Source organism: Dyadobacter sp. SRI_021, from assembly GCF_057586235.1.
This window is the reverse complement of sequence record NZ_JBYCZM010000009.1, coordinates 115,344-230,686: the sequence shown is the minus strand read 5'-3', so window position 1 is coordinate 230,686 and position 115,343 is coordinate 115,344. Positions and strand designations below refer to the sequence as shown.

Sequence of the window (115,343 nt, the reverse complement as noted above, 5' to 3'; positions counted from 1 at the left end):
AAAACGGAAAACCGCCGGCTCACTGAGTCGGCGGTTTTTGTTTATAAACTCCTGCAACGTGCTGTTACCGAGGCTTGTCTGAACAATACAGGCAGCCTTACGAAGCGTAATTATATTCATGTGGAATATAATTATATTTATACTAAAAATTCATTGCCGAGTGAACCCAAGCATCCATAACCATGAAGAACATTACCAAGCTTTCGCCTCCCGGGGCTTGCTGCTTTGTAATTGTTGCAGCATTATGGCTTCCGATCGCCGTTCTACACGCTCAACCGACAGCCAGCCCCATTTGCTCTTCTACGCCTCAACATCAGAAACTGCTCCTTTCCAAATCACAGAGGCAACTTTTTGATAATGCACAGCAAAAATTGAAGGCCTATATGGCCTCTGCCGAAGCCGCCCGCACGAACGCCATATCCGAGGTATACACCATTCCCGTCGTCGTACATGTCCTGGAACCCATCGGAGGTTCGTTGATCACCGACCTGCAAATTCACGAAGGGATTGCCGAATTGAACAAAGCATTCCGAAACCAGCTCGCCGAATCCGACGGAGTGGATACGCAAATTCAGTTCCAGCTCGCGGTACGATCTCCACAATGCACACCGACTACGGGAATCGACAGGATTTATACCAACAATGCGGCCTACACCTCCTATGGTGTCACCGTGCCCGGTGGCCCCGGATTGCCCTACGATCAGGTTTACGCGATGAGCTATTGGAATAATCTCGAATACTATAATGTGTGGCTGGTCAATTACATGGACCAGGCTGCCGGACTGGCAGGGTATCCAACCGGCGCTTCTTCACCGAGTGACGGCGTACTGCTCGTAGCCAACTATTTCGGCACGAAGTTGCTCGCTCACGAGTTCGGGCACGGTATGTTCCTGGGACACACGTTCTCGCGGGGGATCGGCGAGGGTGACCTTGACACCATAGAATGCCCGCTAAACGACAATTGCGCGTCACAAGGCGATAATATCTGTGATACGGAGCCCGTGAACCAAAGTTCCAATTACCTCTGTCTGGGAAACCCCAATCCTCTTAATGCATGCAACAATAACAGCCCCTACGGTAACGTCCTCAAAAACTACATGGGTTACAATTCCTTTGCCTGCCAAACCCAGTTTACCAACGACCAGCGCATCCGTATGCGCAATGCGATCGAAACGCTCAGGTCGGGTTTGATCAACAGCAAGGGACTCGACCCGGTCGTGATTCCGGTGAGCATCCCCAAAGGCACCGCCGCGACACTCACTGCCACAGGCTGCAATGGACTGATCCAGTGGTATGACGCTCCCACCAATGGCAATTACCTGGGCGGCGGCAACAGTTATACTACACCCATCCTCGAAGAGTCGCGAACCTTTTATGCCTCATGCCTGCGCGCCGACTGCCCGAGCGACGTGCGGGTAGCAGGTGAGGTAATCGTCGGGCCGGGGCTGCCGGTTACGCTCGTGAGATTCGGTGCTGAAGTTTTGGAACAAAACCATGTAATGCTCAGCTGGGCTACCTCGTTCGAGTCCATGCATGACTATTTCGATGTCGAATCAGCACGCGATGCCAGAACGTTCCGAACGGCAGGACGGGTGACCGAACCGTTCGACGTTGCCGCCGGTATTTCGGAATACCGGTTTACCGATACGCCGGAGCCGTCCACAGGCATATTGTTCTACCGGCTGAAACAGGTGGATGTGGACGGCAGCTACGCCTATTCCAGAATCGTAAAAGTGAGCATGCCAGACACGCAATTGATTATCAGCCCCAACCCCGCCGAGAACAGCATTATGATCCATGGGGTATCTCAAAATTGGGATATCGAAGTCGTTAATGCAGCTGGTGTGGTGATACAACGAGCCCGAAACCAGCAATATGTCGACTCCAAACCGCTTCCCGCTGGGCTTTACGTGGTACGTGTGAAGACGCAAAGCGGGTATACCGTTTCCAAAAAGTTCATCAAAAAATAAGCCAAACGCCGGCAGAGCAGTTCAAAACAAACTCTCCGCCGGCGCTACAAACTCATTCCCCCTTCCTCCTTTCTCCTTTTCCTCCCTACTCCATCAATCAATACTGTAAAAGAAACTTCTCAGCTCTGCGGCGAAGCTATCCGGCACTTCCAAAGCTGCAAAATGCCCTCCTTCACTCATTTTGCGGAAACTGACGACATTCACAAAACGGTCTGCCCATTCTTTTGGGAACTGGGCTTCCCTGGGGTACAGGGCCACACCGGCCGGTACTTGCGATTTCTGTAACGGCTGCGCTCCGCCCCATTGCGCTATGGCATCGGCTTTGTACATCCGCACCGATGTCGCAACAGTCTGTGTTACCCAGTAGATCATGATATTGGTAAGCAACGCATCGCGCCCGCCAAATGCAGCTTCCAGGATTTCCGGCGACGCTCCCGCACTGCCGAAACTCAGTATCCAGGCCGCCAGCCCGGTCGGCGAATCGTTCAATCCGTAGGCAAGTGATTGCGGTTTGGTAGCATGTACCATCGCATAGGCGCCTTCGCTGTACCACCATTGCTGCACAAACTGTGCGAACTGTTTCTCGGCTTCGCTCATGGTAGCGGGGTCCTCCTGTCCCATCGGGTAACCTACGTCGGTGAAATGCACGCCGGACACTACATCCGGGTATTTCGAGGCCAATGCCTTGGTAACGCCCATGCCCACATCGCCGCCCGCGGCGTAAAATTTATCATAACCCAGGTTCCCTGTCATCAACTCTTTCCAAAGGTCCGCGACGGCCTCACTTGTCATAGCTACTTTACCCGAGAACCCGAAACCCGGAATGGAAGGTATCACGAGGTCAAAGCCCTGCTCGCCTTCGGTCAGCAGCGGGATGATCTTGTGGAAACGGTAATAGCTATCCGGCCAGCCGTGCGTCAGGATAAGCGGTTTGGCGTTTTTACCCTTCCCTTTGATATATTGAAAATGAACTTTCACGCCGTTCACATCGGCGATGTACTGCGGGTACTTATTGAGTTCGGCTTCCTGCTTGCGCCAGTCGTAGCTGGTGAGCCAATATTGCACCAGTTCCTTCAAATAGGCTTCGCTGGTGCCGAAATGCCAGCCGGAGCCTTCCGCTTCGCCCGGCCAGCGGGTGTTTTGCAAACGGCTTTTTAAATCATCCAGTACTTGTTGCGAAACCGATACTTTAAATACCTCCATGTTTTTCATAGTTGCGTTTTTGTTGGTTTGTGAAAAAGTGATCATCGGGCTCAGCATGAGCGATGTGAGCATCAGAAAGCGAAGTTTTTTCATGGCGTCCTGTTTGTTTGGATGAAACAAAGGTATCGCCAGGAAGCCGCGCGCCGTTAGGAAGGATTTCGGGAAAGATAGTAAAAAACTCCGCTGGACAAATCAGCTCTTCCGGTATTCGGTAGGCGTCATGTTCGTGAGCTTTTTGAACGACTTGTTGAAATGCGAAGCATCTTCAAAACCCAGCCAGTAGCAGATTTCCTGAATCGATAAGGCCGTTTGTTTCAGCAGACTTTTGGCCTCCATCACCACATATTCATCGATGAACGCCTTGGCCGGCTTGCCCACTTCCGCCTGCAAAACCTCGCTCAGGTATTTCGGGGTGATATGCAGTTCCGTCGCGTAAAAAGCAACTTCCTTATGCTCCGGGAAATGCGTCGCAACGAGCTTTCGGAAAGCCTGGGCTATCTTTTCTTTGTTGGAAACGCCATTGCGGTTACCACCCTCCGGCGTCCGGCTTTCCGGGCCGGTATGGAACGACTCCGCCAGCATAAGCAGTGCATGGACCATCCCGGGAACGGCGCTTTTATCGTCCTTCAATTCTTTCAGCAAGGCGAATAAGGAAGCCATTTTCCGCGTCTGATCATCCGATAGACGGATCACATGCCTGCCTCCATGAAAGAAAAATGGCAGCGAATGCAGGAAAGCATTGTTTTTCATCCCCTCAAACAACTCCTCGGTGAAATACACGGTATCGTGCTCGGCAGTATAGTTTCCCGTCCACTGACAAACCATCCCCGGCCCCACGGTCGTAAGGCACCCGGCCGTCACCAGGTAATCGGTGCTGCCGATCTTGAAAACGTCGCCTTCGCCTGTGTAAGTAATGCCTAATCCGAAAGAGAACGTCCTGAACGGGAAGTTGACATGAGCGTTTTTGTAGGTATGCCTGTCGGCCAGAAAGAACGGAACATTGAAACTGTGGGCATTCTGATGTTTGAGAAACTCGTAGAGATTAAAGGACGTCAAGTTGAATTTTTTCTGCATAACGTGCTGGTTTCGAAGTTCCTGTTCGTTGCCGTGTGAGTGATTTACCCGCATCCAAAATAGTGAAAATTTTGTTTTACCATTAAGAGCCAGGGCTTTCGTCCATGAAAAATTGCTCGGATATTATTAGAGGAAAAGCCACCATAACGTATGACTTCCGGCAAAGCCATGCGCTCTTTGCATGCTCGCACCTGCGCTCGCCGACAGAGAAGAGAAGAGGTTATGACGAAGTTTTTGCATATTGAGTAAGTGAATTTGCCTGAACGGCCGGCTCGCCATGCCGCAGCGCGGCTTCCTGTTTATAGAAAAACAGCACGCTCCCTCTGGTTCGGCCCCGGAGGGGCCTCCTAACCCACTTGTAACGATTGTTTACCACACTATAATTGAATGAATATGGCTAACACCTACTCCCAAATCTATCTCCAATTTGTATTCAGCGTTAAACACCGGCAATGTCTGGTCCCTAAACGTCACAAGGATGAACTACATCGCTACATAACCGGACTGGTGCAAAACAGAAATGCTAAAATGCTCGCGGTGCATTGCATGCCCGATCACGCACACTTATTCGTAGGATTTAAGCCGGCAATGTCGATTTCGGATTTTGTAAAGGAAATCAAGGTTGAAACCAATCAGTTTATCAATCAAAAGCGGTGGACAAGTCAAAAATTTGAATGGCAAGAAGGCTACGGCGTTTTTTCATATTCTCAGTCGCACATAGAAAATGTCGTCCGGTACATCCACGGCCAGGAAGAGCACCACCATAAACGAACATTTGGAGAAGAATACCGGGATCTGCTGCGAAAATTTCAGGTATCGTTTGAAGAGAAATATTTATTTGATTTTTTTGACGCGTGCTGATCCGGGGCGACGTGCATAAGGAGGCCCCTCCGGGGCCGAAACAAACAACGTTCAACTTTTTGCTAGAAACAGGATGGCCCTCCGGGCCAATTGTTGTGCCGTTCCACAGATTCAACACCAACAGCTACGAATATTGCTCCTATATTACCCGGCGCGCCAGGGATGATTCCACCGTAATCCGGCACGCCAGTCCGGTTCTCATTTTTTGACCACCTTATAATGCTGCACGCGGCCTTTGTTTTGGCTTGAAAGGATAAAAATACCGGCCGGCAGTCCCGAAAGATCCAGTTCTTTCAGAGTACCGGGCGTAGACATGTACCGCCGAACCACGCCTTTCGAGTCGGTAACCCGCAAGGTTTCATATTCAAGCGGCTTGTCGAACACAATCCTGTCCTGGTCGACGGGATTGGGATATACCGTCCATTCCGACTGCTGATCACGATTTTCCGTTATAGGAGCTACGCGCGTCGGCACAGTCAGTATTTCGGGGCTTAACGTAATATCCATATCGAAGTACAAATCCGAGCTCGTTGCGCTGGTCTGATGCAGCTCTACGGCAATGGTATTCTCTCCCAACCTGAAATAGCTACCGTCGTTCGGCACCACGATTGTCTGCCAGGTATACTCCGGAGAGGCATTGGTTGCAAAGGTCGAAAAGGTAACCCCGGTCGGGTTTATATTCACATCGCCCGGGCTCAGCGCTTTGCCATTGATATAAATGACTACTCCGTCATCTCTTTTGAAATTGATAATGACCGATTTATGGTAAGCCATTTGCTGCGAACTTATCCGAACAGAGTTCCGGAAATAGGAAGTAGTCCAGCGGGTTGCACACGGGGCAGTAAGGCAGCCTTCGCGTAAATAGGAAGCGCGTCCACGGGCCTCGTAGCAATCCAGTTCGGCCTGGCAGGCCGGAATAAGCGTTTTTTCCCCGTCTTCCCGGTTAGGGGAATAGCCGAAGGGCGCCGGGCCCGTCGGCCAGTTTGCCCCATCGTCGTAATTAGGCGGATCTTCTGCATTGAGCTCGTCGGGGTCTTGCCCGCCTTTCCAGTTAAATATGCCATTGTCGGGAGGCACCATTCCCCTGGCAAAATAACGCCAACTGCTGCCCGCATGCAGGATCACCACCGTACCGCGGGGATTCTGGTTGTATACCTGGCCACCTATGCCGCCGCCGCCATTCAACCGCCCTACCACAAATTCGCCGGAATAGAATGGATAGGATTGGGTCGGGTAAAAGAATACCTCCGGCTGATTGAACCCGTACCGCCACTTGTATTCGAGCGGTGTGGGTTGCTGATCGGTGATATTCGACTGCTTTACATCATACAGCCAAATGCCGTCCTTATTGAAATCCGACGCCGCTTTGATCGTGTTATGAACGCCGGTCGTGGGATCCAATAGATAATTGGTCATTAAACTGTTTATTTTAAAGAAGCGCAGGCTGAAATGCCCTATCTGCTCGTAAGCGCCATCGTTATAGCGCAGCGAAATCAGGTCCGTATCCTTATAATAATGCCGCACGGTCACCTGCTGCTTTCCGGTCAACTCGGGATTGGGCTTGACGGACCAATAGCGGTTCATAACGCGCCAGTTGGAGCTGAACGACCGCGGCCTGTCCGAACGCACGTAGTTGGTACCCGGGCCGAGCGCGCCCACTTCGGTCCTGCCGGGCTTTCCGCCCAGCTTCACTTCAAATGGGGCCACTCCGGCCTTACCGATCGTCAGGTCGTGCTTGTTGATGGATAGCAGCAGATTGCCTTTGCTATCGACGTAATGCGTGAAGTTCTCGCTGCCTGGCTGCGCATCGGTGCATTCGCAGATCGCCGTGCGCGTCGTGTCGTCGGTCTCCGGCACGGTGAAGCTGTCGAGGTCTTTAAAAATCGTAAACTGGTCGACCAGCTGCTTATTTGCGCCGATGTATTTGGCTGTCAACCGCTTGTTCTCGACCTCAATGTACATTGAACCGCCCGACGACAATGCCGACGCGGTCATGAGCCGGCTGACCAGTCCGGGATTTTTGACATTGCTGCTAAAATTCGGTTCCCCCTTTCGTCCCCCGGCGCCGTTTACGACATACACAATGCCCTCATTTTTTGGCGATGCGCTGTTTTTGTAATAAAAGCAGGAATTGGCTGTGCCGTCGAAACGTCCGTTGCCCTGCGCATTGCTGCCTACGGCCGGATTGTGGGTTGCCATTACGAAATCTGTGGAAATTGTCGTGAGGTCGCGCATGAGGCGTGAGCGCTCGTAGCCATGACTATGCCCGGCAAGCACCAGGTCCACCTTGTACGCATCCAGAATGGGCACCAAGTTGGTTCGGATCTGAATGAGGTCGCGCTCGGTGTCCGAGTCGTGCGAACCGCCGCTGAATGGCGGGATATGCGTGAACACGATTACCCAGTTAATGTCAGGGTTGGCATTGGCTCTGGCGAGGTCTTTTTTCAGCCATTGCGCCTGCAAGCCGGTGGGTGCCAGGATTTTCGTATGATCATCTCCCAGCTTTTCAAATCCGTAGGTGTCGAGACTGATGAAATGGATATTGCCATAATCAAAAGAATAATAGGCCTCTGTCATCGACGGCTCTCCCCCGCCTTCTCCGTTGGTGAAATTGTTGACAACGCTGTAATAATGGATGTTCTTCTCGGCCCTCACCCGGTAAAGCGACGCGCTGTCGACGGTTCCGTCGAAATAATCGTGATTACCGGGCGTAGCGTAAAACGGCGTTTGCCGGAGCATAAAATCGTACCGCTTCCTGCCCCGGTCGAAAACGTGGTCCTGGTATTGCTCCTTCCTGCCCTGCTCATAGGCATTATCGCCCAGCCAGAGCCAGAGATCCATGGATCCTGTTTTGTTCACCGTCATATAATCCTTCCAGGAATCGATCACGCTATCCTGGCGGCTGGCCGTCACGGGTTGGGCAGCGGTATAACCAAAATCGCCCAGTACCCACATTTTCACTTTCCTTTTTACGCCTGGTAGTGGCGGCATCCTGAAAAAGTTATCGGGTGTTTTTTCGAGAATAACGGGAAATGCCGGAGGCACCCAGCCGCCGATGTAGTAACGGTACTGCTGGTCGGGTTTCAGGCCCGTCAGCGTGACGGTATGATCTGTGGTTGCGGCAGGTTCCTCCACCATGGGCGACCCGTTCCCAAGCAATTCGTACTCCGGTTCGGCTGAATAAACGACCCGCCCGATGTTCGCGATATCGGTCTGCCAGCGGATGGTTATGGAAGCGGTGGTAGCAAACTCATTTAGCTTTTTTGAATACGCCATTTGCAGATACGGGCCGCGTGTTATGACGGGTGCCTGAGCGAAACACACTGAAAATAACAGGAGGCAAAATGAGAGCACTGATAGAATCGGTCTCATAAGCATCAGGATTTAAAGATGGAAGAAGAGGGACTTTAACGCGCAAATAATTGTATAGAAAAATTGCTATTTATTCTTTATATATCCAAATTAAATTCAATATATTTACTCCTATTAAACCCTAATTATCAGACAGTTACATCTGTTTGAAATATCGCCTCTATCTGTACTCGCCTCCCGTTTTTGTGCGGGAAAGTGAGGTGGTAAACGCTGGCGTTTACCAACGTGTTTCGAAACGTTTGCCTGTCCCCTTCCTTCCTCGGAATCATGATGAAAACAATACCCTTCTCCGGCAAAACCTGCCTTTGGATACTCTTGTTAATAGCATCAATAATGGCTTGTAAAGGTCCGGACGGCGACACCGGCCCGGCTGGCCCCCAGGGACCGCCTGGTCAAAACGGTGCAACAGGCCCCGCCGGACCGGCCGGAGCAGCCAATCTCATTGTCTCGCCGTGGATTAAAGTGCCTAATACGGCCTGGCAACGCGAGGATTCAACCTATTTCATGGTGACGCACGCCGACAATAATATAACCCAGGCTGTCCTCGACAGCGCGCTGGTCATGGCCTATTACCGCAATGCAGGCCGGTCGAATGTGGTATTTTCTTTACCCTCTGCCAATGAAGAACTAACGCTTGGCTTTTTTATGCAGGTCCAAAATCAGGCGGGGGCCATCAACTTCGATATAACCTACTTCAAGCCGAGACTCACTCCCATTGACTTCGACCTCGAATTTCGCTGGATCATTATACCGCCCGACAAGCGGGGACGTATCCATGCCGCCGATCTTAAAGATTATGGGTTCGTCAAACAGCAACTGGGCCTGACTGACTAGCCAGGCCCGGTTAGGTGCGGATATCATTATACGTGGCCGAAGCAATTATGCCCCCTCCCCCGGTAGCGCCCCTGCCGGACGGTAGGTATTGATGATCATGCCCGTCGAGGTGACTTTAGTGTCGACCAGCGACATGGCTCCTGCGGGCACACCATTTTCGAACAAACGCTTTCCGCCGCCGAGTACAACGGGCGCTATCCATAGCCGGTGTTCATCGATCAGCCCGGCCGAAATCAGCGTTTGCAAAAGGTTGCTACTGCCCCAGATATGGATTTCCGGGCCTTCCGATGCCCGCAAGCGCCCTACTTCCTCTACGACATCCCGCAGGATCTGCGCATTGTTCCAGTCGAGGTGGTCGAGGGTGCGTGTGGCGATGTATTTCTTTGCTTTGTTGAATGCTTTGCCGATCGGGTCATCGTCGTGCAGGGGCCAATAGGACGCAAAAATATCGTAAGTACGGCGCCCCAGCAGCATTTCGAATTCCCCTGAGATGATTTCGCTGATAGTTTCATGCAGCATATCATCCCCGTAATGCATGAACCAGCCGCCGTGTTTGAAATCGCTGCTGGGGTCTTCTTCGGGACCGCCCGGTGCCTGCATCACACCGTCGATTGAAAGTTGGGTAATGGCGATGATCTTTCCCATGTCGTTTCTCTTTTGTGTTTTCAGTTGAATTGTGACACAACAAAGGTACATGGTCAATCTATTCCAAGTCGGGTGCAAACCTGCCAAAAGAAGGGGTAGATCACGCCTGGCCGGCCGCGCCTAGCCGGTGGGAGCTCCGGATTAATCTAGGCCGACCATTCAGTAGGTGCTTTTCCGAATTTTTTCTTGAACGAATGGGAGAAATGCGAAAGGCTTTCAAACCCCAGGTCGAGGTAGATCGCCGAGGGTTTCCTGCCCTTGGTTTCGATCAGGTACCGGGCCTCCGAGAGCCTCCTTTCTTGCAGCCAATGCCGCGGCGCCATACCGAATATCCGTTGAAAGTCGCGCTTAAAACCCGCCAGGCTCCTTCCGGTGAGCCTGGCAAACTTTTCTACCGGGACATTATAATGAAAATTACTCAGCATGAATTTTTCCAGATCCATTTTGTAGGGTTCCGAAAAATCGAACAGCAATTCTTCCAGTTCCGGCATGGTGTGCATCAGCAGATGCACAGCTTCCTTCACTTTAAGCATACCCAGTTTCTCCGTAACTGCTCCATGCGGGTTGCGGATATATGGCATCACCGATTCAAAGAACGCCCGCAGGAAATCGTTTACCGGGACCAGTACATTGGGCGGCCCGGAATATTTGTGCCCGGTCTCTACCTGCTCTTCCAGCGCGATCGTCCGCAGCAGGTCCTCGTGCAGACATATCACCACCGTTTGGTAATCCTCACCATCGAGGGGCGTCTTGGTAATCTCCCCCAACTGGTTCTTTTGTACCAGCAGCATTTCACCGGCGCCCATCGAGATTTTCTGCGTGGCCGTTTCCAGTGAGAAACGGCCCGAAACCTGCAATATCAGCGTATTATGTTCCATAAAAGCGACTTTATCCTTTCTCTGCTTAGAGAAATAGGAATAAAAGATCACTCCGGGGATTATTTCTGTTGGATTTGTCACGCGGTAAAGATATAAAAAGCAGGGTTTGAAAGTATCCCGTTATCGTTGCAGATAGGTTCCGCCGACGATTGCTCCCGGAGCAAAGTGCGTGTTAAGCACCTCCATTTCCGCGGGGGTGAACGTAATTCCCATCGCTTCCATGTTTTCGGGAAGCCGTGCCCGCCGGCTCATGCTCACCAGCGGCATGATGTGCTCGCCCTGCGCATTCACCCAGGCGATCGCCAATTGCGCGGGCGTGTACCCTTTTTCTTTGGCCATTTGCTTCAACACCTCCACCGTTGCCAGATTTTTGATCAGGTTCTCGCCCTGGAAACGCGAAAAATGATGCTGGTAACTGCCTGCCGGAAGCGGGGCCTTCATATCGCCGGTCAGAAGCCCCTCCGCGGTATTGGCAAAAGCCACCACACCAATGCCCAGTTCCCTGGCCGTCGGCAGCAAATCGCTTTCAATCTGCCGGTCGGCAAGCGAATAGCCTATTTCCAGCGCGGTTACCGGATGGATGCTGTGCGCCTCGCGCAATTGGGCAGCGCTGATTTCGGAAATGCCCAGGTGACGGACCTTGCCTTCGGCGATCAGGTCGGCGACGGTACCGATCACATCTTCCACCGGTACACTGCCATCGAGGCGGCATGGCTGGTAGAGGTCGATGGTATCTATCCCCAAACGTACCAGCGAATAGTTGATGAAGTTCTTGATGGCTATCGGACGGAGGTCCAGTCCCAGCCATTGATTATTGTAAAAAACGGCCCCGAACTTGACGCTGATAAAAGCCTCGTCACGGCGTCCCCTGATGGCTTTACCCACCAGTAACTCGTTGTGTCCGGCGCCGTAGAAGTCCCCGGTGTTAAGGAAGTTAATACCGTTATCCAGCGCCATTTGAATCGTAGCAATGCTTTCGGATTCGTCGTTTGCCGGACCTCCCCAAACGGGCGACATGCGCATACAGCCCAATCCGAGTTTGGAAACAAGCGGACCGTTCTGGCCCAGGTTCATTTTGGTTATCGTGGTCATCTTTTTTGTTGATTTTAACAATGCAAAGATGACCTGTTTTCACACCGAGCCGATTTCCTCCACGGCTCAATTTACTTGCTTGTACGGATCAGCCGGGACGATGCCTAACCTGGGAAAATCTTGCCGATCATCCGGCCGATCTCCACAAAATCGTCGTGATTGCTTACCGACCGCTTCTCGGTTTCATCCGAATTCTGCTGCGAGAATGGGTAAATCAGCAGGAAGTTGTTTTCCAGCGCGTACTGGTTCAGAAAATCGGGCATCTGGCCCATTCTTGGGAAAAAGGACGCCATGCCGCGTTTGGCCATGAACAATATCAGCCCTTCATCCGCCGCAACCGAAGCGGCTGCCTGCTCGGCTTCCCCCCAATAGTCGATCGTGTGCAACGACAGCTCGATAGCCGACTTTCCCGCCACCCTTTCGATAATGCTGATGATCGGCGCACTGGCGTAGAACGCCATTTCCGAACCCGACGATTTCCCGATATTCCATACCCGCAGCAGCGCGTGAAAAAAGCCGGGTTCCTTATCTGCTCTGGGCGGGATCAGGACAACGTATCTCTTAATGGTAGAAATGGGCTGAGCCGCATGGTAAATCAGCGTATTCACATTTTCATTCTGCAAATAGCCGTTGGTGAGATTGTAAACGAACGAGGGCGTTAAGCCTTTGCCCGGCTGCAAGGCTACAATCAGATCCGTTATCTTCTGCTCTTTGATCACGTTACTGATGCCGGTAGGCACATCACTGTCGTACCGGGTAAGCGGCCGGATTTCAACGTCGGCTGCCGCAGCCACGGTTACCGCCGTGTGGAGCGTCTTTTCCGCATTCCTGACGGACGACTCGTTTTTCTCGTCGTTGATTACGTTCAATGCGAACAGCCTGTCTTTGTTGTGCGACGCCTTGATGAGCAGACCCAGGTTCACTGACTTTTCTACCGCATCTTCATAATTGACTGCGATCAGGATGTTCTCGATCTCCGAATTCGCACCCGATGCCGTAGCCTCATTATCGGCCTCCGCAATCCTGGCCGCGCTCGACATCGACACGAACGAAGAAATAGTACAGGAAATGAGGATCAGCAGGATACTGCCATTGAGCACGTGCTCACTCAGCAAGCGCACCGGTTCACCAGTCTCGGTTTCAGAAAGAATGATGTTATAACCCACCATCACAGCCGCCAGCGTTGCCGCCGCCGAAGCGGAGCTCAACCCGAAAATGATCATCCCTTCATCCTTTGTCAGCCTGAACGTTTTTTGCGTGAACACCGCCGCCAGGTATTTCCCGCCAATGGAGGCCACGAGCATTACGGCAGCAACACCCAGGGTTTCGAGACTTTTAAAAAACACCGTAAAATCGATCAGCATACCTACGCTGATCAGGAAGAAGGGGATAAAAATAGCATTGCCGACAAATTCCACGCGGTTCATGAGCGCGGAGGTGTGCGGGATGAGCCGGTTGAGTGCCAGTCCGGCAAAAAAAGCGCCGATAATGGCCTCGATACCTGCCAGTTCGGCCAGTACAGCCGCCAGGTAGATCATCACCAGTACAAATATGTATTGGGATATCTTGTCATCGACCTTTTTGAAAAACCATCTTCCTATAATTGGAAAAACAAATAACACCGTGAGGCTGAATGCCGCTACCGAAAGGCCCAGCCGGAGCCAGAATGCGCTGTTCACTTCTCCCTGGGTCATCCCCACCACCACCGCCAGCACGAGCAGTGAAAGCACGTCGGTCAGCATGGTTCCCCCTACGGTGATATTGACGGAGAGGTTCTTGGCCACCCCCATCTTGCTCACGATCGGATAGGCAATGAGCGTGTGTGAAGAAAAAAGACTGGCAAACAGCACCGAAGTAAGCATCGAAAAATGCAGCACGTAGTACCCTCCCAGCAACCCCAATATAAACGGGACGGCAAATGTAAACACGGTGAACGTAATGCTCTTGCCCATATTCTTCTTGAAATCGCCCATATCGATTTCAAGCCCGGCCAGGAACATGATGTACAACAGGCCGGTGGTACCGGTTACCACCACACTGCTGTCGCGGGAGAGGAGATTGAGGCCGTTAGGACCTACCACGGCACCGGCGATCAGCAGCCCCAGCAAGTGGGGGACTTTGATCTTGTTGAGTAGCAGCGGCGCGCTCAGAATGATGATCAGTTCGAGCAGAAACTTCAATACCGGGTCCTCGATCGGTAAACTGCCGATGTGGAGGTTAAGCAGCGTCATCATCTAGCGGTTGGTTAAGCGGTTTAGCTCAATGGAAAATTTCGCGGTGCAGGACTTGTCGATGCTCGTGGTTTGCATTCCTTTGATCAGATTCTTGTTATCGCGGGCCAGTTCCACGCTCAGTTCCATATTTTTGGCCGCCGAGGAATCGCTGGTATACTGCAGCTGAATGCTGGTGCTGTCGTATTTCGCAGAAAACACCCTGACGACCTTGTTATTATTGATCACACGCGTGTAGAGCCCGGTGGAGTCACTCACAAACTCCCAGGTGTTGGAACGCAGGTCCCCGATCACATATTCGCTGCAGTTGGATTCCCGGCATACGGATTTGGCTGCCCAGAGTCCGGCAATGTCATCAGGCCAGCGCTGGATCACAACAGCCGTGTCCGGCCGTGTAAGCAGGCTATCGCGCATGCGCAAAAGCGACTGATAATCAGCTTCCTTAATTGCAAATTCTTTCTCCCGCGCAAGTAAGCTCTGCTCGCGCACATCGAGCTCGTGTGCTCTTTCCTTGTCCTGGCAGCCCATTAACAGGCCGACGGCGATAAGGGTAGCAAAAAGGTATCTGTTAAATGCCATAGCAGGTGGTTCAGGTGGGAAATGCAGGCTGGCAAGTTAAAAAAGTATTCTTTTAAACAAAGGCAAAATCAACCCGAATGCGCTTGTAGCAGGCTACGGTAGCGGTCGAGCAATCTGGATTTTGCAATGAAACCGATATAACGGCCCTGAGAATCAACGACCGGCAAATGCCAGGAACCGGTTCGGTCAAATTGAGTGACGATCCGCGCAACGGGCTCGTTTTCCGCGACGGTCGCCGGTGGCTGACGCACCAGCGATGCGACCGATAAATCAGCTTCATTTCCCGTCGTAAACAGGTAAGGATAAAGCTCCTTCACGAGGATCAAGCCGCGAAAAATCCCTTCCCCGTCCACCACTGCCAGGTAATCATGCCTGTTCTCATGTAATGCGTCCACGAAGTTTTCAAATGGCAGGTCAATATTTACAACGGGTACATCCTTGTCTATAAAATCCAGCGTATTCAATTGGGACAGCAGGTTCCGGTCGTGCTCCCGGGTGAATATTTTGCCTTCGTCGGCCAGCCTTTGCAAATCGGGGGAAATGGGAGAAAACCATTTGGAGATCAGGAAAGACATCACACCTACTATCATCAGGGGAATAAACAGGTCGTATCCCGAACTGGATTCCGCAATCAGAAATATGGCCGTTAGCGGGGCATAAAGCACGCCGCTCATGACGCCCGCCATGCCTACCAGTACCAGGTTGGCCACGGGCACATCGGAAATACCGATGAAATTGCAGAACAATGCAAACACGAACCCGAGCGTACCACCTGCAAAAAGCGAGGGCGCAAAATTCCCCCCGTTGCCGCCGCTGAAAATGGTGATGGAACTGGCAAACGCTTTCAGAAGGCAAACAATCGTGAGAAACACCACAACCGCCCACCGCTGCCCGCCGACAATACCGAAAAAACTGTTTTCCATTAACTCCCCTACCTGCCCGTTGACCATCGCCTTGACGGTTTCATAACCCTCCCCGAACAACGGCGGGTACAGCACGCAAAGAACCGACAGCATGCCGCCTCCGATCATGGCTTTTCTCAACCTCCCGCCTTTCAGCCTGGCAAAAAAACGCTCGACCTGATGCCCGATCACCACAAAATACCGGGCGTAAAGTCCACACAATGCACCCAATACGAGGTAAAATGGCAGATTGTGGTAATTAAACGGATGCCGGCTGCTGAAATGGAAGAGCGTTTCCTCATTGAGCAGCATCCTGGAAAGTACATTGCCGCAGACGGCAGCCAATACGAGGGGGATAAAATCGGTGAACACCACACCGGTAAGCAGTATTTCAACGGCGAACATCATCCCGGCGATCGGCGCGTTGAAAGCAGAAGCGATTCCGGCCGTCGCACCGGCTGCCAACAACAATGTACGCTCGCGGTAGTCGAGTTTGTAGGTTTGTGCGAAATTAGACCCGATTGCCGAACCCGTTACCGCGATAGGGCTTTCCAGACCGGCAGAACCGCCAAGCCCCACGGTAATAGCACTTTGCACCACCTGGGAATACATTTTCACCGGAGCCACTATGCTGGAATTTTGAGCGATCTCATGCAAAATGGCCGGTATGCCTTTGCGATCGTTACCGCCGAAGAACAAGATTACGACGAGGGATGTGAGCACAATCCCCAGGAAAGGGAATACCGCGTAGAAGAAAATCTGCGTTTCGAAATGTACCTTGTGGGTGATCAGGTTATGAATCGCGTGTACGAGCGATTTGAGGACTACACCTGCCAGGCCGGCACTACACCCCACCAATATCCCCGATAATATCAGAAACTGCGACCTGGTGAGAATGCTTTTAAGCCAAAAGATGATGACTTCATAGAGTTTGAACTTTCGTAAACTATACGCCGTCAGCCCCCTTTTGAATTTCAGGAATGAGCGGAATTTTTTAATAGTCGCCTGTTTCACAATAATCAGCTTAGTCTCCTTTACAATACGCCCCGGTTAGCCCGGTTAAAGTAAAGGTAAAAATCTGAGCGGGGCAACCTTTGCCGGGCAACGTTTGCGGGGCAACCTTTGCGGGACAACCTTTGCAGGGCAACCTTTGCAGGGCAATCCGCTGGAATGCATTTGAAGCAATAGTACCTGTGATTATGCCCGCTGCATTACAAATTCAAAAGCGGCGCCTTTTCCGCTGTCGCTGACCACCTCGATCGTGGTTTGGTGCAGTTCGAGTATCTTCCGCACGATTGCCAGGCCGAGCCCCATCCCCTTCTGCCCCGACGGATACATTTCCGCCTGTTTGTAACGTTCGAAAATCTGCTCCTGATAAACCTTTGCTATGCCCACGCCCGTGTCGGCAACCCGGATTTTGACTCCGTTGCCGAACGCTACGAGGCGCACGGTAATCTGTCCGCCGTCAGGGGTAAATTTGAATGCGTTGTCAAGCAGGTTCTGAAACACCCGCTCCGTCAATGCGATATCCGCTAGCACCGGCGGCAAAGCGGGAACTGTTTCCAGGGATAACCGGATGTTTCGCTCGTCCGCATTCAATTGGTAGGATCCGAGAATGTCAGAAACCAGTTCATCCAAGGGGAATACCTCTTTTTGTACCGACACCACATTCGCTTCCAGCTTCGAATATTGAAACAACTGATCCACCAGCCCCGAAAGCTTGCGCGTTCCTTCCTGAACAATTGACAAATACCGCTCTTTCTCCGGCTCCGAAAGCGTATCTTTTTTGATCATCATCGTCTCGACATACCCCTGCATAATCGAAAGCGGCGTCCGCAAATCGTGGGAGACATTGGCGATCAGCTCCTGCCGGAGCCGGTCGGTAGCGGTGATCTTTTCGATGTTATCGACGATCACATCGGCCATATCATTGAATGTGGAGGTCAATACCCCAAGATTCCCCGTTGCGTACCCATGCACGCGCGCAGCGTGATCGCCATCCCGGAACCGTTTCACAACCCCCGCAATACTGCAGATGCTGTCGGTGATCAGAAAGAACGTGACAATCCCTACGACAAATGCACCGAGCAGTGCAGCGAAAAATATATAGGCGGCCAGTCGGAAATTCAGGTCGTCGGTCAGCGAGGCGAGAATCTGCTTTTGGGTCTCACTCGCAAGCACCGCATACACATACCCGACTCTCACCCCGTTTTCGAACACCGGCGCCACCGAAAAGATACTGGCTTCGCCGGGATGTTTCGGATTGTCGCCCATGGGTTTGCCGGCATCCGAGGCCAGCCATTCCCGCACTTTCGCCATATCGACCTTCTTCATCTGCACCGAGGCCTGAGGTACCACGTAGTCGGTGATATTCCCCAGCGTATCGAGCAGGTATACTTCCACACTCGGGTTGGCTACCATGGTGGAATGGATGATGTCGTGCGTGACCGTGGTATCAGGCTTGCCATTTTTAATAGGCTGGGTAAATGTGGCCAGGTGCTGGGCAATGCCGCCGTACAACTGCTGGTGGGCCGTCATATAATACGATTTTGAAAACCGGGACGCGATCATGACAAATATGATGCCCAGGATAATCAGGAGGCTGGCGAAAACGCCGCTTATTTTCCAGAAGAGAAGGTTTCCTCCGATGGTTCTGACTGACATTTCAAAGATCTTCGTTAAACCGGTAGCCAATGCCCCAGGTAGTTAATACAAATACAGGATTGGAAGCATCGGCCTCGATTTTTCCTCTCAAACGGTTAATATGCGTATTGACCGTGTGCTCATACCCCTCGAAATCGTAGCCCCAAACGAGACTCAGCAGTTGCTTCCGGCTGTAACTTTTCCCCGGATTGGAGGCCAGTAAAACAATCAATTCAAATTCCCGGGGCGACAAATCCAGCCGCTCTCCTCGCAGCATTACTTTACGCTTATCGATATCGATTTCCAACCCCGCAATGCTGATGAGTTGCGGCACCGGTGCTGCATAACGGGCCTTTTCCTCGCTTCTCCGGAATATCACCCGCACCCGGGCTATAAACTCCCGAATGCTGAATGGCTTGGTGAGGTAATCGTCGGCACCGGTTTCGAGGCCCATTACCTTATCTATTTCCTCCGACCGCGCGGTTAGCATCATAATAGGCGTCTGCCGGTCGCCCTGCCGGATTTTCCGGCAAATTTCCATGCCGTTCAGGCCGGGTAGCATTACGTCGAGTATAATGAGGTCAAAATTTTCGTCCTGCGCCCGCGCGAGGCCGTTCTGCCCGTTTTTTTCCGAAACCACTTTGCAGCCCAGGTCCGAAAGGTGTATCGAAAGCAATTCGGTAATGTTGGTATCGTCCTCGACGATCAGCACATTTTTGGTGTCCATATCCGCTGATTTTCTGCAAAGTTTACAAATAAAACAGCGCGGAATGCCGCTGTGATACTTTTGTTATAATTCCGTGACGCCGCCGGGATACCGTGTTTGTTGCTTTGCATCATCCAACGATTCAAAACGGAAACAGACATGATCAGATCATTCCTCGGGCTGTCGCTGACCGCCTTCATTTTCGGAGCCTGCACCGACGACCACGGCCCGCAGCCTACCGCCAAAACCTTGACCATTGAAAACGTACTCGACGCGAAACCGCTCGTGCAATCGGGCACTTTCAAAGGTACCGGCACTCCGCCCGTAATATTGCCGGGACAATCGGTTTCGTTCTCATTTTCAGCGGCTAAAAACCAGCGCCTTACCTTCGCCACCATGTACGGTTGGAGCAACGACCTGTTTTTCGCCCCTGCCAATCCTGGGATCAGGCTATACGACGACAGCGGCACTCCCGTTACCGGCGACGTTTCCGCGCAAATCAAACTCTGGGACAACGGTTCCCGCGTGAATCAGGCGCCCGGCATGAGCGTAACGCACCCAGGCACGGCCGAAGCTACACCCCGCAATATCAAGGAAGTGGCAGGAATGGACGACTACGGCCACACCTATTTGCCCGCCTCTCAACTCATGAACGTGTCGCTCACTTATGACGGCAATTCAATGTTTACCATTACCATTAAAAACCAGTCGGGCGGCACCGCGAACGAAACGCCTTTCAGCCCGGGAGCATGGGCGATTTCTTATGTGGCCGGGGGAAACCTGCTTCTGCCTGAGCCTGTTTATTCCGAGGGCAAAGCCACGACAGAAGCATTGACCCGCATTGCCGAAGCCGGCGACAACGCTCCTATGAGTACCTGGCTAACCTCTCAAACCGGTATTTTTACGCCACTTTCACCAGTATTGGTTGTTATTTACAATGGCAGTGAAAACCCATTTTTTAAAGCCGGTGAAAACGACCGGGGCGAAGGCTTGAAAGAACTTGCTCAGAAAGGTAATGCCGACGTCCTGGCCGCGGCATTGAAAATGAAGGCGGGTATCAAAAATGTCTATGTGCTTAAAGAACCTGCTAGTACGGTATTGTTGCCTAAAATCGGCGGAAATGCGGGCGGCAAGGTTTCACAGCCGCTTATGCTCGCATCCGGAGACCGTATCGCCATTGCTACTATGTACGGCTTTTCCAACGATTGGTTCTTTGCAACGAGCGGCACCGACATCGACGGCAATGCCAGCGGAGATGTCTCGGGGTCGGTGGGACTGTATGACAACGGCACGGCGATCGACCAGTTCCCCGGCGCAGGCATTACGCAGTTCAATCTTGCGGGCACACCATTGAATGAGAGTAAAGCCATCGCACCAGTTCCCAACCCGAACAAATTCACGACGCTTCCGGCGATCAACAATATCATTAAAGTCACATTACAATAACAATGAAGAGACCAATCAATATCCTTTTACTCCTGCTCCTGATAGCGGGCACCACCTTCGCACAGAATGTAGAGATTCGTAAAAAACAGTACAACCTCGAATCGTCCGGTCTTGCGATACAGGGCTATGACCCGGTGGCCTATTTTACTATGAACAAGGCCATCGAAGGCAAAAAGGATCTTTCTGCCAACTATAATGGGGTTACCTACCGCTTCGGCTCGAAGCAAAACAAGGACGAGTTCATGCGTAACCCCGGACGCTATGAGCCGCAGTTCGGCGGCTGGTGCGCCTATGCCATGGGTAAGAAAGGAGAAAAAGTAGAGATTGATCCGGAAACGTTCAAGATCGTGGACGGGAAGCTCTATCTGTTTTACAACAAATTCTTTAATAATACGCTCAAAAGCTGGAACCAGGACGAGGCAAGCCTGAAAACACAGGCCGATCGCAACTGGATGAAGTTTGTGCCTTAAAAACTTGCGACACCTATGAACAAAGTACTATTCGCAGCGACATTCACGCTCGCCGCCCACCTAACATTTGCACAGAAATCCGAAATTTTCGCGCCGAAGGGAAAGGCCATCAAAGGGTATGACGTAGTCGCCTTTTTCAAAGACGCAAGACCCGTTCAAGGTGCCGATAGCCTTACCTATCATTACAAGAACGCCGATTGGTTATTCGCTACCCGCGCGAATCTGGAAGCCTTCAAAGCGGCTCCGGACATGTACGTGCCGCAATATGGCGGCTACTGCGCCTACGGCACTTCCGAAGGGCACAAAGCGCCCACCGAAGCAGAGACATGGACGATCGTCGGCGACAAGTTGTATTTCAATTATAATATGAAAGTCAAAAACAACTGGTCGGAAAAACGGGAAGAACTCATCGAAAAAGCAGATATGCAATGGCCATTGATCAAAGACAAGCAGTGATGAAAACGCAAACGCACCCGAAATGGTCCTGGTTGCTGCGGCTGGTAGCGGCAGTGATTATGTTGCAGACCCTCTATTTCAAATTTTCCGCAGCACCCGAATCCGTCTATATTTTTTCGACAGTCGGCATGGAGCCCTGGGGACGTATATTTGTAGGCGTATTAGAGCTGATCGCCTCCATTTTGATCCTCATCCCCCGTACCACCGCCTACGGTGCCCTGATCGGCATCGGCGTGATGACAGGCGCCGTTTTCATGCATCTTACGCGCCTTGGCATCGTGGTACAAAACGACTCGGGCAAGCTTTTTGTTATGGCACTAACCGTGCTTATTACCTGTTTGGTGCTCGTATACTGGCACCGCAGCAGCATTTCGGGTGTAAAGTTCCACAGCTGACACGCAAACCCCATCTTCTCAAAACGGGCATTGTTTTTGTCCCCCCATTTCAAAACGAACGACATGAACAGGCAACTTACAAAATCAATCGAAACCGCACTGGCACAGATCAGCACGATGCTGGACGCATTATCCGACGAGCAATACAAGCGCAGCCTGCCGGTACTCTCAGGTGCTTCGCTCGGCGGGCACGTACGCCACGTGATCGAGTTCTTTACCGAGCTCGATCGCGGTTATCAAACAGGCTACGTAAATTACGACGCCAGGCTGCGGGACAAGGCCATTGAGCAACGACGGGAACTCGCTTTGACCACATTACGCCGGATTTCGGCTTCGATGGGCAAGGAAAACAAAGCCCTTCTGCTAACCACCGCCACCGAGGCTGGTGATACCGGTTTCCAGGTTGTCACCAACTATGAACGGGAGTTGGTTTACAATCTCGAACACGCGGTACATCATATGGCATTGATGAAAATAGGCATCCGGGAACTCACGGCGCTGCAACTGCCGGAGAGTTTCGGAGTAGCCAGCTCCACCATCCGATACCGCCAGGCCCAATGTGCACTGTAACTTACATTCCAACCGGGAAAGGTGCATTCCTGACATCCAACCGGGATGAACGCACCGATCGTGCGCCCGCGGAGCCGCCCGTAACGCGCAGCTTGCCCGGCGCGCTCACCTACCCGAAAGACGCCCAGGCCGGCGGCACGTGGATCGCATTGAAAGGACGGGGCGACGCAGCGGTGCTGCTCAACGGAGGCTTCAAAAATCATGTGCGCATGTCTTCCTACCGCAAAAGCCGGGGCCTGGTTATGTTGGAAATTGTGCAGGCAGCTTCTCCGGCTGATTGCTTTGAAACGATGTCTCTGGAAAGTATCGAACCCTTTACGCTCATCCTGTTCTCAGAGGGCAGGCTCGTGCGCTGTACCTGGGACGGTACCTGCAAGCATCGTAACGAGCTCGACGCGCGCCAGCCGCATATATGGTCTTCGGCGACATTATACAGTGAAGAAGCCCGACAAATGCGGGTCCGAAAGCTGCAACAATGGTATGGCAGCACGGCCGTCAATATGAAGAGCATTCTGGATTTTCACACACAAAACGATATCACATTCGATGCCTGCCAGAGCTTCCACGGACATCGGGATGCCATGGCTACCGTGAGCGTCACGTCCATCGATCTGACCAGCCCCGAGCCCGTCATGCACTACCACGACCTTCGGACCGGAAAAACATCAGTGACGCGACCGGCCCCCGTCATCCCACACCGGGACACTTCGTTCCACAGCCTCCGCTGGAAGGCGAAACGCTTCCTGATCCGCCTCCGAAACTGGGAATATTGGCCGTTGGAATGCGTTTACCTGCCCATGATATTTCCGTGGCTCCGGCTCAGCATAAAGGCGCGTGCAGTCTGTTTTTTCGGCGCAGCCAATCCCTCGATGCGGTATGCGGGTTTTGCGGGAGAACGCAAGAGCAGGATTTACGCACTTATGCCCAAGGGTTCGTACCCTGAAACCCTGCTATGCGAAGCGGGAATCCCGAAGCGAAAAGTACAGATGCTATTGAATAATTCTTCCCTGAAATTTCCATTAATTGCCAAACCCGATATCGGCGAACGCGGTGTGCAGGTGAAGCTCCTGAAAAATGAAGCCGATGTTGAAGATTATCGCCAGCGCAGCCAGGTCGACTTCCTTTTGCAAACCTATATCGACTACCCGAATGAAGCCGGCATATTCTACTACCGGATGCCCGGCGAACAAAACGGGCACATTTCAGGAATCGTCGGGAAAGCGTTTTTGAGCGTTACCGGCGACGGGAAATCGGACATACTCACTTTGATCACGCAAAGCGACCGGGCTATCTTGCAACTTCCAGCCCTGAATACCGTTTGGGGTTCGAAAATGAGAGAGATCCCCGCCGACGGTGAAAAAGTGGGCCTCGTGCCCTACGGCAACCACAGCCGCGGCTCGAAATTCACCGACGAACGCCATCGCATTACGCCTGCGCTCACGAATGCGATCGACCGGATATGTGTGCGAATACCTGGTTTCCATTTCGGTCGGCTGGATATCCGTTTCAAAAGCTGGGAAGAACTCGAAGCCGGGCAACATTTTTCCATTATCGAACTCAACGGTGCCGCCAGCGAACCAACGCACATTTACGACCCCAGGCATTCGCTGTTCTTCGCCTGGAAAGAGATTTACCGGCATTGGAAGATACTCCTGGAAATCAGCATGGCGAACATGCGCAACGGCGTACCGCAGATGACGTTCAGGGATGGGTGGGCGATGGTAAGGGAGCATAAGGGGTATTTGAAGTTGATGCGGAAGGCGTGATTTTAACATTAGTAGGCATTTTAAAGAAGGAAGCGGCCCATTGCCTTACAACGCATTATACACCAAATGCGTCTAAGTTATAAATCAGTTACATCATGCAAAGACTAATTCTTCTCTTTCTGCTCCTCTTATGGGCATTTACCGGTTGTAAACGCGATAAAAGCGCAGAACCTGAGCCGCAGCCTATGCCAGAGGTTGCGGGCATCGTCGGCAAATGGCACCTGGTAGAATCCCGATACACGTCGGGCGACTCAACGGTAGTGAAAGACATGACCAACGAGCCACAAAAGGCCTTTTCAATACGTTTCGACGGCGTGATGCTATACGACGGATACGGGTCTTGCTGCGCAATATCTGAATATGAGATAAACGGAAATGTATTTAAGGTAAAACCGCAGAAAGATGTGCCCTACAACGAAAATTGCGGCCTCGTCGATTGCCTGGCCTGCCCGAAACTGATCATTACGCAAATAGGCGATGAAATGACGATTGAGTCATGCCTGGGCGCAGTCAACAAGTATGTGAGGAAAAAATAGAAGCGTATACCATCCAGAGTTATTCATCAAACTTCTTTGCGGGCGCTCTACCGACACTCATTAACCGTTCACTAAGAACCCCTCAACCACCTCATTACCAGTTCGATATTTTCTTAATTTGCACGTACCGCACTTCGCGGGTTACTTTCCTTCTACATGATCTGTGACTCAAACTTCTGCACTCATGAAGCATGGCCATTGTTACCTCGCATTGATTGTACTCCTTTCGTCTTGCTTCAAAAAGAAGGAGCAAGCGGAAAAACCGGCGTCGGATAGCACAGCGCGGATTACGGTTTGCTACAACCCCAAAACCACCGATGCCGAATGGTATAGTTCCGGCAAAAAAGCGCCCATGCTCGACGGATTGAAGGGCATCGATTTCAAGATTACCACATCCAGTCCTGAGGCACAGGCTTACTTCAACCAGGGCCTGATGCTCTCCTACGGCTTCAACCACGCCGAGGCGGCCCGGTCGTTTTTCCAGGCCACCCGGCTCGATTCGACCTGCGCTATGGCTTACTGGGGTTATGCCTACGTGTTGGGTCCCAATTACAATGCAGGGATGGAGCCCGACAACTTTCAGCGGGCCTGGGCGGCCACTCAAAAAGCACAAAAACTGGCAACCCAATGTACTCCCAAAGAAAAGGCGTTGATCGAGGCATTGACCGCGCGGTACACGGAAGTCCCTCCCGCCAACCGGGCACCGCTGGATATCGCATTCGCTGCTGTGATGAAAAAAGTGTACGACCAATTCCCTTCCGATCCCGACATCGGGGCATTGTACGCCGAGGCGCAAATGGACCTGCACCCGTGGGATTTATATGACAAAAAAACAAAAGCGTCCAAGCCCTGGACGCCGGCGCTACTGGCCGTCCTGGAAAGCCTGTTGAAAAAGAACCCGCGGCATCCGGGCGCGCATCACCTGTACATACACGCCGTGGAGGCCTCCGCCACGCCGGAAAAAGCGCTGGCCTCGGCAGCGTTACTCGATTCGCTCGTTCCGGGTGCCGGCCATCTGCTCCACATGCCGTCGCATATTTACATCCTCACGGGCGACTATCATTTAGGCTCGCTTTCCAATGTAAGTTCAGTCAAAGCGGACAGCAACTACATCACCGCCTGTCACGCGCAAGGCGCCTACCCGCTCGCCTATTTCCCGCACAATTACCACTTCCTGGTGGCTACCGCCGCCCTTGAAGGCAACTCCAGGCAGGCCTGGCACGCTGCGCGGAAAGTACAGCATTATACCGCGAAGGAGGTAATGCGCCAGCCGGGATGGGGCACACTTCAGCACTATTATACCATCCCCTATTATGTAGCAGCAAAATTCTCGATGTGGGATACCCTGCTGGCCGAACCCAGCCCGGGTAAGGACCTGATTTATCCGCGGGCAATCTGGCATTACGCAAGAGGAATGGCCTTTCTGGGAAAACACGACCTGCCCCATGCACAGGAAGAAATGAAGTCGCTCAACGCATTGGCTTCCGACACGACGCTCAAAGACATCACGGTCTGGAACATCAATACTTCGGTCGACCTCGTGCAAATCGCCTCCAAGGTATTATCGGCCGGTATCGCCGCACAGCAAAACCAGCTCGACAAATCGGCGGCCCTGCTTGGGGAGGCCATCGCCCTCGAAGATAACCTCAACTATAACGAACCGCCCGACTGGTTTTTCTCCGTCCGGCATCACCTCGGAGCAGTATTACTCAAAGCCGGAAAGAACGCAGAAGCGGAACGTGTCTATCGTCAGGACCTACTGACCTGGAAGAAAAACGGCTGGGCATTGATAGGTCTCCATAATGCTTTGGTACAACAGAAAAACACCGGCGAAGCGCAGGCGGTCAAATCCGCGTTTGATAAAGCCTGGCAGCATGCCGACATTAAACTTGCGGCGTCGTCCAGCATTGCAGATTAAGGTTTTGAAGCAGGGATGGGTTTTCAAAATGCAAAGCCGATCCCTGCTTTGGCTTGGAGTTCGCCATAATTTACTTTGAAAAACCGTTTTTGCAGGCTCAATCCTGAATAGCTAACCGTCGCGTCGAAATAAAGTTTGTTGAACAAACGTTGCTGATAACCAGCTAAAATCCCTGCCGAAGTATCCCAGGAACTGAAAACGCCACGTTGTGGATCAACCGGTACAACAAAACGGATAGCGGATCGGGCATAATTGTATGCAAACAGAGGGCCTGCATACAGGCCCGACAGATTATCGGACGCTTTCCCCCTTCGTAACTGGCGTTTTTGCAGATAGTACCAACGAAATTGCGCTTCCACGATCGCTGAGAAAGAACTGCGTCCAAATGAAGAATTGGTTGTTTCATTCCAAATGCCCAGATTAACGGATAAAGGGCTCTTTCCCAACTTCCGCTCATAGCTCACCTCGCCTCTGATCGACTGATTTTTAAGGCTGACATTCACATCTGGCAGTCTGATCTTAAAATGCTGTTTCACAAAATAGTCACAATGTAAAACATCGCATAACGGGCCCGTGCTGTTTCGCTTCCAATCACCGAAGGCAAGTCCGAGGAGCGAGCGGGATGCGATCACGGCGTTTCCGGTGCGGACGCCAGGCAACGGCACGTTACCGGTTCCATATAATGATAAGTATGGTGTGACATAATACAAACCCAGCGAAAAATCGAGGAATCCGTTCGACAGGAACCGACTTTGAAACCCATATGCGACACTGAAATGTTGCCTGGGCCGCTCACTCTGTATGGCGGCGAGTGACCTTTCATACGCGACCCCCAGATAACTTCCACTGAAATTATTGGCACTTTGCTGTCGGGCAATCCGCTTGTTCATTTCAAAATACCACCTGCTTCCGATACTCGCAAACATATTTCTGCCACTCAATTGCCGTTCGAAACGATCGATGGTGATAACGCTCCCCAGCCGGTTTGTCCGCGAAGTTAGTGCCGCTTCTACGGACATGGCTGGCAAGAGTTTGTATTCAAACGTGGCGCTAAACCCAATCCCATTATAAGTCGTTGAGGAGTACCCCAGCTTGAACATCTTCCGCGTAGGCACTTTGGTCATGAATACATTCTCATAGCGGTCGATAAACCGCTGCTCCACCACAGGGCTATGCTCTTCCGTAAATGTGACGGATGTAGTGTCCTGAGCCCGGGAACCCGAACCCAATACAACCAGCAAAACAAATACACTTAAAAATCGAAGCATCGATGGTTCCAGATGTAGCCTGCGGTGATTGCAGGTTCATCACAAAGAGGCAACGAGTTGCTTAAATCGTTGTATGGGCCTAAAAATTTCGTTTGGACTGTCACAAACCGAGGCCGATCAATATCTGGAAAAAGCCGGCTCGTTTGACGAAGTTTTTATCGCGTCAATAACCTAAACATCCATCGCGTCGTACACGATCACCTTGTCCCACAGATGGCTGCAATCTTTGATAAATTTCTGATGGATCGGGTGGTCCTGGTAGGTTGCCTGGCCGGCAAGGTCTTCGAAAAACATCAGTTCGGACACCGCCCAGCTATTATCCACGACATCCCTTTTCTCGGTGCTCGCCACCACGCCAATGCGAAGTTCCTTGATCGCCTCAATCTTTCGCAATGTCTTCAGACCTTCGATGATCCGGTCACGATCGGCCACCGAACCAGGATTTTTAAGCCAGAAAAACACGTGATGGACCAAGGGGGTTTTGCTTTTCGCCGGGATAGCCGGGGCCGCCACAGACGCCGCAGCGCCTGCTGCAAGCGTGACAGAGCTTGCAATGAATTTACGACGGGAATTTGTCATAGTAAGTGTTGAGATATATTGGAAAATTAAAAATGCATAGTCCTCGGCGAAAAACAACCTGACTTTCTCGCTACAAACAAGGGCTCACCGGTAAGGCGCGCGATGAACGGCTATGAAACAAAATCCACGGCCGCGAATAGATTGATGAAGCGGTCGAAGATAGGAAGGAAAGCTGGCTACTGAAAGCCCGGAGGGTCATTTTCGAAGTTAAACACCGGTTTTCATTCAAACGATATTAGACGTTTATCGATGAAATATCAAGGTTCTGGAACTTATAAGTCCATCTTCGCTACTTGTAGTTTGCATTGTGGCAATCAGTTTTTCGTCAATGAGGTTTGCCGTTCCTTTGTACGTAAAAATTACGCCGGAGCTGGCACGGGTATAGTTAAGTACCATTTTGCCCGGCTCGTCAATTTTCACATTGTATACCGGTATTTCAATTGCAAAAGAGGGGAGAAATTCATCCATTGTCAAAACACTATCACTGGTAGCAATGTTTAACATATTCGGACCACCTCGTTCAATTTTCCAAAATGTCTGAAATTTGAAGATACCCGAGTCTGCCGGTTCTGTCCTCCAATCTCCAATAAATGGCGTCGCCCGATCAGGCTTTGGATCTTTCGAACAAGCGGTTAACAATGCCAGGCACGTCGCAAAAAGATAAATTAGCTTTTTCAAAGTGAAGTGTATTTTAAGGATATGCCCGAAATATACTAAGGTTTCAAAAGCTACTTTTTGTTGAGAGAAAATTTTTGTAACTCCGAGGTAACTGGCGCAAAAAAGCCACTTCCCATCCGGGATGAGCGGTAGCAGATATAAATTGAGACTGACTCATGCCCGGCCGCCAAAAACTTTCGATGAATCTGCAACGGTAGAAGGGTTCTCCATTGCCAATCGAGTGATACCATGACGATTTCCGCTGGACTTCGCATAGCAGGTATTAAGATCTACCCGCGATGCGCTATTGGACCGGTGCATGCAGCGTTTTGACCGTTTAATAAGTCGAATGAGGAGAAAGCAGAATAGATTACTTACTAACGTAAACAACCAAACAAATCCCCTCCAACATGCGACTATCCTACGAAAACCGTAACGAAGATGTACACCTCGACAGCTTGAAAGAGCTAGTAAGTGTAATCGAAACCGAAATTCAGCGAATGGGAGAGCATAGCATAATGTCAATTCGCGATAAATTTAAAAATCTCCTGGCGAAATCCGGACTGTCCTATGTCGATCTTTCAGGAGGTAGAAGTGATTTCGTCGAAAAAGTGAAAGCTTTCTCGCCAGAGATAAATTTTGTGATTGATCAAGAGCACGCAAGACTCGCCCCTGGCTGGAAGCACCTCTTGATATCAAAGAAGATTTCCGACATGACCGGCTACGAGTACAAAACCTACCTGGAACTGATTAGCCAGTCGAACGCCTAGTCTAGATCTCTGGACTTACTGCAAGCTGGCCTCGGCAAGGATGTTCAATAATTTCAAGATATCGACTACCTCGAAGATAAAGACTTCTTTTTTCCGGCTCCCGTGTTCCAACTTAATGAACACCCCCCATTTATTTCCACTCCAACCAAATTCCATTTCGAGTCCGCCTCGACAAAGAAATTTATAATCGACATTCGGCGTCGGATCAAACCGCTTGTCTCGAAACAACTCAAGTGATTTAACAAGTGTCCGCAATTCGTCAGAATCAATAAACAGTGAAGCTCTCTCATACTGAACATACTCAACTCTTACACCAGAGTACTTCGTCTTTGTCGCAACATCTTCTATGTCCAGTCGATAGAAATCGATGTCCTGAAATGAGCCTGCCTTCTTCGTCTGACGCTTCAATAAGACGCCAGTTTTTAATAGAGCAAGTTCGATATTAGCCTGAGATAGCTTTGAAGCTGGCTGAGAATTTGCGGTATAGCACAATAACACCGCTAAAAAACATATAGAAAAAACTTTCATCGTCTACTGAGAAGGGGTGGAATATGACAATTATAGGAGCAATTGACCACAGATTGGATACCGAATAATAAATACCATCTCCTCTCAAGTGCTGGCATAGTGCAGGGTCTTATTACTATCTCAATGATAGTTTCATTGATAGCTCCATCAAATTTCACCTCAAAACTCCTCGGCAGCATTCAAACTGCGTCGCTGCAAGCCCGTTCAATCATTGTCATTTTCACTGTTAGCCAAACAAAAAACACTCAGAAAATAAGAAAAGTACTTGATTTTAATCGATCCCGTTTGGATTCGAAGCAAAGACCTACTGCTTAGAAGGCAGTATAAATGTACACGACATGAGACTATTTCAATGCGTCCTCATAGCTTTCATCAATCCCGCCACCCAACATGAAACCTATCATCAAACTATTTTGATATTTGATAGGATGTTGGTAAGATTACGATTGTAACCAATTACCCTCTTATCAGATGTTAAAAACTTTATTCTGGTTCTTTCTCTCATTCCTGCCTCCCTCCTTGGCATTTGCTCAATCCAAGTCGCCCTACGAAAGCATTAAGCTGGAAAACGGTCAAGTATTCTTTGAAAAAGTATACGTCCTGGATAGCCTCTCGGCGACCAACATCGAGCGCCTGCTCATAGAGCAAATACCCCGAGTAAAAAATTTGAAGGGTTTTTCAAAATCTGACGGAATTATCTCCGCGAAAATCGAAGACTGCACTATCGACTACAAAAAGTATGGCGGGAAATGGGGCAATACCATATTGTATCTCAACCATCCATTCTTCGCCACAGTCTCGATCGTTTGGAAAGATGGAAAATACAAGGTGTCGATGAACAACATGGAATGGCACGCTGCCGGGGTGGGAACTGCTACCTCGACAGACGTATTTACCAAATGGGGAAAGGGTAAGGACTGGGACATGTCCAAGACTGTCCTAAAAGGTGGCGAGTATGTTGATCGGTATTTTTCGGATCTATTCGCAGTCAAGAACAATTCCAAAGACGATTGGTAACAAAGCGACTACAAATAGTCACGTATCGATCCGTCGGGTCGCTATCATAACTCGCTTAAAGACAGGGTGACAGTCCTTCAAAATCTGAAACGCTGAAGGCCGGGTTCCGGCTGAAAGATTGACTTTAAAAATCGGTCACAATTAACCAACATACTTAATGACAAAAAAGAAATCTGAGCCTCTTAAAAAGGCCAGCTACGATGTTTTTAGATTTCAAATCAGTCCCAGGAGTAACTTTCAATATGAGCTATTCGGGCAAGAATTTACAGCTGACCAGCTAAAAGCAAGGAAAAATGAATTTTTCCACGAAGCAATATTGGGCATTAGGGTGTTCCTGAGCGCACATGGCAACACCCTACACCACAAAATCTATTTCGATAAAGACAACTTCACTGGATTGAAGCTAGGGCCGGAAAGGACATTGCATATAGAGGACAAAGACTTCAATCAAATAGACGTCGAAGCAGTGATGGCCGTACAGGTGGTTATCAATAATGACCCAAAAGTTCAAAAAATAGCCATTAGCAGGAATCGTACCGCATTTGAATCTTCGTTCGTTGTCGCCAACATACTTGCCGATAATTTTAATAGGGCCCTCGAAAAGTACAATTTGGAGATTTCGATCAATCCAATATTAGAAAAGCAGAGCTTCTGGAAGCTGATAAAAAGCTACGAACACCGTATTACGGCTATCAAGTTTGAAATCGTAAGGCCGAATATATCTGAGATATCAAAGTCATTATCGGACCATTTGAAAGGGTTAGTCACCCTCACAGGAAGTAATCGTACTGACATTGAATTAAAGGCTGCGCCAGGTCGAGTCCTCGAAAACGTCAATGAGGATAACAAGCCTCTCGTGGATATTGCCAATTATGCGACTGAAGGAGGAGCATCGGACATCAAAATAAAAGTAAAAGGGCTGAAAAAAACCATTAGGACAAACAGCACTATTGAGAGTTTTCAAATTGAGGAAGTGGAAATAAATGGCGATATTGCAGTAGTGCAAACTATGTATAATCAGATATTGAACCATTGAAACGTAAGCTCGAAAAAATTGCGCTGTATATAGTCGCTGCTGCATTAGTGACGATGGTGTGCAATTGTCTTCAAAGCGACTACCTGACTAAGTTTTTGAAAGAAAAACTTGTTGAGATATCGATCACATTGCTTGCTATTAACATTGCGACATGTGCGATTTTGATAGCCAAGCTCGATGAATTGGCGATAACCTACAATACTAACTTTAAAGATACTGTTTCAGAGATTCGGCTGTCCATTATTTCTCAAATTTGGCTTATTGGAATAACTGTTGTGGTATTGATACTTTATAACAGTAAGTTTATGTGTGACCGGCTAGGTGAATACCATCAAATGGCCTTTTCTACGGTTTTGACAGCGATATTTATCTGCGCAATTGACATTCTCAAGGACACTGGTATGGGAATTTTTATGATTAACACAAAGAATAAGTGATGTAATGCACCTATTTGTATAATGGATCGAGGTCTCACGGTCGGATCTTAATCTCCTTTTGGCACTCGGTATCTACCCGATATCCATCACTTAAAACCTCCCGGACCAGTGCCGGGATTTTTTATGCTGATTACTTCGTAAAACTCCACTCCCTTGCCTTCCACTAGCATTGAGACCATATGTAGCAGACACAATCGCTTCCTAGCAAGAATCACACCGCCCGTCGGGCTTCATTGTTGCAGATATTATAACTCGATTTTTTCATTGTGATCGGAACGTACAAGCCGGGAACACCAGCCGCCGAGCAAGTACAAGCAAACCCTATAGAAGCACTCCGAGTACCGGCGCCACCATTTACACCGGTCCACGTGGCGGCCATTACTACATAAATTCAAAAGGCAATAAAGTGTATGTAAAAAGCGGAACAGCGCACTCGTCCCGAAGCTCTGCCCGCCGATCATCATCATCGAGTTCATACCACAAATCCTCTGGATCCTCCTACCGAAAGTCTTCTGGCAGTTCCTTTCGGGGATCCACGGGCAGTTCGTACCGCCGAAAATAAGCGTTCACTATAAACCTCCCCTAATTCATGAAAAAGCTATCCTACCTAATTTACTTCTTAATGTTCTTCACTGCTACCGCTTGCTCTTCCGACGACGTCGATCCGGGGGGCGGAGGATGCGGCACACATAACGGAAAGTCGCTACACAAAGGCCCCCAAGGTGGCTGCTATTACATTAATTCAAACGGGAATAAGACGTATGTTTCAAGGAGTGAGTGCAACTGTTGACTTTTAATATCCCTAATCATGAAGTTTGGATTTCGAAAGCCGTCTATAATGAAAAGAATTGCAGCAAGAACAAGCGTGAAACGGGTTGTTCGCCATAGCCTTGGTTTGAAAACCAGAAGAGAGCATGCATTAAATAGTTGAAAATTTTTCTATTTTTAGGACGGTATAAATATGACCGATGTGCCGCCGAAATACAATGTCAAACCTCACTACCCGGCTTATTGTTAGCAGAATCAACACCATGAAACCGAAATCTCTTACAGGAATTTCCAGTCTGGCGGGCTCCGTCGTGGCAATTCGATTTATTGTGATATTTATTAGCTTTGTATGGTCTTCATTAATAATTTCAACAATTAATTCATCAAGTTTTCATTGGCCGGATGCAGTCACCCTCCTCTATCCAAGCGTACTTGTAGCATGCATGTTATACGCCCTAATGAAGTTCTCAGGCATCTTTTACAATGACGAAAATGTGATAATTCAAAACTTCTATGGGAAAGTGATTTACCCGAAATCCGAATTCCTTGACATCCGAATTGTGTCATCATTTTTCTCGCTGTATCAGATCTGTTTTCGAGATGGTCGCAAATTCTTGTTTGGCGAACCTAACCGTTATCTGGCATTCGCTGACAGTACGGCCAGCAAAGTAGAAGAAATGAAGAAAAAATTACTTTGAGTTTGTCGAAGATTCGAATAATAAAATAGAGTCTATAACAGGTTTAATGCCTTTAAGTTGTCAGCAGATAAAATTGCCAACACAAACCCTCATAATAAGACCCGTTTTGCCATTTATCCAGATTGATTGCATCAGGATTACGATTAGTTTAAACCTCACCTCTCAATGGCCCGATATTTATTTCCGCTGGTTTTAGTTTTTATCCTCTCATGTAAAAAAGACAAGGATCCGGTTCCCGATCTGACTCGTGATCTCGTTGGAGTCTATCAGACAAAAAACACTCAGGAGGTCCTTGACGATATTAACGTGACTATCACAGTTCGCTGGACAATTGATAAATTGTCTGAAAAAGAGATTCGGCTGACGCACGAGGAGGAAACGGTTTTTGATGGGGACGGATGGCAGGATTATATTGATTCAATACCACCCAGGAAAGTAATTTTCGACAAGGTTGAACTGACTGAGCCTGACAAATTCCAAATAAAACAAAAGGTAGAGTCGACGATCGATGGCGTAGTTCAATCCTCGGACATCGAGATTACAGCAGAGCTCGCGGGCAAGCATCTGGCCGCCAACATTAAGGAGACATTCAAAGGAAGTAGTTACCAAGGAGATGTTTTGCTGAAAAGGCAGTAAGACAACAGCCCCCTCAATTCCCCCGCCTCATTCCTAAACACAATCGCCATTATCAAAAAAGCTCCGCAACGGCATGCGGAGCTATCTCAAAAATCAATTTACACGGGCTATTGGATAGCCGCATTCAGAAATCGACGATTTTGTTAAAAAACGGCTTTGGTTGCAGTTTTTCATCAAACAGCAGCGGGTAATCCTTCCGGCCGCGCACGGGAAAGTTATCCAGCCAGGTCGTTTTGTCCGACACATTCCAGAAAGTAACGCCCGTAAGTGCACCGCGGTTTTTTCGGAATGTATTGAAAAGCATTTCGTACTGCGCGGCCTGCCTGGTAAAAGCTTCCGCCGGCACGGGGGCATTGTCTGCCTCCGTACGCTCGCGCCGGCCGTGTTCTTTTACGTGCACCGACACGTCCAACTCGGTAACCTGCACCGCCAACCCCAGGCTTGCAAACCGGCTGATCGACTCTTGCAATTCGCCTTCCGAAGGCTCATATACAGACCAATGCCCCTGCAAACCTACGCCATGTATGGGTACATTCTTCTCTTTCAGTTTTTTAACTAACTGAAAAATCTTCTCCCGCTTGGCACGGTTCTCAGTGTTGTAATCATTGTAAAAAAGCTTTGCGGCAGGGTCGGCGGCATGGGCATATTCGAATGCTTTTTCAATATAATCCTCCCCGATGATCTCATAAAATTTCGACGCGCGGTAAATGCCCGTTCCTGTGTCGGGTACCGCCTCATTTACCACGTCCCAGGCGTAAATCTGCCCTTTGTAACGCCCCACGACGTCGGTAATGTGCTGTTTCAGGCGTTCGAGCAGCACTTCGCGTGTCACTTGCCTGCCCGCGTCGTCGGTGAAAAACCATGAGGGCGTCTGGTTATGCCAGCAGAGCGTGTGGCCGCGCACTTTCATGCCGTTCTTTTTCGCAAATGCGACGATCGCGTCGGGCGCTTCCCAGGCATAGCGGCCGGGCTCGGGGTGGATGGGGCCCATTTTCATCGCGTTTTCAGGTGTAATACTGTTGAACTGCTTCGCGATGAACTCCGCCTCCGGCCCCGAGAGGTTCCTCGGAGCCACGGCCACGCCTACCGGAAAATAATCTTTGTAGGCATCCTTCAAAGTCTTTTGCTGCGCCAATGCGGCGGTCGACGCCAGTAGCGCGGCCAGAAACAGGGGAGTTTTTTGCATACCTATATTTTTACGCTTTTACCCGTCGCTACCGATTTATAAATGGCTTCCACCACGCGGATATCGCGCAGGCCTTCTTCACCGGGGGCGATCAGGTCGGTGTTGTTTATGATGGCGAGGCAATCCTCATCCATTTGCTTGGCTTGCTGGCTTTTGATGGGGAAATTAATGAGGGTACCGTCCGACATGCTTCCTTTGTTGCCGTTGTAACCGGACTGCGGCTCCATTTTCAGCCAGCCCTTTTCGTAGTTCACTTGCAGGTAGTTCATATTAATCCCAAAACTGGTCTGGCATGCCGCCTTCGCCCCACTTGGGAAATCGAGCATGAACATCATCGTTTCTTCTACCTCCTTATAAATGTCGGGACGGGTCGTCGACGCCTGTGCGATCACGCTCACGGGCTCCTCACCCGTAGCCAGGCGCGCGCCCTGCAATGCGTACACGCCCATATCGCCCATGCAGCCGCCTCCCAACGCCTTTTTCTGCTTCCAGTGATCAGTGCGGGCGTCGAAGTACCCGGCGGCGCTGTTGACCATCTTCACTTTTCCGAACTTCTGTTCTTTTGCCACTTTCATGTAAGCCTGGATATTCGGGTCGTGCTGGCAACGGTAGCCGATCGCCAACTTCACCTTGTTGCTTTTGCAAGCCGCGATCATCGCCTCGCAATCGGCCACGGACGGAGCCATCGGCTTTTCGCAAAACACGTGCTTACCGGCTTTCGCAGCCCGTACCACGTACTCGCGGTGCATGGACGGCGGCAATACGACGTATACGATGTCGATGTCCGGGTTCTTGGCGATCTGGTCGAAGTTCTGGTAATTGTAAATGTTCTTGTCGGGAATGTTGTATTTGGCTTTCCATGCCTCGGCTTTCGACGGTGTGCCGGTAACGATGCCGGCGAGATAGCATTTTTCCGTCAGTTGCAGCGCGGGGGCGAGCAGGTCGGTGCTGTAATAGCCCAAGCCCACGAGCGCGATGCCCAGTTTATCCTTTTTCGGGGAAGTAGCGGCGATCAGCGGGTTTCCTGAGAACAAAGTAGCGGCCCCGGCCAGGGTTAATGTCGATAAAAAATCGCGTCTTTCGATTTGCATAGCTTGGATGATTGAATGCTTTTTTAAATGAGATCATCGGCACGGATGCGCCGGTACAGCTTTAAAAGCCGGTACCGGCGCCCGTTTCACTAATATATTGGCATTATTTCCGTTGGTCGCTAGCATCAAGGTACAATCGGGACGATCGCGCCGGTCGCGTCACGCACGAGCTCGCGTACCTTCATGTTACGCAAGTGGGTTTTTCCCGATAATTCCGAATCATGGTAAAAAATATACCATTTGCCTTTGAACTCGACAATAGAATGGTGGGTCGTCCAGCCTTCTACCGGTTTCATAATCACTCCCTTATAGGTAAATGGCCCGTAAGGCGAGTTACTTTCCGCATAGCAAAGCAAATGCGTGTCGCCGGTGGAATACGAGAAATAGTATTTGCCATTGAACTTGTGCATCCATGCGCCTTCAAAAAACCGGCGGTCGTGATCTCCGCCAAGTAGCGGCTTACCATGCTCATCCAGAATCTGTACATCACGGGGCGTTTCGGCAAATGTGCGCATATCGCCGCTCATTTTGGCCACTTTGGCGCTCAATGCAGGCTCCTGATCGTGGCCTTTCCCCAGATCAGTGGAAAGCGTTTTGTCATACTTCCCCGAATGCCAGCGCTGCAATTGCCCGCCCCAGATACCGCCGAAATACATGTAAGTCTGCCCGTCGGTATCGGTAAAAACGGCCGGATCGATGCTGTAACTATCCGGAATCGGCTCGGGCTCTGCTTTGAAAGGCCCCGCAGGCGATTTGGAAGTAGCTACGCCAATGCGGAAAACATCCTGCTTATCCTTGACCGGAAAATACAAATAGTAGGTACCGTTTTTGAATGCGGCGTCCGGCGCCCAAAGCTGGCGCCCCGCCCAGGGAATGTCTTTCAAATCCAGCACCACGCCATGGTCGGTTACCTTGCCGCCAATAGCGTCCATCGAATACACGTGGTAATCCCGCATATTGAAATGGCCGCCCTCATCGTCCTGCGGCACATTGGCCTCGATATCGTGGGAAGGGTAAATGTAAATTTTGCCGTTAAAAACATGTGCGGACGGATCCGCGGTGAACAGGTCGGTGACCAACGGTTTCACTTTGGCTTGCTGGCAAAGGCCCGTTTTCAGGCCAATGCTGCCAATTGCCGCCAGGGCCAAGAAACCGGCCGATAAAAAGCTGCGGGTCATATGAATAGGCTGATTAATAAGGTTTAATATCCGGAATTTTGTGGAAAAGCAGGACCGTCCACTACTCTATCGATCTGCGACTGAGGAATTGGCCTTAACATATTGAAATCCTTCACGTAAGGTGCCGCTTCCTGGTTCCACTCCTGCACGCGGCGTACGAGCGATCGCGTCCGCACGAGGTCGTGCCAGCGCTGCCATTCGCCGAAAAATTCGCGGCTGCGCTCGTCGAGGATAAAATCCAGCGTAACATCCGCGGCAGTGATGGTCATCGCTGCGACGGCTGCCGCATTCTGAGCGGTGGTATTGCTCTTGCGGTATGCCGCACGCTGCCGCACGACGTTGATCAGGCTGGCGGCCTTCGCAGCGTCACCGGCTTTGAAATACGCCTCCGCACCGGTCATGTACACGTCCGAAAAGCGGTACAAAACGCAGGGACGCGTCGAGGGATCGTTGAAATTAGCCCCTCGGCTCGGGTCCATGAATTTTTTCAATGCCGGGAAAATTCCATTGTTCCACATGCTCGGTGGCACCACAATGCCCTTGAATGGCCGGGTACCGACAAATTGCGGCGCGCCAGGCACCTCGTAGTCAGGCAGCCACACGGCGGTATCCTGTCCAACAACGGTAGTATAGCCGATCCCGCGGCTGTTGTTGGCCGCATTGGCCGTATTGGTAACGGATGTATTGGAAATGTAAACCGTATAAAACGAGTTGGCGAAACGCGAATCCACATCCCGATGGGTAAATGCCTGATCGAGGAAGTAGTTCTTGCCGGCGTGCGGGCCGGTGGGCCATTTGTCGGAGTTAGGACGCATACGGACATACGGACGACCGTAGTATGAATCACGGATCATGCCCGAAGTACCGCTATTGACAAACCCACCCGCGGCGTTCTTGAAGGAATTGATACCGCTGTTGTTGGGATAATTCCAGTTTGTAAACCAGGGCGAAAGATTCTGCGCAGCGCCGCCGCCGGCTGCTCCACCGACATTGTAATAGCCATATTTAGGATCGAGGACGTGATCGCTCACAAACATCGTTTCCTTTCCATAGTCATTGGCGGGTACGAACGCATCGCCGTAATCCTGCCAGAGGTCCAGCCCGTAAGCCGACTTGCTGGCGATGATCTCGTCGCATAATGCAGCTGCTTTGGTAAAATCGGCCGCCGCATTGTTCAACCAGCCCCGGGTAAGGTATGCTTTGGCGAGCAGGAACTGCGCCACGGGTTTGGTAGCCGCTTTGCCCAGGAACGGCGCAGTAGGCTGGTTGGGCAGATCAGCCGCAGCTTCTGTTAAATCTTTAATAATCAACTCATACGCCTGCGCCGCGGGCTGGCGGGACGCCGCCTGCGAGGGCACGGTGATAAACTCGGTATGCAAAGGCACGTCGCCCCAGGTTTGCACGAGGTAGAAATACCAGAAGGCCCTGAGGAACTTGGCCTGTGCGAGGTATTGCTTCCGGGTCGCCTCGGGCAGGTCGATGGTCTGCCCGTATTGCAGCACGCCGTTCAGGGTATTGATATCCTGGAACGCAACGCCCCAGGCCGAACCGAAGTTACTGCCGTTCAATCCATTATAAGTGTAAGGAATGGGCGTTCCCGCGCTGAGCCCCTGGATAAACTCGTCGGTACCGGCCTGCATTTCGACGGTAAAACCTTCGGTCCCCCACTGGCTGCGGATATCGTTATACACCCCGGCAATGCCGCCGAGCACACCCGACGGGCTATTGAAATACGATGGGACGATCTGGGATTGCGGATGTTCTTCGAGTACTTTTTCACAACCGGAGCTCAGCAATGCGATCATGCCGGCGGTGATGAATATTTTGATGGATTTCATAGTCGGATCAGAATTTAAGGTTTACGCCCACGGTGAATTGCCTTACCGGCGGGTTGTTGAGGTTTACGGCGATTTGTCGCTCCGGCGCGCCACGCTCGCTGGCCCCCTGCGGGTTGAGCGTCGACTGGCCGCTGGCATAGCTGTTCCCTTCCGGATCGATCGCGAGGTTATCCTTCACGAGCGGTGAATAGATAATGAACGGGTTGGTGAGGTTCACGTAAATGCGGGCTGACGAAGCGCCGATCTTCTTGATCACATCGCTCGCGAACGTATACCCGAGGTTAATGCTCCGGCATTTGATGAACGAGCCGTCGTAATACCCGAGCGTCGAACCGAAGTTGGCAACCGCACTGCTGGCGTCGGGAGCGGGGAATGCGTTGGTCGGGTTGGTATCGGTCCAGTAATCCGTTTTCACCTGGTTAACACGGCTCTGGTTGAAGAATGCAAACCCGCCCGAACCTGTGGAATTACCTGTCAGATAAGGCACAAGCACTTTCATGCCCATCCGCGCATAGGTAACGATCGAGGCATCGAAGTTTTTGAAGCTGAAACGGTTGGTAAGGCCGCCCTCCCATTTGGGTTGGAAATTACCCAGGATCTGGCGGTCGCTCGCGTCGATTTTGCCGTCCGCATTCAAATCCTCGACCCGGATTTGCCCCGGATATTGCACAGGCGACACCTGCTTGGCCAAAGTACCGTTCTCCGCGTCGGCAAGCTGCCAGATGCCCAGTTTTTTGTAATCATAAATCACTGAAAGCGGCTGTCCGACAAACCATCCCGCGCCAAGATTGGCTTTTTCCTGCGGTGTGGTCAGCTGGGTGATTTTCTCGCGGTTGAAGAAATAGGTCGCGTCCACGCTCCAGTTGAACCCTTTCGGTTTTCTGGCAATCTCAAAAGTAACGGCCACTTCCAACCCCTTACCTTCGGTTTTCCCCAGGTTTTTCAGGGTAGAACCGGCGCCATTGCTCGGCGGAAGTGGTACCGACAGCAAAATATCCTTGGTTTTCTGGTGGTACCAATCCACCGAACCGGTAATGCGGTTATTCAAAAAACCGAAATCGATTCCAATATCGACCTGTGATGTCGATTGCCAGCTCAGGTTGCTCGCCGGGAGGCTCGTAACGGTGTAGGCCAGCTGCTGCCCGGCGGTACCCGTTCCGAAATTGTAGTAACCGGCCGATAATGCACCCAGTGTCGCATATGCGCCCACGTTGCGGTTACCCGACACGCCCCAGCCGCCACGCAGTTTCAGGTTCGAAACAAAATCCACACTTTTCATGAACCGTTCCTCGATCACATTCCATCCCAGGCCGATGGCCGGGTAGTTGAAATACTGGTTACCGGGCGACAAAGTGGAAGAACCGTCCCTGCGCAAGGTCAAAGTCAGCAAATAGCGGTCGTCATAGCTATAATTGAGCCTTCCCATGTACGAGAGCAGCCCGGTTTCCGAAAAAGAGTTACCAAAATCCGAGTTCGCGACGGGCTGACCGGACGCCAGTGAGAAGTTGGATGTTTTGATGTAATCCGCCGGTACGCCCGTCACGGTGAAACGGCTGCCCAGTGAGTGGTTTTTGGTATATTCATACAATGCGGTGAAACCCAGTTTGTGCTTATCGGCAAAGGTCTTGTCATAGTAGAGCAAATGTTGGAGGTTCACATCCCAGTACTCGGTATTGCTGATCTCGGCGGTGGACGAGGATTGAACCGTTGCCGAATTGAAGTAAGTCAGTGGGCCGTTATAGCCATTGTAGTTCGACTGGCTGAAATTCAAACCTGCATTGAACCGGTATTTCAGACCCGGCAGAATGTTCACTTCCGCGTACAGGCTGTTAAATGTACGCACCGAGCGTGTACGGCCAAGATACGAATCCTTCTTGGTTATGATCGTGAGCGGGCTCACGCCGGCGGCATCGATGGAGCCTTCGGACGGGAACATATTTACACTTCCATCCGCATTGTAGGGCGAAGCCAGCGGCGTCAGGCGCACGAGCCCACCCGGCACACCGCCCCCGCCGGGCGTGTTCTGGTAGGTAAGGGTATTGAGTGTGTTCAGTCCGATCTTGATATTCTTCCCGATCCGCTGATCGATGGTAGCGCGAAGGTTGAAGCGCTGGAAATTCTGATTAGGGATAATACCCGTTTCATTGAAGTACCCCAAACCCAGCGAGTATTGCGTGTTTTCAACGCCGCCCTGCATACCCAACTGGTGATTAGACATGAAACCGGGCTTGTAGATCAGGTCCTGCCAATCGGTGGACACGCCTTTGTCGAGGGCTTCCTGTTCTTTCGGCGTGAGCAGATAGCCCGACGTTCCCGGACTGGTACGGTTATATTTGGCCGCATCCGCTTTAAACTGGGCATATTCGGCGCCATTCATCACGTTGAATTTGCCCATGATGCGTGTCTCTCCGTGGTAGCCGTCGTAGCTGAACACCGGCTTGCCGACTTTCCCTCTTTTCGTCGTCACGAGGATCACCCCGCCCGCACCGCGCGAACCGTAGATCGCCGTTGCGGAAGCGTCTTTCAATACTTCCAGGCTCAGGATATCGTCGGGGTTGATGTCGTTCAAACCTCCGAATGGTATCCCGTCGACCACCACGAGCGGGCCGTCAAGACCATCACTCGATCCGGAGCTGGTCGTGAGTGTACGGTTACCCCGGATCCTGATCTGCCCCTGGGAACCGGGCGTGCTGCCATTACTGATAATGGACACCCCCGCCGCGCGGCCTTTGAGCTGGCTGATGAGGTTCGGCGCAGGCACCTCTTTGAGCGTCGACTCGCTCACCGAAACTACCGAGCCGGTTACGTCCCGCTTACGCTGCGTTCCGTAGCCGACCACTACTACTTCTTCGAGTACTTTATGATCGGGTGCGAGCGATACGTTAATGATTTTCCGATTCCCTACCACTACCTCTTTGGAGGCATAACCTACCAGCGAAAACACGAGCACCGTTTGCTCATTGTCCGGGACGGTAATCCGGAAATTGCCGTTCTCGTCGGCAATCGTTCCGCGCGTGGTGCCTTTAATAAGGATACTCACTCCCGGCAATGCATCGCTGGCTTCCCCGGTAACCTTTCCGGTTACTTCCACATCGGCAACGGCCTGGCGGACGTGCCTGTTCAAATCAGTTTCCGATGCACGGGCGCCGTCAGCGGGGGCCAACGTCATCGCCAGCATTAGCGGCCATCCCATGGTCGCTAATGTGCAGAGCCGGTTTCTCTTGTTCAGTAAAAAATAGCGCATTGGCTTGCAGGGTTTTTGTTGAAAATTTTTATTTGTCATTTTGACAATATATTTTTAGAACATAATGATTCCAATAATTTATGGTAACCTGACAATGGACAAAAGTAGTATGACCGCCACGCCGGCCGTGAGCACATTTGTTTAAACTATGGGAACAAATGTTCAAAAACGGGCTAAAAGTGGCGGATTCAGGGACAAAGTTGCATTTAACCCATCCCGGAGGATGGAGAAATACCCGTTTTCCTCGTCTTTACAGTAAATCACCTTTCATTGCACAAACCTTGATACGAATCCGGCCGTTGCTGCACTTTCTGATGAGCTTGCCGTTGCTGTTTGTATGCACCGGACGGGTGGCCGTTGCCCAAAACGAGCCGCCCCGTTTCACCGCCATTACCTCCATGGACGGGCTCTCTTCCAACACTGTAACCGCGGTCCTCAAAGACCGCTACGGACTGCTCTGGTTTGCGACCGACGACGGCCTCAGCAAGTTCGACGGTACGGGCTTTACCGTTTACCGGCATCGGAAAACCGACTCGACTTCGCTGAAATCAAACGACGTTTCGGCACTCTACGAGGACCGCGCAGGCCGCATTTGGGTAGGAACGATCATCGGGTCACTGCATTTGTACGATCGCCGGAAGGACTCATTCGTCAGGATCAAAACTCATCACAGCATTAACTCCCTATGCGAGGATGCACAGGGCAAAATCTGGGCAGGTACTACACAAGGCCTTGTTATGATTGACCCGAATACATTGCAGATCCTGCCATTCGCTTCCGTCCCGGGCACCCCGCCGCAGGTGGCAGGCAAGCACGTCCACCGGATTTTCCGCGACCGGGACCGGCAAATGTGGGTCGGGACCGGCAATGGGCTTTTCAGATTTGTAAGTAGACAAAACCGGTTCATCCCCGTCGATTACCGTGGTAACGAGGTCTATCAGGATGGGGCCGACTTCGTAACGGCCATCAGCCAGGATAGCTCTGGCAATATGTGGATCGGGACGCAGCGTGGCCTGTTTACCCTTTCTGCGGATGGCAAACCAGCACGGCGGTTCAGTTACCAGCCGGGAAGCAGCCATTCAATCAGCAACAATATGGTCTTTGCTATCACCGCGCAAAGCAGGAACGAGGTATGGGTCGGCACGGACGGCGGGCTGAATATCATCGACCCGCGCACGGGGCACGTCACGCACCACACGCCCGACCCGCGTACGCCGTTCAGTATAACGAATAAGTCTATACGTGCCATCTTCACCGACCCCGCCGGTATTACCTGGTTGGGCACTTACAAAGGCGGCGTCAACAAATACGATCGTAACCTGACGCTCTTCGGGCTGAAACGCTGCGATCCCTACGACCCGTATGGCCTCAGTGCACCCTTTGTGACGTCGTTCGCAGAACATCCCGACGGCCGTATTTTTGTGGGAATGGACGATGGCGGCGTGAGCCTCTACGACCGCAAAACCAATCTTTTCCGCCAATATGCCATTCATGCCCGCAACAAGGCGGCATCGGCGGGCCTGGCTGTTCTTTCCCTGAAACTGACCTCACCGAATGCGCTCTGGATCGGCACATTTCAGGACGGACTATTCCGGCTGAACCCCGCGACGGGCGGGTACGATCAGTTCCTGCAAGGCCCGGAAGCCAATTCATTGAGCAACAACAACATTTTTTCACTGACTCTGGATAAAAAAGGGAAGCTGTGGATCGGTACAAATGGCGGAGGCGTCGACGTGTATCACCCTGAAACAAAGCAATTTGAAAGGCTTTTCACCCCCAACACCTCCCTGCTGAAACGCATTATCCCGCTGAATGCTTACATCCGCGACATTTTAGAGGACCGGCACGGAAAAATGTGGATAGCCTCTCACGGCACCGGCATCGCCGTTTTTGACCCTGAAAAACGGGTTTCGATCCTGCTCGACCGCGAAACAGCAGCACTTCCCAGCAACAATGTGCTCTCGCTCCTGGAAGACAGCCGCGGCAACATCTGGGCAGGTACCGGCGGCGAAGGGCTCGCGCTATTCGACCCGAAAACACGCAAATTTGTCACATTCGGCGTCGACAACGGGCTGCCGAGCGGGATGGTCAACAAGGTGCTGGAAGACGCGCAGGGGCGGATCTGGGTGAGTACCAATGAGGGAGTCAGCCTGTTGGATATGCATACAAAGAAGTTCACCAACTACACTGCGCATAATGGCCTGCAAAACAACACTTTCGCATTGGGCGCGGGCCTGCGAACGTCCGACAATGTGCTGTTTTTCGGTGGTATCGCGGGTTTTAACTACATCGATACCCGCAGCCTGAAAAAGCACCAGGGCCAAAACCATGTTATACTCCGGGAGCTGAAAGTCGGGAACCGGGCCGTTACATCCGCCGATGCGGGTATGATCGATGCCGATATTTCCGTCGCGCAATCGATCCGGCTCGATTACAAGCAGAACTTTTCGATCGGTTACGGGGCGCTTAACTATACCAATCCCGAACAGACCAGCTACCGGTACCGCCTCGTGGGACTGCAAAATGAATGGCAGCAGGCCAGCCACGCTACCACGGCCAGTTACACCAACCTCAGCCCCGGCGATTACCGTTTCGAAGTACAGGCCAGCAGCGACGGCAGCGATTGGGGCTCTCCCCCCACGACCGTTGCAGTGACCGTGAAGCCGCCTTTCTACCTCACCGTTTATGCCTACATGCTCTATGTGCTGGCGCCCATTGTGGCCGTGTACCTCATGCGGCGGCGTGGTATCCGCAGGCTGCACCGGAAGTTCAGAGACGAGCAGGCGCGGCGCGAGACCGAACGCAAACAGGAGCTCGACAGGTTGAAAATCAAGTTCCTGACCAATCTTAGCCACGAATTCCGGACGCCTATTTCGCTCATTCTCGCACCGGCGGAAAACCTGCTCGCGCAGGAATCGCCCCATCAGCCCCAGATTTCGGCGATCCGGCGCAATGCCAAACGGCTGCTCAACCTCGTGGACCAACTGCTGGATTTCAAGAATTTGCAGGAACAGGAATTGAAAGCCGATCTCCGCCGCGCCGATATTGTGCCTTTCGTCCGCGACGCCTGCGACTCGTTCAGCGACCTTTCGCAACGGAAACGCGTCCGTTTCACGTTCGACAGCTCCGTCGCGCATCTGCTGATCGATTTCGATGCCGACAAGATGGAACGCATTTTGTTCAACCTGCTTTCCAACGCATTCAAATTCACGCCGGAAGGCGGCGAAGTGGCGTTACAGCTGAATTGCGGAACCGACGACACGCAGCAAAACTGGCTGTATATCAAGGTATCCGACACTGGAATCGGCATTTCCCCGGAGCATTACGAGAAAATTTTCGAACGCTTTTTCCAGGACGATGCCGACGCCTCCGTGCTCAACCAGGGCAGCGGGATTGGCCTGTCGATCGTGAAGGAATTTGTGCAAATGCACGGCGGATTCATTACAGTTGGCAGCAATGGCGGCAGAGGCAGCGTTTTCACGGTCGGGCTTCCGTGCGAAACCTGGGTGTTCGACCCCGTCGAAATTGCGCCTGCCACCCCGCCCGCCGAACCTGCTTCCGCTGAAAACGTCCTGAAAACGACAAGCAAAGCCCTGCAAACCGGTTTCGACGAAGTGCCCCGGATACTGATCGTGGAGGACAATGCGGAATTCAGGCATTATCTTAAAGAAAACCTCGAACCGCATTACCGTGTGCTGGAAGCGGCCGACGGCAAAGAAGGCTGGCAAAAGGCATTGAGCTGCCATCCTGAACTGATCGTGAGCGACATCGCCATGCCCGAAATGGATGGGCTCGCGATGAGCGAAAAGATCCGGTCCGACAAACGGACGAGCCATATCCCGATCATCCTACTCACGGCATCGAGCGGGGAAGAGCAGCAGTTGAAAGGGCTGAGCTCCGGCGCGAACGATTACCTGACCAAGCCCTTCAATTTTGAAATACTGAATGTAAAAATCAATAACCTGCTGCTGCTCAACAGGCTCCTTAAAAATGTGTATTCGAGGCAAATACAAATGACAGGCCACGACGAGGCGATTGAATCCGGCGATGTGAAACTGCTTCGCGATATGCTCTCCTACATTGAGGACAACCTGAATTCGACCCAGCTCAGTGTCGAAAATCTCGCGCGGCACGTGGGTATGAGCCGCGGCACGCTCTACACCAGGGTGCTGGAAATCAGCGGACAGAGCCCGATTGAATTCATCCGGTCGATCAAACTGGAAAAGGCAGCGCTATTGCTCGAAAAAAGCGATATGAACGTTTCGCAGATCTCGTACACGGCCGGGTTTGCTACGCCCAACTATTTCACGAAGTCGTTTAAGGCCAAATTCAATATGCTGCCTTCGGAATACAAGGCGATGAAACGACAGTCTATTTTACAAGTATCCCATTGAATTATAACACTTTAAATACCTTCGGACTGTTCCGCATGAAGCTTTCAAAATTACTGACCCCGCTCCTCCTGTGCACGGTCATGCCCCTGTACGCGCAAATCCGCCTGCCCAAGTTGATTTCTGATCACATGGTTTTACAACGTGACCAGCCGCTCAAAATCTGGGGCCGGGCTTCGCCGAAAGAGCATATTACCCTTCAATTTGACCGAAAAACCTATAAAACCTCGGCAAATCCAGCCGGAAAATGGGAAATAGCGCTTCCTGCGCACAAAGCAGGTACGGGTTACACGATGGTTTTGAAAGGCAGGAATGAAATCCGCCTGACCGATATCGCATTCGGGGATGTGTGGCTGTGCAGCGGGCAGAGCAATATGGTGATCAACATGGAGCGCGTAAAGGAGCGTTTCCCGAACGATATTGCTTCGGCGAACTTTCCTGATATCCGCAACTTTTTCGTGCCGACACTCACCAGCCTGAACGGCCCGACGGAGGATTTCCCGAAAGGCGAATGGAAGACGGCCAGTCCCGAAAACGTGCTTAGCTTCGGGGCGGTCGCCTACTTTTTCGCCCGTGAAATTTATGAAAAACACCAGGTCCCGATCGGTATTGTCAATAGCTCGGTGGGAGGAACGCCCATTGAGGCATGGATCAGCGAGAACGGTTTCAAGGATTTTGAATACATTAAACAAATCATCTCGCAAAATAAGGACACGAGCTACGTGAATGCATTCGCCCGCATCGTGAACGTGGTCCCGCAGGAGCGCACAGTGACAGACGTGGGCCGGACGGAGCATTGGGAGAGCATTGAATATCAGCCCAAAGGATGGCGGAACTTCAATATCCCTGGTTACTGGGAAGATCAGGGCTTGAAGGCATTGGATGGCGTGGTGTGGTTCAGGCGAATAATCAATATTCCGCAAAGTTGGGCCGGGAAGCCGGTGAAACTGTACATGGGGCGCATTGTGGATGCCGACGAAATGTACGTCAACGGCCGGAAAATCGGCAATATTACCTACCAGTACCCACCCCGCCGGTACGAAATCCCGGGTGATTTGCTTAAAGCAGGGCAAAATACGTTCGTGATCAGGGTTACCAATTCATCGGGCAAAGGCGGCTTCGTGCCCGACAAGCCGTATTTCATGACGACAGGCAGCGATACCATCGACTTGAAAGGCACCTGGCAATACAAAGTCGGGGCTGTTTTCCCTCCGGGACAAGGTACGCCGCCAGCGAGGCTCGTGCACCAGAACCAGCCGACGGCGTTGTATAATGCAATGGTCGCCCCGGTTCTGCCGATGAAAATCAAGGGATTCATATGGTATCAGGGCGAATCCAACACCGGAAACCCGGAGCCTTACAATGCATTACTCCCGGCGTTGATCCGTGATTGGCGGACGCTTTGGCACGACGACAAGTTACCTTTCCTCGTGGCGCAGCTGCCCAATTTCCAGGACATCGACTACACCCCGGCGGAAAGCAATATCGCCTTGCTTCGGGAAGCCCAGAACAAGGCACTCACATTGCCCAATACCGCCGTGGCCGTCACCATCGACCTCGGCGAATGGAACGATATTCACCCGCTTAACAAGAAAGATATCGGTAAACGGCTGGCATTGGCCGCCCGGAACCTGGCTTATGGCGAAAAAGATATCATCTATTCCGGACCCATGCTGAAATCATACGACATTGCAAACGATAAGGTCGTATTGACTTTCGATCACGTGGGCGAGGGCATTGTTGCATCTGATAACGAGCCATTACGCTGGTTTGCCGTCGCGGGCGACGACCGAAAATTCTATTGGGCCCAGGCAGAAATACTGGGAAAAGACCGGATTACTTTGCGCAGCGAGCAAGTCAAGGCGCCGAAGTATGTCCGCTATGCCTGGCAGGATAATCCCGAAGGCGTCAATTTTTACAATGCAGCGGGGCTTCCGGCGTCTCCTTTTCGTACAGATGGCCAGGATGTGAAACATGCCCAAAACCATTGACCATACCAAAAAACTCAAAACCCGACCCATGATGTTTTCTCCACGCTTGCTCATTACCCGTTGCCTGTTATTTCTGATTTTTGCAATAGTCTCAAACAGTCACGCCTCTGGCGATGACGGCTACCGGCTCTGGCTGAAATACGACCGGATCTCAGATAATACGGCACGAACCGCTTACACCAAATCCTTCAACTTCATAGCCCTGTCCGGCAACAGCGACATCCTGAACAATGCGGCCAAAGAGCTTCAAACCGGCCTGACCGCCCTGCTCGGCAAGCAAATTCCGGTTGTAAAAACTCCGGTAGGCAATCAAAACGGCGTCATCCTTACCGTCTCAGCCAGCGCCGCGCCCGGCGACGGCTATTCGATTCAAATGCAATCGGGAAATACAGTAATTGCCGCTTCGAAGGATGCAGGCGTATTGTACGGCAGTTTTGCATTGCTCCGGCATTTGCAGCAGCATTTGCCCCTCGAAAAAGCCGTGGGCCAAAGCAGCCCGAAGATCCAGTTACGCATGCTGAATCACTGGGATAACCCCGAAGGAACGATCGAGCGCGGGTACGCGGGATCGTCGCTGTGGAAATGGTACGAGTTGCCCGAAACGGTAGATCCACGCTACACCGACTACGCGCGGGCCAATGCGTCGATTGGGATTAATGGTACGGTCGTGAACAATGTGAATGCGAGTGCGCGGTTTCTGACGGCCGAGTATCTGCACAAAGTGGCTGCATTGGCCGGTGTTTTCAGGAAATATGGTATTAAAACTTACCTGTCCATCCATTTTGCGGCGCCCAAAACGCTCGGCGGGTTGAAAACTTCCGACCCGCTCGACCCGGAAGTCAGGAAATGGTGGATTGAAAAAACAAAGGAGATTTACAGTATCATTCCCGATTTCGGAGGGTTTCTGGTGAAAGCCAATTCCGAAGGCGAACCGGGCCCGCAGGATTACGGCCGTACCCACGCCGACGGCGCCAACATGCTCGCCGAAGCGCTTGCGCCGTTCAACGGGGTGGTGATCTGGCGGGCGTTTGTGTACAAGGCGGATCCTAATGCAGATCGATTCAAAGCCGCTTATGATGAATTCGCCACGCTCGACGGGAAGTTTGCCAAAAATGTGATTGTACAGGTCAAAAACGGCCCGATCGATTTTCAACCTCGGGAACCATTTTCGCCGCTGTTCGGCAATATGCCCCGCACGCCGCTTGGCATGGAGTTCCAGCTCACGCAGGAATACCTCGGCTTCGCGACCCATTGGGTTTACGAAGCCCCGCTCTTCAAGGAATGCCTTGATGCGGATACTTATGTAAAAGGAAAGGGCTCGACCGTCGCCAGCATTGTCGACGGCTCACTGCATCGCTATCCATTGACCTGCATTGCGGGCGTGGCCAACACCGGCTCCGACCGCAACTGGACGGGCCACCCGATGGCCCAGGCCAACTGGTACGCATTCGGGCGGCTGGCCTGGGACCATACCCTCAGCCCGGAAGCCATCGCACGCGAGTGGACGCAGCTCACCCTTACCACCGAAAGCAGGGCCGTGGCCACGATCGGCGATATCATGCTGCGTTCCAGAGAAATTTATGTGGATTACAACACACCGCTGGGCCTCTCTCGCCCGTGGACCGGCAGCCATTACGCCCCCGAACCCTGGCAGAACCGCAGTTCCCGCCCCGACTGGACGGCCATCTATTACCACCGGGCCGATACCCTGGGCCTGGGATTCGACCGGACGGCCACCGGCAGCAATGCGTTGCAGCAATACCGGCCGGAAGCAAGCCGCGCCTGGCTCGATGCCGAAACCTGCCCGCTCCCCTATTTACTCTGGTTCCATCATATTTCGTGGGCTAAGAAGCTAAGCTCCGGCAGAACGCTCTGGGATGAGCTTTGCCACCGGTTCTATACCGGCGCCGATTCGGTATTGTGGATGCAAAAACAATGGGCCGGCCTGAAAACTTCCATCGACCCGGCCATCCATGCCGACGTTTCCGGTCGCCTTGAAAAGCAGCACAAAGAAGCGATCTGGTGGCGGGACGCCTGGGTGCTGTATTTGCAGACGTTCTCCAAACGGCCCATCCCCGCCATTCATCCCAAACCGGAAAGGACGCTGGAAGAGGTAAAGAGAAGTGTGAACACCTATTTAATGAGATAAAAACTTACCATTTGAAATGCAGGAGCGATACGCCCTGCCGAGGTAGCAGCATTTCCACTGTGGCCTGGCCGTTTTGGGGTTCGATCCATTGCGGAGAGGTCAATAGTGCAAGCTGCCCGGCCTTTTCGAGCAGCCTGATTTGTTCTGCTGTCGGCTGTTTAGGTGAGCCCATCGCTTTCCAGGCTTCGTAAGAATTGCTGTTTTCTTTGTCGATACGGTAGTGGTAGAGCATCATTTTCTGCGAGGGTAAACCTTGCACCAGCACTTTGACGGCCGCGTCGGGTGCTGGGACATTGTCGTCGTGGTAATTCCACACCATAACCGCCGCTGAATTGGCACTTTTGGAAGCAATACCGTTGATATCGGCCTCTTTGCGGACGCTTTCATCCCTTACCCGTTTAAAATCGTAAGCCAGGTTCTGCTTCACTTCCACGCGGTTTCCTTCCATCATTCCAAACATCCGGAACACGTTCAGCACCGGCTTGTCGACGCCGTTGGTGGCCAGATCGCGGAAACCGCGGAACCAGGCCTGGTCTTCGAACTCGAACGACCAGCTCACCGCACCCAGCAGATTCACGCCCCGCCCCTCGGCCAATTCATATTTGCGGGCAAACGAAGCCGCCGTGTAGCTCGAATACATCGTACCGTTGCGGTAGGCATTTTGCGGGCTCACATCCTCCGAACAAGCCGCGCAGCCTTCCGGGTCGGATTCCCCGATGATGATTGGCAGCTTTTTGAGCGCCGGGTAGGATGCCACAATTTCGAAACCTTTGTCAAGGTCGCGCAGTTGCGTGCCCATGTTCATTTGCACATGCCCTTCCACGATCTTGGGTGCGCCTTTGGCATGGTAGGTGATGAAATCGATGGGCGTACCGGTTTTGCCGGTCACGTAGTTTTTGCCTGCTGTAACGTGGTCGAGAAATTTCCGCATAAATGTCTCGGACTTGTCCCAGGAGGGACCTGTTACTTCCGGACCGCCAATTTTCGCGGTAGGTAATGCCCGTTTGACGGCATCGGCCGTATAGTCGTAAAGTTTAATGTATTCGTCGACAGTTCCTTTCCAGTAGCCGATATTCGGTTCATTCCAAAGCTCCCAATACCAGCTTTCCACCTCCTTTTTGCCATAGCGGGCCACCGAATGCTTTACCCACTGATACACCAGTTCTGCCCATTTGTTGTAGTCGTTGGGAGGATAGGCCCAACCCAGGTAAATGTCATTGTAATTATCACCCGGCTTCCAGTGGTGACGGTACGGCTCGGGTTTCGAGGAAAGTGCCTGCGGCATGAAACCGATCTGGGCAATGGGTTTCATCCCTCTTTCAATATAAGTATCAAAGATTTTGTCGACGATCTTCCAATCGTACACCGGTTTTCCCTGCGCGTCTTCGGTGTAGGCATTGGTGGAGCCCCATTTGAGTGCCGCTTCGCCGTCGCCCGTCACGAGCAGGCTATGCGCACGTACGTAGACGGGTACCTTACTCAATTGTGAGATTTCGGTGAGCAGCTTTTTCCCGTCCTTCATGTAGGTATAGTTCGGCTCATCGTAGCCAAAAAATGCCCAGACAGGTTGCATGGGGGCTTTTACCTTCGCCAGGTTCACATCGATTACGACGGGTTGCTGCTGGCTGAGAACGGGCGTGGACAACACTGTACCCAGAATAGCGGCACGGAACAGGGTAAATTTGGTTCTTTTGGAAAACATATGACGGCATTTAAAGCGATAAGGAAAGCGGAACGGGCACAAAATCTATCGGATAAAAACTGGTTTATCTGAATAGAAAATAAAGACACCCCATCACCACCCCAATGCTCGCCCAGCCCAGCCATACCTTGCTGCGGTTGTAATGCGGCTGGGAAGCGTAAGTTTCAGACAAAGTTGGCAACGATGGAACGGTTTGTTTTTCCGGGAAAAGCAGCGAGATCGCGGCCATGAAAATCATGAGAAAGGCAGTCAGCAGGAAGGTAAGCAGCATAAAATGCGGCCAGAATGCTTTGTGGGGAAAGTCGGACAGCTGCATTACGCCCACGCAAAGGCTGAGGGGTGAGCCGAGGTATAATGTAAGGTTGGCGGCGCGGCTGGTGGCTTTTTTCCAGATTACTCCCATTAAAAATACGGTGGTAAGCGGCGGCGCAAGATAGGTTCCCACGGCCTGCGAGAGGTCGAACAGCCCTTTATCGACGGTCGAGAGCAGGATCGACATCAGCATGGCGATGAACGACGAACCGATGATCACCAGCCGCCCCACCGTCCTGAGTTTCCGCTGCGACGCATTCGGTTCGATGATTTTGGAATAAACATTCAATGAAAACACCATGCTGAATGCATTGATACCGACGGCGACATCATAGATCAATGCGGCAATGAGTGCGGCGAGGGTAATGCCTACCAGCCCTGCGGGCAGCAGGTTGGCCGTCATCACCAGGTACGCGTGGTCGGGATTGGTGAGGTTTGGAAACAGAATGTAACAATAAATGCCGGGGAGCAGAAAAATGAAGGGTACCAGGGCCTTGAGGGCGGCCACGAGCATGGTTCCGTACTGGCCGTGTTGAATGCTCTTAGCAGCGAGGGTTTGCTGGACGATCGTCTGATCAGTGCACCAGTACCAGATTCCTACCACCGGATAGCCGAGCAGTACCGCATGCCAGGGGTACACGGGGTCGTCGGACGGGCGGAATATGGTCCAGAATTCCTTTGGGGACCGGCTGACCACCTCCTCTACTCCGCCGATGCGGTCGATGGCGATCACGCCCACGATCACCGCCGCGAGCGTCACCACAATGGATTGCAGCACGCCGGTCCGGGCAATGGCCCCGAGACCGCCCGTGGCCGTAAAGCTCGTGGCGAACACGGTAACCCCCACCGCCGCCATCCAAAACGGCACATCGAGGAGCTGCGCGATGACGAGCCCGCCCGTGAGCAGCACGAAGCTCACCGAAACGATGAGCGTCGAAATCATGGAGTAATAGGTTAGGAAGGTAAATGACCGTTGCCCGTAGCGCCGGAGGAGAAATTCGGGCATGGTACTCACTTTCGTAGCAAAATAATGGGGCACAAACACCATCGCGAGCAATAGTAGGAACCACCAGGCCAGCCAGTCGAAGTTGGCGGCCACCATGCCGGTGGTGTAAGCCATGCCGCCGTAACCGACGAGCATGACCGGGCTTACATTACTACTGAAAATGGACAGACCTACATTATACCATTTCAACGACCGGCCCCCGAGGAAGAGGTCGCTGGCCGTGTCTATTTTGCGTTTCCGCGAAAAGTAAATCCCTACTCCAACCAGAACGGTAAGGTAGAGCACGATTATGCCGGCATCGATACCGCCGAGAGCCACCTTTTCGCGCATGGGCCGTCACAATGTTTTTCTGCGGATGAGCACATTGGGCAGAATCACCTGTATCCGCTGCTTTTGCATGATCGATTGCCCGGCGAGCTTGCCCATCAATGCAAAGTCGGTGGAGTAAGTGGTAATGTCGACAAACTCCTTGGCCGGCTCGTCGTTGGCGGATAGCAGGCCGACGTCCACGCCCATGGTGAGCTTCTGGGCCTTGCATTCTTTCAGGATCGCCCACATCGTGTAGTTGTCGAGTGTGAAATAGGCCTTTCCTTTCTCCACCGAACCGGGCACGAACTCACTGACAATCTGCCCCTTAATAGCATAGTCTTGCAGGAACCGCTTGAATGAGGAAACGATCTCTTTCGGGTCGAGGGATTTGGGGGAATGATAGAAAATGATCTCGTCGAACTCCCTGATCTTGTCCGCAAGCGCTTCGAGTACCGCGTAGGTAGAGCGCTCGAATTCCTGCGCGATGTAACTCACCTCACCGTCGAGCTGCTCGAACCGGTCGAATATGAGGAGGTTGCTGCGGGGAATCGTTTCGAGGATTTCCTTTGTTTTGCGATGCGGGATCGGCGCCACCACGTACATGCCGTATTTCCCTTTGATCTGGAACAGGGTGCTTTCGAGCACATCGATGCTGCCGTGGTGGAAGAACACATCCAGATGCACTTTGCTGCCGAGCTCTTTCCGGAAATTCCGGTAGAAAAGCTCTTCGAATGTATCGAGATTATACATGATCAGGGCCACTTTCATGAACTGGCTGGTCTGCGCATTGGTAACATAGTACCCGATCCGGTTCTTGGATTCGACCACGCCCCTATCCACCAGTTCGCCGTACCCTTTGCGGATGGTTTCGCGGGAGAAGTTCAGTTCCTGGATCATCTGGTTTACCGACGGCAGCAGGTCATTCGGTGAAACGATCTTCTGGTCAATCGCATTGATGATCCCTGTGACGATCTGGTCGTGTTTGGAATAGGATGTTACTTCCCGCAATTCCCTTATTTTATCAAATATGCTCTCCATTCGGCGGTCATTACTGCGTAAAGCTAAAAAACTTATTTATTCACTAATGAGGTTGTATCACTTCGTTGTCACCCGGAGCGTACCGGTCCGCTCCGGGTGACGGCTTATTCACAATTTTGTACAACCTCGGAGATCACTCGATGCGCACCGTAACCTCCCGGTTACCAGCCACCTGAACATCCACGAACGACACCGTTCGCGATCCTTTCACGACAGTCTGGCTGGCCTTTTGCCTCTTGCCGTTCACGATGATAAACGGGTGCTTTCCTGCAAACATCACCCGCCATTGCAAAGTACCGTTGCCTGCATTGCGAAGCGAGGCCGTTTTAGCACTTTCGCTAACGGAAATGCTCCGTTGTAAAACAGGCAGATTTTCAATGGTATGCGTATCCTCCGCCCGTCCGTTGAACAAGGTCGTAACCCGGTTCACACGAGCATCGGCATCTATCCCCATGATACCCTGGACAACGCCCTGCACCGCTCCGTATGAAACCTCGGGATACTCGCGGCGCTTCGTGGCCGGGTCGGTCAGGTGCAGAATCTGGCTGCGGATTTGCTCAGGATAACCGTATTGCCCCAGTACATAGGGGAAATACGACTGGTTTTCCATGTTCCAGTCCCGCGCGAGGATCTGGTCAATCGTCTTGCGGGTGCGGGTGGTGTCTTTCAACACATCGAACCAGAGCAGGAAAGTTTCGCCCTCTGTATAGCCAAATGCGCCTTTCGATGAATAGTAGGTGAAATATTTGCCCTCCTTTTCGCTCCACCATTTGTTTTCGATATGCTGCCGGTATTGTTCGGCTTTTTTATCAAAAGCAGCTGCTTCGGCGGTTTTGCCCTCCACACGCAGCATGTCCGCATAGGTTTGCATGCCGCGCGAAAGGGACGCAATCAGATCGACGCCCATTTTCAGGTCGCGAACGCCTTCGGAATAGGACGCGAGCCCGCGGCAGCGGTGAAATGAATCGTCGTCATTATAGGCCGCCTGCGCATTCGGGTGCAGCGGCCGTGAAAGCAGCGAATCCGGCTGCAATACCCAACGCTCTACATATTCGCGGACCGATTTCTGGTGAAAATTGGCAAACTCGGGGCCGTTGATGTATCGCTTGTCGCCCGTCCACAAATAGAGTTTCCACGCCGCCTGCATCACATCGAAATTCGCATTGAGGTTATACCAGAATTCATCGTCGTTCCGGTAATCGGCCGGCGCAGGTTTCCCTTCTTTGTTGATCTCCCAATACGAGCACCAATCCTTGCTGTCGGAAATGTTTTTGGCAAAAAGTGAAAACATATTGCTGTTCGCTTTGCCGAGGCCGAGCATTTCGGCGGCCATGCTCTGGTGCGCCACGTCGCGCATGCAGAATGCGAAGCGCGAAGGCAATGCGGCCTCGTACCAGTCGCCTACCGGGTCGGCCGGGTTGCCGCGGTGGCTCAGGGCCATTTCCTTCGCCCGGTCGAATGCGGTTTGCAATGCGGCGTCGGTCGACCGGAATTTTAACGTTTCGCTTTGCGCCATACAGCCGGGTTGAGAAGCCAGCCAAACGGCAGCCGCTGCGATGAATCTGATCATTCGTTTTGTTTTTGAATTAAAATACAATGTCCTGCTAAAATCTCCTCTTATATAAAGTCGCGTCGGTGTATCGGGCCGACACCTATTGTCATCCTGGACGGACCGGTCCGCCCAGAATGACAATAGGTGCAAATTTGCTCCTTACTAATACAACCTCAGTTATAATTCGGGTTCTGAACCAATGCAGGGTTCCGCTGCAACTCCGTCCGCGGTATCGGGTAAAAATACAACGCGGGAATCCATGTCCGTTTCTGCACAGTGGCCGATTGATAGGTAAATGTACCATCAGACTGCCTGGTAATAATCACGCCCAAAGCGTCTTTCGACCCTATCTCGGCAATCCCCCAGCGCCGGATATCGAAATACCGGTGGCCTTCGAAGCAAAGCTCGATGCGGCGCTCCTGTCGGATCTTGTCCATCAATGCGACCCCGGATGCATTTACCGGCGGCATACCTGCTTTTTGGGCGCGTAATTTGTTCAGGTATGTGAGCGCTTCCCCGTCCTCACCCAACGCTGCGCAGGCTTCCATGTAGTTAAGGTAAATTTCGGAAAGCCTGAAACCGACCCATTGCGATGCGGCATAGTCCTGCTTCTGCCAGTCGACCGACTCATCCACCATTTTGCGGACTACATAACGCGTCTTCGAGGCGTTCCATGGCGAATACGGGCTCTGCGGTGAATCGTCCCCGCCTTCGAAAAACTGCGTCGGACGGCCTTTGAACTGCTGATTGTTAGCCAGAATCGTGGCATAAAACCGTGGATCGCGGTTGGCATAAGGATTCTTGGCATGTGCAGGGTTAGCCCAGCTGAATGCGGTCCCGTCGGCCATTTCGAATGCATCCACCATTTGCTGCAATACATTATAAGCGCTGTACCCTTCATAGCCATTCGGACTGAGGTCTCGGCTCACGGTATTGTACCGGTCGGCTCTTGCCAGGCCGCTGTAAACCCGTGCAAAAATCACTTCCGGGTTGAAAAAATCCAGGTAGGTCTTATTATAGGTACCACTGGCAGCGCTGCCATACAATGCATACGGCGCATCTTTGAAATCGATCACGGCCCTGGCGGCTTCTTTGGCCTGCTGCCAGAGCTTTTTGTCTCCCGAAGTGTTGAAATAGGGACTCGCCGCGTATAGCAGCAACCGTGATTTGAGAGCTAATGCCGCTCCCACCGTCGCCCTGCCTTTGTCGAGATCGGCCGGATAGGCCGCCGGCAACAGCTTGGACGCCTGCTCGATGTCGGCGAGGATAAAATCTTTCGTTTCGGTCCAGGTGGCGCGCTTTTCATTGAAATCCTTGTCGTTGACGTCGTACACCCTGGTGATTAGCGGTACGCCCCCAAACCGTTTCAAAAGCTCAAAATAGGCCAATGCCCTCAGAAAATGTACTTCCCCGCGCATGGTGCGTACGACCTTGCCATTGGAAACGGTATCCAGCTGACCTACGTTTTTCAGGAATACATTACATCTCCGGACAGCACCGTACAAATCCCCCCAGCGGTTCAGGGAATTGGAAGTCTGGTTATCCGGCGTGGCTTCGCCCTGCACGTAGCTGTTTTCGTTGGTCCAGTTAAAATTGCCGTACAGTTCGTCGGTCTGCGCGCCCCATCCGAAGCCGCCGTCCTTGTAGGCCAGTACGGTTTGGTCATAAATGCCGTTCACAAATACCTGTGTCAGGTTCGGATCTGTCCATACGTCCGAATCTGAATAGGCATTCAGCGGTTTCAGGTCGAGGACGTCCTTGCAGGAGTTCATGACCAGCATGCCGGCCGCGATGGTCATGCCTGCGAGCAGCCTTCCGGTCCAGCCGGATTGCGTTTTATGGTTAGTTTGAGATTTCATATATTAAATAATAAGGGTTAGAAGCTGATGTTGGCGCCCAGGTTCACGACGCGCTGCTGCGGATAATAGTAACCCGAGTTGTTGGGTATCTCAGGATCAAACGACGGCCCGAATTTGTCGATCGAGAACAGGTTGCTGCCATTGATATAGATCCGCGCGCTGTGCATTTTGGCCTTTTTCAGCAAGCTGGAAGGTACAGTAAAGCCCAACTCGACATTTTTCAGCCGCACAAATGCCGCATTGCGCAGCCAGAAATCGGAAGTGAGCGTGTTCACGCCTCGGGAAGCGCCGGTAGGGCCATTGAAATTGCGCGGGAACTGGTTATCCCCTTCTTTTTGCCAGCGGCCGTCGAAAAACTCCCTGGCCATGTTCAGTCCCGCGGGTGCGAGGTACGACTGCGCACGCGCCTGCCCCTGCACAAAGAGCGAAAGGTCCAGGTTCTTCCATGAAAGTCCGAGCGAAGTACCATAGATCAGCTCTGGCGTCCGCACGGAAGATTGTCTAACCTGATCCAGTCCATTGATAGCACCGTCGCCATTGATATCCTTGTAGCGGATATCACCGGGCGCGGTATTGGCCGGGTGCGGGCTGGCGTCGATCTCAGCCTGGTTCTGGTAAAGGCCGTCGGATTCGTATACGAGCCAGGTGTCGATCGGGATGCCGGTTTTACGCTGGTAGGAAGGTACGCTGGCGGCTTCATCCATGAAAATGACCTTGTTGCGGGCGAAGGTGAGATTACCCCGGATATTATACCCAAAGCTCGTCCCGATCGTACCATTATAATAGGCTTCCAGCTCGATACCCCTGTTCAGCACCTTTCCAAGGTTCTGGTTGGGCAAGGTTAACCCCGTGTATGCGGGTACGGACTCGCTGCGTGTAATGAGGATACCCGACCGCATAGAACGAAAATAATCAATGGTCAGGCCGAGTTTGCCTTTGAGAAACTGCGCATCCAGCGCTATGTCGGTGGTGGTGGCTACTTCCCAGGTAATGTCCTTATTAGGCGTCGGGCCGGGCACGAGCGAACTTACCTGCGAAGCAGTCGGGCCGAGCGAATAGCCATAGCCGGTTCCGAGGAGATAGGTTTGAATGTAGTTGAATGCCGAAACGACATCATTTCCCGTCTTCCCCCACGAACCGCGCAATTTCAGCTCGGTAATGCTTTTGGAATTGAAAAAATCCTCCTGCGAAATGCGCCAAGCCGCCGAAACCGCCGGGAAAAAGCCGTAACGTTTTCCTTCGGGAAAGTTCTGCGAGCCATCGTAGCGCATGTTGTAGTCAAAAAGGTATTTGTTCTTGAAACCGTAGGAAGCGCGTGCGATGAAGTTGTTGCGGCCGGTTTGAGCCGCGGTGGAATTGTTCTGCTGACCTATCAGACTACCCGCCGAAAGCTGATCGAGCGAATTGCTGAGAAAGTTCGAGCGGAATGCGCTGATTTCGTCGGCATTTCCTTCGAAACGCTCGTATGCCGCAAAACCTTCCACGGAATGGTCGCCGAACCGGTTGTTATAGCCCAGCCGGATGTTCATCAGGTTCTGTTTCAGTGTACCCCGCACCTCCGACAGGCTAGGCTTAATGGCCGAGTTGATCTGCACATAGTTACCTGTCGCGCCATCGTAGCGGAACGAAGGGGGTGGTGTTTTGGTAAATGCCTTTGTTTTCGAAAAGGTAAGGTCATAGGCATAATAACCATCCACAAACAGGCCGTCGACCACTTTGGACAGATCCCATTTAAAATAGGTTTTGGTTTGTAAAAAATCGTTGGTAGCGCGGTTGTAGCCGGCTTCTCCGCTGGTGATGTACACCATGCTGTTGTTAGGCCCGCCGCCGATCCCCGGCCCCACGAGGCCGTTCGGGTAAATAGGCACAAGGTACGGGTAAGCGAGCCACAGCTCCCGGAATATCGCCCCGGCATTGTAGTTGCCCACTGCCGAGTTGCGGAACTCGTTTCGGTACAGCACGTCCACGCCGATTTTCAGATTGTCGGTAACGGCAATATCCACGTTGGCGCGCGCCTGGGCCTGCTTGTAATAGGCGGCGTCTTTTTTATAAATGCCATCCTGCTTCTGGTACTGGCCCGAAAGGAAATAGGTAACCTTGTCGGTACCACCGCGGAGAGAAATGACCTGGTTGTGCTGCAATGCCTGCTTTTTCATGGTCGCGTCCCACCAGTCGGTGCTCGGGAACGATAGCGGGTCGGAGCCGTCGCGGAACTTCTGCAACGAGGCGTCGGGCCAGGTGGGTTTCTGCCCGATCATCTGGTCGTACTCGTTGGTCGCCAATGCGTATTCGTAGGAATTGAGCATTTGCGGCACGCGCGTCGCCTGTGTGAGTGACCAGTTGGTACCAATGGACAATACCGGTTTGCCGGCCTGACCGCGCTTGGTCGTGATCAGGATCACACCGTTGGCCGACCGCGCTCCGTAAATCGCCGCAGTAGCGTCTTTGATCACCGTAAACGACTCGATATCCGCCGGATTGAGTCGCGCGAAGCCCCCGGAGCGATCGGGAATGCCGTCGATCACGACCAGCGCGCCGGTGCTGCCGAGCGTCGCCTTCCCGCGGACGAAAATCTCCGCATTGTCGTTACCCGGCTCGCCGCTCCTTGTGTTGGCGATCAGGCCGGGTACACGACCGGCAATGGAGTTGGTGAGGTTACTCGCGGGCGATTTTTCAAGTTCAGTACCTTTGATCGTCGATACCGAACCGGTGAGGTCCGCGCGGGTTTTGGTCCCGTACCCTACCACCACCACTTCGTCGAGCGCTTTGGTGTCGGCTTCCAGGAGCACGTCGAGTTTCGTCTGCCTGCCTACCTGTATTTCGCGGGGAATATACCCGATGTAGGAAAAGACCAGGACCGCATCGGCGGAGGGCACATTAATCGTAAAATTTCCATCGGCATTAGTTGACGTGCCGCCATTGGCACCCTTGATAATCACACTCACGCCGACTAGCGGGCCGGAAGCATCCGTTACCCGGCCCGAAACCGGAACCTGGGCCCTGACCGCCGAAGCGCCGAACAGCAGTAGCACGGCCAGAAGCAGTGGAGAAAAGCGGGTAGAAAAAATCATGTTAAAAAGGGTTATGAAGTGAAACACGAGCCGTTCAGGCCGACCTCCGGATGCCGCCCGACACAACTACTGTCTAATTTTTTATCAAAAGAACACAATTTTTAACTAACCTATACTATTCTATACTATTTTTTATAAAAATATTTTTAGAAACGACCAACATGTTACCTACGCAGCATTCAAAGATTAAACACCTGTCAATTAGTATCAAAAAGACACTTTTAGCTAACGCACTACCAAAATCTCAACCACTATACTATTCTATACTCGAATACAAGCATGAACCGACTTGTGAGTTGAAGGAAAATAGCAGCGTACAGTCCCGTACGCTGGCGAAGGCTATTCCAATACCTCAATAATGGAATTATAGATGTATTGAAGATCGGCATTACTGATGCAATACGGAGGAACGAGGTACAGTACGCATCCTAGCGGACGCAGCAAGATACCCTTGCCGAGCAATGCCTCGAAAACATGCCGGCATTGATTCCGGAAGTACGAATCCTTCCCGTCATGACCCAGGTTCATAGCCAGGATCGTCCCGCATTGCCTTACTGTATGGATGGTCGCGTGCGACGCCACCCGTGTGCGAAACGCCTCGTGCCGGGCGGCAATTCGTGCAATGGAAGCTTGTGTCTCTGCACTTTTGAGCAAATGCATACTGGCCAACGCTGCCCTGCATGCCAGCGGGTTGGCGGTAAAAGAATGCCCGTGGAACAATGTGCCGTATACGTTGTCGGTGCAAAATGCCTGGTGAATAGCCTCCGTGCAGGTAGTCACGCCCAAAGGCATAGTGCCGCCTGTGAGTCCCTTGGAAAGGCACATGATATCCGGTTTTTCGGTGAGATGGTCGGCCGCGAACATGCGCCCGGTACGTCCGAACCCGACGAATATCTCATCCTGGATTAGCAGGATACCTTTGGAGCGGCAATAGCGCATCAGCGCATCCAGGTGGGCGGCCTCGTACATCAGCATTCCACCCGCGCCCAGCACGAGTGGCTCGTACACAAAGCAGGCGATCTGATCCGCATGCTGATCGATTAATGCCCTAATTTCCGGCAGGTTATCAGTGGTGGGAAGGTCGATATGGACGACGTCGAAGAGCAAGTCTGCGAAGGGTTCCGTCCAGCCGCTGCGGCCGCTTACGGCCATCGCCCCGAAAGTATCACCGTGATATCCCAGCCTGAAGGCCAGGACTAGAGGCTTCCGTTCGCCCCGGTTGTAAGCATATTGCAAAGCCATTTTCAATGCTACTTCCACTGCGGTAGAGCCGTTATCCGAGTAAAAAACCTTGTTCTGATTTCCAGGCAGCTCCGCCAGCAATGCTTCCGCGAGCGCTATGGCCGGCGGGTGGGTAAAGCCCGCGAAAATAACGTGTTCCAGCGTACGCAACTGCTCCGATACCTGGTCGGCAATATAAGGATGGGCATGGCCGTGCAAATTAACCCACCACGAAGAAATGGCGTCGATGTAGCGCTTGCCGGTTTCATCATATAAATGCGCCCCCTCGCCGCGCACGATGGCCACAGCTTCGCCGGCTGTCTTGATGGCTGTAAACGGGTGCCAGTTCACCGCACGGTCGCGCTGTCCCCAGGTAAGGTTTTGGGTATTCATAGGTTAATTGTTTTAATCAAAGGGTAATCGGTGGTCGGACTACCGTGCTCACGGCTTAAGCGGCGGGCGGCACGGGCAATGCTTTGCGCATTCAGCGTTTTGAAATCGGGAATATCGATTGCGGTAGTCTGAATATCCGGGTAAGAAAGCAGCACACGGCGGGTGTCTTCATCAAACGGGCCGTTGAAAATCAGGTATTTTAAGGGAATAGACCTTTGTTGGAGGGCTTGAATAGACAACAAGGTGTGGTTTATACAGCCGAGATAATTCCGGGCGACCAATGCGACCTCCACGCCAAGCTGCTCTATCCAGTCGATCATGCATAAGTGGTCGTTGACAGGCACATACAATCCGCCGGCGCCTTCTATAATCAGGTTGTTCCGGGTTTCGGGGAGTACCAGGTTTTCCGCAGAAATGAATTTCTGTTCCTTCCGGGCCGCTTTGTGCGGTGACGCGGCCAGTTTCAGCCGGACCGCTTCCGGGTGCGTCACGGTGCCCGGGCTTGTCAGTTCCGAAACCGTTTTCCGGTCGGTTTGATCCAGCCCTCCCGCTTGCACAGGTTTCCAGTAATCAGCTTTCAACCATTCCGTCAGTACGGCAGAACAGACTGTTTTCCCTACATCCGTGCCGATTCCGGTAACAAAAAGGATTATGCGGTCAGTTGTCATGGAGTTCTTTTAAAATGGCTGTGAGCTGTCGGATCTCTTCGTTTGTATTGAAAGCGTGCAAACTCACCCGCAGACGTTCGGAACCTTCCTTAACGGTAGGTGGCCGCACCGCAAACGTGAACAGCGATTGACTTTCGAGCATTTCCTCCACGGCCGCCAGTCTGGCAATACCCGGGCACGGGACCGCCTGAATCGGGCTCCGCGCACCCGAAAACGTGGGTAGTCCGGCTGCGGAAAAGTGCCGGATCCGGTCTTGCAGGTCTTCGTGCAGGTGCGGATTCATTTTCAGAAAAGTATAATTGTTCCTGATAGTGACCGCAAAAAGGTCGGGCAGGCCAGTGGTGTAAATGAACGGGGCCGCGAAGTTAATTAGGTAATCTATGACCGTTCCGTGGGACAAAATGACTGCCCCATGTGCGCCCATGGCCTTCCCGTACGTAACAATGGTCGCGAATACGCGCTCCTGCAAATGCGCGTCGCACACGAGACCGTACCCGAAAACACCCATGGCATGCGCTTCGTCCACAATCAGCGAAGCCCCGTAACGCCCGGCGAGCGCGACCAGGTCGTGAAGCGGCGCAAAATCACCTTCCATCGAATAGAGGCTTTCCACGGCGATCCAGCATTTGCCTTTCGCTTTGGCCAGTCGGTTTTCCAAATGGTCCAGGTCATTGTGCTGAAACCGTATTTTACCGGCAAACGAAAGCCGGCACCCGTCCAGCACCGAGCGGTGAACAAACTCGTCGAGCAGGATGGTATCATTCCTTTTCGGGAGGCAGGAAAACAATGCCAGGTTGGCCATATATCCCGACGGAAACAGCAGTGCCCGTTCGGTTTGGTGTTCCGCAGCGATAAAATCCTCGACGGACAACGTCAATGCCGAGTTCCCGCTCACGAGCCGCGACCCGGTGCCGCCGCGGAGCCATTGCGGATTATCATGTAGGGAAGCCAGCAGCATTTCGTGGCAGGCATTGTTCGATGCAAGGCCCAGGTAATCATTGGAATAAAAATCGACGCCCGGCTCCCTCGTTCGGAGCGTTCGCAACATTCCTCGTTCCTCCCGGTCGGAAAGGGCCTGCGACAGGCGTGCCAGCAAGTCGTCATGCATCGGCCAGCTCGCTTTCCAGCCGGCTCAGCCACCGGTTAAACAGCCCTTCCTCCATTTGCTGCAATACTTCCGCGTGTGTCTGCCAGTCTTCCGAGAATTGGCTCAACTGCGAAGTCATTTCTTCCAAATGCCCCTCCTCTTCCGCGATGATCGACTTTACCGTCACCGGATGGGAAGCCGCCGAGAGCGCATGCTGGTAAACCGGATACAGTTCATCGGCCCTTATCTCAATAAGATAGGTAACAAACAGATAAGCTGCATAGCGAAGCTGCGCTCCCTTCAAACCGAACACGCTTTTGATATATCGGCTGCATTGAATATCCAGCAGGGCGAGATATTGCCGGGTGGATATCGCGGCAAACAGGTAAGCATCCGAATAGTCCGGGCAGGATGCCGGAGCGAGTTTCGAGATCTGCTTCTTTAAAATATAGGCGTGCCTGTGCTCCTCGGCGGCGTGTTTTAACTGCATGATCTCCACCTGCGTACGGTCTTCACAAGCGGATATCTTTCTCGCACCGGCATTTTCAAGATATGAAAGGGTATTCAGCCAGCGGGCATGCAGATGGTCCTGCTGTACTATTCGTTGGATCAGGTTATACATAGCTCATTTTTGAGCCAAAAGTATATCCCAACCGGACGCTCCGGGTGTCCCGGTTTTGATTTTGAGGGTAGTCCGGAACTGTTCAAAACAAAGGGACAAGTCCGCACAACCGGCGAACCTATCCCTTTCATCGAACGTACCGCTGTCGGCAGGTATGCTTTATTCTACCACCAGCCAGGTATATCCCTCCGCCGGGATCTCCACCTGGTAGTCTACCTCGTAGTTCCGGCCCACCTTATAGGATTGCGACGCACCTTCCTTGACGCGAATTTTCACCGATTGATCCTTGCCCGTGTAATACACAGGCAGTTTCACATTCCTGGTCATCTTCTCGCCGGTCGGATTGTAGAGCATTACCAGCGCTTTCACCGGCAGCTCCGGGTTCACGTGCATGATACCATCCCAGTCGCGGCCATCGGCACGACGCAGGTGGATGATGTCGGAATTGAGGATATCGCGGTACTTTTTATACCAGCTGATCACATCGCTGACAGTCTTTTTGGTTTCATCGGTATCGTACAGGCGGGGACCACGGTAACACGCCTGCACCCCTGCGCCATAATATTGCATCATCAGCTGCTCATACGCATCGAGATGTTCCGACAACGGTTCAAGCACCGCCTCCGGCCCACCGCCCTGGTATTTGGTCAGCGGCACAAAGCCCCAGACCATAGAGGGCGTTTCGTTCCAGGTAGCATCGAAGATATTCTGGCGGTTCAGGATCTTCTGCTGCTCGCGCGGGAGTGAGAAGTTCACCTCCCGGTAGCCGAGCGCTACTTTGTTGGTACCGTCCAGGAAATACCAGTCGGGTGCATTTACGTAAATACCATTTTCGGCGCACCAGTGGTAAAGACCTTTTTGAAGCGCCATTTGTTTCCATTGAGAGTCGGCCAGACCTTCGTGGCCCGGGTGCGAGGTGGATGCACAGACGTCGCCCGGGTAAGGTCCGTCATTTTCAAAAATATCAAAACCGGTGTGGCTCATGAATTTTTTGAGTTTGTCCAGGTAAGTCAACCCCCATTTGCTGCCGAGGCAAGGCGCATTGCCGAAGAATGCACCGCCGGTTTTGCCGGTTTTAGGGTTGATCACATCGTCCTCTTCGCTGATCTTCCGCGAACTGAAAAGCGAATAGCTGCCGATCAACACCTTTTTACTGTGAGCATAATCGGCCAGGTCTTTCCATTTTTTGAGGTTTTCGGCAGAAATGTCCTCCATATTGCAATGGCTCCCGAAGCTGAGGATCAATGCTTCGTAACCGGTCGCAGCGCATTGGTCGATTGCTGTACGTACCTGTTCGTCGTTTTTGCTCACCAGGTGCATAAAAATCGGGTTAACCGTGGTCCAGGGCGCGATGGTCCTGTACATCTTACGCACGGCCATTCCCTTGCGCTCGCGGTCGTAGCTGTCCATCAGCAGCTCGTAGGTGCGGATCGATTCCAGCTTTTCCCCGGCTTTGAGCCGTGTCCCCATCGGCACTTTCGGATGTACTTCCAGCAGGCAGGGCGTCTGGTAGTCGTAGTTCACCTGGGAGGTGTAGCTTTTATCCACTTTCCAATGCGTCGCCTGGTCGCTGAGCCCGTAGCGCATGGCATTGTTGAATGCGAAGTTGTTTTCGATGTACAAACCATTCGGCTTGGCCATTTCTTCCGGCTTCCCCACTACGGCGCTCTCCTCTTCCGTCACGGCCAGGATCTCGTTCACGACCTGGTCCACCGTTACATCTCCCTTGCTTTTATTTTCAATCGTCACCCATTTGGACACCAGCGGGATACCGTCAAAAATCGCGTAATGCACGTACACATCCACGCCCGCCAGCGCAGGAAGTGATGAACCGAAGCGAAATGTCACTTCGCTTCCCGTTGCATTTTTCCTGCTTCCGGCCCACATGGACGTCTTCCATTTCAGGTAGGGCACTATGGGCGAGATTTTAAAATCGACATAATGAAAGGCGCTATCCGACACTCTCAGCTGGTCGATCCACTGCGGGAGCAGGTATGCGTTCTCTTTTTGGCCGTATAAACCACCCACGTTGTAGGCGACGCCATTCAGTACTACTCTCGCCTCGGGTTTCACCGCGCGGAGGAGTTGCTGCCCGTTGGTCAGGTTCTTGTATTCAATGCAAGCCAAGTCGGGTTTCAGGCGGAACACTCTCCGCACCAGGCCATTGGACATCACAATATCGCTGCCATTAGCCGACTGATCGATACGCGCTTGGGCAGTGCCAGCGTTGATGAGCCAGTCGCCGGGCGCCGGGACGCCGGCCGCCGAACTGACCGTTTGCGCCCCGGCGGCCGGCGCACCCGCGGAAAAACTGAGCAGACCGAGTGCTAAAACAAGGTATTTCATAAAAGGTAATTGGGAATTTGGTTAAGGGTGGTTTAGCTATTTCACTGACAAAGTGAATGAGAAATATGCCAAATACAAAAGATTCCCACGATTTACGGAATTCCCCGTTTTTCTCCCGGCATGATTTTTGTGTTAAAATAGATCTTGCCGATTGCCACCTGCCATTTTAACTTCTTTCACGTCAGACACTTATGAAAAATCTATCCATTTGGCTTGCATGTGCCAGTTTGCTGGTACCGGCTGCCGGTATGTGCCAGGTCGCCCAGGGCCTGTTGGTTTCCGCCGCCGATGAGCGGCCTGTTAAGGGAGATGCCGGGTATTTCTTCGCTTTAAGGCAGGTACCCTTGTCCGAAAAACATTACATTTTCCTGGCGGATCCGCTGAAAAGGGCTGTTTATGTAGACGGCGGCAAGAAAATCCTGTTAGGCCACACCATGACCGTCCGCAGCGCCAAAGGCTTCGATATGTACTTTTCCGCAGCCGATTACAATCTCATTCTGACTGTGAAGGAAGCAAAGGAAATTGTGGAGGGAAGTATCGGATATAAGGGTACGTTATCAGTCCGGCACGGTTCTGAAAAACACAAACTGGCCGTCCATGGTTTTCAGAACCGCTGATAAATGTGGTTTAATGCACCAACTCGACCTTCCCTCCCGCCGGTGCACTGAACGTGATCACCTTTCCGTCGTCTTTTATCTTACGCACGCCTTTGGTCATCGTTAATTTGAGACCCGAGGCTGGCAATTTCAATGAAAACGTTCCCGCTTTCTCGGCCACAAGGCTGATTTGGACAATCTTTCCTTCTTTCCTCCGAGCACTCACCAGCACCGCACCCTCGGCACGGAGGTTGCTGAACGCGGCATTCCTCCAATCCGCCGGCAATGCAGGCATAATCTCGATCGCATCGCCGTAGCTTTGCAGCATCATTTCCTGTAAACCCGAGGCAAATGCGAAGTTCCCTTCCAGCGTGAACGGGCGGTAGGTGAATTTGGAAAGTCCGGATTTTGTCTGGTCACCATTGGCGTGGAAGCTGTTCGGTAAACAGAATGCCCTTGCAAAAGTTGCGAGTGCGTCCCTGGCCCCCGCTCCGTCCCTGGCGCGTGCTTTCAGATTGGCGAGCCAGGAGTAGGAATACCCGCACCACCAGTCCGGCCCCACTTTATCGAGCAGGGCAATCGTATTCGTAATCGTTTTTCGGGCCTGCTCCCCGTCTTCCCATCGGATCAGCCCCAGAGGATGAATGGCCATCAAATGCGAAAAATGCCGGTGCGACTCGTTGTAAGGCAAAGTGCGGGCAAACATCAGTTCATGATTTTCTGTCCGGGCAAAATCCGGGAATTCAGCCAGAAGCTTGCGCCATTTTCCGGCCTGCTCCTTATCGCCTATAACCTCTGCCAACTCGGCACCGGCCTGGAATGTGAACTTGATGATCGCCAGATCATAGTTGGTCGTTTCGGGGAACCACGCTTCCAGGCGATTGTCCCTGATCTCCGGGCTCGAACTGATCGGCAGGTGCCGTTCGCCTTTTTCGTTTTTGATCGTAATATTTTCAAACAGCGTACAAGCCTGTTTGAACCACGGATAGGCACGTGTTTTCAGGAAAGCTTTATCCATTCCATACCGCCATTGCAGGTAATAATGATGGGCCAGCCAGCCCGAAACCGTCGGCGAAAGCGAATACTGGATCCAGCCGCCCATCTCGGTACCGTCCAGGGTCGTGACGCCGGGTACGGCTAGCCCATCGACGCCAAAGTACAGCTTCGAATAACGCAGATAGTTCTCCTTGTTTTCGTCGAGGTGGTCGAGGTAACCCAGGGCTTCTTCCAAATGGTTACCGCTGTATGCAGGCCAGTAACTCAGTTGAGTGTTCAGGTCGTGGTGGTAATCCCCTTTCCAGGGTGGAATGCGGCCGTTATCGGCTGTCCAGACGGCCTGCAAGGAGATCGGGGGCGCACCGCGGCGGGCCGCCGCTCCGAATTTGTACTGTTCCAGATACCATTGCTTTTCGATGAGCGGGTCGGGCACGGCAATGGACGACATCCCCCAAAAACGCTTCCACCAGGCCTGATGCGACGTCATCGCCGTAGCATAGGTTTGTGTCATCGCATTTTGGGTTAAGGTAGCCGCCCCGGGTTTTACAGGGGCTTTGGGATAATGCGAAGAAACACTCCATACGCCCTCCACTACCCCATTTTGCAATGGCTTCCAACGCACCGCAACCTCATAGCGGAACCCGCCCCAGCCTTCCTGCCGGTAGGTGATGCTGCCCGGCCCGGGGGTAATCGTACCCTGCTTGTAGCCCAGGCGCGCGAGGTCGTCACCCACGAGGGAGTTTACCGTGCCACCTTCCTTCACCGCTCCGGTATACTTCGGCGCCACGATCTGCGGCAGCATTTCCTGCTGCACGTTTTCAAACCGGAACCAGCCCACCGGCTCGGTGGCGTGCACAAATGTTTTCAATACAACCCCATTCGACCATTCCACCTCGGCAGTGGCCAACGCGAGCAGCACCTCGGCCCGTTTCACCTCCCATCCGTCGGGCAAATCGAACTCCAAAGCTCCCGCCGGAATCTTGGACGGAGCGGGCTCCCGGTCGTAGGGCGCATCGAAATACTGCTGGACCGGCTTGTAATCCTTTTTACGGACCTGTTCCTGAACCCATTTATACCTGAACTCCTCCCGGTGGAGACCGGCCATTGAGCGCATATCCCACACATCGGCTCGATCAAGCGAAAAGCGCAGCTTGCCTTCCCGCTCCCAGATCAACGCCCCGATGGTACCATTGCCCAGCGGAAGCGCCTCGTCCCATACTTTGGCCAGTTGTTCAAAATGAAGATTATGCTGCTTCGCCGGTTGCGCGTGGACCGTGGAAAACGGCCACACGCACGCCAGCAGGATCGGAAGACAAATTCGGCGCTTAATATCCCTCATTTTGTTTCAATGCTTTGTTAATATCCATTTCGCTTTGCGAGAACGGCCAAATATAGAATTTATCGTCCCATTTCAACCGGATGTTGCTATGGATCAGCTTTTCGTTGATGTCCTTCCCAATGCGCCAGCGAACGATGTCGAAAAGCCGCAGGCCTTCGAATGCGAGCTCCCGCCTGCGCTCCTTACGTACGAGTGCGCGGGTGAGCGTGGTGAGTGCCGGGACGCCCGCGCGGCTGCGGATCGCGTTCACGTACGAGAGCGCCTTGGCGTCGGTAGTGGTGCCCCCCGCCTTTTCCATTTGCGCCTCGGCGTTCATCAGATAGATGTCCGAAAGCCGGAAAAGCACAATGTCGTGGCCGGTCAGAATGTCGCGCTCGCTGGGAATGAAGCGCCCGGGATCCCAGATCGCCGCAAATTTGATCAGGCCGTAATTGGTAGCTGTGAACTCGGTCTGGAATTTAAAACCGTCCTCCCGTTCGAATGTCGTTTTATTGGGTGAATAGTAATACCACTTTTTCAGACGAAGGTCGCCGGTTTCATATTCGTCGATCAGGTCCTTGGTCGGTGCGAGGCCGCCCCAGCGGAAAAACTCCACTTCCTGCCCCCCGTCGCCCGACTGACGCCCATCCCGGGTTTCGATGTATTTAATGGAGAAAATGATTTCCGGACAGGATGCCTGTCCTTTGCCTTTAATGAACTGGGATTCCAGGTCGGTTGCCAGCGAATATTTGTTCGACGAGATGATAGAAGAGGTCAGGGAAATCACATCATCCCATTTATTCTGAAACAATGCAATGCGCGCCTGCAATGCTTTGGCACTTGTTTTCACGGCATGTCCCGATTTGTACGTGTCATCGGGCAGGTTGGCCACGGCGAAATTCAGATCCTCCTCGATGAATTTGTACACCTCCTCTTTGGTCGATTTGGCGATGTTTAACTGCGCTATGTCCGAAGGCACTTCTTTATAAATCACCACGCCGCCCCAATGCTGCACCAGCTCGAAATAGAACATCGCCCGCAGGAACCGCGCCTCGGCTTCGTAGGCCTTGGCCGCCGCGTCGGGCAGGGCCACTTTTGTGAAGTTTTTGAGGAAAGTGTTGCAGCTGGCAATGCCCGTATAGCACGACGTGTACAGCGCCCTCGGTGCACCCGAGTTGGCCGGATCGAGCGTCCCGGACTGCATAAGGCGGATATCGCCGTAATGCTGTGCCCAGCCGTTGTCGGCCGCGGCATCGAAATAGCTGCGGTGCCAGGTGAGGTAAGTGCCTTTCAAACGGGCATAGCATCCTGCCAACCCCATTTGCACATCGCCTTCCGACGTCCAGAACTGCCCTGCGGCGATTTCCTGCGGCGGGTTTTTATCCAGAAAATCATCGCTGCAACCGGTCAGCGTGGCTACTAACAAAGCCGGCAAGAGAATATGGTTCAGAAAAGTTTTCATATGGTGTATATCTTTTAAATCATCTTTTTATACCAATCAGAATCTCAGGTTCAGGCCCACCGAATAAACTTTCAGCTGCGGATACTGCGCATGCCAGCCGTCTCCCGCCCGCTCAGGATCGAGGTCGGGGTATTTGGTGAATGTGAGGATGTTGTCGCCTGTGACGAACACTTTCAGGTGATTGATACCCACCTTTTTCGTAACCGACGCCGGGATGGTGTAGCCGATCTGCAAGTTTTTCAGGCGCAGGTACGACGCGTCTTTGAGAAAATACGTCGAGTTCTGGGCCGTTCCGCCTGTCATAGGCGCATATCCCCAGCCATAGATGGCCGGCACGTCGGAATTTGGGTTGGTGACCGGATCGTAGGCATTGAGGAACTTGGGATGCGGGGACGAGCCCTGCGAGAATGGGTCCTCGCCAAAGAAATAAGTCCTGACCTTCTGGCCCTGAACACCCTGGAAGAAAACTGCGAGATCGAAATTTTTCCATCGTACATTTCCTCCGAAAGAATAAATAAAGCCGGGATAAGCGCCTTTCACACGAATGCGGTCGTCGCCGTCGATCTTGCCATCGTTGTTCTGGTCTTTGAATTTAATATCACCCAGTTGCGGGTTACCAGGCGTAACCACCGCTTTGAGTTCTTCTTCGGACTTAAAGAGGCCTATGTATTCGTACAAATAATAGTCGCGGTAAGGCAAGCCTTCCTTGATAATGCGATCACTGTACGCCGGTGCGGGATATTTCACAACTTTGTTGCGGTTAGCCGATACCTGCGCATTAATACCATATTCCACCGAACCAAACTTGCCTTTGTGCCCGAGTTCAACCTCCATACCATAATTCCGCAGAGCACCGTAGTTGATGGTAGGGGCCGACATTCCGGCGCTGGCAGGGATAATGGCTCCCGCCAGGATTCCGGTCGTCGATTTGTTGTACCAGTCGATCGTACCGTAGATCAGGTCATTTTTAAGGTTAAAATCGAGTCCGATGTCTGCGGTTTTGGTTTCCTCCCATTTTAGTTCGCGGTTGCGATAGGCATTCTGCTGAACGCCCTGATTTAAAGCTTCGTTAAATGCGTAAGTTGTTGTTGCATAAGTCTCCTGCCACGGATATTCCCCGATATTGGCATTACCCAGTAATCCGTAAGAAGCCCTGAGTTTCAGATTGTCGATCCAGCTGGCTCCGTCACGGATAAACGCCTCTTCACTGATCCGCCAGGCGGCCGAAGCCGAAGGAAAAAAGCCCCATCGACTGTCTTTGTAAATCCGTGAGGTACCATCATACCTGAAATTGGCTTCGAGCAAATACTTCTGTGCGAATGCGTAAGTAGCGCGCCCGAAAAGCGACTGGAAGGCCCATTCGGTCAAACCGCCGGTGGTAGTTTGGTTCAAAGGCCCCATACCGTCGAGCTCATACATATTTTTCACAGGAAATACGCTGCGGGTACCGCCCAGCCAGCGGTATTTCTGCTCTTCCTGGCTGTAACCTACCATGAGCGAAATGTCCTGCCGGTCGGGGTTCCAGTTCCAGTTTACCGACGAGTAAAAGGTATTCAGCAGCGTCCGGTAATTGCCGTTGGTCACGCCTAACGCTTCCGGCCCAAACGGGGTGCCTTTCTGGTACACATTGGCCCCGCCGGCCGCGTATTCGCTTTCGGGAAGATAATAATAGGCATCGGCGCCATAATGATAAATATTGCGGAACTGCTCGGCAAACCGGGAAGCATATTTAGAACTCCATTTCAAACCCATTTTCTCGGTTTGCAAGAAATTCACGTCCAGCCAGCCTTGCACGTTGGCTTGCCAGTCTTCATAGTCCCGGTAGGTTTCGTTTGCGATCCAGAAAGGGTTCCGGTTGTTCTGCGTTCCACCGACGCCGGTCGGCACCGCTTTGTCGGTATAACGGCCGCTGCCGTCGGGGAGATAAGGCTTCACGAGCGGCGCCTGGGTCATGGTCATGAGCACAAAACTCTGGTTTTCATAATAGGGAGAAACCGATTTGCCTTTCATGTAACTCACGTTGGTACCCACTGTAATGTACTTGTTGATCGTCGTCGATAGGTTGGCCAGCCCGTTGAAACGCTTGTAGTTATGACCCATCAGCACCCCTTTCTGGTCGATAATCCCGGCCGACATATTGTATTTAAATGCATCGGAACCGCCATTCACGCCGACATTGTGCTCCTGCATCGGGGCCGATTTCCAAACGGCATCCGCCCAGTTGTAATCCGGGAACATGTCCTTGTTGCGGTTGGGATCCTTGTACTTGTCGATCAGCGACTGCGGAAAAGGCACCGCGCTGACGGCATTTCGGGCTACGGCCTTATTGAAAAGCTCCATATACTGCGCCGAGTTCCAAATCTGGTTGGGCACACCTGTGGGCGACTGCGTGCGAAGCGACATATTGTAGGTCAGCGCCGGTTTGCCCTTCTTTCCCTGTTTGGTGGTTACGAGTATTACGCCGTTCGCCGCCCTTGCCCCGTAAATGGATGCCGATGCGGCATCTTTCAGCACCGAAATGCTCTCGATATCCGACATAGGCAACACGTCCAGCGAACCGACCACGCCGTCCACCAGCACCAGCGGGCTGGTGTTGGTTCCCCAGGAACTGGCCCCGCGGAGTTGCAGCGAAACACTCTCGCGGCCGGGCATACCCGTGCCCTGGCTAATGCGCAAGCCCGTAACCTGTCCCTGCAATGCGGCAAGGCTGTTGCTTACCTGGCGGCTCTGCATATTGTCGACGTTGACAGTCGCAACTGACCCGGTGAGGTTAACTTTCTTTTGCGTTCCATAACCCACCACGACCACCTCTTCCAGTGCTTTTTCGTCTACCTTCATGGAAACGTCCAGGGCTGTACGTTCCGCGGAAACCAGTATTTCCTGCGAAATATAGCCCACCGATGAGAACACAACCGTCTGCGCGCCATCGGGTACCAGGAGGCTGTAACTGCCATCGGCATTCGTTACGGCACCGCGCTGGCTGCCTTTGATCACGATATTAATTCCAGGCAGACCTTCCCCTTTTTCGCCTGTCACCTTACCTACCAGCGACCTGTCTTCCACCACTGTGGCATACGTCGGCGCATCCGGGGTTAGGCCCGGGTCTGCGACATTGATTACTTCCGGTTGAGTGCGCAGTACGATGCGGTTGCTCACCTGCTTGTAGCTGATTTTGTTGGGTAGCAACAACTTGTCGAGCACGGCGGCAAGGGGTTCATTCTGCGCATTCAGGCTCACCGTGAATTTCAATGGCAGCATGCGCGAGTTGTAGGAGAACTTGATTTCAGCCGCTTTTTCCAGCTGCTGTAATGCGCTGCCCAGGGTAGCGCGGTTGAGATTCAGCGTAACTCTTTTTTCCAGCAGGTTCTGACCGGCCAGCGGTCCGGCCATTGCCAGCTGGGCTACGACAATCAAAAGGACGATTTGTTGTAACGACTTCATTAAGAGTTGACACAATAAGCGTTTGGCAGTCAAAGTTTTCTTCATAGATTTGACGGTTTATTGTTTCGATTCGAGAGAAAAATTGGGCAATAACACCCCACTCCCAGGGCGTAATGCAATCGGAGTTGTGGATTTCGGGAGCCGGGCTGCTGCAACCAGTCCGGTTCTTTTTTGTATACAGGTTGGTTAATTCATAGGCGAGCCATTAATTACAGCCGGTGGATTCTACAATCACGTGGTTTCCTTCCATGCGGAACTGCGTACCGGAGCTGATACTTTCGCAGACGATTTTCAGTTTTGACAAAAGTGGTTCGTCGGACAACGAGGTGGAAAGATAACAGTCACGCAGGACGTCGTGGGGATAGTCAATCGTGATGCCGTAGGCACTTTCCAGGGTCGAGAAAATCGTCCCCACGGGCGCATCGGAGAAGTCGAAATTCAGGTATTCGATAGCCCTTTTTGGAATATCTTTGTTTTCAGGTTTTTCAAAAAGGCTACTGGATTTTACGTAGCTCACCGACTGGTTGGGAAGCAAAACCACATTCTCGGCTGCTTTGCTATCTTTCGGTTGAATCTGACGGACATGTACTTCACCCGTTTTAACAAAGACCTCCACCTCGGGTTGATCGTCGGCCGCCTTAATGCGGAAGCTCGTACCTACCACTTCCGTCACGATATCGTTGGTATAGACCAGGAAAGGGCGCAGCCGGTTTTTGCTGACTTCAAAAAACGCCTCCCCCGACAAATGCACCTCACGTTTTTCTACTGCAAATGTCCGTGGATAGCTCAGCTTCCCGCCAGGTTGAAGAATAATCGTACTGCCGTCTTCCAGGTTCACCAGGCGAGGCACTTTGGAATCGTTGTAAATCCCGATATCCCTGCTTCCCGGTAAGGCAGCCGAGGGCTTGCGTACAGCAATGTCCGTTTCACCGGGATTTTGACGTGAGGCATACCAACCCAAACCGAGCGCAAATACCACAATCGCAGCCGCCACACGCCACCAGCTCGCAAACCTTAGCGGCCACACGCGATGTTCTTCCTCATGGATCCGCCACCAGGTCTCTTCGAGCGCCTGATCGGTTTCTCCGGCCGTAGCCGCGGGAGCGTCGCTTCCGATCGCCAGGATCAGGTAACGCGCTTCCTGCACCAACCGTTGTTTATCGGTATTTGCTTCGAGCCATTGCGCCCAGCCGGCCTGATCACGCCCGGTGATCACCCAGTCCCGGAACAATGCGTCATCACAAAATTGCGTAACGGTAGTATAGCTTTCTCGCTGCATGAAGTAGTGGTTTTTCAGGCAGGAGAGGACAGTACCGCCGGGCGATACTCACCTATTTTTATTTTTTTGATAAAAATTTTAAAAATACACACATAACAGCAGCGCAAGGGTGTGCATTTCTCCTACCCAAACTTCCCGGATATGCTTGATTCCCCGGTGGAGCAGGTTGGAGGCGGATTGAGGATTGATCTGCATCAGCCGGGCGATCTCGTCGATGTCGAGCTGCTGGTGGTAACGCAGATACAGCGCCTCGCGCTGGCGTGCGGGAAGCTGGTTGAGCAGGGTATTAAGCTGGCGCACCTGCCGGCGCGTCTCCTCGTCGGAGATCATTTCATCGAGCGGTGTAAACTGGAAAGAAAACTCGCTTTCACCAATATCGCGCGAATGCCTGAAAATGCGATCGCGTTCGAGGCGCCGCGCGATACGCCTGCGAACGCCTGCGAGCAGGTAAGCCCTCACCGAATCGGGGACAGCGAGGTTTCGGCGGTACAGCCAGATTTCCATGAACGTTTCCTGCACGCAATCCCCAGCCAGTCCGTGATGGTCGGTCAGTGACTTGCCGTAACCGAGCAATGAAGGGTAATATTTCCGGAAAAGGGTCGTATAAGCTGCCTGGTCGTCGTCCTTGATCAGGCACCAAAGTTGTGAATCCGGAAGCGTAGAGTCTGACATTTATCAGGCCGTGGGTTAGGACAATTATAGAATATTTGTGCATTTTACTCATTTTGCAAAGAATTCAAAAATGCCCTGAAATTTTATTGTACCTATATGCTTTGGCTACTTTCATATAACTTGCGGGCACACTAATCCTTTCTTTAAACAGCCATGAAAAAACAATTGAACCTCTTCCTACTTTGTTTAATCCTGATTATCCCGGCCTTTGCCCAGCAACCGCTTCTATGGAAATTTTCGACCGCCGGAGGCATTCACGGGGCACCCGCCGTAACCGATAAAGTCGTTTATGTCGGTAGTAATGATATGAATTTATATGCCCTCGATAAGGCTACGGGCAGGCAGCTCTGGAAGTACGCCACAGCCGGGGCGATCAGGTCCACGCCGGCGGTAACTGCCAGCAAAGTACTGTTTAACAGCGCCGATGGCAACATTTATGCCGTGGACAAGAAAAAGGGCACGCTGTTATGGACGTTCAAAACAGGTGGCGAGCAGCACTACGACCTTTGGGATTATTACCTTTCGTCCCCGGTTGCAGTAGGTAATGCATTATACGCCGGGAGCGGCGACAGCTCGGTGTATGCGATCGATCTCGAGTCGGGAAAATTGCGCTGGCGATTCAAAACGGGGGGCGTCGTACATGCCTCACCGGTAGTACGGAACGGAAAGGTTTTCATCGGCAGTTACGACGGATATTTTTATGTGCTCGACGCGCAGAATGGTAACCTGGCCTGGAAGTTCAAGACTTTAGGCGATCCTGGATTTCCAAAGGGTGAAGTTCAGCGGGCCGCGTATGTGAACGACGACCAGGTCATTTTCGGCAGCCGCGATTTTTATATTTATTGCTTGAATGCCCAAACCGGCGAACAGAAATGGAACATGAAAGAAAAAGGCAGCTGGGTGATTGCCACACCCATCGTTCATAAAGGGAACTTGTTCGTGGGTACTTCCGATACACACCAGTTTTACTCGATGAATGCCGAAACCGGGAAAATCAATTGGGTAATGCCGCTCAATATGCGGGTGTACGGGACGGCAGTGGTCGTTGAAGACAAACTGGTATTCGGTTGCTTCAATGGCAGGGTTTATTTCGCCGACCCTGCAACCGGGAAGGTGATCAAAACTTTCCAGACGGACGAAAGCAAGAAAAACCACGCGCTTGTATACGACGACACCGACCATTTCCGCAAGGATTTCAATATGTATGGCGACAATTACATCCAGGCCGAAAAGTATATTCTCTCGCTGGGCTCGATCCTCTCGGGTCCCGTTGCCACCGGCGGAATGCTGTATTTTGGCGATGCTAACGGGTATTTTTATGCGCTGGATATACGGAAAGTGCTTAACGAGTGATAAACGACGCGGTAGAGACCACCGATCAGTCCGGTAACTCCACGAAAAAGGTGGTCCCGGTACCGCCCACAGATTCGAACCAGATCTTGCCGCCATGCGCTTCCACGATTTGCTTACAAATGGAAAGCCCGATCCCGAAGGACTGTTCGCCTGCCGTCCCCATCCTTCTGGCGTCATTGGTCGAAAGAAAGATATGTCCTTTGAGCTCATCCGGAATCCCGATACCGTAATCCTGGACGCTGAACACGGTCTGGTTCGAACTCTTCTTCAAATTCACATGAATGGCGCTTTCCTGAGGCGAAAACTTAACGGCATTGCTCAGCAGATTGGAAAACACCCGCCATATCTTTTCCCGGTCGACGGGCACCATCGCTTTCTCGTAATCGTAGTGGATCGTCTGCCTTTTTTCCTTTCCCTTATAACTCAGCATATCGATGCACGATTGCACAATTTCCGCCAGGTCTTCCTCGCTTTTGCTGATCTTCTTTTTATCCGGTCCCGATTGTAATATCTGTCCGATCAGCCCGAACGCCAATTGTCCCGACTGCTGGATCGCATTCACGAGCATTGCCTGTTCTTCGGACGGGGACTGGTCCCAGAAGAGCACATCGGCACCCGAGATCATGGCGGCAATGGGGTTCCGCAAATCGTGCGCGACGATCCGCAGCATTTTTTCCTTCTCCACTTCGGATTCCTCCAATGCATTGACGGTGTCCTGCAACGCGATATTACTTTGCGTGATCACCCCATTCAGCTTGGTCACCGCACGCAGGTTCGCAATCGTCTTCCGGGTATTTCGCCAAATCAGGTAAACAATGACGGCCATCGCAAAGGTAAGGAGCACCGAGAATTGAAGGATTAAATTTTCGCGTTCATCCTTTTGGGCCGCCAGTTCCATTTCATGCTCGCGCTGAACCTGTTGCAGCAAATGCCCGACGTTATTTTTGCTTTGGGCATTTCTTTTCAGCTTCCCGTTACGCTCGGCTTCCACGTTAGCCAGAAATAGTTTGCCAGCCTCTTTGAAATCGCCACGGCCATACAAAATAGAGGCCTGCATGGTGCGATACAAACTATTTGCGGCCGGGTTATTGGCGGCGCCGGGCAAGCGCCTCAGCGAATCCAGCTGGGCCTGCGCCTTATCATACTCCCTCGAATCGATGTAAATTTGTGCCAGGATCTGCCGCGACTCCCGCTCAACGTCGATCGACCAGTCGATTTTCGGATCGTGTTCGAGGCATTTTTTGATCAATCGTTCCGCGGTACGGTTATCGCCTTTCAATGCATAGGCTTCTGCCTTGTTTCTTAAAATGACGATCCGTGCAAACCGGATAAAGTTTTGCTCTTTCGGAAACCTTCCGGCATTCCGGGTGATAAACCGGTCGGCCTGGTTAAAATAACCGAGCGCCTTCACCGGTTCATTGATCAGCATATAGGCGATGCCGATATTTCGCATACTACCCTGTTTTTCAATGAATTCCAATTGAAAATTCTCAGGCTCCCTGCATTGCGCCAATTCCTTCAGTTCGTGCTGCCAGTATTCAATGGCCTGATAGTAATTCTCTTCCTTGAACGAAATATTGGCGATCCTGCTGCTGTACCGCGCGCATTCGCATATTTCTCCCTTTGACAGCAGAAATGCCTTGCCTTTGTAATAGTTGCGGTAAGCCTGATAATATTCCTTCTGTTTCAGCAAATCATCACCCTTTAACAGTAGAGCTCTCGAATAATCGATCGGGTTTTCCTCTCGTACCCGCGTGGACGCGAAGAGGCCGAGCAGGCTGTCGGAATAAGCGAGCGCGGCGGCGTCCATCGTGGAATCGCGATGGCTCAGGACCTTCATGAATTTGAAATAAAGAATACTGTCGTGGATGTTCTTTGCGGGCAGCCTGGCCATGAACGAATCGAGGCTGGCGATCGCTTTCCAGCTCCCGGTTACCCGCGAGGACCGGTCGAGGCTATCAATCCAGGCTTTCAACTGGACGTCATGACCGCTTTTCTCCGACTTCCGGCACCCCGCGAAGTTCGCGGCTAAAACGAGAAAAATCAGAATAATCCTACACCGTAAAGGGGGCAACAGCAGGCCAGATTGGTTGTTCATCGCTTTCAGATGGATTTCTCTTTACAATGATACCGGGAGATACAAAAGCATATGCGTTTTGTACAATTCACCCCTATTTTCCAGTAGGTTGATGAACAGATCAGGAGCGAAAAGTCAGCAAAAATCTACACAATTCGTACTGAAAAATTGTAGAAAGAATTCATTCAGGCCAGCAAATTAAGAGACCGGCTGCTATCCCTTTGCGGGGAGAACAGCCAGCCTTTTAATCATCGTCCTCCTCATCCTCTTCACCTTTCCCCAGCCGCACGAAAGCTCCGCGGCGCGGTGCAGGCATGACACTATTTTCGCCTCTGACGGTCTGCCAGACAATCTCACTGAAAACGAGGTCGTCGATGGCATCCGGTTTGGAAAGGTCGAACTGAACCGATTTTTGGGAATTTTTATTCGCGGCCACATTTCGTTGTTCCAAGTCCACGTTAGCTGGCCTGGCAGTGAAAGGCGTCCCATCGGCCTTTGGGCTGAAACATCTCCACATAGGCGTTGCGGCGGCATCGTACTGGCTCATGGGTTTGAGGCCGAGAATCAGCTCCATGGTGCGAAGCATACCCGAAGTAGAATACATGGTGTGGTCTACAAATCGGCGTTTCACCATACCGCCCGCCACAAATGCAATAGAACGGTGCGCATCGACGTGGTCCGGTCCGTTCTGCGCATCGTCTTCCAGAATAAACACCACCGACTCTTTCCAAACCTTGCTTTTGGAAAGATGATCTACAAAACGGCCGACGGCCAGGTCGTTGTCCGCGACAGCGGCATAGGGCGTAGGCTTACCCACGGCTGCGCCGGAAGTATGGTCGTTACCGAAACGCAGTGTATTCAATTGGGGTAATGCATTACGGGCTACCAGACTATCGAAATCCTGTTCCCAGGCTTTTTCACGATCAATATCCTTATAACCGAGATCATATCCTTTGAAAGTCGGGCAGAACCTGCCTTTCAGAGTGGCGATATTGGGTTTCTCCTTGTCGGCAAACCATCCGTAAGTCCGGAAGCTTACGCCCGCCCGCAGGCAGTGGTCCCATATGAACCCGTCGCGCGGGTGTGCGATCTCCTTCTGACCTTCGAAGTCGTAGGTACCACCGCGGCCGCCATAGCTGGTGACCCAGTTTTTTTCTACATAATCGTTGGCATAAGCCGCAGAAGACCAGTTGTGTCCATCCGCACTTACTTCTGCATCAACATAAAAGTTATCCAGTAGCACGAACTCCTTCGCGATGGCATGCTTTAACTAATTATTAAGCTCCTTTATTCGTCGATTCAGTGTCATTAGTCCGGTATAGCCGCTCTGGAACGCATGCCAGTTTGGAGGAGTGTACCTGCGCTCCCAATCCATAAAACTGCTGAAAGCTCATGATCAGCGGCCGCCATTTATCAGGATCCACATCGGAAACAATCGAATCGTCTAAATGGACCCGGAGAATTTTTAATTCCAGCGTCACGCTACGGATGTTCCCGATACCCGTTTCGGCGGCAAACGGATGAATCGCGACGAACGCCGCTCCCAGGTGTACAGGACATTCCAAATCCCGCGGGGCCTTCACGATCGTGGAATGATCGGGGGGGAATCCGGCCCTGCCGAAACCCGTTTCTTGCGGAACTAAAAAGTGATAAATTTGGGCATAAACGTTCTCTTACCGCTGAAATGACCATTCGTCCTTACCAGTCTTCCGATTATTCCGGGTGTATCCGGGCATTCGAGGGCAATCATCCTGAGTTTTTTGCAGATCATGAAAAGGCTGAGTTCGAAGATTTGCTCAATGGCTTGTCGGGCTCAGATAACGAGGATACGCCCTTCTATTACGTGGTAGAAATCGAGCGTCAAATCGCGGCGTGCGCAGGATTTTATTTTCCAGATAACCAGCCCGGCACGGCCGGACTTGTGTGGGGCATGGTAGCGCGGGAATTTCATCGCAAAGGTATCGGAAAGCAGCTGTTAATCTTTCGTTTAAACAAAATTCAGGAACTTTGCCCGGGTGCGTCCGTAATCCTCGATACCACACAACTGAGCTTCCCGTTTTTTGAAAAACTGGGATTCCGCATTACCCAGATCACCCGGGATTTTTATGCGCCGGGCCTCGACCGCTACGATATGATTCTGATACCATGACTGGTTCCAATACAAGTAAAACAATACTTCCAAATTATTTGCCATGACGCAAAACACCTCAATCCCCACATTATTCGACTGGGCCGGCGGAATGCCCGTCTTTGAAAAACTGACACATCTATTCTATCAAAAAGTCCTGAAAGACCCGCTTCTGGAACCGGTCTTCAAACATATGTCACCCGATCATCAGGTGCATGTGGCGCATTTCATTGCCGAGGTGCTGGGTGGCCCGGAGTGGTATAGCACCTCGGAAGGCAGTCATTTCAAAATGATCCAAAAGCATTTGGCCAAACATCTTACCGAGCAGCACCGGCAACGCTGGGTTTCGTTGCTTCTGGAGACGGCCGATGAAATCAATCTTCCCGCTGATCCGGAGTTCCGTTCCGCATTCGTGGCCTACATCGAATGGGGTACACGGATCGCGGTTATCAACTCAAACAGTGACGACCTGCAGATGAACCCCGATGAACCAATGCCTAAATGGGGTTGGGGCGTGCCGGGAGGTCCGTATCTGGGATGAATCAGGACGCCCATCAATGTTACACGAGGAGTAAATATGAATATCAAACTAAAAAATATAACTTTGTCAAAAAACGTAAACTTGACACCTCTTTACTGAAATGCCGGACAGCCCACGAGTTTCTGACCAGCAATTGCTGGAAGCTTTATGCTCAGGGCAGGAATGGGCCTTTACCGCTATTTACGACGCGTACTGGTACCCGATGTACAAAGCCGCATTTCACAAAATCGGACAGCGGCACATTGCGGAAGAGATTGTGCAGGACATTTTTACACGCCTCTGGAACGAGCGCGCGAACCTGCCGACCACCACGCTGAATTATTACCTTTTTTCGGCCGTGCGGTTCGAAGTAATCGACCACATCCGGAAGGCCGGGCCGAGAAGCCGGTACCTGGCCTATTATCATGCATTCGCAAGCCAGCATGAGCATTATACCGAAGACGAGGTCGCTTACAACGAACTGCTCCGCAACATCGACGAAGGCCTCAAACCATTCCCCGCCAAAACCCGCGAAATGTTCAAACTGAGCCGGGTCGAGAACTGGACCGTTGCCCAGATCGCGGAATTCATGCACTTGTCCGAGAAGACGGTCGAATACCATTTAGCCAAGGCTTCCAAGGTGGTCCGCGAGTACCTGAACGAAACCCTGCTCCTATTGCTTCTCAGCATTTTCTCCTGACTCTCATTCCCAAGGTGTTGGATTTTTAAAGGAAGTTTGACTCCAAATTCTCCAATTTACATAAATTTTCAAAGGTATTTTAAAAACATTCAGGGACTATCCCTGATCAATACGGTTTAGAGGTTGAATCAGGCAAACAAGCATCCTGAACCAGCCAACCCTGAACCTATGAGTTACGACGAAATTGAAAATCTGCTTTTGAAGTACCGAGAGGGCAAGTGCACTCCCGCGGAAATAGAACGCATCCATGTCTGGTATGACCAAATGCAAAGCGGCACACCGCAAGCCGAACTCTCGGATAGCGAAAAGTCGGTCCTGAAAGCCCGGATGTGGAGTGCCATCCAACACGAAAGAAAAGCATCCGGAAGGATCAGAACATTTTTGCCGCGCCTGTCGCCTGTCGTTGTGCGCATGTTGGCGTCGGTTGCGGCTGTATTCATCGTGTCGCTGTGGTTGTTCGAAGCAAACCGGGGAGACCAGATTTCCACCGCCAACAACACCACCCGGCCCATGCGCGTCACACTGGGCGATAGCAGTGAGGTAACCCTCGCGCCCGGGGCCGGGCTCTCCTATCCCCGGCAGTTTTCAACCTCGAGACGCGAAGTTCAGCTCAAAGGCGACGCGTTTTTTAGTATTACCAAAGACAGCCGCCGCCCGTTTTTCGTGTACAGCGGAAAGCTTGTGACCCGCGTGCTCGGAACCAGTTTCTGGGTAAAAAAGGGAAAAGAAGAGCGCCAAATGCAGGTTGAAGTGGTATCCGGGAAGGTCTCCGTATTCGAAAACGAGACCGTCGGCACCAAAGAACCGGCTTCTCAAACGAAGCACCCGTTGCACAAAGGAGTGATCCTGACCCCGAACCAGCGCGTGACTTACTTCGAGGAGAGCGGACATTTGATGACGGGGCTCGTGGACAAACCGGTACTGCTCGCCACCCACGCGGAGCTGCCCCCGGCGATTTTCAAGAACATGGTATTACCCAAAGTTATTCAGCGGCTGGAAGATGCTTACGGTGTGGATATCGTCGTATCGGGCCAGGCCGCGAATGAATGCACATTTACCGGTGACCTCACCAATATGTCGCTGTTTGACCAGCTCGACCTGATTTGCCAGTCGAACGACGGCTCCTACCAGGTTCAGGGAACGCGCATTGTGGTTTCGGCTCCCGGCTGCAAGTGATTTTTGTTTCACCTAAATACCGTCGTATGCATTAAACCTGTCCCAAAGTCCAAAAAGAAACCGGCAGAAAGCTACCCTGCCGGTCCGTTGTCCCACTGCCGAAAATCCGCCAAGATGCGGCAGCAGGGTATTCATTAGTTATAAAAAACCTTTCTAAACTATGAAAAAAAACCGATACCGAAAAAACCGGGCATCGCTTTGCTTGCTCATGAGAATTTCTTTGGTCCAGCTTATCTTTTCAATCGTCTTTTCCAGCCTCACCTACGCCGCGCACATGAGCAAGGCACAGGAGGTACTGGAACGGAACGTAACGCTCCATGCCGACAAAGTGGAACTGGCGACGGTACTCGACCAGCTGGAGCAGAAAGCGAACGTAAAATTTGTGTACAGCAATAAGGCCATCCGCGCCGGGCGCCCGGTCGCAATCCATGTCGTCAACCAGAAACTGGCGGCTGCATTGCAAACGTTGCTGGTACCTCTTCAGATTTCTTATCACGTCACTCCGTCGGGGCGTATCCTACTCAAAGCTAGCAAGGAACAGCAAACCCAAAGTGCCGGCCAACCCGCTGCACAAATGAGGGATGTGCCCGCACAAGTGCTGAAAGGCAAGGTGAGCGACGAAAACGGCGGCGGCCTTCCGGGCGTGAGCGTGCGCCTGAAAGGCACTCAGCAGGGTACATTGACAGACGCTTCCGGTAACTTCGAATTCGAGGTCGACAACCAGGAAGCCGTGCTGATATTCAGTTTTGTAGGCTATAAAACGCAGGAGATCGCGGCTGGCGACAGGGCGGTGATCAACGTATCGATGGTTCCGGACGACAAGTCACTGAACGAAGTAGTCGTAATCGGTTACGGAAGCTCGCGGAAGCAAGACGTGGTAGGTTCGGTGGATATTGTTTCTTCCAAAGACGCCGGTGCCACCACCGCTACCAACCCTTCGCAGCTGCTGATCGGAAAGTCGGCGGGTGTGCAGGTGCTGCAATCGAATGGCACGCCGGGCTCGGATGCCCAGATCCTCATCCGCGGCACCGGGTCTTTCACCGGTGTTGATCCTTTGTATGTGATCGACGGTATCCAGGGCAGCAAAACGATGTTCAATACCCTGGCAACCCAGGACATTGAGAACATCACTATCCTGAAAGATGCCTCATCCACAGCCATTTACGGCTCTGCCGCTGCCAACGGCGTAGTCATTATCACGACCAAAAGAGGCAAATCGGGGGCGCCGCGTATCAATTTCAATACACAATGGGGCGTTGCCAAAGCCTGGAAAACGCTGGATTTGCTCAATGCTTCGCAGTACATCGACCTCCTGAAAGATTTCGCGGCCACTACCAATTCCGCCCTGCCGCCGAAGTTCAGTACTTCGGAAGTGACCACCGATCGTACCGACTGGCAGAAAGAGATCTTCAGATCGGGGCTAGTATCCCAAAACGATCTGAATATCAGCGGCGGCAGCGAAAAAGTGGCTTACAATTTTTCATTGGGTTATATCAAACAGCATGCCATTGTCAGGAATTTCTCCAACAGCAGGCTGAATGCGCGTTTTGCATTGGACGAAACCCTGGGCCGTTTCCATTTGGGGCAAAGCCTGAACATCCGCTACACAAAAGACGACGGCCAGGTGGCCAGTATTTCCGACGCGGTTTACTACGCGCCCTACAAGCCTATTTACGATCCCGCGATTCCGGGCGGCTATTCCAACACGACCAACGTCGACGATTTCAGCAACGGTAACAACCCGCTTGCCGCCATTAATCTGAACCACCCCGTTAATACCGGGTTTGTGTTCTTTCCCCAGGTTTTTGCCGAGGTAGATATCATTGCCGGCTTGCGATTCCGCACGCAGCTTTCGGCCGAGATCGGCGGTGGCAAGAACCGGAGCTATCAATACGGCTACACCGGGGGAAACAACCTGACTAACCCGCAACAGGCGACGCTGGGTTTCAGCAACTATTCCTTCTACACGCTCGAAAACTATTTTTCCTATAATAAAGTAATCGGAAAACACAGTGTTTCGGCGACGCTCGGTAACAGCTACCTCGATCCGGGAAATTCGTCGGGCCTGAATGCGACCGGAACCAAAATCCCGAACGACGCCATTCAGAACATCAGCGTGGCGCAGTCACAGGCCGTTACGGGCTCCAATTATGGCTATGCACGCTCGTCGGTGATCTCCTACTTTGCACGTTTGGGTTATACTTTCGACGACAAATACATTCTTACAGGTAGCTTCCGACGCGACGGTGCTTCGAACTTCGGTGCCAACAACCGCTTCGGAAATTTCTACGGATTGGGTCTTGCCTGGCGCTTTGTCGATGAAGCATTTATCAAAAACAATCTGAATTTCCTCAGCGATGGCAAGATACGGGTCGGATTAGGCAGAACGGGTAATAACACGATCCCTACCACTGGCGTGACCTCTGTGCTTACTTACAGCGGAAGCCCCAACGGTAATCTCGTATATTCACTGGGTACCAATGAAGGATTTAACCCCGGTACGACCATTAACACGCTGTCCAACCCGAACATCCGCTGGGAATCGACAGACCAGACCGATATCGGTCTCGACCTCGGCTTTCTCAACAACCGCCTGAGCGTCACCGTTGACTGGTACAACCGCAAAAGCTCCGGCCTGCTCGTGAGCGTGCCGGTTTCCGGAAGCACCGGGGCATCGGGCAGCGGTGGGCAACCCAGCAAGTATGCCAATGCAGCCAGTGCGCAGAATAAGGGCGTTGAGTTTTCAGTCGGCTACCGCGACCAGGCCCGTGGCGGGTTCCAGTACAATGTGAGCGCGAACCTGGCCTACAACAAAAACATCGTCAACTCGCTCGGAAGCGAGTTTGCTGCGCCTATCCAGGCAGGGGCATTCAGTAACCTCCCTACATTCACCTACACGGCTGCGGGTTCGGCGATCGGGTCGTTTTTTGGTTATGAAGTTTCTCACGTAGCCAAAGACCAGGCGGAAATCGACGCATTGAATGCCAAAGCGGCCGAGCAGGCCGGCGACGCCACTACCAAATATCAGGCGGGCTTGCTTCCCGGAGACTTTATTTTCAAAGACCTCGACGGCGATGGTAAGGTGACTTCCACCGACCAGAAAATCCTGGGTAACCCTATCCCAAAAATCGTGTACGGTTTCAATGCCGGTGTGAACTACAAAGGCTTTGATCTGAATGTGGTCGTCTCGGGGGTTTCCGGTTTGAAAATTGTGAATGCATTTAAGTTCGTAACCGAGAATGAATCGACGGGCCACAATGCTTCTACCGAAATCCTGAAAAGATGGCGCAAGCCCGGCGATGTGGCCGAGCTCCCGCGCGCGGGACAAAGCGCAACAGGCGACGGTAACCTGCGCCCGTCCGACTGGTGGCTCGAAAACGGCGCCTACCTGCGTCTGCGCAACGTAACACTGGGCTATACCCTGCCCAAAGGCGTGATCGAAGGCATTGGCGGCGGCAAGGTATTCAAGAGCATCCGCGTGTACGCCGCAGCGCAAAACCTTCTGACTTTCACCAAATACAAAGGTTATGATCCCGAGGTAAGCACCCAGAACGGCGGCAGCTTCATCTTCTCGCGCGGCATCGACGACCGCCAGCAGTTGCCGCAGCCAAGAACATTGCTTTGCGGCTTGCAGCTTGGGTTTTAATGGTTAGAAGAAAACTTACTTGAAGTGAACATGAAAAAGATCATATATTTTCTGACAGGACTGATTGCCGCTTTCCAGCTGGCCGGCTGCGATGAATCCAAACTGGAACTGGAAAGTCAGAGCGCCTACGATTATAACACTTATTTTACCTCTTCCGAAGGATTGAACCAGGCCGTCGTCGCCACTTACGCGACATTGCTGCACAATGGCCTCTGGGCACGGGAGTACTACTTCATTTTCGATTTGCTCGGATATGAAGCCAAGAAAACGACCAACCTGCAAGGCGACATGGCCCAGCTTGCCGATTACTCGTTCGGCACGAGCCAGGCCCAGATCGGCCAGCTTTGGAACAGCCTGTATCGGCTGATCCTCCGGTCGAATGTGGTAATCGACCGGGCGGGTGTGTGGAACCCCACCGCTGCAGCCGACCAGCAGGCTGCCAAGCAATACATCGCCGAAGCGCGGTTCCTGCGGTCATACGCTTACTTCAACATTGTCAACTTGTGGGGTAAAGCGCCGCTGATCACCGCCTACGACAGCACCGTAGCCAACAACTACCCTTCCCGGTCTTCGGCGGAGGCGATCTGGGCTACGATCGAAAACGATCTGAAACTGGCAGCGGCCGATTTGCCAGTGTCGTATGATGCAGCCACCGGCCTCGGCAGGGCAACCAAAGGTGCGGCCGTAGCATTGCTGGGCAAATCCTATTTGTATCAGAAAAAGTGGGCACAGGCCGAAACCACATTGGCGCAGCTGACAGCCGCTCCTTTCACCTACTCGCTCGATCCGTCATATGAGAACCTGTTCAGCTCGACGAACCAGAGCAGCCCCGAAAACATTTTCCAGATCATGAATGCCAAATGGACCGATTGGGGCATTGGTAATCAGTACTACGTCTTCGGCGGGCAGGAAACATGGGGCGGTAAAGCCACCCACTCCGACCGTGCGCAGGAATACGGTTTCAAGGACTGGTTCAATGTGTACGTGCCTACTACGACTGTTAAATCGTTCCAATATCCTCACCCGGCTACCGGCGCCAACTACGTGGACCCGCGTGCGAAATTCACTTTCTATGGCAGCAAGGAAAGCGGCGGCGACACCCAGTATTGCCAGAAATGTGCCGGCGGCCCGATCGACTTCCCGTTCAAGGCCGACGATCCCCAGGGATATTATGTTTGGAAAAAATACCAGTATTATAATGAAGTAGCCTCCTACGGCGGGCCGCAAAGCTCCATCAACGGGCAGGTGATCCGTTTTGCCGATGTACTGCTAATGCTCGCGGAAGCGCAAATTCAGCAAGGCAAAACCGGTGCCGATCCGCTGGCGCTGATCAACCAGGTTCGCAAGCGCTCGGGTGCCGTCGCGTACACGTCCCTGGGCGCTCAGGCCGACGCGATGAAGCTCATTATGCGCGAACGCCAGGTAGAACTCTGCGGCGAACAAAGCCGGTATTTCGACCTCATCCGCTGGGGAATTGCCAAGCAGACGATCAACGCGCAACGTGCCGCCGAGCCGGGTGACGGCAAGCAGCCTTTCCAGGACAAAAATGTCCTTCTGCCGATCCCCGACGTAGAGAAGAACTACAATCCCAACGTGGCCAAAGACATAGCTAACGGCTGGAACTAGTCGGCACATAATCCTGAAAAACCACAGTGTAAAAGAGCTCAGCTTTCCGAACACTGTGGTTTTTTATTGCCTTCTCATTCGAAGGCGAGCCCGGAAAGTTGGTGCCCGGCGGGATTTGTCAAAGGATCGACAGCTCCGAACTGTCGTAAATGATGGTCCGAATGCTTGTAGGCAAATATCCCAATTTCCTCCCGCGTCATTCTGCCGAAAAAATCATGAATAAAACCCGGATTGGAAAAGTGCTCATAGGCGGCAATACACCGGATCCAGGCTTTCTTTTGCAGTTCCAGGTCGCCATCCAGCTCTTTGACGATAAAGGGCCGGCTGCTCGGCGCGTTCTTCTGAATGGGGCGGTCGTCCTTTACGAACGTTTTCAGGGCCATCCTGCCAAAAATCCACCCGATTAATTGCTGTTTATATTTCGGTTGGTGGACGCCCAATACCCACTCGTCCCAGATGGTACAATGCTTCGTCATTTGGTACACATTCATTTTACCCCACTGCGCCGCATTGTTTTTCTCGAGTGACTGTATCCTTCTGATCAATTCATCCCGGGTGGCCGCATCAAAGATCGTTTTCATCGTTTGTTTCGTTTTGTGATGATGCAAAACTAGCACGGGCCGAAAAGCTGACCGGCGTGTAAAAATGACAATCAAAGGTGTATTTTGTGCCATCTTTGTCATAGCTTTGAATAAACCTGCTGACCTATGCGTGCAAGACACATTTCTGTAATGGTGTATGAAGATGTGCTTTTGACGGCACTGTCGAGCACCGTCGCATTGCTGACCGGCGCAAAGGATGCGGTCGTCAGAAACGGCGGAACGGCCCCTTTTGAAATAGACCTTGTGGGCGTGCATCTTCACGATGTGCAGCTCAGCTTCCCCGTGCAATTTCATTGCGGGAAAACGCTGGCCGATGATTTTGAAACGGACGTGATCGTTGTACCACCGATGAATGCCGAGGGCGCCGATATGGATCAACTGTTGCTAAAATACAACAAGCTGACAGGCTGGCTGGCTGAGAAATATCATCGCAAGGCGCAGATCATCAGCCTCTGTACAGGCGCCTATTTTGTTGCGGAATGCGGCTTGCTGAACGGCATGCCGGCCACGTCCCATTGGGGCGCGATGGACGACATGCGGAAAAGGTATCCCCTCGTCAATTTCAGGCCCGAACGGATCGTTACCCAGTCGGAGGCCATTATTACGGGCGGCGGCGGCTTCTCGGCACTGAACGCCATCCTGTATTTCATCGAAAAGACTTGCGGAAAAGAGACCGCCATTACGTTGAGCAAGTACTATGCCCTCGACTACGGCCGCACGTCGCAAAGCATTTTCACGATATTCTCCGGCCACCGCGGCCATAGCGACCAGGACATTCACCGGGCACAAACCTACATCGAAAACGAGTTCAAGACCGACATTTCGGTGGAACAGATTGCCTGCAAAGTGAATATGAGCAAGCGGAATTTCATCCGCCGTTTCAAAAGCGCCACCACCCTGAACCCGATCGAATACATCCAGCGAATCAAGATCGAAGCCGCCAAGAAATCCCTCGAAGCCGGCGAATCGAACATTGCGTATGTCACCTACGACGTCGGTTATAACGATCTGAAAACTTTCAGGACCATTTTCAAGCGGATCACCGGCCTCACGCCTGTCGAATACAGGAACCGTTACAATACGGAAACGCTGTTGCGTTAGGGTTTTTAAAATTAATTCACCCTACCATTTGCATCGTACGATTTTAATCGTACCTTTGGTATGTACTTAATTTTCATAGCCATGAGTTCCGAAAAAGCCGAACCCACAAAAGCTGAGCTCGATATCCTGACCGTTCTCTGGAAGAACGGGCCTTCCACCGTGCGCTTTGTGCACGACCAGCTGAATACGTTCAAGGAGGTGAACTACACCACCACCCTCAAACAAATGCAGTTGATGGCCGAAAAAGGCATGCTCTCGCGCGATGAGCGCAGTATGAAGCATGTTTACGAGGCGGTCGAAGAAGAACAAAAAACGAAAGGCCTCCTACTCGACCGCTTCGTCGACCATTTATACGGCGGCTCGGCCAGCAACCTGGTGATGCAGTTGCTGGATAACAAAAAAGCTTCCAAAGCAGAGCTGGACGAGATTCGGGCGGTTTTGGACCAATTGGAAAAAGGGAATTCCTAAATCAAATCAGCCATGAAAAATCTGCTCACTTCCGAAACCACCTACGCCCTGATCCGGCAGATCGGGGTGGCGTTGGGCCATTCACTCTGGATTGGTGCTGCTGCGGCGTTGCTGGCAGCGGCCGTGGTCGTTTGTACCCGCCGCAGCCGGCCGGAGATTCGCTATAACCTACTGACCGGCTTGCTTTTGCTCTTCATCGTGGGTACCGCAGCTGCATTTGTGCTGTCGGATTCCGCTGTTTCCGCGGAAACGCAGGCCCCTGACACTTATGCAACCTATATGGTTCATAATGGGCCATTTTCGATCCAGGAAACATCGCATTCACAAAGCATAGTCAGCATTGCCACAGGCTTCCTCGCGCAAAACATTTACGCGATCACGTGGCTCTGGGTTTTCATTGTACTGGTCAAAATTTCTGGGCTTGCGCTGGGGCTTTACCGTTTGCATCAGCTCAAAACGCAGCAGGTTTACAGCATAGGCAGCTACTGGGAGCAACGCGTGAGTGAGTTTGCCCGAACCATGGGCATTGCGCAGCATGTGAGGATATTTCAGTCCGGCCTGGTGAGAGTTCCGACGGTACTGGGGCATTTCAAACCCGTGATACTCGTACCGCTGGGCGTGATCACGTCCATTCCCGCGGATCAGATCGAAATGGTGCTGCTCCATGAACTTGCACATATCCGCCGGCTCGACTTTCTCGTCAATTTCCTGCAACGGCTCGCCGAGCTCCTCTTCTTCTTCAATCCCGGCATTCTCTGGGTTTCCAGGCTCATTCGCGAGGAGCGCGAAAATTGCTGCGACGACATGGCCCTGAGGCATTCGGGAAACCAGGCGGTTTATATCCGCGCCCTGCTGTCATTCCGTGAATACCAACTGAACGAAGACGTATACCAACTAGCGTTCTCAGGAAAAGGCGGATTGGTACAACGCGCCAAACGCATTGCCTCACGCACTAACGCGACATTGGGAGCAGCGGAAAAAACCGTATTGCTGGTCGCAATGCTGGCATTTTTCGCGCTTTCTGTCCTCTTTGCACAGTCCGACGGCCTGCAAACGAGTCCCAAAAAAAGCAATGCAAAGCCCGTTCAACGAGCCGATAATGCAAAAAAACCTGCGCCCAGCCCAGGGAACCAAATTTACCGACAGCCAGGCAACGCCAAACAAAATAATACTGACAATCAATCCATTAACAAATCAAACACACAACAGAAACAGGCCATACAGAACCCAGAGGGAGTTGCAAACCACCCCAATCTGACGCGACCGGACACGCTTCAACCTTTGCAAAAGACAACAGGCCCGCTTAACCGGCTGTCTGCGCCGCTGGATATCGACTCTTCCGCCAATGTGCGCCTGGCGCCTGTGCAATGGCAGCCTTACACGCAAACGTATAAAGCGCAGCCCTTGCAGACGTACCGGACCGAATACCGGCCCAATCCAGTCCGCATCAGGCGCCAGGCGATCAACGACAAGATCATGGACGCTATCGAGCGGCAGGGCATCGAAATTTCCCGTAACAATATCGATTTCAGGATCACCAATCATGAGCTGGTCGTGAACGGCGTAAAACAGCCGGAATCGGTTCTCAAAAGCGTACTGGATGCGGTGCTTCCGAAACCTGACGATGTGATCGACTTCACCTACGGGAGCCACCATTAATCCGGATCCGTACACGCGTATTCCAAAAACTTACTTTGGGTAAGACGGGCAAACTATGCCTGTCAGTCACGAAACACAACCTTAACATCACATTATGAAAACGATTGGCCGGGTGAGAACCACCCTGTGGATTGCCGTTGCCCTGCTGGCGGCATGGGGGAATGCATTTGCCCAAATGAAGGGGAAAGTAGTCGACAGCGGCAACGCGCCACTGGAAGGCGCCGTCGTTTCGGTGCTCTATGCCGCAGATTCCAGCCTGGTGAAAACAGTGATTACTGCGCGGGACGGTACATTTTTTATTACAGGCATTAAAAACGGGCGCTATTTCGCAACCGTCGCGATGATGGGTTTTCAAAGTTTTAGCGGAAACCAACTGGATATTTCCAACGGGCAAGAGACGACTGACCTCGGCACCATCCTATTACGCCCCGCCGACCTCAGGCTCGACGAAGTAAAAGTTACCGGGCAAAAGAATTTCGTGGAATACCAGATCGACCGGACGGTACTGAACGTTGATGCGCTGATTTCGAATGCCGGTGCCAATGTGCTGGAAGTACTGGAAAAAGCGCCGGGCGTAATGGTCGATCAGAGCGGCACTATCAGCCTCAAAGGCCAGGCGGGCGTACTCGTGCTCATTGACAACCGCCCTACTTACCTTTCGCAGGCGGCATTGGCAGCCTACCTGCGATCGCTGCCCGCCAATTCCGTCGAAAAGATCGAGCTAATCACGAACCCTCCCGCACGCTACGACGCGGCCGGGAGTGCGGGGATCATCCATATCAGAATGCGCAAAAACAAGGTCCGCGGCCTGAATGGCAGCATTACGCTCAATCCGGCAAGATCGAAATACTGGCGGCATAATGAGAACCTGAATCTCAACTACCGCAGCAACCGCTTCAATTTTTTCACCAATGCCAGTTTCAATAGCACCGACCAGTGGCGCCGGCTCGATATTGAACGCAAGTACTACGGCGAAAACGATGCATTACGGTCGTCGTTTGACCAAACCACCCTTTTTTACCCCAAAAGCCGGACTACCAACCTGAAAACCGGGCTCGATTTTTACGCCAGCGAAAAGACTACCTGGGGCCTCGTGTACACGGGCGCATACACACAGTCGCGCGAGCATAGGCCCGTGAGCAGCGTGGTCAGGAATGCCGCCGGTGTGGCCGATTCCCTTATCCGGGCCGACAACAGCGACAGGAACCGCTTCCGGCAGCATGGTATCAACCTCAATTTCAGCCATCAGTACGACAGCACCGGAAAGCTGCTGACCTTCGATCTGGATTACATTGACTACCGCATCCGCGCCCGCCAGACGTTTATCAACGATTTCTTCGAGGGCAACGGCGCCTTCAGAAGACAAGAAAAAATCACTACCGATCTTCCCTCTTCCATAGCCATTTATTCAGCCAAAACTGACTACGAACACCCGCTGCGAAAAGGAAGGTTCGGGGCAGGCTTTAAATCCAGCCTGGTCCGAACCGACAATGCGGCTAACTACTTTTTGCACCAGGGAGAAACCGTTTCCGTCGATTATGACAAAACCAACCGCTTCCGCTACACCGAAAACATCAATGCCGCGTACCTGAATTTCAACAGGGATTTCAAGAAGTTTTCACTCCAAACCGGCCTGCGCGCGGAAAATACGAACGGGTACGGGCATCAGCTGGGCAATGCGGTAAAGCCGGATTCGTCGTTTACACTGCATTACACCAGCATTTTCCCAACGCTTTTCATCAGCTACAAACTCGACACCAACCAAACGCACCTGAATTTTTCCTACGGCCGCAGGATCGGCCGTCCCTATTATCAAGACCTGAACCCTTTCGTTTTTTTACTGGACAAATTCTCCTATTTCGCCGGCAATCCTTACTTGAAACCGGAGCTCGGCAACAGGTTCCAACTTTCGTTCAATTATAAAAGCAGGTTCAATTTGTCGATCCTCTATAACTACACCCGGAACATGCAGGGCGAGGTAATCGAGCAGGCAGGAAATGTTTTCATCAGCCGGACGGGCAATATCAGCAGGCTCATCTGGGGTGGTATCACATTGACAGCCCGGCTCAAAGCGGGCAACTGGTGGACCTGCAATTTTTACGCCGAGCTCATCCGTAACAACTTCCGCGGCATGCCCGGCAACCCCGACCGCACTACCGGCTCGACCTACGGCTACATCAGTCCCAACAACCAGTTTCTATTCAAAAACGGGTGGAGCGCCGAGTTAAGCGGGTTTTACATTACCCGTAGCCAGAGCGCGCAGTTCGACAAGCACGATCTGTTCCTCGTCAATGCGGCTGTGCAGAAAAAAGTGATGAAAGACAAAGGCATCGTCAAACTCTCACTCCGCGACGTTTTCAGCTCGCTGGAACCGAACGGCCGCATTCTCAACATTCCCAACGCCCAGGCCAGTTATTACAACGATGCCGACACACGGGTGCTGGTAGCATCGTTCACGTACAACTTCGCCAAAGGTACTTCCGGCAAACGGAAACGGAACGTCGGCGGATCGGGGAGCGAAGAGCAGCGGGTTAAGAACTAAATATCTTCTATTTTTACGATATGAAAATCCTGTTCTTCTCCGCCAAGCCATACGACAAGCAGTTTTTCGATGTGTACAACCGTTTCCACGGTTTCGAAATCGAATACCTGGAAACGCATTTGGGACCGCATATCGTAAATGCCGTAGATGGACAGGAGGCGGTTTGCGTGTTCGTGAATGACAAAGTGAATGCGGAAGTGATTGCCATCCTGGCCGAAAAGGGTGTGAAAGTGATTGCATTACGATGTGCCGGGTTTAATAATGTGGACCTGGAAGCCGCCCGCCTGCACGGGATACGCGTATGCCGTGTGCCCGAATACTCGCCCGAAGCCGTGGCAGAGCATACGGTGGCCATGCTGCTCACCCTCATACGCAAGACGCACAAGGCCTACAACCGCGTGCGGGAACAGAACTTTTCATTGAACGGGCTGCTCGGTTTCAATTTACACGGCAAGACGATCGGCGTGGTTGGAACGGGCAAAATCGGCGGCGCGTTCTGCAGGATTATGAAAGGTTTCGGCTGTAAAGTCGTGGCTTACGACCTCTCCCCGAACACCGAACTCCAACTGGCGGGAATCGAGTACAAGCCGCTGGAAGAGGTACTCCGCTCGGCCGATGTCATTTCCCTGCATTGCCCCCTCAACCCCGCCACGCATTACCTGATCAATGAAAGTACCCTGGCGACAATGAAGCCCGGCGTGACGCTGATCAACACGAGCCGCGGCGGGCTGGTCAACACCACCCATGCGATAGAAGCCCTCAAGAGTAAACATCTGGCGAACCTGGCTATCGATGTTTACGAACAGGAAGAAAAGCTTTTCTTCAAAGATCTTTCGGAAAGCATTATCGAGGACGACACCATCCAGCGCCTGATGAGTTTTCCCAACGTGCTTGTGACCGCCCACCAGGCATTTTTCACCGAGGAAGCGATGATGGAAATCGCCCAGGTCACTTTACAAAACATCGACCGGATACTTCACGGACAGGAACCGGAGCAAGCGGGTGCGGTACTTGTCTAGATCCACCGCCCTGCGCTTTTCAACAAAGTAAATTGAACTTTCCAGCAAAACGAAGCAGTTGCTGAGCGACGAATTTTGTATTCATAATCAGTTACTCATTCAAAAAAAGCAAAAATGGATTTTCAATTAAGCGGAAAACGCGCGCTGGTGACAGGGGCGAGTTCGGGACTGGGTGAGGCAATCGCCCGGATGCTGGCAGACGAAGGCGCGACGGTCATTGTGCACGGACGGAACGAACAACGCGCCAATCAGGTCGCGGAAAACATGATAAAAGCAGGCGGCAAGGCAGAAGTGGCAATCGGCGATCTGGCAACGGACGAAGGCGCCGATGCGGTCGCTGCAACAGCGTTACAAGGTGGCGCCGTTGATATCCTCGTGAACAACGCGGGCGTGGTGAGCCACAAAAACTGGTCGGACGCTACGGCGGACGACTGGATGGAGGTTTATAATGCGAACGTGGTTTCCTATGTGCGGATGATCCGCCGTATCGTGCCACAGATGAAAGAGCTGGGCTGGGGCCGCGTGATCCATATCGGCGGCGGGCTCGCCGTTCAGCCGATCAAGGAACAACCGCATTACAATGCGACCCTGGCCGCACGGCATAATTTATCGGTTTCGCTGGCCCGGCAATTGAAAGAAACCGGCATCACTTCCAATGTGGTATCTCCGGGCGCTATTATGAACCCGATGGTGGAAGAATGGCTCGTCAATGCCGCTCCCGGGTTTGGCTGGGGCACCGAGTTGGATGAAATCAAATACAAAGCCGTGCAGGACCTGATCCCCAATGACACCGGGCGGTTTGGCCTCCCCGAAGAAATCGCCGGGGCGGTTCTGTATCTCACCAGCCCACTGGCCAACTACGTGAGCGGAGCGGTGATCCGCGTAGACGGCGGGACTGTCAGAAGTTTATAAAAGATATTGCCAACTACTGGCTTAACCCATTTCAAGAGGTGATCAAAAGATTCGGACAGGCCGCTGATTACCTGTCCGGACCTTTTGCTTAGGGCGCTGCTAATTCCTGGACAGACTGGTCAGATATGGAACAAGCGTCTTGGCGCCCGGCACCAGTTTTGTGTTCAGCACCATCCCTGATTTGCCGAGTACCATCGCCTGCGGTATGAAATTAATGTTGTACTTCTTGAGAAATTCCGAAGTTCTTCCGTTCGTGACCCGATAATTAAGGGAATAATCGCTAATCCGTTCCTCCCGCGAAGCCTTTATCCATTTGTCATGGTCGGAATCTAGGGAAAGATACACATAAGCGACCTCCAAATCTTTTACATCCGCCCTGACTGCTTCCGAGGCCGGCATCAATTCGCGGCATGGCGCACACCAGCTCGCCCAATATTCAATAAAAATCACTTTCCCTTGATGTTGTCGCTTTACATCATCCAAGGTCAATACATTACCCGAAATATCTTGCAATTGAACGGAATTAGTATCTTTTAACAAAAAAGATCCCTCTTTACCTCCCGAATACGGATTTGGCATCTCGGACCCGATTGAAAAAAGCATTAAATTGACGACGGCAATTCCAAAAGCGAGCATAAATTTTGAAGCCATATCCATAAATTTTTTGCTGAAACATATTGACTTTTTAAATATATCCTAAAAAGTTTATCATGAATAAAAAAGTTACCCTCGCTATATTTTTCACTTTGATAATCGGTTGTGTTGCCTATATTATTTTATCTCAAAAGGCTGTCGTAAAAAAATCACAGGAGCCGGCTCCACCATTTCCGTATTATAGCGAAAACGTAACCTTTCAAAATACCGAAGCGGACATTTCGCTCTCGGGAACTCTCACCGTACCGGATAAGAAAGGCAGTTTTCCTGCCGTGGTATTGGTCACCGGCAGCGGCCCGCAAGACAGGGATGAGACGGTTTTCGGCCATAAACCATTTCTTATCATCGCGGATTATCTCACTCGCCAGGGTTTCGCAGTCTTGCGCTACGACGACCGGGGAACTGGTAAATCAACGGGCCATTTTCACACAGCAACATCAGTGGATTTCGCGACGGATGCCAAAAGCGCGATTGCCTATTTGAAATCAAGAAAAGAAATTAACCCCGATAAAATCGGCCTGGTCGGGCATAGCGAAGGCGGGCTGGTAGCAGCCATCGCCGCAGCGCAATCGGGGGACGCCAATTTTGTTGTTTCTCTGGCCGGGCCGGGCGCTATCGGCCACGAGATAATGGCGCTGCAAATGGAATTGATCGCACGCGCAGGCGGTGTGGATCAGGAGGGAATTACATTCATTAAAAAGATCAATAGCGAAGCGCTTGAAATACTTAAGAATTCACCGGACACCGTTGTATTACGGGCCAATCTGAATGCCTATATGTTACCGAAAGCGAAGAATTATCCAAGCCAAATGCTCCCGCCGGGTCTCACAGCGGAGCAATTTTTTAAAAATCAAATTAATTCAATGTGTGGGCCGTGGTATCAATTTCTATATGATGTGAACCCTGCGCAATATTTTCAAAAAGTAACATGTCCGGTTCTGGCTTTGAATGGATCGAGAGATTTGCAAGTAGACGCACAACAAAACCTCCCCGCTATTTCAAAAGCATTAAAAGAAGGCGGCAATTTAAATGTGACGGTAAAAGAATTACCGAATCTCAACCATCTTTTTCAGGAAAGCAAAACCGGTCATCCCAGTGAATATGCAGGTATTGAAGAAACCTTTTCGCCCAAAGCGTTGGCCATCATATCGGATTGGCTTACCGTTCAAACCAGATGAAGAATCAGGCAGATACCTATCTATTGGTAGCCGTCAGTTCGGTGATCAATTCCCTTGCATCACTGCCATCTTCACCTTGATCTGCGGAAATTTTCAGCGCTTCCTCTGCGGCTTTAAGAGCCGGCTCTTTGTTTCCCAATTTCTTTTGAAGCTGGGCATAGATACACAAATGCTCGTAGTTTTTGTTCAGATCCAGAACCTTGGCCATGATCTCGACACCCGTTTTCAATGCCTCAGGATCTTTGGCAAAGGTTTTAAGGTAAATGCCCGTTTCATACATGGTTTGCCAGTCTGTTGTGCCAATCGTATTTCCATATTGCAATGTCGACCGGCCATAGTTGAGCCAGTCGCGGCGCCCGCCATAGAAGTAAATTTGCAGGAGCGATAGTGTTTTCATGCTATCTGCAAAATGATCGACGGCAACCTTTCTCAGCTCGCTCATTAATATGAGATCGTTGGTCCTGCCGGCTATGTTTGCAGTGCGGGTCATAATTCTTTGCGTAGCTTTTTCGACATCTGCTTTACCAAACAGGCCCACAAATTTCTGCTGGTTTTGCAGGAGATAAAGCGTCGCCGGCGATTTAAAGCCAAGATCGGCCGCAAAAATGAATCTTAAATTCCGTTCCGATCCCAGTTCGTCAGCCGATTGCGTGGCCAGATACTCCTCCGTTACTTTTTCCTTCGGATTGGCATCGACCGTATAATACGACAACGCGTTACTCAAATGGAACAGCAATTCCGGCGATTTGTCGCCTTGTTCGTACCTGGCCAGCATCGGAAACAATGCGGTGTTCGGGTCGGAGGCATTCCGGCCGTCCCGGATGAAATCGGCGGCCGGTTTGGCACCCGAACTCTGGTGGAGTTTCTGACCGTCCTTAGTCAGGAACAAATAGGTAGGAAAGCCCTTAATGCCGTACTTCTTCGCCAGCGCTTCCCCCGCTCCGCCGTCCTCCACGTCGATTTTACAGTTGATAAAATTTCCGTTATAGTAACCGGTTACTTCCGGATTGGGAAAAACTTCTTTCTCCATTTGCCGGCAATATCGACATGAAGTTGCCCGGACATACAAAAAGATCGGTTTTCCACTTTTCTCTGCATTTCGAAGGGTTTCTTCCCAGGAAGTAGCAACAAAATCAATTCCCTGCGCCCGGCAAGCAGGCGCGCCAAGAATCAGCAGTAGCAAGTAGAGGGTTCTTTTCATAGCTGGTAGCAATGTGGAAGCTTTACAAAGCTAATCTAAAAATTAATTTATCAACCAGTTACATCAATGGGCCGCTACACGACCGAATCCCATGCTGCGAGGGGCCGAAAATAGGATCCGACAATAAAATCAGGATTTCTTTTTATTTTAGAACGTCTATCGAGGGTTTCAAACTTAAACTTCTGATTCAAATGAAAACAAAGCATTATTATCTCCTGATGGTTATCGCAATCGGACTTGTTTCCATTGCAGCGAAAAATGCAGCATTACCGGCGGATCTTATCGGTACATGGAAATACCTGATCAGCGACGTCCCGCCGGAATACGAATCGGGCTTTTTTACATTTGAACAAAAGGATGACAAAACCACCGGATATGTAGGAGACACCGAAAAGCAGGAGATGAAAGAGCTGACGATAGATCAGGAAAAAGTCGCGTTCACCGTCGAGAACCAGGCAGGGGTCTTCAAATACAGTTTCATGCAAAAAGGCGATACCCTAACCGGCATCGTGTCTTCCCAATACGGGGATTTCCCGATCAAAGCCGTGAGAGAACCTAAGAAATAACGGAAGTTGGCCCGGGGAACGTTTATACAAGCACGTTCCCCGGAACATCAATATCCTGCAACCTGCCCGTCTTTTCGCATTTCGGACGCGCCGTGGTACACCTTTTCGGCCTGATCGACCAGGATGGCCTGGTAACCACCAAAAAAATCCTTATCCGCCAGTTGGTGGCCTTTGCGCACTAATGCTTCACGGACCTGCGCCGGGATGCCACTTTCGAGCGCCACTTTTCCCCCGTCCGACATCACAGTTCCAATCGGTTCGCTGCTACCCGAATGCGCAAAACGGGCGGCATCGCCGGCTTCCTGCACATTCATGCCGAAATCCAGAATGTTGCAGAGGATCTGCAAATGCCCCTGCGGCTGCATGGCGCCACCCATCACGCCGAAACTAAGGAACGGCATACCGCCTTTGAGCACAAAACCCGGAATGATAGTATTAAATGGCCGCTTCCCCGGCGCGTACACATTGGCATGGCCGGGCGCGAGGCTGAAACTGCTGCCGCGGTTATGCAATACAAAACCCAATCCGTCGGGCACCAACCCGCTGCCGAATTCGAGCATATTGCTTTGGATGAGCGACACCATATTGCCTTCGGCGTCGGCTACGGTGAGGTACACCGTGTCGCCGTCTTTCAGTACCGACTGACTTGCCTGCAACTTCGCAGAAGCCCTGTCCGGATTGATCAGCGCCCGGCGTTCGGCGGCATATTGGTCGGATAGCAAGGCCTGCAACGGGATTTTGGCAAAATCCGGGTCAGCATAATAGCGGGCGCGGTCCTCGAATGCCAGCTTTTTGGCTTCGATCAGCAAATGCAGGTACTCGGCACTGTTATGACCGAGCTTTTTCAGATCATAGGGTTTCAGGATATTCAGCATTTGCAACACGGAAATACCCTGTCCGTTCGGCGGCAGCTCGTACACGTCATAACCCCGGTAATTCACCGAAACCGGTTCCACCCAGGTACTTTTCGTCGCAGCCAGGTCCTCCTTTCGGATAAACATGCCTGTTTTGCGCGCATAGGCATCGATCCGGTCGGCTATTTCGCCTTTATAAAACACATCTCTTCCCTGCTTCGCGATCTTTTCATAGGTAACGGCCAGATCCGGGTTTTTGAAAACCTGCCCATGGCGCGGCGCGGCACCGTTAATGAGGAATGTCTTACCAAAATTTTCAAATTCTGTAATGTCTTTCTGTTCTTTCAGGCGCTTGTACGCGACATCCCACGAGTAAGCGATCACCTCGGGTACCGGCGCGCCTTCCCGCGCAAACGCGATCGCAGGTGCAAGGACCTCCGCCATTTTCAGTTTGCCAAAACGTCCGTGCAATGCGAACCAGCCGTCCACAGCGCCGGGCACCGAAACGGACAGCGGTCCATACAGAGGCATTTGTGTCCCGTCGCCCAGTACAGATTTCAGTTTCTCATACGTAAGCCCCTGAGCCGAGCGGCCGCTTGCATTTAGTCCGTAGAGCTTTTTATCCCTGGCCGACCATACGATCGCGAATAAATCGCCGCCGATGCCGCAGTTGTTAGGCTCAATTACACCCAATGCAGCATTCGCCGCAATGGCTGCATCCACAGCCGTGCCGCCCTTTTTGAGGATATCGAGCCCGACCTGCGTAGCGAGCGGATGGCTCGTGGCGACCATGCCGTGCATAGCCAGCACCGGGCTGCGCGATTCGAAATTGGACCCGCTGATACGATCGCCACGACCCGTCTGTGCCGAGGTGTGCGTCAAAAGGATGACCTGGGACGCCAGCAGCGTCCCGATCATCCGGAAATTCATTTTAATCATGGGTAGTAAAATTCAGGCGGTTATGTGCCGGCGGTCAGGATACTTTGCCGAGTTTCATCGTTTCGGGGTCCCAGTTCACCACGGTATTCTCGAAATAGCTCTTATTGGAAAGCAATGCCGGCCCCGCGGCACGGAAACCGAAAACGGCATCTTCCAGCACTTTCTTATTGCTGCGCATGGCATCGAAGAATATCGCGAAGTGATCCAGCCGGTCGTCGTAGCCTTGCGGCGCCTTATATTCCTGCATGTCGGGCTCGGACATTTCAGGGCGCGAGGGGTACTTATTATTGTAGTCTGCCAAAAACTTATCTTGCAATGCTTTCGGGAACGTATCGATTGTGTAGCCCGGCGCTGCGGCCATCTTCTTCCGCTTGACCGTTACGGTATTCCCTGAAAGCGTGATCTGCCCGTCGGTACCGACAAACCGGAAGCCCGATCCGCCACCGGAGCCATCGGCAAAATTCACCCGCAAAGTAAGGTTGAATGCCGGGTGCGAAGCCGTTTTGGGGTAGTCATAAATGCCCAGCATGACATCCGGGACATCGCGTCCGTCTTTCCAGTACCGCAAGCCACCGCTGGTCATAATGCGCGTCGGGCCTTTGGAATCAAGGATATAATGCATTCCTGAAAACAAATGCACGAACAAATCGCCTGCTACACCCGTGCCGTAATCCTGGTAATTGCGCCATCTGAAAAAACGCAGCGGATCATACGCCATTTTCGGGGCCTTATCGCTCAGGAAGCGGTTCCAATCGACGGTCTGCGGCGAAGCGTCAGGCGGGATGGAGTATTGCCACGCACCTTGTGCTGAATGGCGATCGTAATATACTTCCACGAAATTCAGCTCGCCAATGGCGCCCGACTGGTAGAGTTCTTTGGCTTTGGCATAAATAATGGAACTCACGCGCTGGCTGCCGACCTGAAATACCTTACCCGAATCGGACGCTGCCTTCATCATGTCATACCCTTGCTCGATCTTGTGTACCATCGGTTTTTCGCAGTAAACGGCCTTTCCGGCCTTCAAAGCCTGGATACCGATCTGCGAATGCAAATGGTCGGGCGTGGCGAGGATGATCGCATCGATGTCCTTGCGGCTGAGGATTTCGTTGTAGTCGCGGGTCGTCTGAATGTCATCGCCGAACAGCTCTTTGGCACGTACAAGGTGCCCATCGTACAAATCGGCCACGGCCATGAGCTTCACGCCCGGCACTTTCAATGCGGTACGGGTGTCGCCCATTCCCATGATGCCGGTACCAATACAGGCGATCTGTATGTTATCGTTGGCGGCGAACCTGGGCTTCTCCCACGGAAGCTCCCGCGAGAAGATGCGCTCGCCTGCAAACAGAGGCCCCGATGCGGCGGCGGTCAGCAGGGCTCCGCCGGTAAACTTTTTGATAAAACCTCTCCGGTTGTTGTCATTGTTGCTGGACATGATGCATTATAAGTTGAGTTCAGGAAATGATGTACAAAATGGTGAACGTATGGCACGCGTCTACACCCATGAATGTCGCAATAATTGTCTGATGCTCCGGAAGATAAAATACTTTTCCCACAAACCCATACACCCGTCCGCCACGCCTTCGATCACCTCATCGGCGATCCAATTATTCAACCGTGCCGTTAAAACAACTTTTCGTGTGACAGATCATTCATCTTCACATAATCGGACGGGCGGATTCCGATGATTTTATAGAAGGTAGTGCTGAACGTCGGGACACTATTATAACCGACCAGCGCCGCCGCCTCTTTCACCGACATCCGCTCTTCAAGCAGAAACCGCAACGCGCGCAACATCCGCTGGATGGTCAGGTACTGGACGAACGACATGGCCAGGTCTTTGTGAAACAACCTGGAAAGGCTGCGTTCACTGAAACCGAAACGGCGGGCGAGCTCGGGGAAGGCGATCGGCTCTTGCAGGTTGTCCTCCATAAATCGTATCACCTTGTCGAGGCGCTTGTCTTTTGCGTAAGGCAATGCAAGCGGCAGGTTATACATGCTGATTTCGGGTAAAATGTATTTCAATGCCATCGCGAACCAGTAGCTGCTCTTGTCGCCCTCGTTGATGTCCCCGCTCCATTGGTTACTGAAAATCACCATTTGCAAGAGCAGGTCGTTCACCGGATAAATGCCTGTCTCAAAGTAAAAAGGCTTGTCGTCGGATTCCACCGGAAAATACAGGTTCCGCATGATCACGTCCGGCGAGCCGGGATGAATGCTGTGCTCCACGCCGGGAGGTATCCATATATAATGCCGGGCCGGCAGAAAATAGGTCTTTTGCGGTGTCACCACATGCACGATCCCGCCCTGCGTGTAAAGAAACTGGCCTTTATGATGCGCGTGCGGGGCCACGTCGTTTTCGCCCATCAGGTCATGCATGCAATAAATACTGCGAGGCTGTTTATCGACCTCTGTAAGGTAGTACATCCGGTCGATTTTAGGCATGGCGTAAATGGATAAATATTTGACTTTGCAAGATAATAAAGCCACATCAAAACGTCGCACCTTTGCTCAACAATTTAAATCACTCATAAGTCCTATCGCAATGAGACCTGCGGCCAATATCTGGCAGTTTACACTTCGCAAAGTGCAATTCAGAACAAAATCTTCTTTAAGAAGTCATTACTCATTATCAACCCCTTACAAACCAGGCCCCGTGACAGCCAGTGCGGTATTTGCGGGTGCGCTGCTCCTCTCCTCCACCACGCAGGCGCAAACCTCCCGGCGATTATCACTGCCTGAGGCATTGAAAATCGCGGTGGCTAATAACCGCGACATCCGGCACGCACGGATCAAAAGGGAGGTGACCGAGGCCGACATCGACGAAAAGAAAGAGCTGCGCCTGCCGGAAATCGACTTTCACGCATCCTACGCCCGCATTACCGACCTGACGGAATACCGCCACGGCCTGAACGACAAAGTTGTAACCCATACCATCCCCGTGATTGCCGACCTCACCGGCTCCGCAAAAATGCCGCTTTATACCGGGGGAAAGATCCGGTATGCCATTCAGAAAGCCCGACAGCAGGAAGAGATTGCCTCGCTGACAGTGCTGAAAACGGAAAACGATGTAAAAATGGAAGCGACGGAGCTGTTTTTCAGCGCCTACAAAATGATGGAGCTCGACAAGCTGCTGCAGGAACATATCCGGGAAGAGGAAGACCGGCTTGCCGAGGTACGGTCGTTCAAAGCGCACGGTACCGTCACCCGGAACGAAGTACTACGGGCCGAATTGCAACTTTCCGATATGCGCCTCTCGCGCACAACCAATCGCAGCAATATCGAAATCGTGCTGCATGACTTGCACACTTTGCTGGAAATGCCGGAAGCGGTTTCTCTCGAACTCGACACAGCCCGCCTGCTTGACAGCACCGTACCGGCAGAAGATTTGCATTCCTACCTCCGCGCAGCGCTTACGAAAGATGAAATGCGCATTTCTGAAAAGATGGAGGCGGTTTCCGAAACCGAACAGCGGATCACACGGGTTGCTTACCTGCCTAATATCCACCTGTTTGCCTCCTATGGTTTCAACTATCCCAACTACATGTTTTTCCCGCCCGATCCGTACCTCTATACATTGGGACGCGTGGGGGTGGAAGCTACTTACAGTCTTTCCAATTTGTATAAAAACAAGACCCACACGCACATCGCACGCCTGCGTACGGAGGCACAGCACGCGCAGACAGACATCGTTAAAAACCGGGTAATGGACAGTGTATTCAAGCACCATACCGAGCTGAAAGACCTGCTCGAAACCATTCCAGTGAAAGAAAAGGCCGTGACCCAGGCGACCGAAAACTACCGCATTGTAAAACTCAAATACCTGCACCAGCTCGCGCTGATCACCGAAATGCTCGACGCCGACAATGCGCTCCTCCAGGCGCGTTTCGATCTGCTGACCGCCCGCATTAATACCACCGTCAAACACCGGCGGCTGTTGTACGCATCTGGTCAGTTGCCGTGAGGCCCCCTTACTCCCATATTTCAAAACATATTCTCATGAAAATCCGCAAAACCCCGGCCGAGCACGGCCCGTTCCATACCGCCATAACTGTCATTGCCAGCGCGATCGCATTGGCTGGCATTGGGCTGGGCATATGGTTCTTGATCATTTACAACAACTACGAAGAAACAAACGACGCGCAGGTTGACCAGTATGTAACCCCTGTCGCTACCCGGATCACTGGCTATGTACAGCAGGTACGGTATGAAGAAAACCAGTTTGTGCACCGCGGCGACACGCTTATCGTGATCGACAACCGCGAATACCGGGCGCATTGGGGCATGGCTACGGCCGAAATCAGTAATGCCCGGCACCATGTTTCGGCCGCCCGCAAAAATGCCGCATCGACCCAAAGCCATGTAGCGGTGGGCCATGCGCAATTGGACGCGGCCCGGACGCTGGTTTGGAAAACGAAGCTGGAATATGAACGCTACGAAGCCCTGCTGCGCGAGGAAGCGGCCACCGAACAGCAAGTGGAGAGAGTACGGGCTGATTACGAATCCGCACAGGCGCATTACGAAGAAGTGACCAGGAACATCCGGGCGTCGGAGCTGGCGACTTCGGAGGCGCTCGCACAGGTGCCGGTGGCCGAATCAATGATGGAGGTGAGGAATGCGGCAGCCGACAATGCAGCATTGTATTTGTCGTACACGGTCATTACGGCGCCCTACGACGGCTGGGTAGGCCGGAAAACCATCCAGCCCGGACAACTCGTGAAGGAAGGGCAAACGCTGGTATCGGTGGTGAGCCGCGAAAAATGGATCACCGCTAATTTCAAAGAGACGCAGATCGCCGATATGTCGGTCGGGCAGCCCGTTACTTTCAAAGCCGACGCGTCCCATGGCCGGACTTTCAATGGCCGGATCGAGTCGTTTTCACCTGCAAGCGGCGCGCGGTTCTCCATCCTGCCGCCCGACAACTCCACCGGCAACTTCGTGAAGATCGAGCAGCGCATTCCTGTACGCATTGCCCTAACCGACCCCGGTTCGCAAACTGCCTTCCTCCGGGCAGGCATGAATGTCACCGTTACCGCTGCCCACCAGCATTGATACCGTGAGCAAACAGCCTGTTTTCAAAAGCTGGGTACCCGATTGGCTCATCAAATCGGTGCTGATATGCTGCATGCTACATACGATGGTGCTGCTTGGGTTATACACCAGTAATATGACCTATTCTGCCAGCTTCCTGGACGTCGAGCCGGAGGATCTGCAATTTGCGATGAGCGTCACCTACGGTACGTTCCTCGCTACATTGCTCGTCGAGAACCGCATTTTCCGGTATTTCCCGACCCGCAATTACTTTATCGCCATCTATACGCTCGCCGCGCTTACATTCGTCGCCTCCGCATACACGCACGATTTTGTCCTGTTCCTCATGCTCAGGGCGGCGGAGGGCGTTCTGATGGCCCTTCCGTGGGTACCGCTGCGTATTCTATTGCTTACCCGCTTCAAATCGAGGAATGCGACCATCATCGTGTTTTCATTCACTTATGGAATGCTGCTGATGGCCTCTCCTTTCATCATGAACATCGCCGTATGGCTGCTCGAAAATTACGACTGGAACTATATGGCCTATGGCTCCGCATTTTTCCAGCTCCTTTGCGTTGCATTGGTGTTGCTCATCTTCAACGGGCACCGTTTCCACCGCAAAACACCGCTCTTCCAGATCGACTGGGCCAGCCTCGTGTTGGTACATGCGGCCATTCTGTGCGGGGCGTTCGTGCTCGTGTACGGGGAGAAAAGATACTGGTTCGAATCGCCGCTCATTGTCGCGGCATGCGGCGGCGCGGCCGTTACCTCCGCCCTGTTCATTTTAAGGCAACAGCTTGTAAAGCGCCCGTGTTTTGATTTCGCGGTGTTCCGCTATGCCAACCTTCGTACAGGCTTGCTCCTTTTTATTGTTTTCTATATTTCGAGGGCTACGCTCAATCTGTGCCATCATACCATGACAAAAGTGTGGAACTGGGATCCGGTAAGAGTCGCGCACATCCAATATCTGAATGTAGCCGGTAATGCGGCCGGTATACTGATCGCCGCGGCATGCATGTCGCGCTCGGTTGCTACCCGGTATATTTTCATGCTGGGCTTTTCGATACTGGCCATTCATCACCTATGGTTCACGTTCCTGTTCGTACCGGATGTGTCGCTAACGGACATTGCCGTGCCCTACCTCCTGCAGGGTGTCGGTGTGGGTGTGATCTTCGTGCCGCTGGTATTGTTCACCGTGTCCTCTACGCCTTCACATCTGGCACCGTTTTCAGGGACGGTCGGCGTTACCGGCAGGTTTTGGGGCAGCACATTGGGTTTTTGTATCATGCAAAATGCGATGGTTAACTTGCAGCAAAGGCATTACAATAAATTACAACTAATGCTAACCCCCGAAAGCGCCGAAACGCAGCATTGGCTGGCCGGCTCAACGGCCCGATTCGTCGCAAAAGGCTTTTCGGAAGATCAGGCGATGGGCCTTGCATTCCGCCAGCTCAGTCAGCGCCTCACCACCCAAACCACGCTTCTGGCCGAAATGGAAATTTTCACCTACGTGGGCTATGCAATGCTGGGGGCAGTGGTACTACTAACGCTCAATGGGCATTTGCGGCAGACATTCGATATTTTGAAAAATAGGATTTGGGGTACTTAATAGTAATCAGGCGGCCGGTAGAATGCCAGCCGCCTGATTACTATTACTCGTCACCGCCACCGAGTGCCCGGTAGCGGTCCGTCACGGCATTAATTGCTGAAAGCCTGGCTAGAATATTAATCGGTAGTTTCGAAGGTACCTGCGCAGAAAAACAAGTCCTATACCGGTTACTAACTTTACCGGCGTCAAAATCGCATTATCGGGCGCCACGGCTTTTTTAGCCCGATTTTTGATAGTACATTACTCAATTATTACCATTTGTACACCCTACTTGACGCCTTCATGCCCAAGACCTTTACAGAAATCTCCGAATGGATCACCGCCAACATTTCAAAACACGCGGGAATAGATCCTTCCGAAGCTGCGCCCGATACCGACATTGTTAATTTTCGGTTAGATTCCCTCATTCTCGTCAACATCACAACGGAGCTGGAAGAATACATCGGAATGGAACTAAGCCCTTCCATTTTTTGGGAGATGCGTACCATCGCGGCCACCAGCCAATGGATTGCAGAAAACCAGGAAATATAAAACCCGTTTTCGTCATGCAAACCCCGCTCATGTCTGCGACGTCGATCTGGTCGTCGAAAACCGAGGTCAGCCAAAATTATTCCGGGCTGATCGCCGACATCCGCCAGTCGGACCCGCTTCATTTCAATATGTACGGCGACCTGGTGGCGATGGATTATGCCAATGTAAAGAAGATCCTGTCCGATTCGGAGAACTTCAAAAACTTCGACTTTACGGAAAGATTCAAAATCGTGTCGGCCCTCTCGGACAACGACCCCGGCCTGCTCGAATTCGGCGAAAGCCTCCGGTACTGGTTACTATTTATGAATGGCGAAAAGCACGCGGAGCACCGCCGTTTCGTGAACCAGAAGTTTTACCAGGCCGATTACGAGAAGATCACCCTCGACGCGATCCAGGAAATTATCTCCGGACTCGACGGAAAGGACGAAGCTGACATTGTGGAAATAGCCCGGCAGTTCAGCTTTCTGATCATCAGCAAGATTATCCAACTGGAAAAAGCGGATTACGATTTCATCCAGAAGTTTTCCTACGTCATCACTTTTATTTTTGAAAAAACACTGTCCGTCACCGGGTTACTGGAATGCGCGGCGATGTCGCGGGAGTTTCACGGCTACCTTTCCGAAACCTTTACACGGCAGGAAGCCGAGGCTACCAACAGCCTCCTGCTCGAAATGCGGGAGATCATGGGGAGCGAAAGGGCCTCGCAGCTCATCGGCACCTGGGAATTCCTGGTGAATGCGGCGACGGAAACCACTACCCTGCTGCTCACTAAAAGCATTGGGGCTTTGATGGAGAACCGCGATAAAGTGATCAACTGGAATGCCCATAACGAATGCGCCATCGCCGTCGAAGAGCTGATCCGCTACGTAAGCCCCGTAAACTGGATCCCGAGGCAGGTGGCACATAACATGGAATTCGAGGGATTGAAGCTTCGAAAAGGCCAAACCGTACTACTGGGCCTGGCTTCCGCCAACCGCGACCCGGCCGTGTTTCAAAATCCGGATACGTTCGTGCCTACCCGAAAACCCAACCCACATATCGGTTTCGGCTTTGGCATGCATCATTGCCTTGGCGCGCGGTTATCCAGGTTCGAAATGCAGAAGTTCCTGCCCCGTTTCCTGGCCGCGTTCCCTGATATCCGTTTACATCCGACCCAAAGCCCGGAATGGGATTCCAAAATCTTTTTCAGAGGGTACAAGCGTTTACCCGTGCTCTTAAAATAAAGGGGCATGATCAAGTTCACGGATTTCTCCTATTTACTTTTACTGTCCCTCGTTGTTGCCGCGTATTATAAAGTACCGGAGGCCAAAAAATGGGTTTTTCTGCTGGTCGCCAGTGTATTATTCAATCTCAGCTGGAGTGGAAAATACCTGGCCGTGTGGCTCGTCCTCGTCCTGATCTGCCATGCATCCGGGAAGGCACTGGCCAACCAGGCGTATTCCAAAAGACACCGGAAAGCAATGCTATCGCTCTCGATCGCGATCTGCCTTTCACCGCTTTTATTTTTTAAATACCTCGTGCCGGTCCATAACTCGATGTCGCTGGTAGCCCTCAACTGGATCGCGCCCATTGGCATTTCCTATTACACATTCCTGATCATCGGATACCTCTATGATGTGTACCGCCGGTACATCAAGCCGGAAAATCACCTCGGCTATCTGATGATCTACCTCGGATTTTTCCCCACGCTGCTGGCAGGCCCGTTGGAACGCACGCGCCAGCTCGTCCCGCAGCTCCGGGCTCCTAAACCCTACGAGGCGGAGAACATCAGGGCGGGCATTTACTTCATTATCTGGGGCTTATTCAAAAAGATCGTGCTTGCTGCCCGCCTCGCCGACATTACCAGCCCCGTTTTCGACCGGCCCGATGCTTACACGGGCATTTCCGTCACACTGGCTATTCTGCTTTTTTCCGTGCAGCTTTACTGCGATTTTTCGGGCTACTGCGACATCGCTACTGGCTCGGCACGGTTACTGGGAATCAGGCTAAGCAAGAACTTTTCCAACCGGTACTATTTCACCCCGTCGCGGACGGAATCATGGAGCGCCTGGAATATCACGGTCACGTCCTGGTTCCGCGACTACATCTTTTTCAACATCAGCAAAGGGGTCACCAGCCAGAAACGGCTCGAATTCAACCGCCTGCTCACCTTCATCATTACCGGGCTCTGGCATGGGCCAAGCTGGTCGTTCGTGATCTGGGGATCGCTGCAATGGGCCTATATCAATTTTGAAATGCGCACTAAAGACTTCTGGCAGCGCTTTTACGCCAAGCTCAACCTTTCCACCGGCACGC

Annotated in this window: 87 protein-coding genes and 1 pseudogene (1 of these 88 only partly in view); 43 read left to right on the top strand and 45 right to left on the bottom strand. The window is 52.2% G+C overall.

The features are described from left to right. Positions 1-182: 182 nt before the first annotated feature. The gene (locus AC2YIT_RS25185; protein WP_487281023.1) at positions 183-1,970 is read left to right on the top strand and encodes an Ig-like domain-containing protein; all 1,788 of its coding nucleotides are present in this window, start codon (positions 183-185) and stop codon (positions 1,968-1,970) included. 93 nt (positions 1,971-2,063) lie between these two features. Here AC2YIT_RS25185 and AC2YIT_RS25180 read toward each other — a convergent pair whose 3' ends face one another. Further along, positions 2,064-3,266, bottom strand: coding sequence for an epoxide hydrolase family protein (locus AC2YIT_RS25180; protein ID WP_430847088.1), 1,203 nt, complete (start codon positions 3,264-3,266; stop codon positions 2,064-2,066). A gap of 99 nt (positions 3,267-3,365) precedes the next feature. Beyond that, a complete protein-coding gene (locus AC2YIT_RS25175; protein WP_430847086.1) occupies positions 3,366-4,247 on the bottom strand; it encodes a helix-turn-helix domain-containing protein in 882 nt (293 codons plus the stop codon). Positions 4,248-4,640: 393 nt separating this feature from the next. Here AC2YIT_RS25175 and tnpA point away from each other — a divergent pair, with 393 nt between their 5' ends. Then, positions 4,641-5,108 (top strand): IS200/IS605 family transposase, encoded by a 468-nt coding sequence (gene tnpA / locus AC2YIT_RS25170; RefSeq protein WP_430847084.1) that lies wholly within the window; start codon positions 4,641-4,643, stop codon positions 5,106-5,108. Between the two features lie 198 nt (positions 5,109-5,306). Here tnpA and AC2YIT_RS25165 read toward each other — a convergent pair whose 3' ends face one another. Beyond that, entirely contained in the window at positions 5,307-8,480 is a 3,174-nt protein-coding gene (locus AC2YIT_RS25165) for a metallophosphoesterase (RefSeq protein ID WP_487281022.1), read from the bottom strand. Positions 8,481-8,813: 333 nt separating this feature from the next. Between AC2YIT_RS25165 and AC2YIT_RS25160 the strand changes: the two genes are divergently transcribed. Beyond that, on the top strand, positions 8,814-9,314 hold the full coding sequence (locus tag AC2YIT_RS25160) for a hypothetical protein (protein WP_487281021.1): 501 nt from the start codon (positions 8,814-8,816) through the stop codon (positions 9,312-9,314). Positions 9,315-9,359: 45 nt separating this feature from the next. Here the strand turns inward: AC2YIT_RS25160 and AC2YIT_RS25155 are convergent, their stop codons facing one another. The 8 genes from AC2YIT_RS25155 to AC2YIT_RS25120 all read right to left on the bottom strand — a co-directional run bounded on the left by AC2YIT_RS25155 (position 9,360) and on the right by AC2YIT_RS25120 (position 19,011). After that, on the bottom strand, positions 9,360-9,959 hold the full coding sequence (locus tag AC2YIT_RS25155; RefSeq protein ID WP_487281020.1) for a dihydrofolate reductase family protein: 600 nt from the start codon (positions 9,957-9,959) through the stop codon (positions 9,360-9,362). A 146-nt stretch (positions 9,960-10,105) separates the two neighbouring features. Beyond that, positions 10,106-10,837 (bottom strand): helix-turn-helix domain-containing protein, encoded by a 732-nt coding sequence (locus tag AC2YIT_RS25150; protein ID WP_487281019.1) that lies wholly within the window; start codon positions 10,835-10,837, stop codon positions 10,106-10,108. Positions 10,838-10,957: 120 nt separating this feature from the next. Next, a complete protein-coding gene (locus AC2YIT_RS25145; protein ID WP_487281018.1) occupies positions 10,958-11,929 on the bottom strand; it encodes an aldo/keto reductase in 972 nt (323 codons plus the stop codon). A gap of 104 nt (positions 11,930-12,033) precedes the next feature. Then, positions 12,034-14,163 (bottom strand): cation:proton antiporter, encoded by a 2,130-nt coding sequence (locus tag AC2YIT_RS25140; protein ID WP_487281017.1) that lies wholly within the window; start codon positions 14,161-14,163, stop codon positions 12,034-12,036. Next, positions 14,164-14,739 (bottom strand): hypothetical protein, encoded by a 576-nt coding sequence (locus AC2YIT_RS25135; RefSeq protein WP_487281016.1) that lies wholly within the window; start codon positions 14,737-14,739, stop codon positions 14,164-14,166. 68 nt (positions 14,740-14,807) lie between these two features. Then, positions 14,808-16,655, bottom strand: a complete 1,848-nt coding sequence (locus AC2YIT_RS25130) for a chloride channel protein (RefSeq protein WP_487281015.1) — start codon at positions 16,653-16,655, stop codon at positions 14,808-14,810. Positions 16,656-16,838: 183 nt separating this feature from the next. Then, positions 16,839-18,305, bottom strand: a complete 1,467-nt coding sequence (locus tag AC2YIT_RS25125) for a sensor histidine kinase (protein WP_487281014.1) — start codon at positions 18,303-18,305, stop codon at positions 16,839-16,841. A gap of 1 nt (position 18,306) precedes the next feature. Further along, the gene (locus tag AC2YIT_RS25120; RefSeq protein WP_487281013.1) at positions 18,307-19,011 is read right to left on the bottom strand and encodes a response regulator transcription factor; all 705 of its coding nucleotides are present in this window, start codon (positions 19,009-19,011) and stop codon (positions 18,307-18,309) included. 138 nt (positions 19,012-19,149) lie between these two features. Here AC2YIT_RS25120 and AC2YIT_RS25115 point away from each other — a divergent pair, with 138 nt between their 5' ends. From AC2YIT_RS25115 to AC2YIT_RS25080, 8 genes are all read left to right on the top strand, one after another. After that, a complete protein-coding gene (locus AC2YIT_RS25115) occupies positions 19,150-20,436 on the top strand; it encodes a spondin domain-containing protein (protein ID WP_487281012.1) in 1,287 nt (428 codons plus the stop codon). Positions 20,437-20,438: 2 nt separating this feature from the next. Further along, positions 20,439-20,906: a YHS domain-containing (seleno)protein gene (locus AC2YIT_RS25110; protein ID WP_487281011.1), complete on the top strand. Its 468-nt coding sequence runs from the start codon at positions 20,439-20,441 to the stop codon at positions 20,904-20,906. Between the two features lie 15 nt (positions 20,907-20,921). Beyond that, entirely contained in the window at positions 20,922-21,362 is a 441-nt protein-coding gene (locus AC2YIT_RS25105) for a YHS domain-containing (seleno)protein (protein WP_487281010.1), read from the top strand. Beyond that, on the top strand, positions 21,362-21,757 hold the full coding sequence (locus tag AC2YIT_RS25100) for a DoxX family protein (RefSeq protein WP_487281009.1): 396 nt from the start codon (positions 21,362-21,364) through the stop codon (positions 21,755-21,757). Before AC2YIT_RS25105 ends, AC2YIT_RS25100 begins: the two co-directional genes overlap by 1 nt. A 63-nt stretch (positions 21,758-21,820) precedes the next feature. Next, positions 21,821-22,327 (top strand): hypothetical protein, encoded by a 507-nt coding sequence (locus AC2YIT_RS25095; RefSeq protein WP_487281008.1) that lies wholly within the window; start codon positions 21,821-21,823, stop codon positions 22,325-22,327. After that, a complete protein-coding gene (locus AC2YIT_RS25090) occupies positions 22,315-24,093 on the top strand; it encodes an NRDE family protein (RefSeq protein WP_487281007.1) in 1,779 nt (592 codons plus the stop codon). The genes AC2YIT_RS25095 and AC2YIT_RS25090 overlap by 13 nt, the downstream gene beginning before the upstream one ends. Before the next feature lie 95 nt (positions 24,094-24,188). Continuing rightward, positions 24,189-24,629, top strand: a complete 441-nt coding sequence (locus AC2YIT_RS25085; RefSeq protein WP_487281006.1) for a hypothetical protein — start codon at positions 24,189-24,191, stop codon at positions 24,627-24,629. 184 nt (positions 24,630-24,813) lie between these two features. Continuing rightward, complete coding sequence (locus AC2YIT_RS25080) at positions 24,814-26,547, top strand: tetratricopeptide repeat protein (protein WP_487281005.1); 1,734 nt, start codon at positions 24,814-24,816, stop codon at positions 26,545-26,547. Positions 26,548-26,570: 23 nt separating this feature from the next. Here AC2YIT_RS25080 and AC2YIT_RS25075 read toward each other — a convergent pair whose 3' ends face one another. From AC2YIT_RS25075 to AC2YIT_RS25065, 3 genes are all read right to left on the bottom strand, one after another. Next, positions 26,571-27,815 (bottom strand): hypothetical protein, encoded by a 1,245-nt coding sequence (locus AC2YIT_RS25075; protein WP_430847046.1) that lies wholly within the window; start codon positions 27,813-27,815, stop codon positions 26,571-26,573. 171 nt (positions 27,816-27,986) lie between these two features. Beyond that, positions 27,987-28,394: a Dabb family protein gene (locus AC2YIT_RS25070; RefSeq protein WP_487281004.1), complete on the bottom strand. Its 408-nt coding sequence runs from the start codon at positions 28,392-28,394 to the stop codon at positions 27,987-27,989. A 243-nt stretch (positions 28,395-28,637) separates the two neighbouring features. After that, positions 28,638-29,072: a hypothetical protein gene (locus AC2YIT_RS25065; RefSeq protein WP_430847042.1), complete on the bottom strand. Its 435-nt coding sequence runs from the start codon at positions 29,070-29,072 to the stop codon at positions 28,638-28,640. A gap of 389 nt (positions 29,073-29,461) precedes the next feature. Here AC2YIT_RS25065 and AC2YIT_RS25060 point away from each other — a divergent pair, with 389 nt between their 5' ends. Further along, positions 29,462-29,821: a hypothetical protein gene (locus AC2YIT_RS25060; RefSeq protein WP_487281003.1), complete on the top strand. Its 360-nt coding sequence runs from the start codon at positions 29,462-29,464 to the stop codon at positions 29,819-29,821. A gap of 15 nt (positions 29,822-29,836) precedes the next feature. On the opposite strand, the gene AC2YIT_RS25055 is transcribed toward AC2YIT_RS25060, so the two are convergent. After that, entirely contained in the window at positions 29,837-30,349 is a 513-nt protein-coding gene (locus tag AC2YIT_RS25055; protein ID WP_487281002.1) for a hypothetical protein, read from the bottom strand. A 471-nt stretch (positions 30,350-30,820) separates the two neighbouring features. Here AC2YIT_RS25055 and AC2YIT_RS25050 point away from each other — a divergent pair, with 471 nt between their 5' ends. The 6 genes from AC2YIT_RS25050 to AC2YIT_RS25025 all read left to right on the top strand — a co-directional run bounded on the left by AC2YIT_RS25050 (position 30,821) and on the right by AC2YIT_RS25025 (position 34,941). Further along, positions 30,821-31,366: a hypothetical protein gene (locus AC2YIT_RS25050; RefSeq protein WP_487281001.1), complete on the top strand. Its 546-nt coding sequence runs from the start codon at positions 30,821-30,823 to the stop codon at positions 31,364-31,366. A 157-nt stretch (positions 31,367-31,523) separates the two neighbouring features. Then, the gene (locus AC2YIT_RS25045) at positions 31,524-32,402 is read left to right on the top strand and encodes a hypothetical protein (protein ID WP_487281000.1); all 879 of its coding nucleotides are present in this window, start codon (positions 31,524-31,526) and stop codon (positions 32,400-32,402) included. Continuing rightward, positions 32,399-32,839, top strand: a complete 441-nt coding sequence (locus AC2YIT_RS25040; protein ID WP_487280999.1) for a hypothetical protein — start codon at positions 32,399-32,401, stop codon at positions 32,837-32,839. The genes AC2YIT_RS25045 and AC2YIT_RS25040 overlap by 4 nt, the downstream gene beginning before the upstream one ends. A gap of 232 nt (positions 32,840-33,071) precedes the next feature. Then, entirely contained in the window at positions 33,072-33,401 is a 330-nt protein-coding gene (locus tag AC2YIT_RS25035; protein ID WP_487281040.1) for a hypothetical protein, read from the top strand. A 469-nt stretch (positions 33,402-33,870) separates the two neighbouring features. Then, positions 33,871-34,305 carry a hypothetical protein gene (locus AC2YIT_RS25030; protein WP_487280998.1) on the top strand — a complete coding sequence of 145 codons (435 nt, stop codon included), beginning with the start codon at positions 33,871-33,873 and terminating at the stop codon, positions 34,303-34,305. 165 nt (positions 34,306-34,470) lie between these two features. Then, complete coding sequence (locus tag AC2YIT_RS25025; protein ID WP_430847036.1) at positions 34,471-34,941, top strand: hypothetical protein; 471 nt, start codon at positions 34,471-34,473, stop codon at positions 34,939-34,941. Positions 34,942-35,065: 124 nt separating this feature from the next. Here AC2YIT_RS25025 and AC2YIT_RS25020 read toward each other — a convergent pair whose 3' ends face one another. The 5 genes from AC2YIT_RS25020 to AC2YIT_RS25000 all read right to left on the bottom strand — a co-directional run bounded on the left by AC2YIT_RS25020 (position 35,066) and on the right by AC2YIT_RS25000 (position 43,478). Next, entirely contained in the window at positions 35,066-36,127 is a 1,062-nt protein-coding gene (locus AC2YIT_RS25020; RefSeq protein WP_487280997.1) for an endo-1,4-beta-xylanase, read from the bottom strand. Positions 36,128-36,129: 2 nt separating this feature from the next. Next, positions 36,130-37,218 carry a Gfo/Idh/MocA family protein gene (locus tag AC2YIT_RS25015; protein ID WP_487280996.1) on the bottom strand — a complete coding sequence of 363 codons (1,089 nt, stop codon included), beginning with the start codon at positions 37,216-37,218 and terminating at the stop codon, positions 36,130-36,132. Positions 37,219-37,343: 125 nt separating this feature from the next. After that, positions 37,344-38,396: a glycoside hydrolase family 43 protein gene (locus tag AC2YIT_RS25010; protein ID WP_487280995.1), complete on the bottom strand. Its 1,053-nt coding sequence runs from the start codon at positions 38,394-38,396 to the stop codon at positions 37,344-37,346. A 23-nt stretch (positions 38,397-38,419) separates the two neighbouring features. Next, positions 38,420-40,234 (bottom strand): RagB/SusD family nutrient uptake outer membrane protein, encoded by a 1,815-nt coding sequence (locus AC2YIT_RS25005; protein WP_487280994.1) that lies wholly within the window; start codon positions 40,232-40,234, stop codon positions 38,420-38,422. 7 nt (positions 40,235-40,241) lie between these two features. After that, complete coding sequence (locus AC2YIT_RS25000) at positions 40,242-43,478, bottom strand: SusC/RagA family TonB-linked outer membrane protein (RefSeq protein WP_487280993.1); 3,237 nt, start codon at positions 43,476-43,478, stop codon at positions 40,242-40,244. A gap of 281 nt (positions 43,479-43,759) precedes the next feature. Here AC2YIT_RS25000 and AC2YIT_RS24995 point away from each other — a divergent pair, with 281 nt between their 5' ends. The 3 genes from AC2YIT_RS24995 to AC2YIT_RS24985 are packed head-to-tail and all read left to right on the top strand — an operon-like array spanning position 43,760 to position 52,009. Further along, positions 43,760-47,872: a hybrid sensor histidine kinase/response regulator transcription factor gene (locus AC2YIT_RS24995; protein ID WP_487280992.1), complete on the top strand. Its 4,113-nt coding sequence runs from the start codon at positions 43,760-43,762 to the stop codon at positions 47,870-47,872. 35 nt (positions 47,873-47,907) lie between these two features. Continuing rightward, positions 47,908-49,860: a sialate O-acetylesterase gene (locus AC2YIT_RS24990; protein WP_487280991.1), complete on the top strand. Its 1,953-nt coding sequence runs from the start codon at positions 47,908-47,910 to the stop codon at positions 49,858-49,860. Positions 49,861-49,891: 31 nt separating this feature from the next. Further along, positions 49,892-52,009, top strand: coding sequence for an alpha-glucuronidase family glycosyl hydrolase (locus tag AC2YIT_RS24985; protein ID WP_487281039.1), 2,118 nt, complete (start codon positions 49,892-49,894; stop codon positions 52,007-52,009). 4 nt (positions 52,010-52,013) lie between these two features. On the opposite strand, the gene AC2YIT_RS24980 is transcribed toward AC2YIT_RS24985, so the two are convergent. The 11 genes from AC2YIT_RS24980 to AC2YIT_RS24930 form a co-directional block, all read right to left on the bottom strand. Further along, positions 52,014-53,711, bottom strand: a complete 1,698-nt coding sequence (locus tag AC2YIT_RS24980; RefSeq protein ID WP_487280990.1) for a GH39 family glycosyl hydrolase — start codon at positions 53,709-53,711, stop codon at positions 52,014-52,016. A 64-nt stretch (positions 53,712-53,775) separates the two neighbouring features. Then, complete coding sequence (locus tag AC2YIT_RS24975) at positions 53,776-55,359, bottom strand: sodium:solute symporter family transporter (protein WP_487280989.1); 1,584 nt, start codon at positions 55,357-55,359, stop codon at positions 53,776-53,778. Positions 55,360-55,365: 6 nt separating this feature from the next. Continuing rightward, positions 55,366-56,376 (bottom strand): GntR family transcriptional regulator, encoded by a 1,011-nt coding sequence (locus AC2YIT_RS24970; protein WP_487280988.1) that lies wholly within the window; start codon positions 56,374-56,376, stop codon positions 55,366-55,368. 133 nt (positions 56,377-56,509) lie between these two features. Next, entirely contained in the window at positions 56,510-57,946 is a 1,437-nt protein-coding gene (locus AC2YIT_RS24965) for a trehalase family glycosidase (RefSeq protein ID WP_487280987.1), read from the bottom strand. 155 nt (positions 57,947-58,101) lie between these two features. Beyond that, on the bottom strand, positions 58,102-59,787 hold the full coding sequence (locus AC2YIT_RS24960) for a RagB/SusD family nutrient uptake outer membrane protein (protein ID WP_487280986.1): 1,686 nt from the start codon (positions 59,785-59,787) through the stop codon (positions 58,102-58,104). A 17-nt stretch (positions 59,788-59,804) separates the two neighbouring features. Beyond that, a complete protein-coding gene (locus AC2YIT_RS24955; RefSeq protein ID WP_487280985.1) occupies positions 59,805-62,858 on the bottom strand; it encodes a SusC/RagA family TonB-linked outer membrane protein in 3,054 nt (1,017 codons plus the stop codon). A gap of 339 nt (positions 62,859-63,197) precedes the next feature. Further along, the gene (bioA, locus tag AC2YIT_RS24950) at positions 63,198-64,472 is read right to left on the bottom strand and encodes an adenosylmethionine--8-amino-7-oxononanoate transaminase (RefSeq protein ID WP_430847009.1); all 1,275 of its coding nucleotides are present in this window, start codon (positions 64,470-64,472) and stop codon (positions 63,198-63,200) included. Further along, entirely contained in the window at positions 64,469-65,140 is a 672-nt protein-coding gene (gene bioD / locus AC2YIT_RS24945) for a dethiobiotin synthase (protein WP_430847007.1), read from the bottom strand. Before bioD ends, bioA begins: the two co-directional genes overlap by 4 nt. Next, entirely contained in the window at positions 65,130-66,248 is a 1,119-nt protein-coding gene (locus AC2YIT_RS24940; RefSeq protein ID WP_487280984.1) for an aminotransferase class I/II-fold pyridoxal phosphate-dependent enzyme, read from the bottom strand. The genes bioD and AC2YIT_RS24940 overlap by 11 nt, the downstream gene beginning before the upstream one ends. Then, entirely contained in the window at positions 66,241-66,849 is a 609-nt protein-coding gene (locus AC2YIT_RS24935) for a hypothetical protein (protein WP_487280983.1), read from the bottom strand. The genes AC2YIT_RS24940 and AC2YIT_RS24935 overlap by 8 nt, the downstream gene beginning before the upstream one ends. A 159-nt stretch (positions 66,850-67,008) precedes the next feature. After that, complete coding sequence (locus tag AC2YIT_RS24930) at positions 67,009-69,195, bottom strand: alpha-galactosidase (RefSeq protein ID WP_487280982.1); 2,187 nt, start codon at positions 69,193-69,195, stop codon at positions 67,009-67,011. Between the two features lie 191 nt (positions 69,196-69,386). On the opposite strand from AC2YIT_RS24930, the gene AC2YIT_RS24925 reads away from it, so the two are divergent. Continuing rightward, entirely contained in the window at positions 69,387-69,812 is a 426-nt protein-coding gene (locus tag AC2YIT_RS24925; RefSeq protein WP_487280981.1) for an immunoglobulin domain-containing protein, read from the top strand. Between the two features lie 10 nt (positions 69,813-69,822). Here AC2YIT_RS24925 and AC2YIT_RS24920 read toward each other — a convergent pair whose 3' ends face one another. From AC2YIT_RS24920 to AC2YIT_RS24900, 5 genes are all read right to left on the bottom strand, one after another. Further along, a complete protein-coding gene (locus AC2YIT_RS24920; protein WP_487280980.1) occupies positions 69,823-72,126 on the bottom strand; it encodes a glycosyl hydrolase family 95 catalytic domain-containing protein in 2,304 nt (767 codons plus the stop codon). Beyond that, the gene (locus AC2YIT_RS24915; protein WP_487280979.1) at positions 72,113-73,567 is read right to left on the bottom strand and encodes a RagB/SusD family nutrient uptake outer membrane protein; all 1,455 of its coding nucleotides are present in this window, start codon (positions 73,565-73,567) and stop codon (positions 72,113-72,115) included. Before AC2YIT_RS24915 ends, AC2YIT_RS24920 begins: the two co-directional genes overlap by 14 nt. A 36-nt stretch (positions 73,568-73,603) precedes the next feature. Further along, positions 73,604-77,008: a TonB-dependent receptor gene (locus AC2YIT_RS24910; protein WP_487280978.1), complete on the bottom strand. Its 3,405-nt coding sequence runs from the start codon at positions 77,006-77,008 to the stop codon at positions 73,604-73,606. Positions 77,009-77,213: 205 nt separating this feature from the next. Next, complete coding sequence (locus AC2YIT_RS24905; RefSeq protein WP_487280977.1) at positions 77,214-78,287, bottom strand: FecR family protein; 1,074 nt, start codon at positions 78,285-78,287, stop codon at positions 77,214-77,216. Positions 78,288-78,365: 78 nt separating this feature from the next. Beyond that, positions 78,366-78,959 (bottom strand): RNA polymerase sigma factor, encoded by a 594-nt coding sequence (locus AC2YIT_RS24900; protein ID WP_430846989.1) that lies wholly within the window; start codon positions 78,957-78,959, stop codon positions 78,366-78,368. Positions 78,960-79,112: 153 nt separating this feature from the next. Here AC2YIT_RS24900 and AC2YIT_RS24895 point away from each other — a divergent pair, with 153 nt between their 5' ends. Next, positions 79,113-80,312 carry an outer membrane protein assembly factor BamB family protein gene (locus tag AC2YIT_RS24895; protein ID WP_487280976.1) on the top strand — a complete coding sequence of 400 codons (1,200 nt, stop codon included), beginning with the start codon at positions 79,113-79,115 and terminating at the stop codon, positions 80,310-80,312. Positions 80,313-80,337: 25 nt separating this feature from the next. Here AC2YIT_RS24895 and AC2YIT_RS24890 read toward each other — a convergent pair whose 3' ends face one another. The 3 genes and pseudogenes from AC2YIT_RS24890 to AC2YIT_RS24880 form a co-directional block, all read right to left on the bottom strand. Then, complete coding sequence (locus tag AC2YIT_RS24890) at positions 80,338-82,410, bottom strand: sensor histidine kinase (RefSeq protein WP_487280975.1); 2,073 nt, start codon at positions 82,408-82,410, stop codon at positions 80,338-80,340. A gap of 223 nt (positions 82,411-82,633) precedes the next feature. Next, positions 82,634-83,656: pseudogene (locus AC2YIT_RS24885) on the bottom strand (alkaline phosphatase family protein); the annotation flags it as partial. A 10-nt stretch (positions 83,657-83,666) separates the two neighbouring features. Further along, positions 83,667-83,972, bottom strand: a complete 306-nt coding sequence (locus tag AC2YIT_RS24880; protein WP_487280974.1) for a hypothetical protein — start codon at positions 83,970-83,972, stop codon at positions 83,667-83,669. Between the two features lie 101 nt (positions 83,973-84,073). Between AC2YIT_RS24880 and AC2YIT_RS24875 the strand changes: the two genes are divergently transcribed. The 6 genes from AC2YIT_RS24875 to AC2YIT_RS24850 all read left to right on the top strand — a co-directional run bounded on the left by AC2YIT_RS24875 (position 84,074) and on the right by AC2YIT_RS24850 (position 92,185). Then, positions 84,074-84,538 (top strand): GNAT family N-acetyltransferase, encoded by a 465-nt coding sequence (locus tag AC2YIT_RS24875; protein WP_487280973.1) that lies wholly within the window; start codon positions 84,074-84,076, stop codon positions 84,536-84,538. A gap of 43 nt (positions 84,539-84,581) precedes the next feature. After that, positions 84,582-85,058, top strand: a complete 477-nt coding sequence (locus AC2YIT_RS24870) for a group II truncated hemoglobin (RefSeq protein ID WP_487280972.1) — start codon at positions 84,582-84,584, stop codon at positions 85,056-85,058. A gap of 100 nt (positions 85,059-85,158) precedes the next feature. Beyond that, the gene (locus AC2YIT_RS24865; protein WP_487280971.1) at positions 85,159-85,737 is read left to right on the top strand and encodes an RNA polymerase sigma factor; all 579 of its coding nucleotides are present in this window, start codon (positions 85,159-85,161) and stop codon (positions 85,735-85,737) included. Between the two features lie 168 nt (positions 85,738-85,905). Continuing rightward, positions 85,906-86,913, top strand: coding sequence for a FecR family protein (locus AC2YIT_RS24860; RefSeq protein ID WP_487280970.1), 1,008 nt, complete (start codon positions 85,906-85,908; stop codon positions 86,911-86,913). A gap of 160 nt (positions 86,914-87,073) precedes the next feature. Beyond that, positions 87,074-90,559: a SusC/RagA family TonB-linked outer membrane protein gene (locus AC2YIT_RS24855; RefSeq protein WP_487280969.1), complete on the top strand. Its 3,486-nt coding sequence runs from the start codon at positions 87,074-87,076 to the stop codon at positions 90,557-90,559. A 30-nt stretch (positions 90,560-90,589) separates the two neighbouring features. Continuing rightward, entirely contained in the window at positions 90,590-92,185 is a 1,596-nt protein-coding gene (locus tag AC2YIT_RS24850) for a RagB/SusD family nutrient uptake outer membrane protein (protein ID WP_487280968.1), read from the top strand. A gap of 74 nt (positions 92,186-92,259) precedes the next feature. On the opposite strand, the gene AC2YIT_RS24845 is transcribed toward AC2YIT_RS24850, so the two are convergent. Next, positions 92,260-92,766 carry a DUF1569 domain-containing protein gene (locus AC2YIT_RS24845; protein WP_430846969.1) on the bottom strand — a complete coding sequence of 169 codons (507 nt, stop codon included), beginning with the start codon at positions 92,764-92,766 and terminating at the stop codon, positions 92,260-92,262. Positions 92,767-92,892: 126 nt separating this feature from the next. Here AC2YIT_RS24845 and AC2YIT_RS24840 point away from each other — a divergent pair, with 126 nt between their 5' ends. The 6 genes from AC2YIT_RS24840 (at position 92,893) to AC2YIT_RS24815 (ending at position 100,488) form a co-directional block, all read left to right on the top strand. Further along, entirely contained in the window at positions 92,893-93,888 is a 996-nt protein-coding gene (locus AC2YIT_RS24840) for a GlxA family transcriptional regulator (protein ID WP_487280967.1), read from the top strand. Between the two features lie 81 nt (positions 93,889-93,969). Continuing rightward, a complete protein-coding gene (locus AC2YIT_RS24835; RefSeq protein ID WP_487280966.1) occupies positions 93,970-94,356 on the top strand; it encodes a BlaI/MecI/CopY family transcriptional regulator in 387 nt (128 codons plus the stop codon). Between the two features lie 12 nt (positions 94,357-94,368). Then, on the top strand, positions 94,369-96,015 hold the full coding sequence (locus AC2YIT_RS24830) for a M56 family metallopeptidase (RefSeq protein WP_487280965.1): 1,647 nt from the start codon (positions 94,369-94,371) through the stop codon (positions 96,013-96,015). A gap of 94 nt (positions 96,016-96,109) precedes the next feature. After that, a complete protein-coding gene (locus AC2YIT_RS24825; protein WP_487280964.1) occupies positions 96,110-98,557 on the top strand; it encodes an outer membrane beta-barrel protein in 2,448 nt (815 codons plus the stop codon). Between the two features lie 20 nt (positions 98,558-98,577). Next, a complete protein-coding gene (locus AC2YIT_RS24820) occupies positions 98,578-99,576 on the top strand; it encodes a 2-hydroxyacid dehydrogenase (RefSeq protein WP_487280963.1) in 999 nt (332 codons plus the stop codon). Between the two features lie 114 nt (positions 99,577-99,690). Continuing rightward, complete coding sequence (locus tag AC2YIT_RS24815; protein ID WP_430846959.1) at positions 99,691-100,488, top strand: SDR family NAD(P)-dependent oxidoreductase; 798 nt, start codon at positions 99,691-99,693, stop codon at positions 100,486-100,488. A gap of 99 nt (positions 100,489-100,587) precedes the next feature. On the opposite strand, the gene AC2YIT_RS24810 is transcribed toward AC2YIT_RS24815, so the two are convergent. After that, on the bottom strand, positions 100,588-101,139 hold the full coding sequence (locus AC2YIT_RS24810; RefSeq protein ID WP_430846957.1) for a TlpA family protein disulfide reductase: 552 nt from the start codon (positions 101,137-101,139) through the stop codon (positions 100,588-100,590). A 59-nt stretch (positions 101,140-101,198) separates the two neighbouring features. Between AC2YIT_RS24810 and AC2YIT_RS24805 the strand changes: the two genes are divergently transcribed. After that, positions 101,199-102,320 (top strand): alpha/beta hydrolase family protein, encoded by a 1,122-nt coding sequence (locus tag AC2YIT_RS24805; RefSeq protein WP_430846955.1) that lies wholly within the window; start codon positions 101,199-101,201, stop codon positions 102,318-102,320. 16 nt (positions 102,321-102,336) lie between these two features. Here AC2YIT_RS24805 and AC2YIT_RS24800 read toward each other — a convergent pair whose 3' ends face one another. After that, positions 102,337-103,521, bottom strand: coding sequence for a thioredoxin family protein (locus AC2YIT_RS24800; protein WP_487280962.1), 1,185 nt, complete (start codon positions 103,519-103,521; stop codon positions 102,337-102,339). A gap of 191 nt (positions 103,522-103,712) precedes the next feature. Between AC2YIT_RS24800 and AC2YIT_RS24795 the strand changes: the two genes are divergently transcribed. Continuing rightward, complete coding sequence (locus tag AC2YIT_RS24795) at positions 103,713-104,087, top strand: hypothetical protein (RefSeq protein WP_430846951.1); 375 nt, start codon at positions 103,713-103,715, stop codon at positions 104,085-104,087. Between the two features lie 47 nt (positions 104,088-104,134). On the opposite strand, the gene ggt is transcribed toward AC2YIT_RS24795, so the two are convergent. The 3 genes from ggt to AC2YIT_RS24780 form a co-directional block, all read right to left on the bottom strand. Beyond that, on the bottom strand, positions 104,135-105,859 hold the full coding sequence (gene ggt, locus AC2YIT_RS24790; RefSeq protein WP_487281038.1) for a gamma-glutamyltransferase: 1,725 nt from the start codon (positions 105,857-105,859) through the stop codon (positions 104,135-104,137). A gap of 55 nt (positions 105,860-105,914) precedes the next feature. Further along, on the bottom strand, positions 105,915-107,312 hold the full coding sequence (locus tag AC2YIT_RS24785; RefSeq protein WP_487280961.1) for a Gfo/Idh/MocA family protein: 1,398 nt from the start codon (positions 107,310-107,312) through the stop codon (positions 105,915-105,917). Positions 107,313-107,500: 188 nt separating this feature from the next. Next, positions 107,501-108,322 (bottom strand): helix-turn-helix domain-containing protein, encoded by an 822-nt coding sequence (locus tag AC2YIT_RS24780; RefSeq protein WP_487280960.1) that lies wholly within the window; start codon positions 108,320-108,322, stop codon positions 107,501-107,503. Between the two features lie 211 nt (positions 108,323-108,533). Here AC2YIT_RS24780 and AC2YIT_RS24775 point away from each other — a divergent pair, with 211 nt between their 5' ends. From AC2YIT_RS24775 to AC2YIT_RS24750, 6 genes are all read left to right on the top strand, one after another. Beyond that, entirely contained in the window at positions 108,534-109,841 is a 1,308-nt protein-coding gene (locus tag AC2YIT_RS24775) for a TolC family protein (protein WP_487280959.1), read from the top strand. 35 nt (positions 109,842-109,876) lie between these two features. Continuing rightward, positions 109,877-110,929 carry an HlyD family secretion protein gene (locus AC2YIT_RS24770; RefSeq protein ID WP_487280958.1) on the top strand — a complete coding sequence of 351 codons (1,053 nt, stop codon included), beginning with the start codon at positions 109,877-109,879 and terminating at the stop codon, positions 110,927-110,929. Continuing rightward, positions 110,898-112,517, top strand: coding sequence for an MFS transporter (locus AC2YIT_RS24765; RefSeq protein WP_430846941.1), 1,620 nt, complete (start codon positions 110,898-110,900; stop codon positions 112,515-112,517). Before AC2YIT_RS24770 ends, AC2YIT_RS24765 begins: the two co-directional genes overlap by 32 nt. 282 nt (positions 112,518-112,799) lie before the next feature. Beyond that, positions 112,800-113,048, top strand: coding sequence for an acyl carrier protein (locus AC2YIT_RS24760; protein WP_487280957.1), 249 nt, complete (start codon positions 112,800-112,802; stop codon positions 113,046-113,048). 14 nt (positions 113,049-113,062) lie between these two features. Next, complete coding sequence (locus AC2YIT_RS24755; RefSeq protein WP_487280956.1) at positions 113,063-114,271, top strand: cytochrome P450; 1,209 nt, start codon at positions 113,063-113,065, stop codon at positions 114,269-114,271. Positions 114,272-114,277: 6 nt separating this feature from the next. Further along, positions 114,278-115,343 carry the 5' portion of an MBOAT family O-acyltransferase gene (locus AC2YIT_RS24750; protein ID WP_487280955.1) on the top strand. 344 nt of this gene lie beyond the right edge of the window, so 1,066 of the gene's 1,410 nt are visible here — the first part of the coding sequence; the start codon lies at positions 114,278-114,280; its stop codon lies beyond the right edge, outside the window.

Coding starts and splice junctions, on each gene's coding strand:
- AC2YIT_RS24955 (WP_487280985.1), bottom strand. CDS start 62,858: ATGATTTTTTCTACCCGCTTTTCTCCACTGCTTCTGGCCGTGCTACTG.
- AC2YIT_RS24840 (WP_487280967.1), top strand. CDS start 92,893: ATGCGTGCAAGACACATTTCTGTAATGGTGTATGAAGATGTGCTTTTG.
- AC2YIT_RS24900 (WP_430846989.1), bottom strand. CDS start 78,959: ATGTCAGACTCTACGCTTCCGGATTCACAACTTTGGTGCCTGATCAAG.
- AC2YIT_RS24860 (WP_487280970.1), top strand. CDS start 85,906: ATGAGTTACGACGAAATTGAAAATCTGCTTTTGAAGTACCGAGAGGGC.
- AC2YIT_RS25020 (WP_487280997.1), bottom strand. CDS start 36,127: ATGCAAAAAACTCCCCTGTTTCTGGCCGCGCTACTGGCGTCGACCGCC.
- AC2YIT_RS24795 (WP_430846951.1), top strand. CDS start 103,713: ATGAAAACAAAGCATTATTATCTCCTGATGGTTATCGCAATCGGACTT.
- tnpA (WP_430847084.1), top strand. CDS start 4,641: ATGGCTAACACCTACTCCCAAATCTATCTCCAATTTGTATTCAGCGTT.
- AC2YIT_RS24975 (WP_487280989.1), bottom strand. CDS start 55,359: ATGCGCGAAAAGGTGGCTCTCGGCGGTATCGATGCCGGCATAATCGTG.
- AC2YIT_RS24910 (WP_487280978.1), bottom strand. CDS start 77,008: ATGAAGTCGTTACAACAAATCGTCCTTTTGATTGTCGTAGCCCAGCTG.
- AC2YIT_RS24960 (WP_487280986.1), bottom strand. CDS start 59,787: ATGAAATCTCAAACTAACCATAAAACGCAATCCGGCTGGACCGGAAGG.
- AC2YIT_RS25095 (WP_487281008.1), top strand. CDS start 21,821: ATGAACAGGCAACTTACAAAATCAATCGAAACCGCACTGGCACAGATC.
- AC2YIT_RS25025 (WP_430847036.1), top strand. CDS start 34,471: ATGGCCCGATATTTATTTCCGCTGGTTTTAGTTTTTATCCTCTCATGT.
- AC2YIT_RS25070 (WP_487281004.1), bottom strand. CDS start 28,394: ATGACAAATTCCCGTCGTAAATTCATTGCAAGCTCTGTCACGCTTGCA.
- AC2YIT_RS25030 (WP_487280998.1), top strand. CDS start 33,871: ATGAAACCGAAATCTCTTACAGGAATTTCCAGTCTGGCGGGCTCCGTC.
- AC2YIT_RS24920 (WP_487280980.1), bottom strand. CDS start 72,126: ATGAGGGATATTAAGCGCCGAATTTGTCTTCCGATCCTGCTGGCGTGC.
- AC2YIT_RS24825 (WP_487280964.1), top strand. CDS start 96,110: ATGAAAACGATTGGCCGGGTGAGAACCACCCTGTGGATTGCCGTTGCC.
- AC2YIT_RS24780 (WP_487280960.1), bottom strand. CDS start 108,322: ATGCCTAAAATCGACCGGATGTACTACCTTACAGAGGTCGATAAACAG.
- AC2YIT_RS24970 (WP_487280988.1), bottom strand. CDS start 56,376: ATGGAGAGCATATTTGATAAAATAAGGGAATTGCGGGAAGTAACATCC.
- ggt (WP_487281038.1), bottom strand. CDS start 105,859: ATGATCGGGACGCTGCTGGCGTCCCAGGTCATCCTTTTGACGCACACC.
- AC2YIT_RS25055 (WP_487281002.1), bottom strand. CDS start 30,349: ATGAAAGTTTTTTCTATATGTTTTTTAGCGGTGTTATTGTGCTATACC.
- AC2YIT_RS24835 (WP_487280966.1), top strand. CDS start 93,970: ATGAGTTCCGAAAAAGCCGAACCCACAAAAGCTGAGCTCGATATCCTG.
- AC2YIT_RS24935 (WP_487280983.1), bottom strand. CDS start 66,849: ATGTATAACCTGATCCAACGAATAGTACAGCAGGACCATCTGCATGCC.
- AC2YIT_RS25050 (WP_487281001.1), top strand. CDS start 30,821: ATGTTAAAAACTTTATTCTGGTTCTTTCTCTCATTCCTGCCTCCCTCC.
- AC2YIT_RS24985 (WP_487281039.1), top strand. CDS start 49,892: ATGTTTTCTCCACGCTTGCTCATTACCCGTTGCCTGTTATTTCTGATT.
- AC2YIT_RS25080 (WP_487281005.1), top strand. CDS start 24,814: ATGAAGCATGGCCATTGTTACCTCGCATTGATTGTACTCCTTTCGTCT.
- AC2YIT_RS24820 (WP_487280963.1), top strand. CDS start 98,578: ATGAAAATCCTGTTCTTCTCCGCCAAGCCATACGACAAGCAGTTTTTC.
- AC2YIT_RS25105 (WP_487281010.1), top strand. CDS start 20,922: ATGAACAAAGTACTATTCGCAGCGACATTCACGCTCGCCGCCCACCTA.
- AC2YIT_RS24855 (WP_487280969.1), top strand. CDS start 87,074: ATGAAAAAAAACCGATACCGAAAAAACCGGGCATCGCTTTGCTTGCTC.
- AC2YIT_RS25180 (WP_430847088.1), bottom strand. CDS start 3,266: ATGAAAAAACTTCGCTTTCTGATGCTCACATCGCTCATGCTGAGCCCG.
- AC2YIT_RS24815 (WP_430846959.1), top strand. CDS start 99,691: ATGGATTTTCAATTAAGCGGAAAACGCGCGCTGGTGACAGGGGCGAGT.
- AC2YIT_RS24800 (WP_487280962.1), bottom strand. CDS start 103,521: ATGAAAAGAACCCTCTACTTGCTACTGCTGATTCTTGGCGCGCCTGCT.
- AC2YIT_RS25120 (WP_487281013.1), bottom strand. CDS start 19,011: ATGGACACCAAAAATGTGCTGATCGTCGAGGACGATACCAACATTACC.
- AC2YIT_RS25160 (WP_487281021.1), top strand. CDS start 8,814: ATGGCTTGTAAAGGTCCGGACGGCGACACCGGCCCGGCTGGCCCCCAG.
- bioA (WP_430847009.1), bottom strand. CDS start 64,472: ATGAATACCCAAAACCTTACCTGGGGACAGCGCGACCGTGCGGTGAAC.
- AC2YIT_RS24755 (WP_487280956.1), top strand. CDS start 113,063: ATGCAAACCCCGCTCATGTCTGCGACGTCGATCTGGTCGTCGAAAACC.
- AC2YIT_RS25000 (WP_487280993.1), bottom strand. CDS start 43,478: ATGCGCTATTTTTTACTGAACAAGAGAAACCGGCTCTGCACATTAGCG.
- AC2YIT_RS25010 (WP_487280995.1), bottom strand. CDS start 38,396: ATGACCCGCAGCTTTTTATCGGCCGGTTTCTTGGCCCTGGCGGCAATT.
- AC2YIT_RS25140 (WP_487281017.1), bottom strand. CDS start 14,163: ATGATGACGCTGCTTAACCTCCACATCGGCAGTTTACCGATCGAGGAC.
- AC2YIT_RS24805 (WP_430846955.1), top strand. CDS start 101,199: ATGAATAAAAAAGTTACCCTCGCTATATTTTTCACTTTGATAATCGGT.
- AC2YIT_RS25125 (WP_487281014.1), bottom strand. CDS start 18,305: ATGTCAGTCAGAACCATCGGAGGAAACCTTCTCTTCTGGAAAATAAGC.
- AC2YIT_RS24890 (WP_487280975.1), bottom strand. CDS start 82,410: ATGAACAACCAATCTGGCCTGCTGTTGCCCCCTTTACGGTGTAGGATT.
- AC2YIT_RS24925 (WP_487280981.1), top strand. CDS start 69,387: ATGAAAAATCTATCCATTTGGCTTGCATGTGCCAGTTTGCTGGTACCG.
- AC2YIT_RS24990 (WP_487280991.1), top strand. CDS start 47,908: ATGAAGCTTTCAAAATTACTGACCCCGCTCCTCCTGTGCACGGTCATG.
- AC2YIT_RS24785 (WP_487280961.1), bottom strand. CDS start 107,312: ATGTCCAGCAACAATGACAACAACCGGAGAGGTTTTATCAAAAAGTTT.
- AC2YIT_RS25045 (WP_487281000.1), top strand. CDS start 31,524: ATGACAAAAAAGAAATCTGAGCCTCTTAAAAAGGCCAGCTACGATGTT.
- AC2YIT_RS25145 (WP_487281018.1), bottom strand. CDS start 11,929: ATGACCACGATAACCAAAATGAACCTGGGCCAGAACGGTCCGCTTGTT.
- AC2YIT_RS24980 (WP_487280990.1), bottom strand. CDS start 53,711: ATGTTTTCCAAAAGAACCAAATTTACCCTGTTCCGTGCCGCTATTCTG.
- AC2YIT_RS25110 (WP_487281011.1), top strand. CDS start 20,439: ATGAAGAGACCAATCAATATCCTTTTACTCCTGCTCCTGATAGCGGGC.
- AC2YIT_RS25005 (WP_487280994.1), bottom strand. CDS start 40,234: ATGAAATCCATCAAAATATTCATCACCGCCGGCATGATCGCATTGCTG.
- AC2YIT_RS24965 (WP_487280987.1), bottom strand. CDS start 57,946: ATGATCAGATTCATCGCAGCGGCTGCCGTTTGGCTGGCTTCTCAACCC.
- AC2YIT_RS25100 (WP_487281009.1), top strand. CDS start 21,362: ATGAAAACGCAAACGCACCCGAAATGGTCCTGGTTGCTGCGGCTGGTA.
- AC2YIT_RS25060 (WP_487281003.1), top strand. CDS start 29,462: ATGCGACTATCCTACGAAAACCGTAACGAAGATGTACACCTCGACAGC.
- AC2YIT_RS25165 (WP_487281022.1), bottom strand. CDS start 8,480: ATGAGACCGATTCTATCAGTGCTCTCATTTTGCCTCCTGTTATTTTCA.
- AC2YIT_RS24875 (WP_487280973.1), top strand. CDS start 84,074: ATGACCATTCGTCCTTACCAGTCTTCCGATTATTCCGGGTGTATCCGG.
- AC2YIT_RS24930 (WP_487280982.1), bottom strand. CDS start 69,195: ATGAAATACCTTGTTTTAGCACTCGGTCTGCTCAGTTTTTCCGCGGGT.
- AC2YIT_RS24765 (WP_430846941.1), top strand. CDS start 110,898: ATGTCACCGTTACCGCTGCCCACCAGCATTGATACCGTGAGCAAACAG.
- AC2YIT_RS25090 (WP_487281007.1), top strand. CDS start 22,315: ATGTGCACTGTAACTTACATTCCAACCGGGAAAGGTGCATTCCTGACA.
- AC2YIT_RS24865 (WP_487280971.1), top strand. CDS start 85,159: ATGCCGGACAGCCCACGAGTTTCTGACCAGCAATTGCTGGAAGCTTTA.
- AC2YIT_RS24870 (WP_487280972.1), top strand. CDS start 84,582: ATGACGCAAAACACCTCAATCCCCACATTATTCGACTGGGCCGGCGGA.
- AC2YIT_RS25150 (WP_487281019.1), bottom strand. CDS start 10,837: ATGGAACATAATACGCTGATATTGCAGGTTTCGGGCCGTTTCTCACTG.
- AC2YIT_RS24905 (WP_487280977.1), bottom strand. CDS start 78,287: ATGCAGCGAGAAAGCTATACTACCGTTACGCAATTTTGTGATGACGCA.
- AC2YIT_RS24915 (WP_487280979.1), bottom strand. CDS start 73,567: ATGAAAACTTTTCTGAACCATATTCTCTTGCCGGCTTTGTTAGTAGCC.
- AC2YIT_RS24940 (WP_487280984.1), bottom strand. CDS start 66,248: ATGCATGACGACTTGCTGGCACGCCTGTCGCAGGCCCTTTCCGACCGG.
- AC2YIT_RS24845 (WP_430846969.1), bottom strand. CDS start 92,766: ATGAAAACGATCTTTGATGCGGCCACCCGGGATGAATTGATCAGAAGG.
- AC2YIT_RS24830 (WP_487280965.1), top strand. CDS start 94,369: ATGAAAAATCTGCTCACTTCCGAAACCACCTACGCCCTGATCCGGCAG.
- AC2YIT_RS24770 (WP_487280958.1), top strand. CDS start 109,877: ATGAAAATCCGCAAAACCCCGGCCGAGCACGGCCCGTTCCATACCGCC.
- AC2YIT_RS25085 (WP_487281006.1), top strand. CDS start 24,189: ATGCAAAGACTAATTCTTCTCTTTCTGCTCCTCTTATGGGCATTTACC.
- AC2YIT_RS25135 (WP_487281016.1), bottom strand. CDS start 14,739: ATGGCATTTAACAGATACCTTTTTGCTACCCTTATCGCCGTCGGCCTG.
- AC2YIT_RS25155 (WP_487281020.1), bottom strand. CDS start 9,959: ATGGGAAAGATCATCGCCATTACCCAACTTTCAATCGACGGTGTGATG.
- AC2YIT_RS25075 (WP_430847046.1), bottom strand. CDS start 27,815: ATGCTTCGATTTTTAAGTGTATTTGTTTTGCTGGTTGTATTGGGTTCG.
- AC2YIT_RS24810 (WP_430846957.1), bottom strand. CDS start 101,139: ATGGCTTCAAAATTTATGCTCGCTTTTGGAATTGCCGTCGTCAATTTA.
- AC2YIT_RS24760 (WP_487280957.1), top strand. CDS start 112,800: ATGCCCAAGACCTTTACAGAAATCTCCGAATGGATCACCGCCAACATT.
- bioD (WP_430847007.1), bottom strand. CDS start 65,140: ATGACAACTGACCGCATAATCCTTTTTGTTACCGGAATCGGCACGGAT.
- AC2YIT_RS25015 (WP_487280996.1), bottom strand. CDS start 37,218: ATGCAAATCGAAAGACGCGATTTTTTATCGACATTAACCCTGGCCGGG.
- AC2YIT_RS25175 (WP_430847086.1), bottom strand. CDS start 4,247: ATGCAGAAAAAATTCAACTTGACGTCCTTTAATCTCTACGAGTTTCTC.
- AC2YIT_RS25185 (WP_487281023.1), top strand. CDS start 183: ATGAAGAACATTACCAAGCTTTCGCCTCCCGGGGCTTGCTGCTTTGTA.
- AC2YIT_RS25115 (WP_487281012.1), top strand. CDS start 19,150: ATGATCAGATCATTCCTCGGGCTGTCGCTGACCGCCTTCATTTTCGGA.
- AC2YIT_RS24895 (WP_487280976.1), top strand. CDS start 79,113: ATGAAAAAACAATTGAACCTCTTCCTACTTTGTTTAATCCTGATTATC.
- AC2YIT_RS24850 (WP_487280968.1), top strand. CDS start 90,590: ATGAAAAAGATCATATATTTTCTGACAGGACTGATTGCCGCTTTCCAG.